This window comes from Klebsiella sp. Q2 (genome assembly GCF_009900705.1).
In the GTDB taxonomy this organism is placed as follows: Bacteria; Pseudomonadota; Gammaproteobacteria; order Enterobacterales; family Enterobacteriaceae; genus Klebsiella; species Klebsiella quasipneumoniae.
In genome coordinates, this window is sequence record NZ_JAAABE010000003.1 from 225,339 (window position 1) to 337,823 (window position 112,485).

Below are 112,485 nucleotides of genomic sequence, written 5' to 3' on the forward strand. Positions count from 1 at the left end.
TACTGGGCTGCCTGTTTCGGCCCTGCGCCATTTTTACCGATGTCGCGTGAAGAGATGGATCAACTTGGCTGGGATAGCTGCGACATTATTCTGGTGACCGGCGACGCCTACGTCGACCACCCGAGCTTCGGGATGGCCATCTGCGGCCGTATGCTGGAAGCGCAGGGGTTCCGCGTGGGGATCATCTCCCAGCCGGACTGGAACACCAAAGACGACTTCATGCGTCTGGGCAAACCGAACCTGTTCTTCGGCGTGACCGCCGGCAACATGGACTCGATGATCAACCGCTACACCGCCGACCGTAAGCTGCGTCATGATGACGCTTACACCGCCGGCAACGTGGCGGGCAAGCGTCCGGACCGCGCCACCCTGGTCTACACCCAGCGCTGTAAAGAGGCGTGGAAAGATGTGCCCGTGATCCTCGGCGGCATCGAAGCCAGCCTGCGCCGTACCGCCCACTATGATTACTGGTCCGATACCGTGCGCCGCTCGGTGCTGGTGGACTCCAAGGCCGATATGCTGATGTTCGGCAACGGCGAGCGTCCGCTGGTGGAAGTGGCTCATCGCCTGGCGATGGGCGAAACCATCGATCAGATCCGCGATGTGCGCAATACCGCCATCATGGTGAAAGAGGCCCTCCCGGGCTGGAGCGGCGTTGACTCTACCCGTCTGGATACCCCGGGCAAAATCGACCCCATCCCGCACCCGTATGGCGAAGATCTGCCGTGTGCCGATAACAAACCGGTGGCGCCGAAAAAAGCCGAGGCTAAAGCCGTTGTCGTGCAGCCGCCGCGGCCAAAACCGTGGGAAAAGACCTATGTGCTGCTGCCCTCCTTCGAGAAGGTGAAAGGCGATAAGGTCCTGTACGCTCACGCCTCGCGCATTCTGCACCATGAAACCAACCCCGGCTGCGCCCGGGCGCTGATGCAAAAGCACGGCGAGCGCTACATCTGGATCAACCCGCCGGCAATCCCGCTCTCCACCGAAGAGATGGACAGCGTTTTCGCGCTGCCCTACAAGCGCGTGCCGCATCCTTCCTATGGCGATGCGCGCATCCCGGCGTATGAGATGATCCGCTTCTCTATCAACATCATGCGCGGCTGCTTCGGCGGCTGTTCGTTCTGCTCGATCACCGAGCACGAAGGACGCATTATCCAGAGCCGTTCTGAGGATTCGATCATCAATGAGATCGAAGCCATTCGCGACACGGTGCCGGGCTTTACCGGCGTGATCTCCGATCTCGGCGGACCCACCGCCAACATGTATATGCTGCGCTGCAAATCGCCACGAGCCGAGCAGACCTGTCGCCGTCTCTCCTGCGTCTACCCGGATATCTGCCCGCACATGGATACCAACCATGAGCCGACGATCAACCTTTACCGTCGCGCCCGCGAGTTGAAGGGCATCAAGAAGATCCTTATCGCCTCCGGGGTACGCTATGACATCGCGGTCGAAGATCCGCGCTATATTAAAGAGCTGGCGACCCACCACGTCGGCGGCTATCTGAAGATCGCGCCGGAGCATACCGAAGAGGGCCCGCTGTCGAAGATGATGAAGCCGGGAATGGGCAGCTACGACCGCTTTAAAGAGCTGTTCGACACCTATTCGAAGCAGGCGGGTAAAGAGCAGTATCTGATCCCGTACTTTATCTCCGCCCACCCGGGGACCCGTGATGAAGACATGGTGAACCTGGCGCTGTGGCTGAAGAAGCACCGCTTCCGTCTCGACCAGGTGCAGAACTTCTATCCGTCGCCGCTGGCGAACTCGACCACCATGTATTACACCGGCAAAAACCCGCTGGGCAAGATCGGCTATAAGAGTGAAGAGGTGGTGGTACCGAAGGGTGATAAACAGCGCCGTCTGCACAAAGCGCTGCTGCGCTACCACGATCCGGCCAACTGGCCGCTGATCCGTCAGGCGCTGGAGGCGATGGGCAAGAAACACCTGATTGGCTCTCGTCGCGACTGCCTGGTGCCGGCGCCGACCCTGGATGAGATGCGCGAAGCGCGTCGCCAGAACCGTCATACCCGCCCGGCGCTGACCAAGCACACGCCGATTGCGCATCAGCGTTCTAACGGTGGCGCAACGGCGAAAAAGCCCGTCAAACGGGGTAAAGTCGCCGGGCGTTAAGCCTGACTTTGCGCCCGGCTGCGTTTCGCTGGCCGGGTGGTTTCTCAAGCCGGGCACGCATCAGCGCAGCCCGGCTTTTTTACCTGTTATCCGCCGAACTGATCCGGGTCAGGACCCAGACGCTTGCCCTGATCCAGCTTCGCAATCTCACCCAGCTCCTCTTTATCCAGGCGAAAATCCCAGACGTTAAAGTTTTCAGCGATGCGCGACGGCGTGACGGATTTCGGGATCACCACCAGACCGCTGTCGAGATGCCAGCGGATGACAATCTGCGCCGGCGTTTTACCATATTTATCAGCCAGCTGATGGATGACTTTCTGATCGAAGACGCCCTTACCGCCCTGGGCCAGCGGGCTCCAGGATTCGGTCTGGATCTTGTGGGTGGCGTTCCAGGCGTGCAGCTGCCGCTGCTGAAGCAGCGGATGCAGCTCTATCTGGTTGATCACCGGCGCGACGCCGGTTTCATCAATCAGCTTCTGCAGATGCGGCACCTGGAAATTACACACGCCGATGCTCTTCGCCAGCCCCTGCTGCTGCAGCTCAATCAGCGCCTGCCAGGCCTCGACGTAATGACCGATAGCCGGCACCGGCCAGTGGATTAAATAGAGATCCACATAGTCCAGTTTCAGCTTGCTGAGACTCTCTTTCAGCGCCTCGTGCGGCCGTTTTTGATCGTCGTTCCATAGCTTGGTGGTGATGAACAGCTCATTGCGATTGACGCCAGCGCTTTGCAGCGCGTTACCGACGCCAGCCTCATTTTGGTACGCGGCGGCGGTGTCAAAAGAGCGATAACCGACTTCCAGCGCCTTATGAATGGCGGAGACGACTTCCTCGTTGCCAGCTTTCCACACGCCGAGACCCAGCTGCGGCATCAGGTTGCCGTCGTGTAGTTTTATAACGGTTGGATGTGTCATGCCTTCCTCCTGTTAATGAACTCGGCGAAGCAGGATCCGCCGAGGGGTAGCATTAAGTCTGGACGAAATAGCTAAAAACGGTAGTAAAAACACCCCTCCCCGACGTTTGTTTAACGTAAGGAGAGGTGAATCAGGCGGGGTAACTTAGCGGGCAGCCTCGTAGATACGGCGGCTGACGTCAAGGGTGATATCCTGATGCTCGCCCAGTTTGGTCATGCCGTGCTCTTCCAGTTTCGCCAGCAGCGCCGGGATGGAGCTCCCGTCGAGACCGTAATCGGAAAGGCGGGTCGGCACCCCCATCTGCTCGAAGAACTGGCGCGTCGCGGCGATGGCGGCATCGATGCGCTGGTCGTCGGAGCCCTCGGTGATATGCCACACGCGCTCAGCATATTGCAGCAGCTTCTCGCGCTTGGTATCGCGCTTCTCATTCCACAGCGCCGGCAGAACGATAGCCAGCGTCTGGGCGTGATCGAGACCATGCATCGCCGTCAGTTCGTGACCAAGCATATGCGTTGCCCAGTCCTGCGGCACGCCAGCGCCGATCAGGCCGTTCAGCGCCTGGGTCGCGGCCCACATAATGTTGGCGCGCACGTTATAATTTTCCGGCTCCTGCAGCGCTTTCGGGCCATCCTCGATCAGGGTCAGGAGAATGCCTTCGGCGAAGCGGTCCTGAATTTTGCCGTCAACCGGGTAGGTGACGTACTGTTCGACGGTATGGACGAAAGCGTCAACCACGCCGTTGGCGACCTGGCGCGGCGGCAGGGTATAGGTGTAGACCGGGTCGAGGATCGCGAACTGCGGCTGAACGTGCGAAGACATAAACGCGCGTTTGTCGCCGGTAGTTTTCCGCGAAATCACCGCCCCTTTGTTTGATTCAGAACCGGTCGCCGGCAGAGTGAGAACCGAGCCCATTGGAATGGCGCTGGCGATCTTACTGCCATAGGTTTCCAGAATTTCCCACGGATCAATGTTGGCGTCATAGTGGGCTGCTGCCGCGATAAATTTGGTGCCATCCAGCACCGAACCGCCGCCGACCGCCAGCAGGAAAGTGACCTTCTCTTCGCGGGCGAGCTTCACCGCATTCATCAGGGTTTCGTAAGACGGGTTCGGCTCGATGCCGCCAAATTCAAGGACGTCCAGGCCATTCAGGGCGGTCAGTACCTGATCCAGGACGCCCGTTTTTTTCACGCTGCCGCCGCCGTAGGTGATCAGTACGCGAGCTTCCGCCGGGATCTGTTCACGCAGCTTTTCAATCGCGCCTTTGCCAAACAGAATGCGGGTTGGGGTATGCAGGTCAAAATTATTCATTGCTTGGGTCCTCCAAAGAGTAAAACTGCCGACAGGGACGATACCGCTGCCCGATGACGGTTATTGTGGTCCTCACGCCGCTGCCCCTCAATGCACATTTCTGCCTATGTCTTGCCTATTTCTCCATATGGCTGGAGAATCCGTGGCGACCTGCGCACAATATATAGGTGAAGAAACATCGGGAGAGACGGTGGCAATGCAACACGCAGAGATATGTCGGACACTGACAGAGAAGGTTAACCAGCTGAAAGATAAGCACGAAATGTTAAGTTCGCTGCTACCTGACGTTCGCCTGCTGTACGGGACGCAGCCGGGACCGCGGATGCCGGTGATGTACCAGCCGGGGATCGTTTTTCTCTTTTCTGGCCATAAAATTGGTTATATCAATGAGCGGACGTTTCGCTACGATACAAACGAATATCTACTGCTGACCGTACCGCTGCCCTTCGAGTGCGAAACCTTTGCCACCCCGGAGGTGCCCCTGGCCGGGATGCGCCTGAACGTCGATATCCTGCAGCTGCAGGAGCTGCTGATGGACATTGGCGAGGATCCGCTGTTTCAGCCCGCCGTTGCCTCCAGCGGGATAAACTCCGCAGTGCTTTCGGAGGACATCTTGTGCGCTGCTGAACGGCTGCTCGACGTGATGGAACGGCCGTTGGACGCGCGGATCCTTGGCAAGCAGATCGTCCGTGAAATCCTCTACTATGTGCTGACGGGACCCTGCGGCGGCGCGCTGCTGGCGCTGGTCAGCCGGCAGACCCACTTCAGCCTGATTAGCCGCGTGCTCAAGCATATCGAGAGTCAGTACACCGAAAACCTCAGCGTCGATCGGCTGGCGGCCGAAGCGAATATGAGCGTGTCGGCGTTTCACCATAATTTTAAAGCGGTGACCAGCACTTCGCCTCTGCAGTATCTGAAAACCTACCGTTTGCACAAGGCGCGCATGCTGATGATCCATGACGGTATGAAGGCCAGCGCGGCGGCGATACAGGTGGGCTATGAAAGTCCTTCCCAGTTCAGCCGCGAGTTTAAGCGCTACTTCGGGATGACGCCCGGGGAAGACGCCGCGCGTATTCGTATGATGCAGGGGATGTAAGACCGGGGGAGGGAGCAGGCCGGGCGGGCGCAGCCCCCCCGGCAGTCAACGTCAGGCGCTGCAGTATTTCTTTTTGATCACCACGAACAGCGTGCCGAGCAGGCCAGCCAGCAGCAGGGCAATTGGCAGGATCATCAGGCAGGTCATCACCTGATCTTCATGACGTTTCACGAACGGGATCATGCTCAGCGCATAGCCGAGGCCCGTGACCACGCCGACCCACAGCAGGGCGCTCAGCCAGTTGAAGAACTGGAAGCGGCGGTTCGGCAGACCGGAAATCCCCGCCATGGTTGGCAACAGGGTACGGACAAAGGCCAGAAAGCGGCCCGCGAGCAGCGCCAGCAGACCGTGGCGGTCAAACATGCAGGTGGCGCGCTGATGGTACTTATGCGGCAGGTGCGCCAGCCAGCCTTTCACCGTTTGCGTATTGCCCAGCCAGCGCCCCTGTACATAGCTCAGCCAGCAGCCGAGGCTGGCGGCGGCGGTCAGAATGGCGATAGTGGGCACAAAGTCCATGACGCCTTTAGCAATCAGCGCGCCGGCGAGCAGCAGCAGGCTGTCTCCAGGTAAAAAGGAGGCAGGCAGCAGCCCGTTTTCCAGAAACAGGGTCGCGAACATAACCAGATATACAACGCCCACAACATGAGGGTTCGCCAGAGCGGCAAAATCATGTTGCCACAGCGCGGCGACAATCTCTTGAATGACAACCATGGACTTTCCTAAGTGGTACCGTATTGTTGACTAGTGTACTCCTGAAGAGACCCGAGCACCTTGATCCCGGGCGCAACAAAAGCGGCCGCTCCGATAAAAAGCGTCCGCTATTGTTGCCACTGACTGTCACTTTACACGATACGCGCGAAGCCCGCTGCTAAATCCGCCTGCAGATCGTCAACATTTTCGAGACCAATGTGCAAACGGATCAGCGTGCCGCTGAAGTCGACTTCCGCATCCGGTCGGATGTGAGCGATTTGCTCCGGCTGATTGGCCAGTATCAGCGATTCAAAGCCGCCCCACGAGTAGGCCATGCTGAACAGGCTGAAGTTGTCGAGATACTCTGCCAGCTCAGCGTCGTTGAGACGCTTGTTGAGCACAAACGAGAACAGCCCGCTGCTGCCGGTAAAATCGCGTTTCCAGAACTCATGGCCTTTACTGCCGGGCAGGGCGGGGTGGTTGACCCGCGCCACCTGCGGATGCTGCGCCAGCCACTCGGCGATGCGCAGGCTGCTTTCATGATGCTGACGCAGGCGGACGCCCAGCGTGCGCAGGCCGCGGCTGGTCATATAGGCGGTATCGGCGTCCAGCATTTGCCCCATCAGATAGGCATTCTCACGCAGCTGCGGCCAGCAGCGCGCGTTCGCCACCGCGGTGCCGACCATGGCGTCGGAGTGGCCGATCAGGTATTTGGTGCCTGCCTGGATGGAAATATCAATGCCAAAATCCAGCGCTTTGAACAGAATCCCCGCCGCCCAGGTGTTATCGATCATGATAATCGCTTCCGGCGCGACCTGACGCACGGCGGCGACAATCGCTGGCACATCATGCACTTCCATGGTGATGGATCCGGGCGATTCCAGGAACACCACGCGGGTCTCCGGCCGAATAAGTTGGGCAATATCAGCGCCGATTAAGGGATCGAACCAGCTGGTGGTGACGCCGAGTTTAGCGAGAATTTTGGTACAAAAGTCCTGGCTTGGCTCATAGGCGGTATTGGTCATCAGCACATGGTCGCCCTGCTCGACAAACGCCAGGATAGTGTTGGCTACCGCGGCGGCGCCGCAGGGGAAGAGGGCGCAGCCGGCGCCGCCTTCCAGCTCGCACATCGCTTCCTGCAGCGAGAAGTGGGTCAGGGTGCCGCGACGCCCGTAAAACAGCTCGCCGTTGGCCCGATTGCGAGTGGCGTGCTTTTTGGCCTCTACGGTGTCGAAAACCAGCGATGACGCGCGCTGGATCACGCTGTTCACTGAGCCCTGGGTGTACTTTTTGCTCCGCCCGGCGTTGACCAGCGCGGTATCAAGATGTTTATCAGCCATGTTGATGAACCTGTTTTTATACGTCTGGACGTCTAAACTAGCATGATTCTTCTTTTCTGTACCAGCGCGCTGCCGATACAGGCGAAAATTTTACCAGGCCCGCGGTTAGCCACTTTTTTACTGCGTAAGCGCAAGGAAAATAAACGTGATTTGCTGCACAGTGTAAATACTAATGAGAACCACTATCAATTCGATGTCGTTTTGATATTATTGAGGGCAGATTTTGTGATTATCGTCGTGGAGATAGAGCGTGGGTAATAATTTGATGCAGGCGGATCTCTCCGTTTGGGGTATGTATCATCATGCTGATATTGTCGTTAAGGTGGTGATGATTGGCCTGATTCTGGCGTCAGTCGTCACCTGGGCCATCTTCTTCGGCAAAGGGGCGGAAATCCTCGCCAGTAAGCGTCGCCTCAAACGCGAACAGCAGCAGCTGGCGGAAGCCCGCTCTCTCGATCAGGCCAGCGATATCGCCAGCGCCTTTGAGGCGAAAAGCCTCACCACCCAGCTTATCAATGAAGCGCAGAACGAACTCGAACTCTCCGCCGGCGCCGAAGACAATGAAGGCATCAAGGAAAGAACCGGTTTCCGCCTTGAACGCCGCGTCGCGGCCGTCGGTCGCCATATGGGGCGCGGCAACGGCTACCTGGCCACCATCGGCGCCATTTCGCCGTTCGTGGGCCTGTTCGGGACCGTCTGGGGCATCATGAACAGCTTTATCGGCATCGCTCAGACCCAGACCACCAACCTTGCGGTGGTGGCGCCGGGCATCGCGGAAGCGCTGCTGGCGACGGCCATCGGCCTGTTCGCCGCCATCCCGGCGGTGGTCATCTATAACATCTTCGCCCGCATGATCGGCAGCTATAAGGCCTCGCTCGGCGATGTCGCCGCTCAGGTACTCCTGCTGCAAAGCCGCGACCTGGACCTCAGCGCCAGCGGCGTGAAGCCGGTGCGCAGCGCGCAGAAATTACGGGTAGGTTGATCGGCTATGGCGATGCGTCTTAATGAAAATCTGGACGATAACGGCGAAATGCATGAGATCAACGTGACGCCGTTTATCGACGTCATGCTGGTTCTGCTGATTATCTTTATGGTGGCCGCGCCGCTGGCGACGGTCGACGTGAAGGTGAATCTGCCGGCCTCCTCCAGCCAGCCGCAACCGCGACCGGAAAAACCTATCTACCTGTCGGTGAAGGCGGATAAGAGCATGTTCCTCGGCAACGACCCGGTGACCGAAGCGAATATGATTAACGCCCTGGATAGCCTGACCGCCGGCAAAAAAGATACCACCGTCTTCTTCCGCGCGGATAAAACCGTCGATTACGAGACGATGATGAAAGTGATGGATACCCTGCATCAGGCGGGATATCTCAAGATCGGGCTGGTGGGCGAAGAGACCGTCAAAGCGAAGTAACCTACCCCTTTTCACTTATCTCCTCAGGCTGGCCTTGCGCCAGCTTTTTAATAGGTGATGCAATAACTTGTAAGACCAATCTTATAGATGTGTGACAACTTTCTCAGTTAACAGAAAACATAAACCCGTTGCGAAAAATGACAATAGGATAGTTTTTATCCTGCCTCTACAGTGAATACCACTTCATCTGAGAGGGGTTATATTGTGAATCACGATAATAAACTGTCATTTGCGGAGAAGCTGGGATATGGCATGGGAGATGCAGCCTGCGGTATCGTTTACTCTTCGGTAACCATGTTTTTGACATGGTTTTATACGGATATTTACGGGCTCTCAGCTGCCGCAGTCGGAGTGATGTTCCTGGTGACGCGGGTTCTGGATGCGATTACCGATCCGCTAACCGGCATTGTTGCAGACCGTGTAAAGACCCGCTGGGGCCATTTTCGCCCGTGGCTTATCTGGTTTGCCGTACCTTATGCCGTGCTGGCGGTAATGACCTTCACGACCCCGGAATTTGGCGCATCGGGTAAACTGGTTTATGCCTACCTGACCTACACCTTACTCATGCTGTGTTACACCTTTATCAATATTCCTTACTGCGCATTGGGCGGAGTCATTACGCGTGATGAGAAGGATCGCCTTTCAGCCCAGTCATATCGTTTTACGATCTCTTCTCTGGCCGGTCTGATGGTTTCTGTCGCAACCCTGTTCCTGGTGGATTTTTTCGGTAAAGAAAATAAGCAGTTTGGTTTTCAGGCCACAATGGGAATCATGGGCGCGATCGCTATTGTAATGCTGGCTTTTTGCTTTTTCTCTACCAAAGAACGCGTGGCTCCAGCTGTTGAACAGCAGGGGAGCATACGCGAAGATCTCCGTCAGCTGCTGGCGAATGACCAGTGGCGTATTGTGGCGATAATTACTTTTTTCTCCAGTATGGCCGGGGTTATGCGCAGCGCCGCCACGCTCTATTATGCAACCTACCTGATGTTAGGCGGCGTGGAGTCAGCGGCAGGAACGGCCATGAAATCAGCATTTGTTTCCACCAGCGTCGTTGGCACGATTATCGGCAGCATCGCCGCCGGATGGCTGGCCAAGCGCTATCGTGCGGTATCGCTGTTTAAAAATATCAACCTCCTGCTGGTCCTGGTTGGCGTCGTAATGTTCTTTGTGCCGCCGACCTGGCTGCCGGTGGTGTTCCCTTTATACTTCCTGGTCGGCTTCTTCCATCAGATGTACCAGCCGTTTAAATGGAACATGATGGCCAACGCTGCCGATTATGGCGAATGGAAGTTTGGCCGTCGCATCACGGGATTATCCTATTCCGGTAATCTGTTTGCTTTGAAAATGGGCATGGCGGTTGCTGGTGCCGCCGTAGGTTTTTCGCTTGGGCTATTTGGCTATCAGGCGGGCGTAACGGCGCAGACTCCGCTGGCGACAATGGGAATTGTGGGGCTGTTAACGCTCGGTCCATCACTATCTTACCTGCTCCTGTGGTGGCTGGCGCGTTTCTATAAGCTGGATGACAAAATGATGCAGACAATTCAGCGCGAGCTGTCCATGCGTCAGCAGCAGGGGCATTCAGAGACGCATTTGCCGCTAAACGCCGTTCCGGAAAAGGCCTGAGGAGATGCGAAACATGACCCCTTCTGAATACCAGAATCCTATCTTATGCGCCGATTATTCCGACCCGGATATCGTGCGCGTAGGCGATGATTTCTTTATGGTCTCTTCCAGTTTTAACCATATGCCCGCTTTACCGATCCTGCATTCAACGGACCTGGTTAATTGGACTATCATCAACCACGTTATGGATGAACTGCCGCTACCTGGTTATGACCGGTATCAGCCGGGTAAGGGCGTATGGGCGCCGTCGATTCGCTGGCATGATGGCAAGCTGTGGGTCTGCTTCAGCACGCCAGATGAAGGTATTTTTATCTGCCATACCGAGGATCCATGGGGGGAATGGAGCGCTCCGCACTGCCTGCGCGAGGCCAGAGGTTGGATAGATCCCTGCCCGTTCTGGGACGACAATGGTCAGGCCTGGTTGGTACATGCCTTCGCCCATAGCCGCAGCGGCATCAAGCATAAATTGCAGTTGTTTGCGATGGCGCCGGACGCCAGCGAATTGCTGGGCGAAGGGCAGATTATCTATGACGGCTGCTGCGATTTACCTACCCTTGAGGGGCCAAAGGTTTATCAACGCGCCGGTTGGTACTACATCTTTGCTCCTGCGGGCGGGGTTGAAAATGGCTGGCAGACGGTACTGCGCGCGCGACAGATGACGGGGCCTTGGGAAGCCAAAAACGTGCTTTTCCAGGGAAACACGTCGATAAATGGACCACATCAGGGCGGCTGGGTGGAGGGTGAGAAGGGCGAATGCTGGTTTGTTCATTTCCAGGACTTACATCTCTATGGCCGCGTGGTTCACCTCCAGCCGATGTACTGGGGTAACGATGGCTGGCCGCGTATCGGTGAGCAGATTGGCAACTGCGGCGTCGGACAGCCGGTTTTACGTTGGCCGCGTCCTAAAGGGTTAACGCCTTCACCGGCATTGGCGCCGCAAACCAGCGACTATTTTGCGCAAGGCCAACCGGGTATACAGTGGCAGTGGCAGGCTAACCCCAGCCCTGAGTGGCTGTTGCCGGCGGAAGGCGAACTTCGATTACGCTGCGTCCCATTATCCGAAGTCGATGGACAGAGAGCGTTATACTGGGCGCCGCAGCTGTTGCTGCAGAAATTTCCGGCGCTAACTTTTAGCGCGAAAACAAGCGTAACGTTATATGCCGCTCAGGACGGTGATGCCGGAGGCCTGATCGTATACGGCGAACGCTACGCCGCTTTGCTGGTGGAGTTTGGGCAAGGGAGTTACCGGCTCGTGTGGCGACACGGTTGGATGAGCGATGCGGGCGTAGTGCGCGAAACTCGTCAGGTTCTTGCTGAGCTTAAGTGCGGCAAGTGTCAGCTGCAGGTTGCCGTAGGCGAAGGCGGCCTGTGTCAATTTTCCTGGCGAGCCGAGGAGGAGTGGCGGAAGGTTCCTCTTTGTTTTGCTGCCGGGAAGGGAAAATGGGTCGGTGCGAAATTTGGCCTGCTGGCTGCTTCAATGGTTGGCCTACAAAGCGAGGGCTACTCCGCTTTGCAGGACTTTGAGGTCATACTTTAAAGAAACCGTTTCTGGCCGCCTGCAGATGACGCGGGCGGCTGATGTTGCATAAGCGTTACCCTGTTGCGATATAATGGCGGCCGTTTATGTTAACTGACAGGATCTTATGGAACGCTTTCTGGAAAATGCTATGTACGCCTCGCGCTGGCTGCTGGCGCCGGTTTATTTTGGCCTCTCGCTCGGTCTGATTGCGCTGACCATCAAATTTTTTCAGGAGATCTTCCACATACTGCCGCATATTTTTAGCGTCAGTGAGTCGGATATGATTCTGACCCTGCTGTCGCTGGTGGATATGACCCTGGTGGGCGGTTTGCTGGTGATGGTGATGTTCTCTGGATATGAAAATTTTGTCTCGCAGCTGGATATTAACGAGGGTAAAGAAAAACTCAGTTGGCTGGGCAAAATGGACGCGACTTCGCTGAAAAATAAGGTTGCCGCCTCCATCGTGGCGATCTCCTCTATTCACCTGCTGCGGGTGTTTATGGATGCGAAAAACGTCCCGGACAATAAGCTGATGTGGTACGTGATTATCCACCTGACCTTCGTGCTGTCGGCCTTTGTGATGGGCTACCTCGATCGTCTGACCAAAGTGAAACACTAATCCCTTCTCTCCCGGCGGTGGCAGCTGCCGGGCTTTTTTCTCCCCGTTTCTGCTTTACTGCGCTGGCGTATGTCCGGGCTTCTGCTTTGCTTAAAAGGCGATAAACAATGGAGGCAGGGTGATGACGCGATTAACGGCCAAAGATTTCCCGCAGCAGCTGCTCGAGTATTATGACTACTATGCCCACGGTAAAATCAGCAAACGCGAGTTTCTCCAGCTGGCGGGGAAATATGCCGTCGGCGGGATGACCGCGCTGGCGCTGTTTAATCTGCTGAAGCCCGACTATGCCCTGGCAGAGCAGGTACCGTTCACCGACCCGGATATCCGCCCGGAGTATATTCATTATCCCTCTCCTGACGGCCACGGCGAAGTGCGGGCTTACCTGGTGACGCCGACGAAAATAGCCGACAAAGCGCCCGCCGTGGTGGTGGTGCATGAGAACCGCGGCCTGAATCCCTATATTGAAGACGTCGCCCGGCGGGTAGCGAAAGCGGGGTATATCGCGCTGGCGCCGGATGGTCTGAGCTCCGTCGGCGGCTATCCGGGGAATGATGATGAAGGCCGCGCGCTGCAGCAGAAAGTCGATCCCGTGAAGCTGATGAATGACTTTTTCGCCGCGGTCGCGTTTATGGCGAAGCATCCGCAGGCGACGGGGAAGGTCGGTATCACCGGTTTTTGTTACGGCGGCGGCGTCAGCAACGCGGCGGCGGTCGCCATTCCGGAGCTGGCCTGCGCGGTGCCGTTTTACGGCCGCCAGCCGCCGCTGAAGGAGGTCGATAAAATTCAAGCGCCGCTGCTGTTGCACTATGCCGGCCTCGATAGCGGCATTAATGAAGGCTGGCCTGCCTATGAACAGGCGTTGAAGGAACACCATAAAGTCTACGAGGCCTATCTCTATCAGGGCGTGAATCACGGCTTTCATAATGATTCCACGCCGCGCTACGATCGGGCTGCGGCGGATCTGGCCTGGCAACGCACGCTGGCATGGTTTGATAAGTATTTACGCTAACGCAAACGTCATAAATAGCGCTACCGCTCGCTCAAAAAAACGCTATATAATTTATTATATAACGATTGGGAGAGCTTGATGGAAAATCATTTTGGCAAAGGCTTAATGGCGGGGCTACAGGCATCCTATGCTGATACCGCCGCGCATGCGGCGAATTTTTGCGCCGACTATAAACGCGGGTTTGTGCTTGGTTACTCGCACCGCATGTTTGAAAAAACCGGCGACCGCCAGCTCAGCGCGTGGGAGGCGGGGATCCTGACCCGTCGCTATGGCCTTGACAGAGATATGGTGATGGACTTCTTCAAAGAGAGTGGTTCCTCGACCGCGATGCGCTACTTTATGGCGGGCTATCGGCTGGAAAGCTAACAACCGGAGGCGGTTGCCTCCGGTGGGTCAGCGCGTTACGCCTGGCGCTTATCTTCCGTTTGGGTGTCAAAGTCGCGGGCGTCGTGGCGCTCATGCAGCTGCTCATTGAGCGGGCCGTTGGTGCGGTTCACGATGCGTCCCCGCTTGACCGCCGGGCGGTTGCCCACATCCTGCGCCCAGCGCAGCACGTTTTTATAGCTCCTGGCGTCGAGAAACTCCGCTGCGTTATAGACATTGCCCAGCACGACGTTGCCATACCACGGCCAGACAGCCATATCGGCGATGGTGTACTCCTCGCCGGCTACATAGCGACCGCGGGCGAGCTGTTTGTCCAGCACGTCGAGCTGGCGTTTGGCTTCCATCGTAAAGCGGTCGATTGCGTACTCGATCTTCACCGGCGCATAGTTATAGAAGTGGCCGAAGCCGCCGCCGAGGAACGGCGCGGCGCCCTGCAGCCAGAACAGCCAGTTAAGGGTTTCAGTGCGGCCGGCGGGATCCTTCGGCAGGAAGAAACCAAATTTTTCCGCCAGGTAGAGAAGGATGTTGCCGGACTCGAATACCCGGGTCGGCGGCGTGGTGGAGTGATCGCTCAGCGCCGGGATCTTCGAGTTCGGGTTGATCTCGACAAAGCCGCTGGAAAACTGATCCCCTTCGCCAATGCGTATCAGCCAGGCGTCGTACTCCGCGCCGCTGACGCCTAACGCCAGCAGCTCCTCCAGCATGATCGTCACCTTCTGGCCGTTGGGCGTGCCGAGTGAGTATAGCTGGAGCGGATGGGTTCCCACCGGCAGGACGCGTTCATGCGTCGCGCCGGAAACGGGACGGTTGATGTTGGCGAACGCGCCGCCGCTGTTTTGCTTCCATTCCCACACTTTTGGTGGCTGGTAGTTTTGCTCTGACATGCTGGTTTGCCTTTTTCGTGGATGTACAAAAAGTGTAGCAGGTGATCTCAGGCCATAATCCGCGCGGCCCACATGCTGACATCATCGCCGCTGCCCAGATCCGGCTGCACCAGGCCATTGACCATAAAGGTCGGCGAGACATGGATGCCGTTCTGGCGGGCATATTTACTGTGCCATTTGATCACGTCCTGCAACTCCGGGCGGGCAAAGGCGGCCCCCAGCAGCACGTGACTGTAGCGCTCAATGCGTTCAATGATTTGCTGCGGGGTGGCGTTCATGTTCGGCCCGCTGCAGTGATCGGTAAACTCAAACTCTTCCCGATGGTCTGCCACGGCCTGCATCACCTTATGCGCCTGCTCTCTGCCATGCGGCAGGGTGGACGCGGCGAGGATGCAGCGGACAATCACCCCGGAGAACAGATGCCACGGCTGCGATTGCAGCCGTATCTTGATGGTGACGTTATCGGCGCCGACCTCATCGAGCAGATCGTCGAGTTTATTAAACGCGCGGACAGAGTAGGGGCAGGTGGGCTCAAGGAACACCTCAAACGTCCGCGGGCCGTGTCCCCAGACCAGCGGTTGGGCATTCAGATGCGAGGGTGTGCTCATTGTCGACTCCTGATGTTGCGTTGTTTTTTGTTATATCACCGATAACGATATCACTTCTGCTTCCGGCTGCAGGGTTATTTTCCTTAACGGCACGATTAGCGAAACGAATGAGTGGTATCATCGTTACACCTCTGTCTGGTAAGTGCCTGCGGCAGGATAAGAAGAGGGAGTTTTGTTTCGCCAACTGCCCGGGCTGCATTAATTTGAGGTCAGGCTAAATGAGCAAAGGATCGACAAGCAGTGACGCCCCGTTTGGGACATTGTTAGGCTACGCGCCCGGCGGCGTGGCAATTTATTCATCGAATTACAGTAGCTTAAATCCACAGGATTATCCGGATGACGCGACGTTTCGCAGCTACATCGGCAATGAGTATATGGGGCATAAATGGCAGTGCGTGGAGTTTGCGCGCCGCTTTCTGTTCCTGACCTACGGGTTTGTCTTTACCGATGTGGGGATGGCCTATGAAATCTTCTCCCTGCGCTTTCTGCGCGAAGTGGTCAATGACAACATTCTCCCGCTTCAGGCCTTCGCCAACGGCTCCCGTCGTCCGCCGATCGCTGGTTCGCTGCTGATCTGGCAGAAGGGCGGCGAGTTCAAGCACACCGGCCATGTCGCGGTGATCACCCAGCTTGTCGGCAATAAGGTGCGTATCGCCGAGCAGAACGTCATTCACTCGCCGCTGCCGCAGGGCCAGCAGTGGACCCGCGAGCTGACCCTCGAGGTCAACGCCGGCCGGTACACCATCAAAGATACCTTTGCCGATACCGAAATTTTAGGCTGGATGATCCAGACCGCCGATACCGAACACAGCTTGCCGCAGCCGGTACTGCCGGGTGAGGCGATGGCGATCAAGGGCGCGCGGCTGCCGAACAACGGCCAGTTCCGCGGCAAATGGCTGAACGAGAAAGATCCGCTGCAGAAAGCCTACGTGGCGGCCAACGGCCATTTTATCAATCAGGATCCTTATCAGTATTTCACTATCAGCGAAAGCGCCGAACAGGAGCTGATTAAAGCCACCAACGAGCTGCACCTGATGTATCTGCACGCCACCGATAAGGTGATGAAGGATGATAACCTGCTGGCGCTGTTCGATATCCCGAAAATCCTCTGGCCGCGTTTGCGTCTCTCCTGGCAGCGCCGGCGTCATCATATGATCACTGGGCGCATGGATTTTTGCATGGACGAGCGCGGGCTGAAGGTATACGAGTACAATGCCGACTCCGCCTCCTGCCATACCGAAGGCGGGCTGATCCTCGAGCAGTGGTTGAAGCAGGGCTACTATGGCACTGGTCACAATCCGGCGGAAGGTCTGCTCGATGAACTGGCGGGAGCGTGGAAACACAGCCGGGCGCGGCCTTTCGTGCACATCATGCAGGACAAGGATCTGGAAGAGAATTACCACGCGAAGTTTATCCAGCGTTCGCTGACCCAGGCCGGTTTCGAGAGCAAAATTCTCTTTGGCCTCGATGAACTGCGCTGGGATGCGGCCGGCCAGCTGATCGACGCCGACGGGCGGCTGGTCAACTGCGTCTGGAAAACCTGGGCATGGGAAACCGCCATTGAGCAGGTGCGCGAAGTCAGCGCCGAGGAGTACGCGGCGGTACCGATTCGTACCGGGCATCCACAGAATGAGGTGCGACTGATTGACGTCCTGCTGCGTCCTGAAGTATTGGTATTCGAACCCCTGTGGACGGTAATCCCGGGCAACAAAGCGATCCTGCCGGTGCTGTGGTCGCTGTTCCCGCATCATCGCTATCTGCTGGATACCGATTTTGTGGTTAACGACGAGCTGGCGAAAACCGGCTATGCCGTGAAGCCCATTTCCGGGCGCTGCGGGAACAATATCGACCTGATCGGCCCTCAGGATGAGGTTCTGGATAAGACCAGCGGCCAGTTTGTCGATCGCAAGAATATCTACCAGCAGCTGTGGTGCCTGCCGAAAGTGGATGGCAAGTATATCCAGGTGTGCACCTTTACCGTCGGCGGTAACTACGGCGGTACCTGCCTGCGCGGCGATTCGTCGCTGGTGGTGAAAAAAGAGAGCGACATAGAGCCGCTGATCGTATTGAAAGACAAAGCGTGACGTGCTGACCCCGGATAGCGGCTCCTGCCCTGTCCGGGGAGAGCGCAGAGACACGAACAAGGATAGCCCGGACTGGTAAGCGCCGCCGGGGAACACCTGCAACAAAGCCAAGATAATTAACACAACAACAAGACAGAAAAGGAAAATAGTATGCACGATCGGCGTCTCGCCGCCCGCGCGGGTGAACTCAAGCCCTCCGCCGTCCGCGAACTTCTCAAGCACAGTAAACTGCCGGGCGTGATCTCGCTTGGCGGCGGCATTCCGGCCCCGGAACTGTTTGATACCGAAGGCCTGGAGCTGGCGGTGCAGAAGGTGATGAGCGAGCGTTTTCATGACGCATTTCAGTACGGTCTGACGGAAGGCTACCCGCCGCTGCGTCAGGCGGTGAGTGAAATCTGCCACTCCCGTGGCGTGACCTGTTCAGCCGCTCAGGTCTATATCACCTCCGGCTCCCAGCAATCGCTGGATATCGTTGCCCGCACGCTGCTCGATCCAGGCGATACTATCGTCGTTGAGCGACCCACCTATCTGGCGGCGCTGCAGGTGTTTCAGCTGGCGCAGGCCAATATTCTCAGCGTCGATACCGATGATGATGGGATGCTGGTGGAGCAGTTGGCCGACCTGCTGGAGACCACCCGCGTCAAAGCCGTCTACCTGGTGCCGACGTTCGGCAACCCCGGCGGTAAAACGCTGAGTGAGGCGCGTCGTCGCCGGCTGGTCGAGCTAGCGAAAAAATATGACTTCGTCATTCTGGAAGACGATCCCTACGGTGAAATTAGCTTTACTGACGCCGTGCGACGTCCGCTCTATCAGCACGCTGTTGAGCTGGGCTGTGAAGATCAAGTGGTTTACACCTCGACGTTTTCAAAGATCCTCGCGCCGGGGATGCGTATCGGCTGGATCGTCATGCCGGACTGGCTGGCGCAGCAGACGGTGATTGTGAAGCAGGCGGCGGATCTGCATACCAATATGCTGTCGCAGGTGATCACCGCGGAATACCTCAGTCTGAACCGGCTGGATAACCAGATTGCGTTGATTCGCGAAGACTATCGCAAGAAGTGCGTGGCGCTGGCCGACGCGCTGGAGAGTCGCCTTGGCGAGCATCTGGAATTCAGCCGCCCGCAGGGGGGGATGTTCCTGTGGGCGCGTTTCCGCTATCCGTTCGATACCATGGAATGGATGAAGAAAACGCTGGAAAACGGCGTGGTATACGTTCCGGGGGAAGCGTTTTATCACGATAATCCGGATACCCGTACCCTGCGTCTTTCCTACTCAACGGTGTCGGAAGCCGGGCTGCTGACCGCCGTTGAGCGGCTGGCGGCCTCCCTGTAACGGTCCTGCTGTGCGCCGCTTAGCGGCGGCGCATCCTCTTCGCTTCAATAGCGAGAGGGAGTGACGCTAGCGTTCAGCGCTGGGGTCACTCCGTATCGACGATGCGATCATCCAGCCAGACCAACATCAGCGCTGCGAGAAAAGCCACCGCAAAGGTACCAATAAACAACCACATAGATGTCCCTCACGGGTTAATTATTTTGCTGATTTTACCGGAGAACGATCGTTTCGGTCGGAGATGGAGATTTTTGTCCCAGCCGAATGGCTGGCGAGAGAGAAAAAGTCATCGGCATCAATATCGAAGTTAAGAATAATTTCCCTGTATTCCCCACCGTTAATTAACGCTTTGGCTTCTTTAACACTACTGGCAATAATGACAGGCATCAGTTTTATCTCATTTTGAAAACTGAGAAGCAAAATAAGAGTTAGTTCGTACCAGATCAACTACTTTTTATCGTATACGACTGCAGAAAAAAACGTCCTCCTGTGGCTCGGTGATAGAGGAGGATTTTGTGACAGCGATCGGCTCGTCAACAGCGGGATCTTATCGGGCGCTGTGACGGGCTGCGGTTTCGCCAGCCCGCCGGGATTATTTACCCTGCTGTTTTGCTCGTAATATCTCGCCACAGCGCTGCTGGTCCTGACGCAGCGCCTGCTATTCCTGCGGGCTGAGCTGATGCCAGGTGTCCAGCATCCGCTGCCCCAGCGCCGGCAGGTAATGTGCTTTATGCAGCGCGTAGTCAGAATTCCCCCCCTCGACGATGTTTTGCATATCGTGGAGGAACTGGCGGCTGTCGTCATGATCGATCACGCAAAATACCGCCCGGTAGTAAGCTTCGTCTTCCTCGGTGTAATGCGGAGTGAACCACCAGACCAGCAGCACGGTAAGCGCCAGCAGCGGGATAATAAAGAGTAATTTTTTCAACATCAGTTTTTCGGCCGGAGACAATCAGCCGTCAGTGTACCTGCAACGACGGCCTGATGTAAGCGCCGGCCCCGGCGGGCCGGCACTGGCTAGTAGCCGACCGGGTAGATGCGGCCGGTTTGCACCCCTTCAATGCTGCGGCGATAGGCCTGTGCTACGGCGGCGGCGGGAACGCTGGCAAAGCCAGGGAAAAAGTCGCCGTAGGCCGCCAGCGACTCGCTGAGCACGGTGGGGCTGATGAGATTGATGCGGATCCCGCGCGGCAGTTCGCAGGCGGCGGCCCGCACAAAGCCTTCCAGACCGGCGTTGACCGTCGTGGCATTGACGCCCTGAGCAATCGGCTCCTGCGCGACAATGCCGCTGACCAGGGTAATCGACCCGCCGTCGCCCAGGAAATGCTGGCCGACCAGCGCCAGGCGAATTTGCCCCAGCAGTTTGTCCTGCAGACCGAGGTTGAACTGGCTGTCGGTCATGGTGCTTAACGGCCCAAAGTGTAGATTACCGGTGGTGGAGACGATGGCGTCTACTTCGCCGGTCTGCGCAAACAGCGCCTCGACGCTCTCCTGCGAGGTGATATCCACCTGATAATCCCCCCGGGTGCGGCCGACGCGGATAACGTCATGTCTCTGGCTCAGTTCTTCGCTGACCGCGCGACCAATGGTGCCGCTGGCACCGACAACGATAATTTTCATGGCAGACTCCTGATGAGGTGAGAGGCTATTCTTTAATAAAACGGATATCGGATAAACTGGCTAAAAGTTAGAACATTACTAACCAGAGGTTAGCAATATGGATAAGCTGCGAGGGATGGAGACGTTTATTGCCGTGGTGGAGTGCGGCAGCTTTACCGGGGCGGCGTCGCGCCTGGGGCTGTCGGCGGTGATGGTCGGGAAATATATCGCCCAGCTGGAAACCCAGCTGGCGACGCGCCTGCTGGAGCGTAACACCCGACGCCAGAGCCTCACCGACGCCGGGCGGGTCTATTTTGACGAAGCGAAACGGGTGATGGAGCAGGTCTCCATCGCCGAAAGCGCCGTTGAGCGGCTGCGGCTGGCGCCCGCCGGCACCCTGCGGGTGAGCGCGCCCACCTCGTTCGGCGCCAGCGTGATCGCGCCCCTGACCGCCACCTTTCTGCAGGCCTGGCCAGCGGTCCGGGTGGAACTGGATCTGACCAACCGGATGGTCGATCTGGTGGATGAGGGGTTCGACCTGGCGATCCGCATTGGCGAGATCCATCAGGAGGATCTGGTGGCCCGCTATCTGGCGCCCTATCGGATGGTGATCTGCGCTGCACCGGCTTATCTGGTGCGTTACGGAACGCCAGGGAGGCCGGAAGATCTCGCCGATCATCTCTGTCTGTCCCATACGGTTTGGACCGCCCGCAACGAGTGGCGGCTGCCGGGCATGGAGGGGGAAGTGCGCTGGAAGCGCGATGCGGTTTTGCGCTGTAACGATGGCTATGCGCTGCGCCAGGCGGCGATCGCCGGGGCTGGGCTGCTGATGCAGCCGGAGGTGCTGCTGGCCGATGCGCTGGCCAGCGGCAGCCTGGTGCGGGTGCTGGAGGCGTGGACCCCACAGCCGCGGCCCGTGCATCTGCTCTGGCGCCAGGATCGCCGGCCCCTGCCGAAGCTGACGCAGTTTATCGCCCACCTTCAGCAGGGAATGCCTGACGCGCTGGCGACGACCTGCGCGTCGGAATAATCACTCCTCCCGAAGCGCCTGCTGCCAGTCGGCAATCAGATCGTGAGGATCTTCGATCCCGACCGACAGGCGGATCAGCTGCGGCGTGATGCCGTTCGCCAGGCGCTTCTCCAGCGGGATCGAGGCATGGGTCATGCTGAAGGGCTGGCTCACCAGGCTCTCGACGCCGCCCAGACTCTCCGCAAGGGTGAACCAGCGCAGCTTGCTGATGATGCGTTCGGCGTAACCGTCATCGCCTTTCACCACTACCGAAATCATGCCGCCGGGCAGGGCCATTTGCCGGCGCGCCAGCTGATGGTGCGGGTGCGAGGCCAGCCAGGGGAACCAGACTCGCTCTACCTCCGGCTGCTGTTCCAGCCATTCGGCGAGCTGCAGCGCGTTCGCGCTATGACGCTCCATCCGCAGCGCCAGGGTGCGGATGCCGCGCAGCGTCAGGAAGCTGCTGAACGGGTCGAGCACGCCGCCTACCGCATTCTGCAGATAGCCAAGCTTCTCCGCGAGCGCGGCGTTATCGCCGACCACCGCCAGGCCGGCGACGACATCGGAATGGCCATTGAGGTACTTAGTCGCGGAGTGGACCACAATATCAAACCCGTGCTCCAGCGGGCGATGGATCGCCGGCGAGGCGAAAGTGTTATCGGCGACGCTGATCAGGTTATGGCGGCGCGCGATAGCGGCGATAGCGCTGAGATCCGCCAGCTTCAGCAGCGGGTTGGTGGGCGTTTCCACCCAGATCATGCGCGTATCGGGGCGGATCGCCGCTTCAATTCCCGCCAGGTCGTCGGGTTTCACCCAGCTCACCTGCAGACCAGCGCTACGGCGGCGTACGTTTTCCAGCAGGCGGTAAGTGCCGCCATACACATCATCGACCGCCACCAGGTGACTGTCCTTATCCAGCAGCTCCAGCACGGTGGCGATGGCGGCCAGCCCGGAGGCGAACGCGTAGCCGCGCGTACCGTTTTCCAGGTCGGCGATCGCCGTCTCCAGCGCATGGCGGGTAGGATTCCCGCTGCGGGAATATTCATAGCCGGTATGCTGCCCCGGCGCCGGCTGAGCGAAAGTGGAGGTGGCATAAATAGGCGGCATCACTGCGCCGTGGCTGTCGGTGAAGGTTCCGCTATGTACGCTCAGGGTGTGGATAGATGACATAAAAAATTCCTTATTGTGCTACTCGGTTACGCCAGGCGGTCAGTACATCGCTGCGGGTGACCAGGCCAAGAAAACGCGCGTTGTCAGCGATCACCGCCACCAGACCGCGATCGAGAATGGCCTGCAGTTCGCTCTCTGGCGCACGCTTATCGAGAGTTTCAACATGGCGGCTCATCGCTTCGCTGACCGGCAGGGAGAAGCGTTGGCGATCGCCCTGTACGTGGCGGATCAAATCCCACTCATCGACGATGCCGACCACGCGGCCATCCTCCAGAACCGGCAGCTGGGAGATGTCATACAGCCGCATGCGGGTAAAGACCGCGGCCAGGGTGTCGTCCGGCGCGGCCGTGACGGTAGCGCCTTCGTCATGGCGCAGGGCGATAAAATCACTGAGATCGCCCTGTTCGGGGCGGGCGATCAGCCCTTGCTGGCGCATCCAGTCGTCGTTGAACATTTTTGACAGGTATTTATTGCCGCTGTCGCAGGCGAAGGTCACCACCCGCTTCGGACGGCTTTGCGCCCGGCAGTAGCGCAGCGCGGCGCTGAGCAGGGTGCCGGTGGAGGATCCGGCCAGCACACCCTCGACCTGCAGCAGCTGGCGCGCGGTGTGGAACGCTTCGCGGTCGCTGACGCGATAGGCGGTATGCACCCCCTCCAGCCTGGCCAGCGGCGGGATGAAATCTTCTCCAATCCCTTCGACCAGCCAGGATCCCGTTTCGCCGTAGCGTCCGGTATCAACCTGATCGGCAAGGATCGAGCCCGCCGGATCGGCGAGGATAAATTCCGTTTTCGGCGAGTGTTCTGCAAACCAGGCCTGAAGCCCGCCCAGCGTGCCGCCAGAGCCAACGCCGACGACGATGGCGTCGATGTCGCCCTCCAGCTGCTGGAAAAGTTCTGGCGCGGTGGAGGTCGCGTGCGCCAGCGGATTAGCGTCGTTGTTAAACTGGTCGATATAAAAAGCCCCCGGCGTTTCATCGGCAAGGCGGCGGGCATAATCCTGGTAATAGGCCGGGTGACCTTTATTGACGTCGGAACGGGTGAGCAGCACCGTCGCGCCCAGCGCCCGCAGGTGAAAGATTTTCTCGCGGCTCATTTTGTCCGGCACCACCAGGATCAGGCGGTAATTTTTCTGCGCCGCGATCAGCGCCAGGCCGAGGCCGGTATTGCCGGCAGTGGCTTCAATAATTGTCCCGCTGGGCGCCAGTTTGCCCTGGCGCTCGGCTTCGTTAATCATCGACAGCGCAACCCGATCTTTAATTGATCCGCCCGGGTTCTGATTTTCCAGTTTTAAAAACAGACTGCAGGGCCCGGTATCCAGTTTGTGCAACTGGAGCAGGGGAGTATGACCGATCAGGTCGCTCACGGAATGAAACAGTGACATAACCATTTACCCACTCGTTTAAGATATTTTTGCATGGTAGGTCTGTGAAATCGGTAATTTAAAGAACATTTCTCTGTCATTTAGCGCAAAATGGAATATAAGATGCTGTTCAGCCATCCAGAGGGAAAGCAGGGTAGCCGCCTGGGCGGATCGATTGCCAGAAAAGGGCGTTTTTAGCCGCTTTTAACGACAGAATGGCGATTTGAATCAGCGGGTTATCTGATATTTGAAAATGTATTTGCGAAAAGATTCTATGGGGAGAGGCGGTCTGCGCTGGCCGTTAAGTGGCAGCTGGCTCACCAGGAGAAAAGTGCAGCAGAGAATCACGTGTTAGCGTTGTTCGATGAAGAGTCCGGCTACAGAAACGCAAAAACCCGCCTTGTGGGCGGGTTCTTTAAATAGTGGTGCCCGGACTCGGACTAACGCCGCAGGCGTTGAACAGCGCGCGTGTCGCGCTGGCCCCGAAGGGGTGAGCCGCTGTGCGGCGAATAATCGAACGCAGTTCGATGGAGAGTCCGGCTACAGAAAAGCAAAAACCCAGCCATAGGCTGGGTTCTTTAAATAGTGGTGCCCGGACTCGGAATCGAACCAAGGATTCATTGCCACGACAATGAAATCACCGAATAACAGTAAGTTACCTTTACGCTTCGATTCCGAATGTACCACTGTTTTGTACCAGCAATCAAGGTTGCGTTAGACACAATTACTGATAACGTGGTCTGCTAACTTGTCATGTTCAGCAATCATTTTATCCATCAAGTCTCGTTGGTTTTTGGCCCATCTTCCTGCCGTGAGAACTAAGTTTGTTGGACGTACAGTCTGAAGATACTTCAGAGGAACACTTTGTATGATGCTGTCAGGTGCCATGACGTTCATATCTTCAACCTTTGCAACAGGTTCTTTAGTAACGAAGTCAGGTACAGCATTATAAGAACCAATAGTACGTAAGCTTGGGATCAAGTTGTTTTCAACAGCATCACTAATTACATTTCTGTGGGCTAAATCCGCTCCAACTTCAGCCGAGACACTAGATCCCTGAGGTTTTCTCATGTCGAAACCATTGAAAACCCATCCGGCAAACTTTGGTTTACCTTTTGTTGGTAAAAGACTGTCCGCCGCGTTTCCACTAAGATAGCGTGAAGTACCTTGATCCCAGTCGGTTGCAAACTTAGGTAACATTTCACCAATCAAGCCAATGCAATACGCTGAGAACATATCTGCAGTACAAGGAACAATAAAGTAATCGGAACAGTAGAGGGCTGAACGAACCAATGTATTGAAAGATGGCGGTAAATCAATCAGTACATAATCATAATTGATGTCGGTTGCTTGCTCTGCTGCCTGTGAAATCAGATGAGGCATCAAGAAACGATAGATGCTTGTACCTGCAATCAGATCGGTACCAACATTGAGTGTGTCTGAAAGGTTGTTAAGCCAAAAATCCCCTGCAACGATATCAAATTGTCCTGAGCCTTGCGGCATGGGGTATTTGGGATGGCTGATAATAACTTCTGGTTTTCTATTTTGCTGAATGTAAGGCTGCCCGAATGCTCGTATGGTCTGTCCAAAAGGTACTTGGGCATTTTTTTCTAAAAGCCGAGCAAAGTTCTCATCACCCAAAGTGGCTATTGAAAGGTTGCACTGCGGATCAAAGTCAATCAGTAGAACGGATTTGCCTTTGGCTGCCAAGGCAACGCTAAGGTTCCACGTAAGTGTAGTTTTACCCACGCCGCCTTTGTTATTAAAAAGAGATAAAGTAACCATAACGTACTGTTGCCCCTAATTTTATCGTTTAGGGAATCACTTTAGCATAAGCTCTTACCCGTGGAAGGGCATATCAACCGAATTCCTCTTTGAAATACGACCGTAATCAAAGAGGAGTCAGATTCATGCTGTGGTCAGATGATCACATCACGCTGCAGGAATACTCGCCACTTCCCCCACTGATCATTTTGAGTGTGAATTTTTTATCCGCTGTATAGTCGATGTTGAACGCAATGCCCAGACTGGAAAATGTCAGACTATTAACCCCCTTATCATCCTCTGCTCCCATGAAGAACTTAGCCCGCCGCGTTCCGTTTGGGGTAGACAAGTCAGCCCAACCAACTTGTTCCTGTTGCTTGAGCGTTATGTCCACAGTGGTGTTGTTTTCGCATGAGAGCTTTACATATACGTTGTTGCCGGCTGTTGCGGTGGTGGAGCTGCTTACGAGCAGTATGGCGATTAAGCCGATTGTTTTTCTCATTGAATAATTCCTTTTGATTGCTGTTTAGTTGTCAGATTGATTACGCACAATCCTGTAAATGCTGGTGATGCCGATCCCTAACTGGCGGGATATTTCGGGTTTGCTCAATCCTTGGCCTAGCATCTCGATAACTTCCTGCGATTTGCTGCGAGCGGTAGCCTTCCTGCCTTTGTACTTACCTTTAAGTTTCGCCAGTGCGATGCCCTCAGCCTGACGCTCAAGCATCATTTCACGTTCAAATGTGGCGATAGCTCCAATCATGGTTAGCATTAGCTTTCCGGTCGGAGTTGCCGTATTGATACCGATATTGAGGATATTTAATGCTACGCCTTTGCTTTGAAGATATTCAGATACCTCTAACAGATGGCGGGTGTTACGGGCCAGTCTGTCCAGTTTCGTGACCTGGACGGTGTCACCTTCCCGGACAAACTCCAGCATCGCCTGTAGCTCTGGACGGTCATCCTTCGCTCCGCTGATTTTTTCCCTGAAAATCTTCTCGCAGCCGGACAGGGCTTCGAGCTGTGTATCCAGACTTTGCCCTGTGGTGGACACGCGGGCGTAGCCGACTGTAGCCATGTGGACTCCTTACCCTGCCAATAGACCATGCTAGGATGCAAAGACCTGCCAAAATGCCAAACCAACCTTGTGACAGGGGCGAGAGTGGCATTTCACCGTTGTAGCGATGGCAGATCTTTAGGGCATGGGCTATTGGTATGGGTCTAGCGGTAGTAGGGGATTAGAGGAAATCTTCTTCTGAGGCGTAGCGTGCTGTCATTCCCCGGAAGAAGACGGTTGCAAAGGTCGTCAGAGCCATTATCAGGGCTTCAACAAGTAAGGATTTCCAGTTCATAGCCAGCCCCTTTCGCCAAGCTGTAAAGCCAGATAGCTCGCGGTGTCCTGCGGTGATGCCAGTGTGTCGGTACGGTAGAGCCGTTGAGTGAGGATTTCGCGGGCCTGATTAATGATTTCATCATGCATGATTCAGCCTCCTGTGGTGATCTGCATATTTCTTGTACCTGCGGAGCGAAGAATCTTGGAAAGGCGGCTTGGACGAGCGGCTTTGGATGCCTGCCAGACGATCTGTACGGGCCTGTGAGCTGCGTTCAGGAGTGATTCATGCCCTTGAGTGCATAAAGGTCGGGAGAGGCCTACAGGGCGTCTGGTAACTTCTGACGTGAAAAGAACTTTTGGGTGAGTGGAGGGGGCAAAATCATTAAGCTGTCGCTCAGTTCGATGTATGGATATGACGGAAACTTTGCACTTTTGGGAAATGCGAGTTTGTATTGATAGCTTAAGGATAATTATCTGTAGGATACTATGAGTAAGATGAATTTGAGTAATAAAAATGATAAAACCATATAAAACTATATAAGTGTCTTGGGGTTCGGTTACAAAGGTTACAACGTTTCGACGGGTAGAAAAGCCTAATCCCTTAGGCTTTTGATGTAACTTTTGATGTAATTTTTCTGTTTATATGCCGTATGACCTCAATTTTGCACGCTGGAAGTATATGTCCCTGCGTTTATCAAAGGGGATTGTCAGCCTGTCCAGCAGTTTACCCATCTCACTTAGAGGCTGCCGTGGGCTTTTTAGCAGGAAACTGCATTCGTTATGGGCTGCATCATAGGCTTTTCGGGCTGACTCGCTGCCTATCTTTAGCGTGGAGTCTGAAAGGCTGATACAGGCCATTCGCAGGCAGTGGGCATAGCAATCCTCCAGACTGACGAACCGCTTTAGCTGGCGGACCGCTTCCAGCCAGGTTTCCTGCTCTTCATGTCGGACCCTGATTAGCTTTATATCGGGCCGATTTTTCCGTAACCACCGATCCCGTCGCTTATCATTGAGCTGATAACGTGTCGTTCTGTGAGCCTTCTCGTCAAATTCAATGGTGAACTGGCGTTTAGCAGTTTCCCCTTTTGCCATATCGGTGTACCACTGCTCTGTGAGGAGGAAATCCACTCTGTAGGGGCCGACCTGCTTTTGCCGTTCAAGCTCATAGCTTATGAATCGTGGTTGTTGCCTTAGTTCGACGATCAAATGGTGTAATCTGACGGCAAATTGCCCCTCAAGACGGCTTTCACCGGGCCTCACCGGGAGTATCAGACCAGAATTTTGTTCAATGGCATCAATGAGAAGCCCATTCTGGCTGGAGTGGACGCTGTAAGTCAGCAGGGCAAGGGCGTCACCAGCAGAAAGCCAGCCGTTTTTGTCGGGAATGTCACCATCAATCAGGCCCGATGTGCAGCACGACAGGACGTTGTCGGGGGCCCTGAGCAATCTGGTATGTGTCCGCTGTATCCACTGCGTAAATCTGGCTGCCTGAGGCGTCACTTTCCGCAAGAAAGCAATAGAAATCTGGGGGACCCCGTCTACGGTCCGCCAGTCTGAGTCAGGAATTCTTAACATATTGATAATCTCCAGTTAGTTACTGTGCCTTATACCGCTGAAAGTCAGTTTTCCAGCCGCTTTAGCTCCAGTCTGGGGATCCTCTCAATGAGTACCCGGCTTGTTTCAATCAGATAGCTGCCATAACGCCGTGGAACGGAGCCGGGGACATGTCCGAGAATGTTGTTCTGCGTGTCTTCGCGGACGTCCAGAGCACGGCATTGCGTAATGAAATAGTGACGGAAGCTGTGTGAGGGCTTAACTTCCTTACGGATGCCGTGCTTACGGATCAACCGCCCCCACCAGCGGCCATAGTTGTAGGCGTATTTATCGTTAACGACAGATTTCTCAGCAAAGAGCTGGACTTCTCTGGTATTGACGAAATCCATAAAACCCAGCTCCAGTATATGGCTGTGTATCGGGACGTAACGCACGGAGCCAGCCGTTTTGACTGATTGCTCTTTCCCCATCTGGATTTTGAAGCAGGGAACACCGAAAGCATCCACGATATCGGCCCTGCGTAGCTGTCCGATTTCCTCAACGCGAGCACCGGTATAGTAAAGGATTATCGGCATCCAGTAGGCCATTTCGCCATAGAGAGATTGCTCCCCGTGGAACAGTGGTAGCCGGAACATCACCCTGATTTCGTCGTCGGTGAACGGGATATCCTCATTGATCGTCTGCACTTTTTTACGCATTTTGAAACTATCGAAGGGATGTTCATCCACGAGATCGTCTTGGAGTGCAACAGTGAACATGGCCGAGAGGTGCATGAAGTTGTTTCGCACGGTGTTGGCGCTGAGTTTCTTGCCCTGAGCTTTGGCCTGATTCTCCAGCGACAGCAAGTTGACGGCCTTACTGCGGTTAGCCGGGGTCAGCTCCAGGAGCGTACGGAACGCCGCGAGGTCACTCTTCGAGATGTCCCGGATGGGTTTATCACCGATGAATTTGATGAATCGGTTAGCCGATGGTGTGTAATCCCGTATACGTGACTCAGCTCTGTCCTTGTCGGTTAGCCGGATATGTGCTTTGTAATGCTCGAAAAGACTGGCGAAAGTCATGCTTTTCTTTTGTTGCGTGGCGTTGATGGCGGTGTAGACAGGTAGTTCATCAATAATATACATTTCTGCCGTACTGAGCCTGTACTCCGCCAGACGCCATGCGAGCTTTTGTCTCCATGCGGGCGTCAGTACTGCTGGCGTCCACCGAAGAGCCTCTTCGAGTTCAGACTGCATAAGTTGGGTGACAAGCTGGAAATCTGCCTCGTCTGCCTGCTCTCCCTTACGCAGACATTTGCTTAATTGCACGTTATCTGCGGTCAGGCCATAACCATAATCGTATTGCCGTACATAACGTGCTTTGATGGTTTCTGGCTGCTGGAGGATTCTGGTCATCCATACCGAAGCGATCACCTCTGTATCGTCCTGCGTTACGGAGCGCTCTGCTTTGGCGTTCTGGATGATAGAGTTGATTTCTGCCAGAGCGGCAGGGGCTTTGAGCTTGGCTTGTCCGAGGTCTTTCGTCTTAAGGGAAAGCTTTAGTTCACCTTTGCCAATAGTTGGACGTAGCTCCTGTGGAACCGCTTTACGGATGTAATAGGTGCCATTTCGGTCTTTGGTAGGCTTTATCATAATGCCCATTTTGTACCACCTTTCTGTACCACCGGGAAGCGGGGCCGGAGGAAATTAAAAAGAGGTAACTACCGATAAACCAACAACTTGTTGACTCAGAAAGCAAAAACCCCCGCCGAAGCGAGGGTTATAAATGAGTGGTGCCCGGACTCGGAATCGAACCAAGGACACGGGGATTTTCAATCCCCTGCTCTACCGACTGAGCTATCCGGGCAACGGGGCGCATTAAACCGTAATCGCCGCGCCTCGTCAACGAAATTTATCTGTTTTGCAGCAGACTGAACAATCTATCACCACATTGCGCTAAAAGCACGCGTCTTCAGGCAAAAAACAGCGTCCAGGCCGCTGAGATCGGCATCGCCAGCACCAGCGCAGGCAGCATATTCACCACGGCAAACATTTTTATTCCGCAGATGCGCAGCCCGGTGGCCACCAGCAGCATACCGCCGACGGCGCTGAAATCCGCCAGCATCATCGGCGTGGTGAGCGGCATAATGATCGCCGCGCAGGCCGCGAGGGTCAGCTGGATAAGTAGCATCGGTACGCTGATGGCGGCGACGGCAATGCCCAGGGTACAAGCGAAAATGGTGGCGGTGAAAAAATCGAGAAACGCTTTGGCAATCAGAATGCTGGCGTCGCCGGTCATCCCTTCGCGCATGGCGCCGAAGACGCCGGTGCCGCTGGCGCAGAACAGGACGATAATCGCCACATAGCTCTGAATATAGGAGTCATGAGCCGAGGCTTTTTTCTTACCCTTCGGCGTCAGCAACTGCTGGAGCTGACTGACCAGCGTATTAATCCCTTTTTCCATATTACAAATTTCGCCGAGCAGCGTTCCCACCAGGGTCGACAGCACCATCACCGGCAGATTGGCGCATTTGATCACCAGTAAAATGCCGATGCCTAATGACGCCAGACCAAAAATTGAGGTCATGGATGTGCGGATCCGTTCCGGCAACCGCTGGCTGAGTAAGGCGCCTAACACGCCGCCGACCAGCACCGCGCTGGCATTAATAAAAGGTCCTGTAACCACGCTGACTCCTGTTAAATATCCCTGATAACCGAATGATTATGACGTTAACCCGCCGTGAAAGCTTGTGTATCCGTGATATAAGTGCATACGGTTTTCATCTTGCGCCTGTCGGGGAAAGGTGCCATGATTGCGCGAATTTTCTCCTCCCTGATATGAGGCCGCCGATGACGACACTGCCATTACCTCGCCAGCGACGCCGCGCACAGATGCGTGGGCTGCCTCATCTTGCTACGCTTACCCCTCTGTTCACCATGCGGTGAAGGACACGTATGCTCACTGTAGGGCAACAGTAAGATCGGACGCGTCTGCTTTTACTGATGTCCGGCGGTCGGAGCTGAATCCGTCAGACCCGGACGCATCGTTGGGCAAGGTTTCCCTTGCCTGAGATTTTTACACTCCCGATACGGGCATTTGCGCTTATGAAATCCATGCACATTGCCGCCAGCTGCGAGCTGGTCACCCGCTTGTCCACCCACCGTCGCGTTGTGGCGCTGGACAGTACCGATTTTACCGATGTGGCGGCAGTCGTCATCACCGCGGCGGACAGTCGCAGCGGCATCCTCGCCCTCCTCAGGCGTAGCGGATTTAACCTGCCGGTCTACCTGCTGAGCGAGACGGCGGTCGATAAGCCGGAGGGGGTACAGGCGGTGATCGCCGGTAAAGATCAGGAGTGGCTGGAGCTGGAAGCGGCGGCCTGCGATTATGAAGCGCGTCTGCTGCCGCCGTTTTTCAATACGCTGACCCAGTACGTCGAAATGGATAACAGCACCTTTGCCTGTCCGGGACACCAGCACGGGGCCTTTTTCAAAAAGCATCCCGCAGGCCGCCAGTTCTATGACTTTTTTGGCGAAAACGTCTTTCGCGCCGATATGTGTAACGCCGACGTAAAATTAGGCGATCTGCTGATCCACGAAGGGTCGGCCAAGCACGCGCAGAAGTTTGCCGCGAAGGTCTTTAATGCGGATAAAACCTACTTCGTCCTTAACGGCACCTCGGCGGCCAACAAAGTCGTGACCAACGCGCTGTTGACCCGCGGCGATCTGGTGCTGTTCGATCGCAACAACCACAAGTCAAACCATCACGGGGCGCTGATTCAGGCGGGAGCGACGCCTGTCTATCTTGAAGCCGCGCGCAATCCGTTCGGCTTTATCGGCGGCATTGACGAGCGCTGCTTTGATGAGCGCTACCTGCGGGATCTCATCCGTGAAGCGGCGCCAGAGAAAGCCACGGCCTCTCGCCCGTTTCGTCTGGCGGTGATCCAGCTCGGAACCTATGACGGCACGGTCTATAACGCCCGCCAGGTGGTCGATAAAATCGGCCACCTCTGCGATTACATCCTGTTCGACTCGGCGTGGGTGGGCTATGAGCAGTTTATCCCGATGATGGCCGACTGTTCGCCGCTGCTGCTGGAGCTGACCCCGGACGATCCGGGCATTTTTGTCACCCAGTCCGTTCACAAGCAGCAGGCCGGTTTCTCGCAGACGTCGCAGATCCATAAAAAGGATAACCATCTGCGCGGCCAGGCGCGCTTCTGTCCGCACAAGCGGCTGAATAACGCCTTTATGCTGCATGCCTCTACCAGCCCGTTTTATCCGCTGTTCGCCGCACTGGACGTCAACGCCAAAATCCACGAAGGCGAGAGCGGCCGCCGCCTGTGGGCCGAATGCGTGGCGCTGGGCATCGAGGCGCGCAAAGCGATCATCGCCAATTGCAAGATGATCCAGCCTTTTATTCCGCCGATAGTGGCGGGGCGCCCGTGGCAGGATCACCCGACTGAGGCGATCGCCCGGGAGCGCCGTTTCTTCAGCTTCGAACCGGGCGCGCGCTGGCATGGCTTCGAGGGCTATGCCGACGACCAGTATTTTGTCGACCCGTGCAAGCTGTTGTTGACCACCCCGGGCATCGACGCGGAGAGCGGGGAGTACAGTGAGTTCGGCATCCCGGCGACCATTCTGGCGCATTACCTGCGGGAAAACGGCATCGTGCCGGAGAAGTGCGATCTCAACTCGATTCTGTTCCTGCTGACGCCGGCGGAAAGCGCCGAAAAAATGGCGCAGCTGGTGGCGATGCTGGGGCAGTTTGAACAGCATATTGAAGCGGATACGCCGCTGGCCGATGTGTTGCCGACCATCTATAACAAATACCCGGTGCGTTATCGCGACTATACCCTGCGCGAACTGTGCCAGGAGATGCACGATCTGTACGTCAGCTTTGACGTGAAGAGCCTGCAAAAAGAGATGTTCCGTAAACGGAGCTTCCCGCGGGTGGTGATGAATCCCCAGGATGCCAACCGCGAATTTATCCGCGGCGACGTGGAGCTGGTGCGTCTGAGCGAGGCGGAGGGCCGCGTCGCGGCGGAAGGGGCGCTGCCGTATCCGCCGGGGGTATTATGCGTGGTGCCCGGTGAGGTCTGGGGTGGCGCTGTACTGCGCTATTTCCTTGCGCTGGAAGAGGGGGTTAATATGCTGCCGGGCTTCTCGCCGGAGCTGCAGGGGGTATATAGTGAGACGGATTCGGACGGCATTAAGCGGCTGTATGGCTACGTGCTGAAGGGATAAAAAACGCCCCGCTGAACCGGCGGGGCGTTTTGCTTTTGACGATCACGCGCTCTGCTGCGCGGCGGTCGGTTGTCTGACGTGTTTGTATTTGAACAGCGCCACGAAGGCAAAAGCCAGCACCAGCGAATAGCCGGCGAAAATCAGCCACACGCTCTGCCAGTTAGTGATCCCTTCGACGGTAAAGTGCTCCACCACTTTGCCGCTCACCATGCCACCGAGAATACAGCCGAAGCCGTTGGTCATCATCAGGAACATGCCCTGGGCGCTGGCGCGGATTTCCGGACGCACCTCTTTCTCCACGAACACTGAACCAGAGATGTTGAAGAAGTCGAAAGCGCAGCCGTAGACGATCATCGATAGCACCAGCAGCACGGTGCCGAACGGTGTCGGATCGCCGAAGGCGAACAGGCCGAAGCGCAGCATCCACGCCACGATACTGATAAGCATCACGTTCTTAATGCCGTAGCGGCTGAGGAAGAACGGAATGGTCAGGATAAACAGCGTCTCGGAGATCTGCGAGATCGACATCAGCACCGAGGCGTGTTCGACGATAAAGCTGCCGGCAAACAGCGGATCTTTATCGAAGCTGTGCAGGAAGGTATTACCGAACATGTTGGTGATTTGCAGCTCGGCGCCTAGCATCATCGAGAAGATAAAGAAGATTGCCATGCGCTTGTTTTTAAACAGCGCAAAAGCGTTAAGCCCCAGCATCTCCGTCCAGCTTTGATTACGCTGGGCGTTAGCCACCGGGATCGTCGGCAGCGTCAGGGTGAACAGCGTCAGCAGGACCGACAGCGTCGCGCCAATGTACAGCTGCATATGGCTCAGTTCGAAGCCGGAGAAGCTGACGCCCCACATGGCGAAGATAAAGCCGATGGTGCCCCAGATCCGGATCGGCGGGAAATCGGTGACGATATCCAGCCCCGCCGACTGCAGGCGGTAGTAAGAGATGGTGTTAATCAGCCCCAGCGTCGGCATATAGGCCAGCGAGTTGAGGAGGATCACAAGGAACATCTCGCCCGGCGTGGTGACCTGCGCCGCCAGATACAGCGTCAGCGCGCCCACCAGATGGCAAGCGGCATACACCCATTTGGCGCTGATCCACTTATCGGCGACGATGCCGAGCAGCGTCGGCATCAACACCGCGGCGATACCGAGCGAGCTATATACTGCGCCGATAGCCGCGCCATCAAACTTCAGCGTGACAAACATGTATGAGCCAAGCGTGGTGAGCCAGCTCCCCCAAAGGCAGAACTGCAGGAACGACAGTATTTTGAGCTGCAGCTTAAGATTCATGTAGTTATCCTCACGAATGTGGGCTTGTTATGTTTTTAAAATAACATTAATCCCGTTATTTTGATGCGATTCTATCATTCACCAGCTGAAGGCTTCTGTTAACTGCCGCAGAAAACCGAAAGATATTCCACAGTATGGCGCAGAAAAAAAGCGGCCTCAGCGCGTGGCAGAGGCCGGTGTCAGGAGGGGGTTATTTACGGCGGTAGCTTTTCTGCGCCGTGTTAACTTTATACAGATAGCGGCGCGATTCCGCCGACGGATGACGGGTGGTCAGCGTCTGGTAGACGTCACCTGGCGCCATGCTGTTGATGATATTGGCCGCCTGGACTTTATCGCTGGAGAAGACCCGCAGCACGCTGCCGGCGCCGCCGTTATAGGCGGTGATCACCGCGTAGCGACGCGAGGTGGGGTTATCGATGCCAGCAAGGTAGACATTGTTCAGCATCGCCAGGTAGGCAGTACCGGTGTCAATGTTATTCGCCGGGTCGAACAGATAGCTACGGCTTGGCAGGCCCGATTTACCCTGGGAACGGAAGACGTCTCTGCCGGCGCTGTGCTGGACTACCTGCATCAGCCCCATGGCGTCGGCATGGCTGACCGCATAAGGGTTAAAGGAGGATTCGGTCTGCATAATCGCGAGGATCAGCGACTCATCAACCCCGTACTTACGCGAGGCCTGACGCACCATGCCGAGGTATTTATGCGCACGTTTGTCGAGGTGGTTCGGCACCAGGTTGATGGTGATGCTGTAGACCACGCGCAGGCCGTTGTTGCGGCTCTTCAGGCGGGTTTGCAGCAGATAGTCGGCAAAGCGCGCGGCGCGCCACTCCCAACGAATCGATGCCCCGGTGTTATCCACCACCTGGCCATAGAGGAACGGCTCTTTGGAGATCTGAATGTCATCGACATCGGAATAGAGGTCGATGGAGTTGGGGTCATCGCCCATCAGCAGGGTTTTGACGATCGCCTGGCGCAGTCGTCCGCGCGGATCGGTGCCGGCGATGGTCTCGACGGTGATCGTCCCTTCATCGAAGTTGATGTGGCTGCGGGTTTGATACTGGTCGGTGTATTTGACGTAGTCCTTCGGCCCGGCGAGCAGGACTTCGTTGTACCCCCAAATGTTCTCGATGTTGTGGGCAAACTGGCCCATCAGGATATCAAAACCGTTGGTATCCTTGACCCAGGCCTCGTTGTATTCGGCGCCTTTTTTATTGGAGCTGGAACACGAAACGAGCAACGGCGCAATCAGCGCGAGCGCTAAGTATTTTTTCATCATTCCGGGCGTGCGTGTTGTGTTTGTTTTTAAAAGGCCGCAGGGCCCTTACTGTTTTTCCGGCGGCGTATAGCCTTCGATGTGCACATCTTTCCCTTCAAACAGGAACTGCACCATTTCCTGCTCCAGCAGCTTGCGGTGCTCCGGGTTCATCATGCTGAGCTTTTTCTCGTTGATCAGCATGGTCTGCTTGTGCTGCCACTGCGCCCAGGCTTCTTTGGAGATTTCGTTGTAAATGCGCTTCCCGAGTTCGCCCGGATACAGCTGAAAATCCTGGCCGTCCGCTTCACGCTGCAGGAAGGTACAAAAAATGGTTCTGCTCATAATCAATCCTCTTTGATAGCCGAAAATTTATACCGGCGTTCCGGCTTTTAACTGTTGCAACAAGCGCTCCACGGGGGCCGCCAGACCAACCGACGGCGGCTGCGCTAAGTTATACCAGAGTGCGTTGCCTTCATCCATGTATGCGCCAGATGAGTGCACTGTAAGCCACATCGGCACAATATCCAGGTGGAAATGGCTGAAAGTGTGGCGAAAAGCGGTGAGCTGCGTCAGATTATCGGCCTTAATCTGGCGCTGTGCCAGCCACTCGCGCAGGCCCGCTTCGTCGGCAAACTGCGGAAAACAGAACAATCCGCCCCACAGACCCACCGGCGGACGTTGGGCGAGAAACACCTCGTCACCGTGCTGCATCAGCAGAAAATAGCCGGTGCGTTCCGGAATGGTCTGCTTCGGTTTTTTGCCCGGATATTCTGCCCATGAATGATTGGCGTAGGCCACGCAGCCGTTGCTCAGCGGGCACAGTTCGCACTTCGGCTTCGAGCGGGTGCAAACCATCGCCCCGAGATCCATCATCGCCTGGTTAAAACGCTCCACGCCCTTCGCCGGCGTGACCGCTTCGCTAATCTCCCACAGCCGTTTTTCCACCTCTTTTTTCCCCGGCCAGCCGCTGACAGCATAGCAGCGGGCGAGCACGCGCTTCACGTTGCCGTCGAGAATCGGATAATGCTGACCGAGCGAAAGCGATAAAATGGCCCCCGCCGTTGAGCGCCCGACGCCGGGAAGCGCCGCCACTTCGTCAAAGGTCTGCGGGAATTCGCCGCCGTGCTGCGTCGCCACCTGCTGCGCCGCTTTGTGTAAGTTGCGCGCCCGCGCGTAATAACCCAGTCCGGTCCACAGATGCAGCACTTCATCCAGCGGCGCGTTGGCGAGATCGACCACCGTAGGGAAACGCGCCATAAAGCGTTCAAAATAGGGGATAACCGTGGTCACCTGGGTTTGTTGCAACATCACTTCGGAGAGCCATACTTTGTAGGGCGTCTTGGCGATTTGCCAGGGCAGGGTTTTACGCCCGTATTTGTCGTACCAGTCCAGGACCTGGGCTGAAAATTGCGTGGCGAGAAAAGTCAAAGCTACGGCTCCGGGATCGCGATTACAGGGGGGCAGATTGCAGCATAAGGGCGAGTGGCTGTAAACCCTTGCATCCGCCGGGTAACTTTGGATAATGCCCGTTTTCCGAACACATTCACAAGCAGACCAAACTTTTATGAAAAACGACGTCATTTCTCCGGAATTCGATGAAAACGGTCGCCCGCTGCGCCGTATTCGTAGCTTCGTCCGTCGCCAGGGCCGCCTGACGAAAGGGCAGCAGCATGCGCTGGATAACATTTGGCCGGTGATGGGCGTTGAATTCAACGATGCGCCGCTCGATTTCGCCGCCCTGTTTGGCCGCGAAGCGCCGGTCACCCTCGAAATTGGCTTCGGGATGGGCGCCTCGCTGGTGGCGATGGCAAAAGCCAAACCGGAACAGAATTTCCTCGGCATCGAAGTGCACTCCCCGGGCGTCGGCGCCTGTCTGGCCTCGGCCGAAGAAGAAGGTGTGCAAAACCTGCGCGTGATGTGTCACGATGCGGTGGAAGTGCTGCACACTATGATTCCGGATAACTCGCTGAATATGGTGCAGCTGTTTTTCCCTGACCCGTGGCATAAAGCGCGCCATAATAAACGTCGTATCGTACAGCCGCCTTTCGCCGAGCTGGTGAAAAGTAAACTGAAGCTCGGTGGCGTCTTCCATATGGCGACCGACTGGGAAGCCTATGCCGTCCATATGCTGGAAGTGATGTCCTCACTGGAAGGGTATCGTAACCAGTCGGCAAGCAACGATTACGTACCGCGCCCGGAATCGCGCCCGGTAACCAAATTTGAACAGCGTGGCCATCGTCTCGGCCACGGCGTATGGGACTTAATGTTCGAGAGGGTGAAATAATGGCCAAGAATCGTAGCCGTCGTCTGCGTAAAAAAATGCATATCGACGAGTTTCAGGAGTTAGGCTTCTCCGTCGCCTGGCGTTTCCCGGAAGGGACCAGTGAAGAGCAGATCGACCAGACGGTCAACGATCTGATCGAAGAGGTGATTGAGCCGAACAAGCTGGCCTTTGACGGCAGCGGCTATCTCTCCTGGGAGGGGCTGATCTGCATGCAGGAGATCGGTAAATGCACCGAAGAGCATCAGGCCATCGTGCGCAAATGGCTGGAAGCGCGTAAGTTAGAGGATGTGCGCACCAGCGAACTTTTTGACGTCTGGTGGGACTAAGTTTGACAAGGGTCGGCAACTGCCGGCCCGTTTTGTCTTAAGGGAGTTTTATGATGCGTAAAACGCTGCTGGCGGTGGCGCTCTCCGTCACCGCTTTGTCTGCCCATGCGGACTACCAGTGTAGCGTCACGCCGCGTGACGATGTGATCCTCACCCCTCAGCAGGTACAGGTGAAAGGGGAAAACGGCAATCTGGTGATCAAACCGGACGGCAACCTGACCTTTAACGGCAAGGCTTATGCGCTCAGCGCCGCCCAGCGCGAACAGGCGCAGGATTACCAGGCCAGTCTGCGTAGCAGCCTGCCGTGGATTGACGAAGGCGCGCGTTCGCGAGTCGAAAAAGGCCGCAAGGCGCTAGATAAAATCATTACCGAACAGGTCGGCGCCAATAGCAGTATGCACGGTCGTCTGACCAAGCTGGACGCGCAGCTGAAAGAACAGATGAACCGCATCATTGAGCGCCGCAGCGATGGCCTGACCTTCCACTATAAAGCCATCGACCAGGTGCGCGCCGACGGCCAGCAGCTGGTAAATCAGGCGATGGGCGGCATTTTGCAGGACAGCATTAACGAGATGGGGGCGAAAGCGGTGCTCAAAGGCGGCGGCAACCCGCTGCAGGGCATTCTAGGTAGCCTCGGCGGTCTGCAAACCGCTATCCAGGATGAGTGGAAAAACCAGGAGGCCGATTTCCAGCAGTTTGGTAAAGACGTCTGCAGCCGGGTGGTCTCCCTTGAGGACAGCCGCAAAGCGCTGGTTGGCTCGTTAAAATAGCTTGATTTCGCTACCTGCGCCCGCAGGTAGCGACGACGCTCAGGCGATCACATCAGCCCCAGCAGCTGTGGAATAAACAGCGAGATCGGCGGGATATAAACAATCATCATCAGCGCGATCAGCAGGGCGGCGTAGAACGGCAGCAACGGTTTGATGAGCTGCTGAATTTTCACCCCTGAAATGGAGCAGCCGACAAACAGCGCGCTGCCAACCGGCGGGGTCAGCAGGCCGATGCACAGGTTAGCGACCATCATGATGCCGAAATGAACCGGGTTCATGCCCAAATCCTCAGCAATGGGCAGAAATATCGGCGTGAAAATCAGCACCGCTGGGGTCATATCCATAAAAATGCCGACGATTAGCAGCACAATGTTAATCAGCAGCAGGATCACCACCGGGTTTTCCGACACCCCCATTAGCGCATCGCTTATCATGTAGGGAATATCGGCATTGGTCATCGCCCACGACATGCCGACCGAAAAGCCAATCAGCAGCAGAACGATAGAGGTCGTCACCACCGACTCCAGAATCAGCTGCGGCAGATCGCGCCATTTGACTTCACGATAGATCAGCACCGAGAGAATAAAGGTGTAGACCACGGCGATGGCGGACGCCTCAGTGGCGGTGAAAATACCGCCGAGGATCCCGCCCATCACAATAATGACCAGCAGCAGGCTGGGTAGGGCGTCGAAAAAAGCCTTTGCCGCCTGGGCACAGGTCGGCCGTTCGGAAACCGGATAGCCGCGGCGTTTAGCGATGCAGCCGCAGACCAGCATGATGGACAGACCCATCAGAATGCCCGGCAGATAACCGGCCATAAACAGCGAGGCGACCGAGACGCCGCCGGCTGTCAGGGAAAAAACGATCAGCACGTTTGACGGCGGAATAAGCAGACCCGTGATGCAGGATGAGACGTTTACCGCTGTGGAAATGGTCGGATCGTAGCCTTTTTGCCTCTGAATGGGACTCAGCGTCCCGCCTACCGCCGCGGCGGCCGCGACGGCTGAACCGGAAATCGAGCCGAACATCATATTGGCCAGCACGTTAACGTGCCCCAGCGATCCGGGCACTCGCCCAACCATCACCTGCGCCAGATTGATTAAGCGTATTGCAATCCCGCCGCTGTTCATCAGGGTTCCGGCAAAGATAAAAAAGGGGATGGCCAGCAGCGCGAAGTTATCAAGCCCGTTCGCCAGGCGTTGAGACACGGTTATCACCGCGATATCCCAGGGAAACATCAGCAGCATCGAGCCAACGGTAGCGATACCGATGGCGAAGGAGATGGGAACGCCGATAAAAACCAGAATAAAGAAAACGCCAAACAGCGTCAGTGCAATAGCGCTATCCATGAGTTGCTCCTTCTTCTGCATGTTTCATGTTTTTCAGGCCGTTATTGATAAAACACAATGCGTAAAACATCATCATGATGCCGGTGAGCGGCAGGATCAGATACACGTAGCCCATGGGGATCTGCATCGCGGCTGAGACCTGGGCGGTCGACAGCGTTTTTGCAATCAGTTTTACGCCGCCGGTCACAATCACTGCGCCGGCAAACAGCAGGATCAGCAGGTTAATAATGACGCTGAACAGCGCCTGCCTGCGGGGAGAGAGCGTCATGGTGAGTAAATCAATCGCCAGGTGACGCTGGGCGCCGACGGTGTAGGCCGCGCCCAGTAGCCCGACCCAGATCATTAAGAAGCGCGCCAGCTCATCGGTCAGGGTGCTTGGCTGGTTAAGCACGTAGCGGCTGAATACCTGCCAGACGACGCAGACAACCAGCGCAATCATAACAGCGACAGAGAAGGCGGCGATGGTGCGGTCCACCGCCAGCTTGATGCGGTTAAGTATCATCGTTGATTTCCTGGTGAAGACGGGCCTGCGGCTGGCCCGTTAATGGTTATTCCGCGGCAGCTTCAAATTTGGCCAGCAGGGCGGCCTGTACAGGATCTTTTTTAAAGTCATCGAATAGCGGCTGCACGGCTGCGCGGAACGGCGCTTTATCCACTTTGATAATTTCGCCCCCCATAGCTTTGGCCTGCGCGCGGGTATCGGCGTCGATTTTCCGCCACAGCTGTTGCTGATAAACCTCTGACGCTTTCGCCGCTTTGATCAGGATTTGTTGCTGATCCGGCGTCAGCTTGTCCCAGGTTTTACTGGAGATAACGAGGAAATCAGGGATGGAGGCATGCTCATCTTCAGAGAATACTTTCGCGATTTCGATATGGCGCGTCTGCACCCAGGAGGGAACGTTATTCTCCGCGCCGTCCACCACCCCCTGCTGCATGGCGGTATAAACTTCACCAAAGGAGATGGGGGTTGGGGAACCGCCCATTAATTCGACCATTTTTAACGTTGTCGGACTGGCCTGAACGCGGATCTTCAGTCCTTTTAAATCTTCCGGCCTGTTGATGGGCTTTTTTGCATAAAAACTTCGCGTCCCGGCGACATAAGCGGAAAGGGCAAAAAATCCTTTCTCTTTCGTCGAGTTCATTATTTCTTTACCCACCTCGCCGAAGACCACGTTATTGAAGTGGTTCTGGTCGTTAAACAAGAATGGTAAATTATATATGGCGTAAATATTATCGAAAGATTCCAGATCGCTGGCGGAACCTTTGGTCATATCCAGCGCGCCATTTTGTAATAACTCCATGGTCTCGCGAGCGCTGCCCATCTGACTACTGGGGTAAATGCGAATCTTCATCTTACCGTCAGAAAGCTGGTTTACCTCTTTGGACATCTCCTCAAACGCCTGATGCACCACATGGCTGCGCTCAAGGTTATGCGCCAGCTTTAATGTTATTTTTTCAGCCGCGACGGCACCTGCAGAGAGTAGGGCCAGTAAAGCTATACCTACCAGAGAACGAGAAAAAGGATATTTTTTCATGAGTTGGCTCCATGCACTTGGGGTAATGGGTCAATATCTTAGGCATCATGCTTTATTTCTGTATGACATATTATCTTTGTTGTCGTACATCTTTAAGCTGCCTGACTCACACTTTCTGGCAATGAGGTAATGAAATAACCGATCTTATTGAAGGATTGATATTTGGTTTGTATTAATTAATGCAAATTAATTTGAGAGTGGAATATTTAATAACAATGGAACGGATGTAATGAGGTATATATGGCGGAGGAATCGAGTGATTCCCATTCCCGCCATATTGCTGCCGGGAATGGGATAACGATATTTATTCGCTGAGGAATAGTTCGAGAAGAGAATTTAAAAACAGCTTTCCATGCTCGGTAATCTGCCAGTTCTGCTCGTCTTCCTGCAGATAGCCGTGGGCTATCGCCGCGTCCAGCTGCGGACGGATCGCCGCTTCATCAAGACCGGTATAACGGCGGAATTCCGCGCGCGGCGCGGCCTCCAGCAGGCGAAAACGGTTCATAAAGAACTCAAACGGTTTATCCGCCTCTTCCACATTATGCTGGCGTTCGAGGTAGCGGCCTTCCATATAGCCGCGCGGGTGGCGGGTTTTGGCGGTACGCAGGATGCGCCCGTCCGGGAAGGTTATCTTGCCGTGCGCGCCGCAGCCGATGCCGAGATAGTCGCCAAAGCGCCAGTAGTTGAGATTGTGCTGACACTGATAGCCCGCTTTGGCGTAAGCGGAAGTCTCGTACTGCTGGTAGCCGGCGGCGCTCAGCAGCTGATGTCCCTGCTCAAAAATATCCCATAGCGCGTCGTCATCCGGCAGCACCGGCGGCCGGGAACCGAACAAGGTGTTCGGCTCAATGGTCAGCTGGTACCACGAGAGATGCGGCGGGTTGAGAGCAATGGCCTGACGCAGATCGTCCAGCGCCTCCTCCAGCGACTGGTCCGGCAAACCGTGCATCAGGTCGAGATTGAAACTGCGCAAGCCCAGGCCGCTGGCGAGGCGTGCCGCGCGTTTGGCCTCTTCCGGGCCGTGGATCCGCCCCAGCCGCTGCAGCTTTGGTTCGCTAAAGCTTTGTACGCCGATAGAGATGCGATTCACCCCGGCGCGCTGGTAATCAACGAAGCGATCGGCCTCCACGGTGCCCGGGTTGGCTTCCATGGTGATTTCCGCCCCGGCGGCCAGCGGCAGGCAGGCGCGGACGCCATCGAGCAGGGTTTGCATGGCCGGGCCTGACAGCAGGCTCGGCGTACCGCCGCCGATAAAAATGGTGCCTATTTCCCGTCCCTGGGCATACTGCACATCGGCCCGCAGATCGTTCAGCAGATGCTGGACGTAGTCATCGTGCGGCACCTCGCCTTTCAGTGCATGCGAATTAAAGTCGCAGTACGGGCATTTCTGCACGCACCAGGGAATATGAATATAGAGACTCAGCGGTGGCAAATTAGCCATTACGTAATGCATCCAGTAACAGTTTAAGCGCCTGCCCGCGATGGGAAATGGCGCTCTTTTCTTCACGGCTCAGTTCGGCCGCGGTTTTTCCCTCTGACGGGACGAAGAAAATCGGATCGTAGCCGAAGCCGCCATGACCTGCGGCTTCCCGGGCGATCACCCCAGGCCAGCTGCCGTGGCACACCAGCGGCGTGGGATCTTCGGCATGGCGTAGATAGACCAGTACGCAGTGGAACTGCGCCTGGCGCTGGTCGTCCGGCACGTCCTGCAGGGCGTCGAGCAGTTTCTCAAGATTCTGCTGGTCGCTGGCGTCGACGCCGGCATAGCGGGCGGAGTAGATGCCTGGCGCGCCGCCAAGGGCATCGACGGCCAGACCGGAATCGTCGGCGATAGCCGGCAGGCCGGTGATCTGCGCCGCATGACGCGCTTTCAGAATCGCGTTTTCAATGAAGGTCAGACCGGTCTCTTCCGCAGACTCGACGCCGAGCTCGGTCTGAGCGACGATATCGAGACCAAAATCTTCCAGCAGCGAGGCCAGTTCGCGCACTTTACCGGCGTTGCCGGTAGCGAGGACGACTTTTTGCATGATGAATCCTGTTTATTCAGTTAGCGCCGCGACCGCAGTCGGGATCTGTTGTGGGGCGATGATTTTAACTTGCTTATGGCGGCCCAGCTCGCCTTTTTCAATCAGTACCTGGCTTTTGGCGACGCGGAACTGTTTGGCGAGAAATTTCACCAGATGGGCATTGGCCTGGCCATCAACGGGCGGGGCGGTAATGGCGACTTTGAGCTCGTCGCCATGTACGCCCACGATGCTGTCGCGGCTGGCCTTCGGCTGAATATACAGCCTCAGCACCAGCCCGTCAGCGCAGCTTTCAACGGCACTCATAGCGCCATCCACAGCCCCGGCAGCAGTACGTTACCGGTAGCCTGCAGCACCTCGGCGACCCCCATATTGATCACGTACAGCAGCAGCACCAGCACCATCGGCGAGAAATCGATACCGCCCATCGACGGCAGCAGGTTGCGGATTGGACGCAGCAGCGGGTCCGCCAGCTGCATCAGCACATACTCCACCGGGCTGCGTCCCTGGCTGACCCAGCTCATGATCGCCATCAGCAGCAGCACCCAGAAGATCAGCGAGCCGATGGTTTTCAGCAGAATAAGCAGGGCGGAGATCCAGATGATCGGCTGGAAGGTGATCACCATAAACAGGACGATCGCTTTGATGACGCAGAGGATGAATGCCACCAGCAGCGAGGCGCTGTCAATCGGCCCCATTGCCGGGATGATCCGGCGCAGCGGTCCGACAATCGGCTGCGTGGCCTTTACCACAAACTGCGAAAACGGGTTGTAAAAGTCGCAGCGCGCCCACTGCATCCAGACGCGTAACAACACGACCATTGTGTAAAGCTCAATGACCGTTGAAAGCAGGAAAGTCAACGTCTTCATGGCGTTCCTCAGATTCCTTATTATTTGCTGTAGTCGCGCGCACCAAAAATGGCCGTGCCGATGCGCACCATCGTGCTTCCCGCCGCGATAGCGGCTTCCATATCGTCCGACATTCCCAGAGACAACGTATCGACCGTGGGGTACCGCGTTTTTAACCGCGCAAATGCTACCGCCATTTGCTGGGCGACGGCAAACTGCCTTACATATTCTGACTCAGGCGCGGGGATCGCCATCAGGCCGCGCAGCTCCAGATGAGGTAACTCAGCGATCTCCGCGGCTAAGGCATCGAGCGCTTCCAGCGGGATGCCGGATTTACTCTGCTCATCGCTGATGTTGATTTGAATCAGCACCTTCAGCGGCGGCAAATGCGCCGGGCGCTGCTCGTTCAGGCGGGTGGCGATTTTCAACCGATCGACGGTGTGGCACCAGTCAAAATGTTCGGCCACCAGCCGGCTTTTGTTGGACTGCAAGGGACCAATAAAGTGCCACTGCAATCCGCTGACGCCTGCCTGCTGGAAATGGTTAATCTTCTCCACGCCCTCCTGGACGTAGTTTTCACCAAATGCCCGCTGGCCTGCCGCGATGGCTTCTTCGATCGCGCTCGCAGGTTTCGTTTTACTCACTGCAAGCAATGTCACTTCTTCTGGCGCACGCCCGCAACGGGCGGCGGCACCGGAGATTTTGTCCCGGACCTGTGCCAGGTTATGCGCAATATCGTTCATATTCCGAGGATGAGTTATGAAGCTGGAAGAAATCGTAGCCCTTAGTGTAAAGCATAATGTCTCCGATCTACACCTGTGCAATTCCGCCGCACCGCGCTGGCGGCGGCAGGGTAAGCTGGAGCCCGCGCCCTTTCCCGCACCGGATATTGCGGATTTACTCAACGACTGGCTCGATGCCGCACAGTTACAGCACTGGCAGGAGCACGGCCAGATAGACTTTGCGCTGACTCTGGCCTGTGGTTCACGGTTACGCGCCAGCGCTTTCGCCCATACGCGCGGAATATCGCTGGTGCTGCGCCTGCTGCCCAGCCAGTGTCCGCGCCTGGAGGCTCTGGGCGCGCCGCCTGCGCTAAGCGAGCTGCTGGCGGAAGAGAGTGGCTTGCTGCTGGTCACCGGGGCGACGGGCAGCGGCAAGTCGACCACCCTGGCGGCGATGGTCGGCCATCTCAACCAGCATCTTGATGGCCATATTCTGACGCTGGAGGATCCGGTGGAGTTTATTCATCACAGCGAGCGATGCCTGATTCAGCAGCGGGAGATTGGCCGGCACTGTCCTTCGTTCTCCGCAGCGCTTCGCGTGGCGCTGCGTCAGGATCCGGATGTGATCCTGCTCGGCGAGCTACGCGACAGCGAAACCATTCGTCTGGCGTTAACTGCGGCGGAGACCGGGCATCTGGTGATGGCGACATTACACACCCGCGGCGCGGCGCCGGCGGTGGAGAGATTGATCGATGTCTTTCCGGCAGAGGAGAAAGATCAGGTTCGTAGCCAGCTGGCCGGAAGCCTGTGCGCGGTGCTGGCGCAAAAATTATTACCCGCACGTCAGGGCGGCAGAGTTGCGCTATACGAGCTTCTGGTTAATACGCCGGCGGTAGGGAATTTGATCCGCGAAGGAAAAGTGCATCAGCTGCCCGGTGTAATGCAGACCGGGATGCAGGCCGGAATGTTGACATTTACCCAGAGTTTTCAGCAACGTGTGGCCGCAGGCGAGCTGTAAGGGGAGTGTGAAGCGAGTTGGGTGGTTGAAATGGTGTGTTAACTAAATGTTTAAAAGCTGTTTCTGGATATTATTTGATAATACAAATAATCCTTGTGAATAAATTCAAATAAGATATTCAGTTGAGATATGTCGGCAGTGAATACGCATTTCCAGGAAAAAAGTTTGATTACCTTTTGACAGCTTTGAGTCATTCGATTTATGCTGTTTACGGGAATAGGATGATTCTCATGGAATAACGTTTCAATTTGTAAATTGCCAATGCTATTTATAAATTCACGGCTGATTGTATATTTTTTTATTCATTTAACCACCATGACGGTGGATAGCTGCTAAGGAGAGTTTTAAGTGATTAATTTAAATGGAAATTCATCATCTTCTCGTCAGGTAACCTTTATTACCCACCCGTCTATTCAAAGCAAAGCCTTTGCCAGCTATCTGAGCGAAACCCTGGTGGCACCGGTGGTTTTACAAAATATTAATAAACCGCTGGCGCAGCGTCTGGCAAAAGATTCTGTAATATTATTTGATATTGCAGTGTCAAATAAGAAATTAAACGGGGTGTGGCGGGATATTATTCGCTTGCAGGCAGATAATCCTCGTTTGTTGATTATTAATAGCGCACAAAAGTATGAGTTATACGAAATGGCGCAGTGGCCGGCTTTATATGGCGTGTTCCGCCATGACGATGATGAATCGCGCTTAATTGAGGGCGTCAAGGCCGTGCTGAACGGCGAACAGACGGCTGAATTGAGCGTGATGCACCCGGCGATGTACGCTGCGGACCATGCATCGGCGCCGGTTGAGAACTCGCCGCTGACCGAACGAGAATGCGAGATCCTCAACGAACTGCGCTGCGGCGCGACCAACCTCGATATTGCCCGCGCGCTGTTTATCAGTGAGAACACGGTGCGGACGCACCTGTATAACGTGTTCCGTAAGCTGAGCGTTAAGAATCGCACCCAGGCGGTGAGCTGGGCTAACGAACATCTGCGCCACTAGGCGGCGCAGAAGAGCAGGGCTTAAAAGCTCTGCTCGAAGTAGCTTTCCAGAATGACCACCGCAGAGGCCGAATCGACGCTGCCTTTATTCAGCGCCCGATAGCCGCCATGTTCGAACAGGCCCGCCCGGGCCTCAACCGTACTCAGACGTTCATCGTGGAGAAGGATCGCGACGCCAAAGCGGCCATGAATTTTATTGGCGAAATTACGCGCGCGCGCGGTCAGCGGTTGCTCAGTGCCGTCCATATTCAGCGGCAGGCCGACGATTACCGCCTCAGGCTGCCACTCCTTAAGCAATTTTTCGATGATATTCCAGTCCGGTTTACCGTCCTGCGCCTTCAGCGCCGGCAGTGGCCGGGCGGTTGCGGTGATCCGTTGCCCTACCGCCACACCGATGCTTTTGGTCCCGAAATCAAAGCCGAGAAAGGTACCGCTCATTATGCATGCCCCGCGACGCCTGGCATCGTCACGATGTCGATGCCAATCAGTTTAGCCGCCTCGCGCCAGCGATCGGCGATGGGCGTACGGAAGAGAATATTCTGGTCAGCCGGGGCGGTAAGCCAGGCATTATCTAGAATCTCCTGCTCCAGCTGCCCTTTCTCCCACGAAGAGTAGCCCAGGGCAACCAGCACGTTGCCCGGTTGCCGGTCGGTGCCTAAGGTTTCGAGGACATCCCGCGAGGTGGTGATCACCGTGTTATCCGAGATACGGATGCTTGAGGAAAAGTCAGAGGGCGGGGTATGTAAAATAAAGCCGCGGTCTTCCGCCAGCGGGCCGCCCAGCATCACCGGTTTATCCAGGCGGATCTCCGGATTACGCGGCTCCGGGACAATTTTGAGCTTCTCAAGGATCCCTTCCACCTGCAGATTTTCCAGCGGCTTATTGATAATAATGCCCATGGCACCCTCGTCGTTATACTCGCAGATATAGACCACGGAGCGGCGGAAAATGGGGTCCTGAAGCGCAGGCATGGCAATCAGAAAGTGATGCTGTAAATTCATTGTCAGAGGTTCTGTTCCTGGTTCAAAAAGCAACACCCAGTATGCGGGCAAAGTAGAATGGTGTCGATGCACTTTATCTGGCAGGCGCCCGAGCGGCGCCTGGCTGGAAGGGTTTCGCCAGCGCGGCGATCCGCGCTCGCTGTGCCCTGAGCGGACGTTCGTCCGCCGTAGTGCTTATCGGGCGAGACGTCTTTCGATAGCGTCCATCAGCATGCCGGTGATCGAAATATCCGGGAAGGCGGCCTCGATCTCACGGACGCAGGTCGGGCTGGTGACGTTAATTTCCGTCAGACGGTCGCCAATAATATCCAGGCCAACGAAAATCAGGCCTTTAGCCTTCAGCGTCGGGCCGACGCGGCGGGCGATATCCCAGTCGCTTTCGGTTAGCGGGCGGGCTTCGCCGCGGCCGCCGGCAGCCAGATTGCCACGAGTCTCGCCGCCCTGCGGAATGCGCGCCAGGCAGTAAGGTACCGGCTCGCCATCCACCACCAGCACGCGCTTGTCGCCATCTTTAATGGCCGGCAGATAGTTCTGCGCCATGCAGTAGCGGCTGCCCAGCTCGGTCAGCGTCTCGGCGATCACGCCGAGGTTCGGATCGCCGGCTTTGACGCGGAAAATAGAGGCGCCGCCCATGCCGTCGAGCGGCTTCATGATGATATCGCCGTGTTTTTCCCAGAAGGCTTTCAGCTGGGCTTTATTGCGGGTGACCAGCGTTTCCGGGGTCAGTTCGGAGAACCAGGCGGTGAACAGCTTCTCGTTACAGTCGCGCAGGCTCTGCGGCTTGTTGACGATAAGCGTGCCTTTCTCTTCCGCTCGCTCCAGAATATAGGTCGCATAAATAAATTCGGTATCGAACGGCGGATCCTTACGCATCAGAATGACGTCAAGATCCGCCAGCGGCAGATCCTGCTCGCCGGTAAAGTCATACCATTTGTCGTAGTTCTGTTCGACGCTCAGTGTGCGCGTCCGGGCGCGGGCCTCGCCGTTGATCAAATAAAGGTCGTTCATCTCCATGTAATGGAGTTCATAGCCGCGACGCTGCGCCTCCAGCAACATAGCGAAGCTGGTGTCTTTCTTGATGTTGATGGTTGCGATGGGATCCATCACGATGCCGAGCTTGATCATGGTTCTTCTCCGTTAACGCCTCAACCTAAGTCGCCAAAACGCACCTGCAGGGCAGTAATGGCGGTGAGCGCAGTAGTCTCTGTACGCAGAACGCGCGGTCCCAACAGGATATCAGTAAACTGGTATTTCGCGGTCATTGCTATCTCTTCAGCCGACAGCCCGCCTTCCGGGCCAATCAGCAGACGGACGCGTTCAACCGGCAGCGGCAGCGTGTTAATGCTGGCGCTGGCGCGCGGGTGCAGGTTGAGCTTCAGCCCGCTGTCCTGCTCGGCGCACCACTCCTCCAGCTGCATCGCCGGACGAATTTCCGGTACCACGTTACGACCGCTCTGTTCGCAGGCGGCAATAGCGATTTTCTGCCACTGCTGGATCTTTTTCTGCAAACGTTCGGCGTCCAGTTTAACGCCGCAGCGCTCGGAAAACAGTGGCGTTATGAGGCTTACTCCGAGTTCGATCGATTTCTGGATGGTGAATTCCATTTTTTCGCCGCGGGACATCACCTGGCCTAAATGGATATGCAGCGGCGATTCCCGATCGTCGGGTTCGCCACTGAGGACTTCAACCGTGACGTTTTTCTTACCGGCCTCGGTGATGACGGCGTCAAACACCTGGTTACTGCCGTCGAATAGCTGAAGGTGCTGACCGGCGGTCATGCGCAGAACGCGCCCGACGTGGTTGGCCGCGTCATCGCTCAGCGCGATCAGGCTGCCGACAATGAGGCGTTCTGGATGATGGATGCGAGGAATGCGCATGCTTGATATTCCGTTCTTTGCGCAGATGCCAGCTTCCCGCCATTAGGCGGGAAGCACAGGGCTGCAAATTAACAATTGCCGCTAGTGTAGGTTAGCTCTTTTGCGCCTGGCAAGCCTGCTGGACATAAGGATTATGGTTGCCCTGCACTTTCGCGATGCGCTCATCGCGTTCACACTCCCAGGCGGTGACCGGATACTGTTTGTTCCAGGCGGTAAACAGCTGAGTTTGCTGGCGGGAAAGATTTAACTGGTAGCGGTCGCGCATATAGAAGTAGGTGCGGGCGATGGCGCCGCGAGCGCGGGCAGGGGGCTCAGCGATTTTATCTTTAAAATCGACCTTCATGGTGCACTGGCCGTACTGGCCTTCACCGCCGTTCCACTGGCTGTACATAAAGTTGCCGCGATCGCCATTCACTTCTCCCACCGCCGGCTGCAGGTTGTGCATGTCGCTTTCCATCTTGCGATACTCAGGATCTTTGGCGCAGTTTTTACGACCACCCTCCTGCCAGCACTGGCGCTGATGGCCGAACTGCCACGCCGGCACCACGTGTTCCCATTCAACCCGGCTGGCGCGGTTCTCATTTTTACGCACTTTATAGCCACAAGATTCCAGATCGATAACGCCTTTTTTACCCTGCCAGGCAATTTTACAGCCGCAGTAAAAGTCGCCGGGAACGTCGGCGTTTACTTTGACGCCAGCGGCCTTGGCCTGGGAAAAACTGGTAATTTCTGCGGCCGCAAGCGGGCCACTCACTGCCGTGCTCAATACTGCAACGGCTAAAACATGCATACGGGACATCGTTCACTCCGTGTCAAAACGAGCCCGCAACGTAGCGAATGAGGGTGCCGGATGCAATCAGTCAGATCAGAAAGTTTCTAATTAATTCCAATGGTTATTCTTCAGCCACCAGCAGATCGCCGCAGCGCACGCAGCGGTAAGTGGCTTCGCCGCGCACCACCCGGTTATGGCGACGGACGGTGAGCTGATGCTGCTGGCAGCGGCAGCGGTAGGGGAAGGTATTCTGGCGGACCGAATCGAGTTCAAAGCGATGGGTGCGACGTGCGGGAACGCCCAGCACGCCCTCCATCATCCATTTCCACTCTTTACCGTGCGGGGCTACCCGGCCAAAGTGTTGCCACACCAGCAGGTGCGCCAGCTCATGGGGCACCACTTCATCGATAAACGCCTGCTGATTTTCCAGCAGCAGCACCGGATTTAAACGAATTTCGTTTTTCTCCAGCCAGGCGGTGCCGGCGGAGGTACCGCGCTGCTGGTAGACCAACGTCGGCTCCGCGTAGCGGCGTTCCAGCTTGAGGTTCGCTTTGGCGAGATGCTCCCGCAGGCTGCGCATCACGGCCTGCTGAATAGCGATGGGAATACGGGGTGTTTTCATAGCGCCAGAGGATAGTGCGGCGGAGGGGGGAGAGCAAGCGGAAGCTTCCTCCCGAAAGGGGAGGAAGCTCAGACGGATTAATCGCGGGCGCCGATCTCGCGCAGCGGACGACCCTGCATCAGGTTGCGTTCGATATGTTCCAGCGAGACGTTTTTGGTTTCCGGGATCAGCCACAGCGTCAGCAGAATAAACAGCACGTTCAGACCGCCGTAGACCCAGAAGGTGTTGGCGCTGCCCAGCGAATTGAGCATGGTCAGGAAGGTGGCGCCGACAATCATGTTGGCAATCCAGTTGGTCGCCGTTGAGCAGGTGATACCGAAGTCGCGGCCTTTCAGCGGCTGGATTTCGGAACACAGTACCCAAATCAGCGGGCCGGCGCTCATGGCGAAACCGACGATAAACATCAGCAGCATCAGGACGGCGATGTACTGGGCGGTTGAGGAGTGAATACCGATGTGCATCATGCTGCCCAGGACGCCCATTCCCGCTGCCATGACGATAAAGCCAAGGATCAGCGTCGGTTTACGGCCCCAGCGGTCGACCAGACCGATGGCGATAAAGGTGGCCAGCACGTTAGTCAGACCGACAATGACCGTCCCCCACATCTGTTCGGTGGTGTTGGCGTAGCCTGCCAGCTCAAAGATCTTCGGCGCGTAGTACATGATGACGTTCATCCCGGTGAACTGCTGCATTACCTGCAGCAGAATGCCGAGGAACACCGCGCGGCGGAAGTTGCTGTTGTCTTTAAACAGCGACCAGCCGGACTGTTTTACCTTCAGGCTTTCGCGGATTTCGTCGAGCTCGCGTTTCGCTTCGGCGCTGGTATCGCGCAGGCGCAGCAGCACGCGCTCGGCATCGACAAAGCGGCGTTTGGCGGCGAACCAGCGCGGGCTGTCCGGCAGGAAGATAACGCCGATCAGCAGCAATACCGCCGGAATAATGATCACGCCGAGCATCCAGCGCCATGCGCCGCTGTAGCTAAAGGCGGTGTCGGAGAGGTAAGCGCCAAGGATCCCGATGGTGATCATCAGCTGGTACATGGAAATCATACTGCCGCGAATTTTCTCCGGAGCGATTTCCGATAGATACAGCGGCGCGGTGTATGAGGCTACGCCTACCGCCAGGCCCAGCAGCACGCGGGAAACCAGCAGGATCTCGACGTTTGGCGCGGCGGCGGAGAACAGAGAGCCGGCGACAAAGAGGATGGCGCCGATCATCAGGCTCTTTTTACGGCCCAGTTTGAAGGAGAGCCAGCCGCTGCCGACCGCACCGACGGCGGCGCCGAACATCATGGAGCTGACCACCCACTCCTGAGTGTGGGCGGAAATCTGGAACTCATTGGCAATAAAGGGTAAGGCACCCGCAATAACACCGATATCAAGGCCAAACAGCAGGCCAGCCAGCGCGGCGAGGAAACAGACGAAGAACGTCATGGTCTTGTTTGAACGCCCTTGTTTTTTGTTGTCAGGCATAACGCCCTCCAGTTGAGTTATTGATTCTGTCGATGGTTAGCGTAGGACACTCGTCGGTAAAAAAACGTGATTATAATCACGGCTGTGTAATCGTTTCCACAAAGGTAAAGAAACGTAATGCATTAAATGCTTTTTAAATCAGCAATATAAACAAGGATAGTCGACAATTTGAAAAACGGTAATCAGAGTTAACCGAAACAATATGTAACATTGTGAAAAATACGCCGATGAGATGACGCACGCAGGCAGCAATCGACCATTACCATAATGTAATCGCTTTCATTGAGATGTTGCGCTACGTTGAAGCAAGGTACGGCAGGGAAGGTCAGGGAATAAAAAGGCCAGCGCGAGGCTGGCCTTAAAGAGAGGAAGCGGAGAGATTATTTCAGACCGGCCGCTTCGCGCAGCAGGGCCGCTTTGTCGGTTTTTTCCCAAGGGAAATGTTCGCGACCAAAGTGACCGTAGGCAGCGGTTTCTTTGTAGATCGGGTGCAGCAGATCCAGCATCTGAATCAGGCCGTACGGACGCAGGTCGAAGAACTCGCGCACCAGCAGGGTCAGCTGTTCAGAAGGCACTTTTTCAGTACCAAAGGTTTCCACCATGATGGACGTCGGCTCTGCAACGCCGATGGCGTAGGAAACCTGAATTTCGCAACGGTCAGCCAGGCCTGCGGCAACGATGTTTTTCGCTACATAGCGAGCCGCATAGGCTGCAGAACGGTCAACTTTAGACGGATCCTTACCGGAGAACGCGCCGCCGCCGTGACGAGCCATGCCGCCGTAGGTATCGACGATGATCTTACGACCGGTCAGACCGCAATCGCCCATCGGGCCGCCGATGACGAAACGGCCGGTCGGGTTGATGAAGAATTTGGTGGACGCGCTCAGCCATTCGGTCGGCAGAATCGGTTTGATGATCTCTTCCATCACCGCTTCCTGCAGCGATTTCTGGTCGATATCTTCGGCGTGCTGCGTGGACAGCACCACCGCGTCGATGCCGACGATTTTGCCGTCGTCATACTGGAAGGTCACCTGGCTTTTCGCATCCGGACGCAGCCACGGCAGGGTGCCGTTTTTACGTACTTCAGCCTGGCGCTGCACCAGACGGTGAGCGTAGGTCACCGGCGCCGGCATCAGCACGTCGGTTTCGTTGGTGGCGTAGCCAAACATCAGCCCCTGGTCGCCTGCGCCCTGTTCCAGCGGATCGGCACGGTCAACGCCCTGGTTGATGTCTGGAGACTGTTTACCAATGGCGCTCAGTACGGCACACGAGTTGGCGTCAAAGCCCATATCGGAATGCACGTAGCCAATTTCGCGGACGGTGTTGCGGGTGATCTCTTCGATGTCAACCCATGCGCTGGTGGTGATTTCGCCGCCTACCAGCACCATGCCAGTTTTGACATAGGTTTCACATGCGACACGCGCTTTCGGATCCTGCTCGAGGATCGCATCCAGCACGGCATCGGAGATTTGGTCAGCAATTTTGTCAGGATGCCCTTCTGATACGGACTCAGACGTAAAAAGGTGTTTTGCCATATTTTATTTCACCTGTGGACGATTCGGATAGCTCATACTGTTGTGTAATGTGGCTTTGGTGGATAATCAGCGCAAAGCCGCGCAGGTAGCGACACGAGCAGTCTGAGTGTTAATCAGTATAGACGGATTAACTTCTGGACGGCCATTTTAGGTCAAATCTTGAGCCTATTTCCAGCCTTTTTTGATGGCGGTCGCATTTATCGAAAAACTCGCCTGGCAAAATTTCCTGACAACCGCGCAAACGGGCACATTTTTATTTTGCTTTTTACCCCGCTTCTCGGTATAAAACGCCGCGCGCGGCTCATTAAAAAAGCGCACGGGGCATGGCCCTGTGGTGCCACTTCCAGCCGGGTTAAGCAGTCTGTATTTACAGAATCTCGCAACGGCATAGCGCTTGTTGCCCGGTATGTATAGCTTTGGCTTGTCGCCGACCCTGTCGCAGGGCGGTGTGGAGGTGATACCAGATAATGAACCAACGTTTTTCGCTTGTTTCGTCGCGTCGTTCTGTCGCGCGTCAGCACTCCGCAACCTGCATCTCTCTCATGCAAACCAGCCGATGTTCACCCCATCTCGGCGCTTCTCAGGATTCCAGGGCCGGTCGGCCGTCAGAAAACTGAACAAGGGCGCTCTTGCCAGGCAAGAGTTTTCTCGTGGTTTCTCCGGACTGTCATACTCTGTTCGGCTACGTGTTTTACGATGATATGAATAAGAAACCGGTCGCGCAGTCGCAAAACCAGCAGATAGTGCTGGGCTTTAGGACTGTTCATGGGTTGTTATCGCATCTTTGGACTGCGATAGTAGTTAACTGTCTTACACTTATTATTAAAAATTGAGGTTCGCTATGTCTGACGACATGTCTATGGTTTCGCCTTCGTCAGCAGGCGAACACGGTGTACTACGTTCCATGCAGGAGGTAGCGATGAGCTCCCAGGAAGCCAGCAAGATGCTGCGTACTTATAATATTGCCTGGTGGGGCAATAACTATTATGACGTCAACGAACTGGGCCACATCAGCGTTTGCCCGGATCCGGACGTCCCGGAAGCGCGCGTTGATCTCGCTGAATTAGTCAAAGCGCGCGAAGCGCAAGGGCAGCGCTTGCCGGCGCTGTTCTGCTTCCCGCAGATCCTGCAGCACCGCCTGCGTTCAATCAACGCCGCGTTCAAGCGCGCGCGCGAATCCTACGGCTATAACGGCGATTACTTCCTGGTCTACCCGATCAAGGTGAACCAGCATCGTCGCGTCATCGAATCGCTGATCCATTCCGGCGAGCCGCTGGGTCTGGAAGCCGGTTCGAAAGCGGAACTGATGGCCGTGCTGGCGCACGCCGGGATGACCCGCAGCGTCATCGTCTGTAACGGTTATAAAGACCGCGAATACATCCGTCTGGCGCTGGTGGGCGAGAAGATGGGCCACAAGGTCTATCTGGTCATCGAGAAGATGTCGGAAATTGCCATCGTGCTGGAAGAAGCCGAGCGCCTGAACGTGGTGCCGCGCCTTGGCGTGCGTGCGCGTCTGGCCTCGCAGGGGTCCGGTAAATGGCAGTCCTCCGGCGGTGAGAAGTCTAAGTTCGGTCTCGCGGCCACCCAGGTTCTGCAACTGGTGGAGATCCTGCGTGCCGCAGGGCACCTCGACAGTCTGCAACTGCTGCACTTCCACCTCGGCTCGCAGATGGCCAACATTCGCGATATCGCCACCGGCGTGCGTGAATCGGCGCGTTTCTACGTCGAGTTGCATAAGCTGGGCGTTAATATCCAGTGCTTCGACGTTGGCGGTGGCCTGGGTGTGGATTACGAAGGAACCCGCTCGCAGTCCGACTGCTCGGTGAACTACGGCCTGAACGAATACGCTAACAATATTATCTGGGCCATCGGCGACGCCTGCGAAGAGAACGGCCTGCCGCACCCGACGGTCATCACCGAGTCCGGCCGCGCGGTGACCGCGCACCACACCGTGCTGGTTTCCAATATCATCGGCGTGGAGCGCAACGAATACACCGAGGCGACCCCGCCGGCGGAAGACGCCGCGCGTCCGCTGCAGAGCATGTGGGAAACCTGGCTGGAGATGCACGAAACCGGCAATCGCCGCTCGCTGCGCGAATGGCTGCACGACAGCCAGATGGACCTGCACGATATCCATATCGGCTACTCCTCCGGCACTTTCAACCTGCAGGAGCGCGCCTGGGCAGAACAGCTGTATCTGAACATGTGTCATGAAGTGCAGAAGCAACTCGACCCGAGCAACCGCGCTCATCGTCCGATTATCGATGAGCTGCAGGAGCGCATGGCGGATAAAATCTACGTCAACTTCTCGCTGTTCCAGTCGATGCCGGATGCGTGGGGGATCGATCAGCTGTTCCCGGTGATGCCGCTGGAAGGGCTGAACAAGTCGCCGGAGCGCCGCGCGGTGCTGCTGGACATCACCTGCGACTCTGACGGCGCCATCGATCACTACGTGGACGGCGACGGGATCGCCACCACCATGCCGATGCCGGAATATGACCCGGAGAACCCGCCGATGCTGGGCTTCTTTATGGTCGGCGCCTATCAGGAAATCCTTGGCAACATGCACAACCTGTTCGGCGATACCGAGGCGGTGGACGTGTTTGTCTTCCCTGACGGCAGCGTTGAGGTTGAGCTGTCCGACGAGGGCGATACCGTGGCGGATATGCTGCAGTACGTGCAGCTGGATCCAAACACGCTGCTGACCCAGTTCCGCGATCAGGTGAAAAACACCGGCCTGGACGACGCGCTGCAGCAGCAATTCCTCGAAGAGTTCGAGGCGGGTCTGTACGGGTACACTTATCTGGAAGACGAGTAGCCGCTGATGCCCGGTGGCGCTGCGCTGACCGGGCCTGCGTATGTCGGCCGCATAAGGCGAAGCCGTCATCCGGCAGACGGCGATACTCACTTGAACCCGTATGCATTACCGGCGATAATTCACGCCAATAAGCGATTTATCTATCAAACCCTTCCTCGTCGGGCCTAACGACGCGGAGGGGTTTTTTTATACTTATTTTTTACGTTCCACGACTGTGAAAAGAGGTCATATCCATGAGCACTTTAGGTCATCAATACGATAACTCCCTGGTATCCAATGCCTTTGGCTTCCTGCGTTTACCAATGAATTTCATGCCTTACGACAGCGATGCTGACTGGGTCATCACCGGCGTACCGTTCGATATGGCGACCTCCGGGCGCGCGGGCGGCCGTCATGGCCCGGCGGCGATCCGTCAGGTTTCCACCAATCTCGCCTGGGAGCACAATCGTTTTCCGTGGAACTTCGACATGCGTGAACGCCTGAACGTGGTTGACTGCGGGGATCTGGTGTACGCCTTCGGCGACGCGCGCGAAATGAGCGAGAAGCTGCAGGCCCACGCCGAGAAGCTGCTGGCGGCCGGCAAGCGCATGCTCTCCTTTGGCGGCGACCACTTTGTTACGCTGCCGCTGCTGCGCGCCCACGCCAAACACTTCGGTAAAATGGCGCTGGTGCACTTCGATGCCCACACCGATACCTACGCCAACGGCTGCGAGTTCGACCACGGCACCATGTTCTACACCGCGCCGAACGAAGGGCTTATCGATCCCAACCACTCCGTACAGATCGGTATTCGCACCGAATTCGATAAAGATAACGGTTTCACCGTGCTTGATGCGGGCCAGGTTAACGACCGCAGTGTCGATGACGTGATTGCCCAGGTGAAGCAGATCGTTGGCGATATGCCGGTGTACCTGACCTTTGATATCGACTGCCTGGATCCGGCGTTTGCGCCAGGAACCGGTACCCCGGTGATCGGCGGGCTGACTTCCGACCGCGCGATCAAGCTGGTGCGCGGCCTGAAGGATCTGAACATCGTCGGGATGGACGTGGTGGAAGTCGCCCCGGCCTACGATCAGTCCGAAATCACCGCCCTGGCGGCGGCGACTCTGGCGCTGGAGATGCTGTACATCCAGGCGGCGAAGAAGGGCGAATAAATCTGTTCCCGTCATATTTCAAGTTGCATAGGCGTGGGCAATAACTCGGCCCATCCCTGGGCCTCGTCCTTACAGGGCCAGCGCAAGCGCTGTTCAAAACGGCTAGCCGTTTTGTCCTGCAACTTATTTAGGGTATAGACGCGTTTACTGCTGCTGCGCGACGCATACGCAGCAGCAGTGCGCCGCCGGCGCACAGCGTAATCAGCTGCGATGCCACCAGTACGGAAAAACCTGAACTGACCGATCCCACTGATTTCATTACCACTCCCATCAGCAGCGGAATAAACGCCGCGCAGATGTTGCCAATGCCGTTAATGATGCCATAGGCGCTGCCTACCGCTTCGCGCGGGGCGTGATGCTGAACCACCGCGGGGATCGCTGCCCCCTGTAATCCCCAGAACACGTTCGCCGCCAGCATAAACAGCGCCAGCATCGCCGGCTGTTCGCTGAGGATTAGCGCCAGCACGGAACCGGCGGTGAGTAGACCGCCAATAATAAACAACAGCGGCGCCTGCTCCGGGCGCATTTTGTCGAGGAGCACGCCGCCAAGGAACTTTGAGCCCAGGCTTAACAGAAAGGGGACAGCCGCCAGCAGGCCGGTGGCCTGTAGCGAGAAATGATGCTCATCGCGCAGCCAGGCTGGCAGCCAGGCGCTACTCCCCCACAGATAACTGAGGGTGGCAATTTCTATCAGCAGGATCCAGCCAAGCAGCGGCGTACGCCAGGCGAGGGCAAAAGTTTGGCTAAAGCCAGACTTCGCGCGCTGTGAGGTTACTTGTGGCGCGGGGAGAAACCGCCAGATTAACCCGCCGCCGAGCAGGAGATTCATCAGCGCCAGCGCATAGAAGGAGCCGATCCAGCCAACGTGCGCCATCAGCCAGGTGACCAGTGGGAAGCCTACCGCTAGCCCCAACGATACGCCAAGGGCGGTTACCGCATTCGGTTTGCCGATTTCATCGGCGGCAAAGTTGTCGTTGATAAAGCGTGTTTTCAGTGAAAACAGCGGTCCCTCCGCCACGCCAAGCACGATGCGCGCGATCAACATTCCCACCAGTGAACCGAGTAATGGGGAAATGGCGCACACCAGCGCCCATATAACAATGCTGATTAACAGCCCCTGACGATAATGCCATCTACTTTCTATAACTGGTGTTAATAATAATGCCGAAAACCCATAACCCAGAAGAAAGCATGTCATTAGCATGCCTTGTAACATTCTGTTTTCATTTAACTGGAAATGGGCAGCGAATTCCGGGTTAAGGATCATCACCGAGATATTTACCCGATCGACGTAGGAAATAATTATTAACAAAAGTAATGCTATTACCCCTTGCCATCTTGCCGCCATTCGTTGTCTCCACGCTTAATTTAATGATTGCCAGTTATTATTTTTTAACGCCAGAAATAGTTACGTGAGTAAAATGGTTCACCTGTGAAACTCATTGTTTTTAAATGATTAAATAAAGAGTTGTTTCATGGGTGAAACACCATGGTTTCCGCTGCTGCCCATTTTTAATGATCGATTTGAAAAGAAGTCAATAGTCGTATGTGAAATTTAAATCGGAATTTTTATTTATAATGGATCACCGCTTTAAATATCATCATTTCATCTGAATGCAGTTTTTCGTGATCAATTGCACACTTAGCTAATTTAAAAGCCATTCATTAACAAGTTCGTCACATTAACGCTTGACGAAACATTCGCCGCTTTTATATTGGTCGTATTAAATAAGAAACACAGTTTCATATATGAAACAACGGCCTGGAGGATTGCGATGAGCTGGATAGGCGTATGTGACGCGGAGCAAGTACAAGAAGATTTTCCATATAGCGGCAATATCGACGGTAAGGAGATCGGCATTTATCTGATTGATGGCGAATATTACGCGCTGGAAGACGTTTGCCCTCATGCCTATGCGCTCCTGAGCCAGGGCTTTGTCGAAGATGGCAAAGTGGAATGCCCGCTGCATGAGGCGGTATTCGACGTGAAAACCGGCCAGTGCCTGCATGGCCCCGGCGGTCGCAACCTTAATCGTTACCCGGTGCGGGTATATGACAATCAGATCCAGATTACCTTTATTGAGGAGAACGTGGCATGAGCGAATCCCTGGATTTCAACCCGGCGCTACCGGAAAGCCGCCAGTTTACGCCACCGGCGGAAGGTGGAAACGGCAATATCCATAAGCCCGGCGACTATCCCAATCTGATCTGGCAAACCCGCAGCCGGGTGCCGGAAAACTGGGAACTGCAGCTTATCGCCACTCTGGAAACGCTGTTCGAGCAGGGCGCGGAAAGCCTCGGTGAGCTGGTGAACGGCCTCAATGGCGTCAGGATGCATGACCAGCAGGGCGAACCATGGAGCGAAAGCAGTTTCCAGGCATTCTTACAGGTCAACGGTTACTGAGGATACAGCGATGACGACAACGGTACAAAACTATCTTGATAAAGGGTTGCGCGGTTTGTGGTATCCGGTGCTGGCGAGCTGGGAAGTGCAGTCTGCGCCGGTAGGCATTACCCGTCTCGGCGAGCAGATCGTAGTCTGGCGGAATAAAGATGGCCAGGTGCAGGCCCTGGAAGACCGCTGCCCGCATCGCGGCGCGCGCCTGTCGATGGGCTGGAACTTAGGCGATCGTATCGCCTGCTGGTATCACGGCGTGGAAGTCGCCGGCAACGGCGAAGTCAAAGACGTCCCGGCGGTTGACCGCTGCCCGCTGGTCGGCCAGCAGTGCGTGCGCAGCTACAACGTGCAGGAAGCGCACGGGGCAATCTTCCTGTGGTTCGGCGTCACCGCCGACCAGCAGCCTGATGAACTGAGCTTCCCGGAGGAGCTGGCCGACCACAAAAAATACAGTCACTTCCTGTGCACCGCGGCGTGGAAATGCAACTACCAGTACGCGCTGGAAAACGTGATGGACCCGATGCACGGTACCTATCTGCACTCGTCATCGCACTCGATGGCGGAAGGCGATCGCAAAGCCGATATGGTGCTGCAGCCGACGAAAACCGGCTTTATCTTCGAGAAAAAAGGGCAGAGCGGCGTCAACTTTGACTGGGTTGAACTGGGCAACAGCGGCGCCTACTGGATGCGCCTGTCTATTCCGTACAAAAAGCGTTTCGGGCCGGGCGGCCACTTCTGGATCGTCGGCATGGTGGTTCCGGAAGATAACGACAACTGCCGCGTCTTCTTCTGGCGCATCCGCGGCGTTCAAGGTTGGCAGCGCGATCTGTGGCGCTTTATGTACCGCAACCGTCTGGAAAAACTGCACTGGGAAGTACTGGAGCAGGATCGCGTGGTGCTGGAGAGCCTGGCGCCGAACGCCCGCGATCATGAATACCTTTATCAACATGACGTCGGTTTGTCCCGCCTGCGCCGCATGATGCAGAAAGCGGCGAAAGAGCAGTTAGCGCTCCGCGAAGCGCAGCAGGGTGCCGCCTGATGAACGGCCTGCTAAACGGTAAACGTATTGTCGTCACCGGCGCGGCGCGCGGCCTGGGCTACCACTTTGCCGAAGCCTGCGCCGCGCAGGGCGCGACGGTGGTGATGTGCGACATCCTGCAGGGGGAGCTGGCGGAAAGCGCTCATCGCCTGCAGCAGAAGGGCTATCAGATCGAATCCCACGCCATCGATCTTGCCAGTCAAGCATCGATCGAGCAGGTCTTCAGCGCCATCGGCGCGCAGGGGCCTATCGATGGCTTAGTCAATAACGCGGCGATGGCCACCGGCGTCGGCGGTAAAAATATGATCGATTACGATCCGGACCTGTGGGATCGGGTGATGACGGTCAATGTCAAAGGCACCTGGCTGGTGACCCGCGAGGCGGTACCGCTGCTGCGCGAAGGGTCGGCGATCGTCAACGTCGCTTCGGATACCGCGCTGTGGGGCGCGCCGCGGCTGATGGCCTATGTCGCCAGTAAGGGCGCGGTGATTGCGATGACCCGTTCCATGGCCCGCGAGTTGGGTGAAAAGCGGATCCGTATCAACGCCATCGCGCCGGGACTGACCCGCGTTGAGGCCACAGAATACGTTCCCGCCGAGCGTCATCAGCTGTATGAGAACGGCCGCGCGCTCAGCGGCGCGCAGCAGCCGGAAGATGTCACCGGCAGCGTGGTCTGGCTGCTGAGCGATCTTTCGCGCTTTATCACCGGCCAGCTGATCCCGGTCAACGGCGGTTTTGTCTTTAACTAACAAGTGAGGCGGTATGGCGAACGATCAGGAAGTGAAGTACCTGGTACCGGGTCTGGAGCGCGGTTTACAACTGCTGCTGGCGTTTGGCGAACAGCATCGCGATCTGACCTTTGCCGAGCTGCATCGGCTGGTGGATATGCCGAAAGCGACCGCCTATCGCGTGGTGCAGACGCTGGAATATATGGGCTTTCTTGAGCGTAACGCCCGCACCAATACCTTTTCGCTAGGCATGAACGTACTGCGTCTGGGCTTTGAATATATCGCCTCCCTGGATGTCGCTCAGGTGGGTCAGCCGGTCATCGAGCAACTGCGCGATATCAGCCAGTGCAGCAGCCATCTGGCGATCCGCGACGGCCGCGACATTATCTACATCGCCCGCGTCAGCGCCGCCGGTTCGCGTATCAACCAGGTCAGCGTCGGAACGCGGCTACCGGTGCACTGCACCTCGCTTGGTCGCATGCTGCTGACCGATGTTTCCCGCAGCGAGTTTGAACAATTGTTCCCGGATGAACGGCTGCCGGGCAATACGCCGGGCCAGTTGCATGACCGCGAAGCGCTGTGGCAGATGGTGCAGCAGGATAAAGCTCGCGGCTACGTGATTGGCGAATCGTTCTACCGCCACGGCATCTCATCGATTGTCTATCCGGTCTTTGACCGCAGCGGCCGGGTGGCGGCGGTCGTCAGCATCCTGGTGCCATCGGACGAGATCCCGCAAAGCGATCGCGAACGGTTACAGAACGAGGTCAGTATGGCGGCCGACAAAATTTCCGGCTTCCTCGGATATTTGTCACAGGCAAGTTAAATCAACAACTTAACAGCAGGCGCTTGATTGCGTCGGGCATGTTTTACGCCCAAATTCGGGCGACTGAACGGTAAAGAGGCGACGAATAATGAGTATTACCGGAATTGAAAAGCTGGAATTTGGCGTAGACGACCTGAACCACAGCGCTAAATTCATGCGCGATTTTGGCCTGACCGGCGACGCCAGCGGCCGCGCGTTTACCACCCTCAGCGGCGCGCGGGTCGAACTTAACCCAACCGATGCCGCTGACTTACCGCCAGCTTTTGAGGCGGGCAACACCCTGCGTCGCATGACCTGGGGTGTTGCGGATCGGGCGACGCTGGATGCGCTGCGCCCGAAGCTGGAACGTCAGCCCGCTTTCCGTGAAATCGATGGCGCGCTGGAGTGTCGTGACCCTAACGGTATGACGCTGCGGGTGCAGGTTAGCCAGCAAACAGCGGTGGAACTGAACGTCGAGCCGATTAACCAGTGGGGCGATGTGCGTCGCATCGACACTCCGAGCCCGGTGTACGACCGCGCGCAGCCCATTAATGTCGGCCATGTGGTGTTCTTCGTGGAAGAACTGGCGGCGGTGGAAAGTTTCTATCGCGAAGTGCTGGGCTTCCAGGTGTCAGACCGCTACATCAATCGCGCGGTGTTCCTGCGCTGCGGCGTGCGCGGTGGCCACCATAACCTCTTCTTATTGCAATTGCCGAACCGAAAACGGGGGCTTAACCACGTCGCGTTTACCGTGCGGGATATACATGAAGTGATCGGCGGCGGCATTGCGATGAATAAAAACGCCTGGAGCACTTTTATCGGTCCAGGTCGCCATCCGGTCTCCTCAGCCTACTTCTGGTATGTCAACAGCCCGACCGGCGGCGCTTTTGAATACTACACCAACGATGACTATCTGACGGAAAACTGGCAGCCGCGCGAGCTGGAGCATTCACTCGTGTCCTTTACCGAATGGGCGGTGGAAGGCGGTATCGATCACGATACCCGTCGCCAGCAGAAAAAACCGGAGGCGGTATGACGGCGCGGATTGTCATTATCGGCGGCGGCCAGGCTGGCGGCTGGGCGGCGAAAACGCTGCGTGATGAAGGGTTTAGCGGCGAGATTTGCGTGGTTGCCGAAGAGCAATGGGACTTTTACGAGCGCCCGCCGTTGTCGAAGGCGGCGTTGCTGGAGGCCGAACCGGCGCTGCCGCGGTTATTTAGCGCCGAGGCGCAGCAGGCGCTGAACCTACGCTGGTATCGCCCGCTGCGTGCGGATTCGATCGATCGGCAAAATAAAACCGTGGCGCTGAGCAACGGTGAAACGCTGGCATATGACCAACTGTTGATCGCCACCGGCGGCCGGGCGCGACTGCCGTCCGAGGGCTGGGCGCAGCATCCGCAGGTTTATACCCTGCGCCACTGGCAGGACGCGCAGCGTCTGAAGCAGCGGCTGGCATCGGCAACGCGGCTGGCGATCGTTGGCGGCGGCTGGATTGGCCTCGAAATCGCCGCCTCGGCGCGCAAAAGCGACGTGGCCGTAACCCTTTACGAGCAGCAGCCGGCGCTGTGCATGCGCTCGGTCAGTATGGAGGTCTCGCAGGCGCTGGCGCAACTACATCGCCAGCAGGGCGTTGAGATTCGCGGCGGCTGCGGCGCGCTGGAGCTGGAAGATGATAACGGCCTGCCGACTCTGCACTGCGACGGCCAGCGGGAAACCTTCGATGCGGTAGTGGTGGGGATCGGCGTCGATCTGAATCTCGAACTGGCGCGCGATGCCGGGCTCACTGTCGATCGCGGCATTGTCGTTAATGCCCAGGGGCGCAGTAACGATCCGGCGATTTTCGCCGCTGGCGATGTCGCTCAGCACCATCAGTACGGCCTGTGCATTCAGTCGTGGGCCTTTGCGCAAAATCAGGCCATCGCAACGGCGAAAGCGATGCTCGATCCGCAGGCCAGCGGCTACGACGAGGCGCCCTGGCTGTGGTCGGATCAATACGATCGCAATATCCAGATCCTCGGGATCCCGCAGGCGGGCAGCCGCACCATTGTGCGTGACGAGCCGCAGGGCGCGATCTACTTCTCCCTGAATGCCGATGGACGCTTAACTCAGCTGGTGGCCTTCAATAATGCACGTATCGTGAAGCTGGCGAAGCGCTGGATGGCGGCGGGAAGGGATCTCTCTAACGTCCCGCTCGCTGACCCGACTTTCTCGCTGATGTCATTGCGATAAGTAACGCGAACCCTTAAGGGGGAGAAATGACCACATTAGAGACCAACGCCGCGCCTGCAGAGGCGAGCGGCGAGGGCGTCCGCACGCCTGAAAAAGCAGTTCGTTGGGCCATTCCGCTGTCCCTGCTGGCCTGCGTGCTGCTGGCTTTTTTCGACAAAATCAGTATCGCCGCGCTGTTTTCCGATAGTCACTTCCAGCAGGCGATGGGCATCGATTTCGACACCACCCGGCTGGGCATTCTGATGAGCGCCTTTTTGCTGAGTTACGGCTTCTCGTCAGTGTTATTAAGCGGCCTTGGCGACCGGATTGCGCCGCTGCGTCTGCTGACTGGAATGATGGTGGTGTGGTGCATCCTGATGGTGATCATGGGTTTCACCCACAACTACGCGCTGATGGTGATGCTACGCGTCCTGTTGGGCATCGCCGAAGGGCCGCTGTTCCCGCTGGCGTTTGCCGTGGTGCGCCACACCTTCCCGCAGCGGCTACAGGCCCGCGCCACCATGCTGTGGCTGCTCGGCACGCCGGTTGGCGCAGCGTTGGGATTCCCGCTGTCAATTTGGCTACTTAATACTTTCGGCTGGCAGAGCACATTTTTCGTGATGGCGATGCTGACGGTACCGGTGCTGATTTTTGTGCGCATCGGGCTGCGCGGCGTGCAACTGGAGGCGAGAGCGAGCAGCGATAAAACCTCGCAGGAAGCGCGCCGCAGCGCGCGTCGCGAGCTCTTTGTGAGTCCGCATTTTTGGATGATCTGCATCTTCAACATCGCCTTTCTCGCCTATCTGTGGGGGATCAACGGCTGGCTGCCGGGCTACCTGATTAAAGGTAAAGGCATTCATCTGGAACACGCCGGCTGGCTGTCGTCGATGCCGTTTATCGCCATGTTGCTAGGCGAAATTATCGGCGCCTGGCTGTCCGACCGCGTCGATAGGCGCGCCGCCGCCTGCTTTATTTCCCTGGCAGGCGCGGGTATTGGCCTGGCGGCAGTGATGCATTTCACCACGCCGCTGCCGGTAATCGCGGCGATGAGCTTTAGCACCTTTATGTGGGGCACCGGCGCGCCGAACATTTTCGCCCTACTGGCTAAAGCGACCCATCCACGGGTCAGCGCCACGGCGGGGGGGATTTTCAACGGGCTGGGAAACTTTGCCGGGGCGCTATCGCCGGCGGTGATGGGCGCGCTTATCGCCTTCACCCATAGCATGGATTCCGGCCTGATTTTTCTGGCAGTGATGGCGGCGGTGGGCTGCGCCCTGTTACTGCCGCTGCTGAGACGTTACTGAGGATAAAACGATGACTGATTCAACCGTAACTGCAAAACAGAGTTTGAAACCTGACCATTTGACGATGGAAGAGTGGGTGGAGTCGCGTATCGCGCGCTTCGAAGGCCGTAAATACGACTGGAATGCGCTGAAATTCCAGGCCGATTTCGACCCCAAATATCGCCGCGCGCAGATGCGCTACATCGGTACCGGCGCCACCGGCGTCGCCAGCGATACCAACACCGTTCCGGCGGAGCACTTCACCTTTTCCACCATGGTGTTGCCGTCCAAATGTGAAGGCCCGCTGCATCTGCATGATGACGTAGAAGAGGTGTTCTTCATGCTCAAAGGGCAGATCACCCTGATGATTCAGGATGGCGACAACTATACCGAAACGGTACTGCGCGAACGCGATCTGATCTCGGTGCCGCCCGGAATCTATCGCGGTTTGTTTAACCACGGCGAAGAGGAGGCGCTGATGTGCGTGATGCTGGGCACGCCGAAACCGCATGTTCCGACTTATCCGGAAGATCATCCGCTGTCAAAAGTGAAGCGTAACTAAGGAGCGATGATGACGGGTTTTCGTGAACAAGGATGCGGGGTACCGCTGACGCTGCTGCACGGCATCAGTTCCGGCGCAGCCTCCTGGCATAAACAGATGGCGCTGCCCGGCTACCGCGTCCTGGCCTGGGATATGCCCGGTTATGGCGAAAGCCCGATGCTTGCGGCGGCGCCGGCGGATGCTGGCGATTACGCTGACGCGCTGGCGCTGATGCTGGACCGTGCCGGGGTAGAACAAACCGTACTGGTCGGCCATTCGCTGGGCGCGTTGGTGGCGGCTGCCTTCGCCGCGAAATATCCGCAGCGGGTGCTTTATCTGGTGCTGGCCGACGTCGCGCAGGGCTACGGTCAGGCGGAGGTCGCACAGCGGGAAAACGTCTGGCTAGGGCGTCAGCAGCAGATAGCGCAAGGCGGCGAGGCGATGGCCCAGGGGCGAGCGGCAAAACTTCTGCGCCCTGGCGCGCGCGAAGCTGATGTGGCGACGGTGGCGGCGGGGATGCGCAGGCTACGCCGCGACGGTTATCTCGCCGCGGCCTGGATGCTGGCTCATGACGACATTCACCGTTGGCTCGCCGACTATCGCGGTCGTCTCTCCGTGTGGTGTGGCGAGCAGGATGCCATTACCCAACCGGAGTTAGTCCAGGGAGTGGCGCTGCGTTACGGCGCTCCTTACATCGCTATCCCGCAGGCTGGGCATGCCAGCTATCTCGATAACGAAATCTTTTTTAATCAACAGCTTTTACGCATAGGGGAAGAGGTGCGCGATGAATGCACAAATTGAAGGACGCGTCGCGGTCGTCACCGGCGGTTCGTCAGGAATCGGCTTTGAAACGCTGCGCCTGTTGCTGGGCGAAGGGGCGAAGGTCGCCTTTTGCGGCCGCAACCCGGATCGTCTGGCCAGCGCCTATGCAGCACTGCAAAACGAATATCCAGAAGGCGAGGTGTTCTCCTGGCGCTGTGACGTACTGAACGAAGCGGAAGTTGAGGCGTTCGCCGCCGCGGTCGCCGCGCGTTTCGGCGGCGTCGATATGCTGATTAATAACGCCGGCCAGGGCTATGTCGCCCACTTCGCCGATACGCCACGCGAGGCCTGGCTGCACGAAGCCGAACTGAAACTGTTCGGCGTGATTAACCCGGTAAAGGCCTTTCAGTCGCTGCTTGAGGCGTCGGATATCGCCTCGATTACCTGTGTGAACTCGCTGCTGGCGTTACAGCCGGAAGAGCACATGATCGCCACCTCTGCCGCCCGCGCCGCGCTGCTCAATATGACGCTGACTCTGTCGAAAGAGCTGGTGGATAAAGGCATTCGAGTGAATTCCATTCTGCTGGGGATGGTGGAGTCCGGGCAGTGGCAGCGCCGTTTTGAGATCCGAAGCGATAAGAGCCAGAGTTGGCAGCAGTGGACCGCCGATATCGCCCGTAAGCGGGGGATCCCGATGGCGCGTCTCGGTAAGCCGCAGGAGCCAGCGCAAGCGCTGCTATTCCTCGCTTCGCCGCTGGCCTCCTTTACCACCGGCGCGGCGCTGGACGTTTCCGGCGGTTTCTGTCGCCATCTGTAAGGAAAGATGATGAAAAAGGTCATGTTAATTGGCTATGGCGCGATGGCCCAGGCGGTGATTGAACGCCTGCCGCCGCAGGTGAGGGTGGAGTGGATCGTGGCGCGTGAATCGCATCACGCAGCGATCTGCCTGCAGTTTGGTCAAACGGTGACGCCGCTTACCGATCCGCTGCAATGCGGTGGGACGCCGGATCTGGTGCTGGAATGCGCCAGTCAGCAGGCGGTCGCGCAGTACGGCGAAGCGGTGCTGGCGCGCGGCTGGCATCTGGCAGTGATCTCGACCGGTGCGTTGGCGGACAGCGAACTGGAACAGCGTTTACGCCAGGCGGGTGGCAAGCTGACGCTGCTGGCTGGCGCGGTGGCCGGAATAGATGGCCTGGCGGCAGCGAAAGAGGGGGGGCTTGAACGAGTGACCTATCGGTCGCGTAAAAGCCCGGCCAGCTGGCGCGGCAGCTATGCCGAACAGCTTATCGACCTCAGCGCGGTCAATGAAGCGCAGATTTTCTTCGAAGGCAGCGCCCGCGAGGCGGCCCGGTTATTCCCTGCGAATGCCAACGTGGCGGCAACCATCGCGCTGGGCGGTATCGGCCTTGACGCGACCCGGGTACAGCTGATGGTCGATCCGGCTACGCAACGCAACACCCATACGCTACACGCCGAAGGATTGTTCGGCGAGTTTCACCTGGAGCTGAGCGGCCTGCCGCTCGCCAGCAATCCGAAAACATCGACCCTCGCGGCACTGAGCGCGGTACGCGCCTGCCGTGAACTGGCATAACGCAGAGAGGCTAAGATGGACGAATTAGACATTTTTATCGGCGGCCAGTGGCGTCGCGGCGGCGGCAATTTGATGCACAGCCAGTTTCCGGCGGATGGCGCTATTAACGCGGCGCTGCATGCGGCAAGCCTCGATGATCTGCAGGAGGCGATCGACTGTGCCGACCGCGCCTGGCGGGAGCCAACGTGGCGGGCGATGCTGCCGCATCAGCGGGCGAAGATCCTGCATAAGGTCGCGGAACTGATAGAGGTGCAACTTGATGAGTTAAGCCAAAAGCAGAGCCGCGATAACGGTAAGCCGCTGGCTGAGGCGCGGGGACTGGTGATGAGCGCGGCGGGGACGGCGCGCTATTTTGCCGCCGCCTGTGAACTGCTGGAAGGCGAGCTGCCGACGCCGCGGCAGGCGGATCTATTGACCCTGAGCCGCTATGAGCCGCTGGGCGTGGTGGCGGCGATCACCCCGTGGAACTCGCCGATCGCCAGCGAAATGCAGAAGGTGGCCCCGGCGATCGCCGCCGGAAATGCGGTGATCCTCAAACCGGCGGAAGCCACGCCGCTGATGGCGCTGGAGCTGGCGAAGATCTTTGAGCAGGCCGGTTTACCCGCCGGACTGCTGAGCGTGCTGCCGGGTAAAGGATCGATTATCGGCGATGCGCTGGCCCGCCATCCTAAGGTGCGCAAAATTTCCTTTACCGGCGGCACCACCACCGGACGTCACCTGGCGCATGTGGCGGCGGAAAAACTGATCCCGGCGTCGCTGGAGCTGGGCGGCAAATCACCGACCATCGTGCTGGAAGATGCCGATATCGAACAGGCGGCGCGGGGCATCTGCTACGGCATTTTCAGCTCCGGCGGCCAGGCCTGTATTGCCGGCTCGCGGCTGTTTGTTCATGACAGAGTGTACCCGCAATTAATGGCCCGCCTGCTGGAGTTAACCCAAGGGCTGCGGGTTGGTCACCCGTTCAACGCTGGCACCCACGTCGGGCCGCTGATCAACGATAAACACCGCCAGAGCGTGCAGGAGTACGTCGAGCTGGCGAAACGCGAAGGCGGCAGGGTGCTATGCGGCGGCGAGATCCCGGCGGATCCGGCACTGGCGGCAGGCAGCTATTTCCTGCCGACCATCATTGAAGGGCTGAACAATCAGGCCCGCGTTTGCCAGGAAGAGATCTTCGGGCCGGTACTGGTGGCGATGCGTTTTCGCGATGAAGCGGCGTTAATCCGTGAGGCCAATGATTCGGTCTTTGGGCTGGCGGCGGGGATCTGGACGCGCGATACCGGCCGCGCGCTGCGTCTGAGCGAGCAGCTGGAAGCCGGTACGGTGTGGATCAACACCTACAAAGTTTTCTCCATTTCGACCCCGTTTGGGGGCTTTAAAGAGAGCGGTCTGGGCCGCGAAAAAGGGATCCAGGGGCTGAAGGCCTGGATGCAGCAAAAGAGCATTTATCTGGCGACGGGTAATAGCGTCAACCACTGGTGCGACTGAGAAAGGGTGAGCAATGAGCGAAATGATAACCGTCGGCGATGCCATCGCCAGAACGCTGGAGCAGTATCACGTTGAAGCCATTTATGGCGTCATTTCTATCCATAACCTGCCGATCGCCGATGCCGTCGGCCAGCGGGAAAAAATCCGCTTTGTTCCGGCGCGAGGTGAAGCGGGCTCGGTGACCATGGCTGACGCCCACGGCCGTTTTTCAGGGCTCGGCGTGGCGCTGACCAGTACCGGCGCGGGGGCGGGTAATGCGGTCGGCGCGCTGGTTGAGGCGATGAACGCCGGTACGCCGCTGCTGCACCTGACCGGACAGGTCGAAAAAGCCTGGCTGGACGCCGACACCGGTTTTATTCACGAAACCCGCGATCAGTTGACCTTTCTGAAAGCCAGTTCGAAGCGCGCTTACCGCATTAGCAACGCCAACCAGGCGGTGGCTATCCTGCATAAGGCGATTCAGGAGGCGCAGACGCCGCCGTGCGGCCCGGTCTCGGTGGAGATCCCAATCGACATTCAGAGCGCCAAAATACCGCTTTCACTGCTGACCGCGCCGCTGAAACGCGCTCCGGCGGTTGAGCCGGAACCGGCGATGGTCGATGCGCTGTGGGCGCAGCTTAAGCAGGCGAAGCTGCCCTTGCTGTGGCTTGGCGGCGGCGCGTTAGAGAGCGGCGAGGCGGTGAAGACGCTGGCGGATGCCGGGGTGACGGTGATCTCCAGCACCCACGGCCGCGGCATTCTGGCAGACAGCCATCGCGCCAGCCTGCGCGCGTTTCATAATTCTCCCTCGGTTGAAGCGCTGATTTCACAATGTGATTTCACACTTGTGGCCGGTTCCCGGCTGCGCAGCAACGAAACGCGCTCGTGGACGCTGGCGCTGCCCACGCCGAGGGTGCAGATTGATATCGACCCGGCGGCGGCCAGCCGTAACTACCTGATGGACAACACGCTGGTGGCGGACTGCCGCGCTTTATTAGACGCGCTGGCGAAGCGGGTACAGGGCCGGATGTGGGGCGATGCGCATTGGGATAGCCAACTTAAAGAGGCGGTAGAGGCGGCGGAGCAGGGGCTGCGCGACCAGTGCAGCGCTTACGCTAAATTGAATGACGCGATTGCGCAGGCGCTGCCCGATGACGGCATTCTGGTGCGCGATATTACCGTTTCCGGCAGCCTGTGGGGCAGCCGTCTGTTCCGCGCTCACGGTCCGCTGATGAATATCCATTCTCTGGCCGGAGCCATCGGTATGGGGCTGCCGATGGCGGTGGGCACCGCGATTGCCAATCCGCAACGGAAAGTGGTCGGCCTGGTTGGCGACGGCGGCCTGAGCCTGAACCTTGGCGAAGTGGCGACTCTGGCGCAGGAGAAGGCCAACGTGACGCTGTTGATTATGAACGACGGCGGCTACGGCGTAATGCGCGGTATTCAGGATAAGTACTTTGGCGGTCGCCAGTATTACAACGAGCTGCACACGCCGGACTTTACCCTGCTGGCGCAGGCGATGGGTCTGCAGGCGTGGAGCGTGGATCGGGCTGAGGATTTTCAGGCGGTAATGACCGAGGCGCTGGCGATGCCGGGGCCATCGGTGGTGGAAGTGAAGATGGGCCAGATTGGCGCGCTGCGCTTTGCCGGCCCGCCGCAGAAGACGCTGTATTAATGATAACCCAGTGACCCCAACCCTCTCCCTTCCGGGGAGAGGGTACCGTACGGCACAGGGGGTTAATCAAGGCGCCGGACGGTTGCTCCTGCGCGCCGGGAGAGGGCCGACCCGCAGGAGAGGGTTCATGACGTGCTTAAAACACGTTAAACGGATATTCGACGTAGAACCGCACTTCATTGCCGCTGACGTTATAGTCGCTGGCGTTGCTGGAAACCCGCAGTACCGAATACCGGAGTCTGAATTTCAAATCTTTCGCCGCCCCGTTTTGCACCTGGTATTGAACCTGATTGAACCATTCGTGTTCTTTGCCGTTGCTGGTCTCTGACGTTTTAATGTTATCCCCGCGCACGTAGGCGGTGGTCCAGGTCAGCCCCGGTAGCCCCAGCCCGGCAAAATCCAGTCCGTACGATGCCTGCCAGGAACGTTCATCTTCCCCGTTAAAATCAGACCAGTAGGAGTTGGCCAGCCAGATGGTGTTCCCGCCATCGCCGACGCCGCCCTGGTTCTGGTAGCCGCCATAGTGGTAGCCGGTGCTGCCGCTGCTTTGCTGGTAAGCGACTTTAAAGGTGTGAATATCCCAGATATAGCTGGCGGCCAGACTCCAGATGTTGTTACTGCGTCCGGTGTCATTGGCATCGGCATATTCTTGATCCAGACGTGAGTGATAGCCGTTGAAATCGAGAATCAGCTGCTGGCTGGCGGCGAACGGCTGCTTAAAGTTGAGGCCAAGATACTGTTTGTTCAGCACATCTTCGACATGCGACGCGTACAGCGCGCCGCTGAGCTGGTCGTTGAACCGGTAGCTTGCCCCGCCGAAGGTGAGGCTTTTCAGACCGCTGTTGTGGCTGTCGTCACTTTTACGCTGCTGATCGGTCAGGTAGCCGGCGTTAATGTCCAGACCGTCGATTTCGCGTGAGGTCAGCATGGTGCCGGTATAGCTCTCGTAGAGCAGGCGCGAATCATCGGCGTAGACGATGGGCAGCATTGGGCGCTGGCTGCCGTAGCTGAGCACGGTATTCGAAAAGCGCATTTTGCCGGTGGCGCCGAATTTCGCGAGGTCGGATTTTGCCCGGCCGTCGTCATCCTGGGCGAAAAAGTCGATGCCGCCCGCGCCGCTACGGCCGCGGCCGCCGTCGAGACGCACGGCGTACTGGGCGATGCCGTCCACGCCGAAGCCGACCGGCCCCTGGGTAAAGCCGGATGCGAAGGTGGCGATAATTCCCTGGCCCCATTCGGCTTTATCCGGCAGCCCATCGCGATAATCGCGTTTGATATAAGCGTTACGTAAAAAGAGATCCAGATGACTGTCGTCAATAAAGCCCTGGCTGGTCGATTGTTGGCTGGCGAAAGCCGGTGCGGCGGCAATAATGCCAAGTGCGATGAATGGTAATTCTTTTTTCACTGAGGGCACTTCTCTGTCTGTCGATATATTCAAGGGAATCACTGCAATCGCGATATTCTCCTGAAATAATGTCGAAAGCAATCATTGTGTGAGCAATGGTATCGGCAGGAAACAAGCGGTGTGGCGCGCGCTGGCTGCGTTTGGCGAAGAGGGGTGGACTATTTAATATTTGGTCGAACCCGGTTCTGAAAGGCGGATTGCGTACGCCGTTTTTCATTTGCCAAATAATATATTGCTGAGTAACAGCATATAAAATAATTGGCTGCGACGAGGTGCAATCATAATTAACGGTTTGTGCGCTTAAATTATCAATTGATGCGGCTAAATATTTTTACTGGTAGATAAAAAAGGGAGGCAGACATGCCTCCCGCTGGCGGTTATTTAATCCCGTCGGCCTTCATGCGATCGCGAATATGCTGCGCGCGGGCTTCCGATGCCGGGTGATCGTCAAACATGGAGCTCTGACGGCCGGCTTCCAGCTTGGCCAGTTTTTCGAAGCTGGTGGCCAGTCCCGACGGATTGATGCCGCGCTTACGCAGCAGATCGTAAGAGTAGTCGTCCGCTTCCGATTCCTGGCGCTGGGAGAACTGCGAGTTCACCAGTTTTTCACCCAGATCGCCGAGCTGCGACTGGGACAGGCTGCCGACGATGCCGCCGGCGGAGGCCGCCGCCGCGCGCACGGCGTTGGTGCCCAGGGCAACCTGCATCCCTTTCTTCACGTGGCCCAGCGCGACGTGGCCCATTTCGTGGCCGATCACCGCCTCGACTTCATTATCGTTCATCAGATCCATCAGCCCGCTGTAGACGCGGATGCAGCCGTTGGCCATGGCGAAGGCGTTGACATCCTTGGTCTCATAGACCTTGTAGTTCACGGGCTGACCATTGATGTTATCGCCCAGCGCAGCCGCGATTTTGTTCAGCCGCTGGCTGTATTCACTACTGGCCGGGGCGATTTTCGCTTTGGCGTCCATCTCTTTACAGGCCTGGTCGCTTAAGGTTTTCACCTGCGCGTCGCTGAGGGAGTATGCCTGGAAGGCTTCGGCCCCTGAGCTGAGCAGACCGTTGGAGTCCATGTTCTGACATCCGGTGAGGGTTGCTGCGATCCCAAGAGCAAGTACGGTTGAGCGAATTTTCATTTTTTTATCTTCCACAATCTTATGGTTGTTTATCCGACAATACGGCGACGGCAGGGAACCGTATTCTGCGTAAATTATAAAGAGTATCGCAGGATACGGGCGAGCGGATTCCGGCGTAGCACAACCTGTTCCAGAGATTTCTTAAAGGGCAAAAGGATGCTCCATGTACATGACTTGTCGCTTGGGTTACATTGTTCACACTTTTTTCCGGCGTAGCCCAAAACGCGCTCTCGTCAAGTCGTTAAGGGCATGGCCTTCAACAGTCCGAACTGGAGTCAAAATGTCCTCACGTAAAGAGCTTGCTAACGCTATTCGTGCGCTGAGCATGGACGCTGTACAGAAAGCCAAATCCGGCCACCCGGGTGCCCCGATGGGTATGGCTGACATTGCCGAAGTGCTGTGGCGTGATTTCCTGAACCATAACCCGAACAATCCGGCCTGGGCTGACCGTGACCGTTTTGTACTATCCAATGGCCATGGTTCGATGCTGATTTACAGCCTGCTGCACCTCACTGGCTACGATCTGCCGATTGAAGAGCTGAAAAACTTCCGCCAGCTGCACTCTAAAACGCCGGGCCACCCGGAAGTCGGCTACACCGCGGGCGTGGAAACCACTACCGGTCCGCTGGGCCAGGGTATCGCTAACGCGGTCGGGATGGCTATCGCCGAGAAAACTCTGGCGGCGCAGTTCAACCGTCCGGGGCACGACATCGTCGACCACTACACCTACGCTTTCATGGGCGATGGCTGCATGATGGAAGGCATTTCTCACGAAGTGTGCTCCCTGGCTGGTACCCTGAAGCTGGGCAAACTGGTGGCCTTCTATGATGACAACGGCATCTCCATCGACGGCCACGTTGAAGGCTGGTTCACCGACGATACCGCCAAACGCTTTGAAGCCTACGGCTGGCACGTGGTGCGCGGCGTTGACGGTCACGACGCTGACGCCATCAAACGCGCGGTAGAAGAAGCGCGCGCGGTTACCGACAAACCGTCCCTGCTGATGTGCAAAACCATCATCGGTTTCGGTTCGCCGAACAAAGCCGGTACCCACGACTCCCACGGCGCGCCGCTGGGCGACGCCGAAATCGCCCTGACCCGCGAAGCGCTGGGCTGGAAACACGCGCCGTTTGACATCCCGTCTGACATCTATGCGCAGTGGGATGCCAAAGAAGCTGGCCAGGCGAAAGAAGCGGCCTGGAATGAGAAGTTCGCTGCCTACGCCAAAGCTTTCCCGCAGGAAGCCGCCGAATTCACCCGTCGTATGAAAGGCGAGATGCCGTCTGACTTCGACGCGAAAGCCAACGAGTTCATCGCGAAGCTGCAGGCCAACCCGGCGAAAATCGCCAGCCGTAAAGCCTCTCAGAACGCCATCGAAGCGTTCGGTCCGCTGCTGCCGGAATTCCTCGGCGGCTCCGCTGACCTGGCGCCGTCCAACCTGACCCTGTGGTCTGGTTCTAAGCCGATCAACGAAGATACTGCCGGTAACTACATTCACTACGGCGTGCGTGAGTTCGGTATGACCGCTATCGCCAACGGTATCGCGCTGCACGGCGGTTTCCTGCCGTACACCTCCACCTTCCTGATGTTCGTGGAATATGCGCGTAACGCGGTACGTATGGCGGCGCTGATGAAGCAGCGTCAGGTGATGGTCTACACCCATGACTCCATCGGTCTGGGCGAAGATGGCCCGACTCACCAGCCGGTAGAGCAGGTGGCTTCCCTGCGCGTGACCCCGAACATGTCCACCTGGCGTCCGTGTGACCAGGTGGAATCCGCGATTGCGTGGAAATATGGCGTTGAGCGTCAGGACGGCCCGACCGCGCTGATCCTGTCCCGTCAGAACCTGGCGCAGCAGGAGCGTACCGCAGAGCAGCTGGCGAACGTGGCCCGCGGCGGTTACGTGCTGAAAGATTGCGCCGGCCAGCCGGAGCTGATCTTCATCGCCACCGGTTCTGAAGTTGAGCTGGCGGTTGCCGCGTGGGACAAACTGACCGCCGAAGGCGTGAAGGCGCGCGTGGTCTCCATGCCGTCCACCGACGCGTTCGACAAGCAGGATGCGGCTTATCGTGAATCCGTACTGCCGAAAGCCGTGACCGCGCGCGTTGCCGTGGAAGCGGGTATCGCTGACTACTGGTTCAAATATGTTGGCCTGAACGGCGCTATCGTTGGCATGACCACCTTCGGTGAGTCTGCGCCGGCTGAGCAGCTGTTCGAAGAGTTCGGCTTCACCGTCGACAATGTGGTCGCTAAAGCGAAAGCGCTGCTGTAATCGCTGGTACGGTGCGGGCTAATGCCCTCACCCCAACCCTCTCCCACAGGAGAGGGGGCAAGCACCAAAAACGGTAACCCAAGGGTTACCGTTTTTGCTTTTACCTCGTCACCCGGCTTTTTTGTATCTGCTATTCCTGAACCATGTAATACGGTTGTAAATTATTCCAGCAAAAATGTGATGTGAGTCATATAGCTGGTTTATTGCGCTGGACAAACATTCCTTTTATTCCTCGTTTGGCTTATTCTAGCTGAAGCGTTTCAGTCGTTTAAATGTTCGACAATTAATCAATCAGTCGCAGTTTGCAGCTGGTAAGGTTTCCCTCAGAGCGTAGCTGGATTACTCTGTCAGCCACCTCATCACAGGGACAGCCTTGCAGGAGATCTATGACCATTCGCATCGCGATTAATGGCTTCGGTCGTATTGGACGCAATGTGGTTCGTGCGCTATATGAATCCGGGCGCCGTGCGGAAATCACCGTGGTGGCAATCAATGAGCTGGCAGATGCTGCGGGCATCGCGCATTTGTTGAAATATGACACCAGCCATGGCCGTTTCGCCTGGGATGTTCGTCAGGAGCGCGAGCAGCTGTTTGTTGGCGATGATGCCATCCGTCTGCTGCACGAGCCGACCATTGCGGCGCTGCCCTGGCGCGAGCTGGCGGTAGACGTGGTGCTCGACTGCACCGGCGTTTACGGAAGCCGTGAGCACGGTGAGGCGCACCTGCAGGCGGGGGCGAAGAAAGTGCTCTTCTCCCATCCCGGCGGCAACGACCTCGACGCGACGGTGGTGTACGGCGTCAATCAGGATGAACTCCGCGCCGAGCACCGTATTGTCTCCAACGCCTCCTGTACCACCAACTGCATTATTCCGATCATTAAACTGTTAGATGATGCCTATGGCATCGAGTCCGGCACCGTCACCACCATTCACTCGGCGATGCATGACCAGCAGGTGATTGACGCCTATCATCCGGATCTCCGGCGTACCCGCGCGGCCAGCCAGTCGATCATTCCGGTGGATACCAAACTGGCGGCAGGGATAACCCGTATTTTCCCGCAGTTTAACGACCGTTTTGAAGCGATTGCCGTGCGGGTGCCGACGATAAACGTGACGGCAATTGACCTGAGCGTGACGGTTAAAAAACCGGTAAAAGCATGTGAAGTCAACCAGTTGCTGCAAAAAGCAGCACAAGGTGCATTTCATGGTATAGTTGACTATACGGAATTACCGTTGGTCTCGACAGATTTTAACCACGATCCGCACAGTGCTATTGTTGATGGCACGCAAACCCGGGTCAGTGGCGCGCATCTGATCAAAACGCTGGTCTGGTGCGATAACGAATGGGGCTTTGCTAACCGAATGCTCGACACGACGTTAGCGATGGCGGCTATTGGTTTCAGGTTCGACGCGTAAACGTCGACAAAACTTTATGAATCAACGAGAGGATTCACCATGTCTGTAATTAAGATGACCGATCTGGATCTGGCTGGTAAACGCGTTTTTATCCGTGCGGATCTGAACGTACCAGTTAAAGACGGGAAAGTAACCAGCGACGCGCGTATCCGTGCATCTCTGCCGACCATCGAACTGGCGCTGAAGCAGGGCGCGAAAGTGATGGTAACCTCCCACCTGGGTCGTCCGACCGAAGGCGAGTACAACGAAGAATTCTCTCTGCTGCCGGTTGTTAATTACCTGAAAGACAAACTGTCCAGCCCGGTACGTCTGGTTAAAGACTACCTGGACGGCGTTGAAGTGGCTGCCGGCGAGCTGGTGGTGCTGGAAAACGTTCGCTTCAACAAAGGCGAGAAAAAAGACGACGAAGCGCTGTCCAAAAAATACGCCGCGCTGTGCGACGTGTTCGTGATGGACGCCTTCGGCACCGCGCACCGCGCGCAGGCTTCCACCCACGGTATCGGCAAATTTGCTGACGTGGCGTGCGCAGGCCCGCTGCTGGCCGCTGAACTGGACGCGCTGGGTAAAGCGCTGAAAGAGCCGGCTCGTCCGATGGTCGCTATCGTCGGTGGTTCTAAAGTATCCACTAAGCTGACCGTGCTGGATTCCCTGTCTAAAATCGCTGACCAGCTGATCGTCGGCGGCGGTATCGCTAACACCTTCGTTGCCGCCCAGGGCCACAACGTCGGCAAATCCCTGTACGAAGCGGACCTGGTTGATGAAGCCAAGCGCCTGCTGAGCACCTGCGATATCCCGGTTCCGACTGACGTTCGCGTCGCGACCGAGTTCTCCGAAACCGCAACGGCGACTCTGAAATCTGTTAACGACATCAAAGATGATGAGCAGATCCTGGACCTTGGCGACGTTTCCGCACAGAAACTGGCTGAAATTCTGAAGAACGCCAAAACCATTCTGTGGAACGGCCCGGTTGGCGTATTCGAATTCCCGAACTTCCGTAAAGGGACTGAAATCGTGGCTAACGCTATCGCGGACAGCGAAGGTTTCTCCATCGCCGGCGGCGGTGACACCCTGGCAGCGATCGACCTGTTCGGCATCGCTGACAAAATTTCCTACATCTCCACTGGCGGCGGCGCGTTCCTTGAATTCGTCGAAGGCAAAGTCCTGCCGGCAGTAGCGATGCTCGAAGAGCGCGCTAAGCAGTAATTCAGTTCAGGCGGGGAAACCCGCCTGTTTTTCAGCGCGCTTAAGGGCTCGCGAACCTTCTTCAACGGTCGAAGATACAGATACAGGACTAAGTAACATGTCTAAAATTTTTGATTTCGTAAAACCGGGCGTCATCACTGGCGACGACGTTCAGAAAGTGTTCCAGGTAGCGAAAGAAAACAACTTTGCACTGCCAGCGGTAAACTGCGTAGGGACTGACTCCATCAACGCCGTTCTGGAAGCTGCTGCGAAAGTACGCTCTCCGGTTATCGTTCAGTTCTCTAACGGCGGCGCAGCGTTCATCGCAGGTAAAGGCGTGAAAACTGACGTTCCTCAGGGTGCTGCTATCCTCGGCGCTATCTCTGGCGCGCACCACGTGCACCAGATGGCTGAGCACTACGGCGTGCCGGTTATCCTGCACACTGACCACTGCGCGAAGAAACTGCTGCCGTGGATCGACGGCCTGCTGGACGCGGGTGAAAAACACTTCGCCGCTACCGGCAAACCGCTGTTCTCTTCTCACATGATCGACCTGTCTGAAGAGTCCCTGCACGAAAACATCGAAATCTGCTCTAAATACCTGGCGCGCATGGCCAAAATGGACATGACCCTGGAAATCGAACTGGGTTGCACCGGTGGCGAAGAAGACGGCGTGGACAACAGCCACATGGACGCTTCCGCCCTGTACACCCAGCCGGAAGACGTGGATTACGCGTACACCGAGCTGAGCAAAATCAGCCCGCGCTTCACCATCGCCGCTTCCTTCGGTAACGTACACGGCGTGTACAAACCGGGTAACGTCGTTCTGACCCCGACTATCCTGCGCGATTCTCAGGAATATGTTTCCAAGAAACACAACCTGCCGCACAACAGCCTGAACTTCGTCTTCCACGGCGGTTCCGGTTCTTCCGCTCAGGAAATCAAAGACTCCGTCAGCTACGGCGTAGTGAAAATGAACATCGATACCGACACCCAGTGGGCAACCTGGGACGGTATCCTGCAGTACTACAAAGCGAACGAAGCTTACCTGCAGGGCCAGCTGGGCAACCCGAAAGGCGAAGACCAGCCGAACAAGAAATACTACGACCCGCGCGTATGGCTGCGTGCTGCACAGACTTCCATGGTGACTCGTCTGGAGCAGGCATTTAAAGAGCTGAACGCGATCGACGTTCTGTAAGAAAAATCTGTTTCTTACCCCGAAGCCCGCAGCAATGCGGGCTTTTTTATTATCTTAACAACAGGATAGCTCAGCAGAAAACTGTGATCCATTTGGCAAAACGTGCACTTATTGTTTACCCTATAACCTGACTGCCCTGTCGCAGGCTGAGTTATTTACTTCCCCCTGGGGGATTCATAAGGAATGTTAAATGGAAGATTTGAACGTTGTCGATAGCATCAACCACGCCGGGACGTGGCTGGCACGCAACCAGGAGCTGCTGCTGAGCTATGCCGTCAACATCGTCGCGGCTATCGCTATCCTGATCGTCGGGATGATCGTGGCGCGCGTCGTCTCTAATACCGTCAACCGCCTGATGCTGGCGCGTAAAATTGACGCCACCGTTGCCGATTTCCTCTCCGCGCTGGTGCGCTATGCGGTTATCGCCTTTACGCTGATTGCCGCCCTGGGACGCGTGGGCGTGCAGACCGCCTCGGTCATTGCGGTGCTGGGCGCCGCGGGTTTAGCCGTCGGTCTGGCGCTGCAGGGATCACTGTCTAACCTCGCGGCTGGCGTACTGCTGGTGATGTTCCGCCCTTTCCGCGCCGGCGAGTATGTCGACCTTGGCGGTGTAGCGGGTACGGTGCTTAACGTACAGATTTTCTCCACTACCCTGCGTACCGCCGACGGTAAAGTGGTGGTGGTGCCGAACGGCAAAATCATCGCCGGCAACATCATTAACTTCTCCCGTGAACCGGCGCGCCGCAATGAGTTTATTATCGGCGTCTCTTACGATGCCGATATCGACAAGGTGAAGCAGCTCCTGACCTCGATTATCGAATCTGACGATCGTATTCTGCGCGATCGGGAAATGACGGTTCGCCTGAACGAACTCGGCGCCTCGTCGGTGAACTTCGTGGTGCGCGTCTGGAGCAAAAGCAGCGATCTGCAAAACGTCTACTGGGATATCCTCGAGCGCATCAAGCGTGAATTTGACGCCAACGGCATCAGCTTCCCTTATCCGCAGATGGATGTTCATGTTGTGCGTCTGCCGGAAAAAGCCGAGTAAACCGCCACTCAGTGACTCAGGCCGGCGATGCCGGCCTTTTTTAATGGCTCATTATTAGCTTTGCTTATTAATGATTAATACTTTCAATTTCCGCTAATAATTTATTCGCGTTATAGTCAGCGCCACTCTCGAACACAGCGGAAAAATCCTCATGTTTACCTATTACTTTCAGGGCCTTGCCCTGGGGGCGGCAATGATTTTGCCGCTTGGCCCCCAAAATGCTTTCGTGATGAACCAGGGGATCCGTCGTCAGTATCACCTGATGATTGCCTTGCTGTGCGCCGTCAGCGACTTGCTGCTGATCTGCGCCGGCATTTTTGGCGGCAGCGCGCTGCTGATGCAGTCCCCTTGGCTACTGGCGCTCGTGACCTGGGGCGGCGTGGCCTTTTTACTGTGGTACGGCTTTGGCGCATTGAAAACAGCGTTCAGCCAGAATCTTGAGCTCGCCAGCGCCGAGGTGATGCAGCAGGGGCGCTGGAAAATCATTATCACTATGCTGGCGGTCACCTGGCTGAATCCGCACGTTTATCTGGATACCTTTGTGGTGTTGGGCAGCCTGGGAGGCCAGCTGGCGATGGAGCCGAAGCGCTGGTTTGCGCTGGGAACCATTAGCGCCTCTTTCCTGTGGTTCTTTGGTCTGGCGCTGTTGGCCGCATGGCTGGCGCCGCGGCTGCGTACCGCCAGAGCCCAGCGGATCATCAACATTGTGGTCGGCGCCGTCATGTGGTTTATTGCGTTTCAGCTGGCAAAAGAGGGCGTCGGCCATATCCAGGCGTTGCTCAACTAAGCGTTGTCCGATGGACTTTCCCGCTGTACGCGCTAAGCTTGCTGGCATGCGTCCCGTAAGGGCGATTTAAGTAACATGGAGAAACGACAGTGAAGTTAAAAGTCTTAGCCCTGGCGGCAACACTCGGATTTAGCACGATGGCGGCACAGGCCAGCGAATTGCCGGACGGTCCGCATATTGTGACTTCAGGCACAGCAAGCGTTGCTGCGGTTCCGGATATCGCCACCCTGGCGATCGAAGTGAACGTGGCGGCAAAAGATGCCGCATCGGCAAAAAAACAGGCTGACGATCGCGTTGCGCAATACCTCTCTTTCCTCGAAAAGAGCGGCATTGCGAAAAAAGACATCAACTCGGCGAATCTGCGCACCCAACCTGATTACGACTATCAGAACGGGAAAAGCATTCTGAAAGGCTACCGCGCGGTGCGCACTGTCGAAGTGACCTTGCGCCAGCTGGATAAACTCAACGGTCTGCTGGACGGCGCCCTGAAAGCCGGTCTGAACGAAATTCGCTCCGTCTCGCTGGGCGTTGCGCAACCGGACGCCTACAAAGATAAAGCGCGTAAAGCGGCGATCGACGACGCCGTGCATCAGGCGCAGGAGCTGGCCGCAGGTTTCCACAGCAAGCTGGGTCCGGTGTACAGCGTGCGCTACCACGTCTCTAATTATCAGCCGAGCCCGATGGTTCGCATGATGAAGGCCGCTGACGCTGCGCCGGTTTCCGCCCAGGAAACCTACGAGCAGGCCACAATCCAGTTTGACGACCAGGTCGACGTCGTGTTTGAACTGCAGCCGGCGCAGGCTGCGGCCCCGGCCACGCCGGCGAAACCGGCTGAAGCGCCGAAACCGGCCCAGTAAGCGATAGAAACAAAAAAGCCACTTCAGCGAAGTGGCTTTTTTTATGCCCGCGGCTTAATCCTGACGCAGCACCTTGTGGCCGTAGTCGATGAGCGCATCGGTCACCCGGCGCATCATGCGGCTTTCCGGGGCAAAGCGGTGCCAGTAAAGCATACGGCGCTGAAACAGGCCGGGAGTGAGGTCGATAAGCTCGCCGCTGTTGAGCTCTTTTTCGATCTGCAGATGGGGGATCATGCAGCAGGTGGTGCCCTGGCGCGCCAGCTGGACGAAGGCCTCCGACGAGTTGACGATATGGCAGGGGACGCTACCCGGCGGCAGGTCGAAGTTTTGCTGCAGAAATGCCTGATGCATATCATCCAGATGATCGAAAGCGACGACCGGCGCTTTCAGCAGCGCCGAGCGCGTTACGCCGTTGGGGAAATAGCGTTGCGCAAACTCTTTTGAGGCGACAAACAGGTAATCGAGCGCGCCGAGCTGATCCACCAGGCAGCTTGGCAGCGCCTGTGGCTGGATACTTACCGCGCCGACCACTTCGCCACGGCGCAGGCGTTCCTGGGTGCGGGTTTCATCTTCCACCTGCAGGTTGAGACGAATAGGGGAGTCCGACAGCACATTAGCCAGCGCCGGCAGCAGCCAGGTCGCCAGACTGTCGGCGTTCACCGCCAGCGACAGCAGCAGCGGCGTGGAGCCAGTCTGCTCGTCCCCCAGCCACTCTTCCTCCAGCAGTTCAACCTGGCGCAACAGCGCCAGCAATTTTTGCCCTTGCTCGGTTGGGCGCGGCGGCACGGTACGTACCAGCAGCGGCTGGCCGAACATATTTTCCAGTTGCTTAATACGCTGTGAGACGGCGGACTGGGTAATACATAGCTTCTGCGCGGCGCGCTCAAATCCTCGTTCTCTAATCACCGCGTCCAGCGCTTGTAGTGTCCTGTAGTCCGGTCGTTTCATTATTCTGGCGTGCCCCCATAACTAATCGTTATCTCGCACTATGACATAAATTTTTATTTGATACAGACGAAATTGGTCTGCTCTGTTGTGTGATCTGCATCGCAGGGACATTTCCACTGTCGATGTTCTATAATGCGCCACAGGCATTCACATCTCGGACCATAATTATGACGCAGGATGAACTGAAAAAAGCGGTAGGTTGGGCGGCGCTGCAATACGTACAGCCAGGGACCATTGTGGGCGTAGGCACCGGCTCGACGGCGGCCCATTTTATTGACGCGCTGGGCACCATGAAGGGGCAAATCGAAGGGGCGGTTTCCAGCTCCGATGCCTCCACCGAGAAGCTGAAAAGCCTCGGGATCACCGTCTTCGATCTCAACAGCGTCGATCGCCTGGGGATCTACGTTGACGGCGCGGATGAGATCAACGGCCACATGCAGATGATCAAAGGCGGCGGCGCGGCGCTGACCCGTGAGAAGATCATCGCCTCGGTAGCGGATAAATTTATCTGCATCGCCGATGCCTCCAAGCAGGTCGATATTCTGGGTAAATTCCCGCTGCCGGTTGAGGTCATTCCGATGGCGCGCAGCGCCGTGGCGCGCCAGCTGGTCAAGTTGGGCGGCCGTCCGGAATACCGTCAGGGCGTGGTGACCGATAACGGCAACGTGATCCTTGACGTGCACGGCCTGGAAATTCTCGATGCTATCGCGCTGGAAAACGCGATTAACGGCATTCCTGGCGTCGTGACCGTGGGGCTGTTCGCCAACCGCGGCGCCGACGTGGCGCTGATCGGCACCGCTGACGGTGTGAAAACCATCGTAAAATAGTCTGTCCGCAGGGAGCCAACCGGCTCCCTCGCAAATATTTTTTCACCTGGCGCAATTTAGTGACTTCTGTCACATTTGTGCAACCATTCTGATTAACGCGCTACCGTTCATTATCTTTCTGGTGTTTTGTCCTGCCATTTCCTTCTGAATGACATTTCTTCAGGACAGCGACGCAAACGTTCATATTGCCGCGATAGTTTTTTTTGATATGTTGCTGAGACGAACTTTCGTTCAGCACGACATCAGTTAAGACAAAACAGGATGGGGAAATGGCTAAGGTATCACTGGAAAAAGACAAGATTAAATTTCTGCTGGTTGAAGGTGTGCATCAAAAGGCAATCGATAGCCTTCGCGCGGCAGGTTACACCAACATTGAATTTCATAAAGGCGCGCTGGATTCCGAACAGCTGAAAGCGTCGATCCGTGATGCCCATTTCATCGGCCTGCGTTCCCGTACCCACCTGACTGAAGAGATTTTCGCCGCGGCGGAAAAACTGGTTGCCGTCGGCTGCTTCTGCATCGGTACCAACCAGGTCGATCTGGACGCCGCCGCGAAACGCGGTATTCCGGTGTTTAACGCGCCATTCTCCAATACCCGTTCGGTGGCCGAGCTGGTGATCGGTGAGCTGCTGCTGCTGCTGCGCGGCGTGCCGGAAGCCAACGCCAAGGCGCATCGCGGCGTATGGAATAAGCTGGCGGTGGGGAGCTTTGAAGCGCGCGGCAAGAAACTGGGGATTATCGGTTACGGCCACATCGGCACCCAGCTCGGCATTCTGGCGGAATCGCTGGGGATGCATGTCTTCTTCTATGATATTGAAAACAAACTGCCGCTGGGCAACGCCACTCAGGTACAGCATCTCTCCGACCTGCTGAACATGAGTGATGTGGTTAGCCTGCACGTGCCGGAAAACGCCTCCACCAAAAATATGATGGGCGCGGAAGAGCTGGCGCTGATGAAGCCGGGCGCGCTGCTGATCAACGCCTCCCGTGGTACCGTGGTGGATATTCCGGCGCTATGCGATGCGCTGGCGAGTAAGCATCTGGCCGGGGCGGCGATCGACGTCTTCCCGACCGAACCCGCGACCAACAGCGACCCCTTCACTTCGCCGCTGTGCGAGTTTGATAACGTGATCCTGACGCCGCATATCGGTGGCTCCACTCAGGAAGCGCAGGAGAACATCGGTCTGGAAGTGGCCGGCAAGCTGGCGAAGTACTCTGACAACGGGTCTACCCTGTCGGCGGTCAACTTCCCGGAAGTTTCTCTGCCGCTGCACGGTGGACGCCGTCTGCTGCACATCCATGAGAACCGGCCGGGCGTCCTGACCGCCATCAACCAGATCTTCGCCGCGCAGAGCATCAATATTGCCGCCCAGTATCTGCAAACGTCGCCGCAGATGGGTTACGTGGTTATTGATATCGAAGCGGAAGAAGATGTTGCCCAGCAGGCGCTGCAGGCGATGAAAGCGATCCCGGGGACTATCCGCGCCCGTCTGCTGTTCTAACCATTTTTGCCTCTCGGGCAGGTCGCGTGCCTGCCCGTTTTTTTGTTAACACCTTCCAGGCAGAAATTCTTCTCCCCACGTACCTACCAACACCAGGTTTTGCCCGGGGTGATCACCGCCGGCAGCGGAATATCCCACTTTTCGCTCGGCAGGGCGTCCACCTGCTGGCAGTCGTGCGCGTAGCCCACCGGCTGCAGGCGATACTGCTGCCAGTTTTGCAGCGTCCGGTCGTAAAAACCTCCACCCATCCCCAGCCGTTGTCCGCCGGCATCGAAGGCCACCAGCGGGGTGACCAGCACATCGAGATCAGCGAGCGGCAGCACGTCGCGCACGTCGAGCTTCGGTTCACGGATCTTCAGGCGATTCACTATCAGTTCGCTCTGCGGATGGTAATGTAAAAACAACAGGTTACCGGGGCTAAAAGGATGCAGCACCGGGAGATACACCCGCTTGCCGGCCCGCCAGAGCTGGTCAATCAGCGGTTGGGTGTCCAGCTCGCCGTCAAAGGAGAGAAACAGCGCCACGGTTTGGGCGAGAACCACCGGCGGCCAGGCCATCATTCGCTCTGCGGCCTGCAGGGCAAACTGCCGCTGTTGCTCAGGGCTGAGCGCGCGTCGACGCTCGCGGATCTGCTGGCGAATATGCTGGCGGGAAAGCAGGGTATCGGGCTGTAGGGTCATGCAGGTCTCATGGCGAGCAGGCGAAACAATAGAAAGCAGTGTAATACAGTGCGGCGTCAGCCGAAAACAGGTGTGGGGGAATAATGCGAAGTGAGGAAGGGAATCTCCGAGATGCCGCCGCAGGCTGTAACCCTTGAACCCTTGGTTCAAGGTGAATGTGTCGTCACGGTTTTAAGGCTTCTCGGACGGACCGAGCATGCTCACCAACCGTGGAGCGCCACATTCTTGTGGTATGAAATATCGGCTCAGGGGACTGGCCCGCTTGCAAACATCTCAGAGAAATTTTGTTCCTGGAGTTACTCTAACACAGTTAACTGCAAAGTGTTATTCAAACTTCGACCCTGGTCTTTCGCTTATGCGACCTTGCTCAAGCAATGCTTGCTCGATGGTCTGCTGAAGCATGCGAATGCGCTGCTCCATGCTGGAAGCGTAGTCGCGGGTCTTCGCTTTTTCCTGAGTCAACTCATAGCTGATGTTCAACGCGGCGATGAAGACCAGCTGCTCAGTATTTGTGACTCTAGTGCGTTCTTTTAAATCTTGCAACCGCTGATTAAGGTCTTCAGCTGCCTGATTCAGGGCATCCCTTTGTTCAGGCGGGCAATTCACTCGCAGTGAACGGCCGAAAATTTGGAGATCTACGGGTTGTGCAGACATGCCACCTTCCTGCTGATTGACTGCGCTGCCTTCACACCCTGACCCGGGTCTGCGAAGGGGCGACACTATAGCTACCCTGGTGCGAAGATACAAGCCCTATTCTGGTTCACCAGGGTCCAAAGTGGTAGCATACCATGAATATTCCTCCCAACGATGACGAATGCGCATGTCTATACAGAACGAAATGCCTGGTTACAACGATGTAGACCAGTTACTGAACCAACAAGGGGTAGGGCTTACCCCGGCCGAGATGCACGGTTTGATCAGCGGATTGCTGTGCGGCGGCAACACGGACAGCAGCTGGCAGCCGCTGGTGCACGACCTGACCAACGAAGGTCTCGCCTTCGGCCATGAGCTGGCCCAGGCGCTGCGTAGCATGCATTCCGCCATCAGCGACTCACTGGATGACGACGGCTTCCTCTTTCAACTGTATCTGCCGGAAGGCGATGCGGTGAGCGTCTTTGATCGCGCCGACGCTCTCGCCGGCTGGGTCAACCACTTCCTTCTTGGCCTTGGCGTGAGCCAGCCGAAGCTGGATAAAGTGAAAGACGAAACCGGGGAAGCGATTGACGATCTGCGTAATATTGCCCAGCTGGGCTACGATGAAGACGAAGATCAGGAAGAGCTGGAGATGTCTCTGGAGGAGATTATCGAGTATGTCCGCGTTGCCGCACTGCTGTGCCACGACACCTTTGCGCGTCAGCAGCCAACCGCACCGGAAGTCCGCAAACCGACAATACACTAACTAAAATTCGTTCAGGGGGCGTCATGACTCAGCAGGAATTTCTCTCGCGTCGCCAGGCGCTGTTGGCGCAGATGCAGCCAGGCAGCGCGGCGCTGATTTTCGCCGCACCGGAAGCGGTGCGCAGTGCAGATTCGGAATATCCCTACCGGCAGAACAGCGATTTTTGGTACTTCACCGGCTTCAACGAACCGGAAGCGCTGCTGGTGTTGATTAAAAGCGATGAAACCCACAACCATAGCGTGCTGTTCAACCGGGTTCGCGATCTGACCGCTGAGATCTGGTTCGGTCGCCGTCTGGGCCAGGAGGCTGCGCCGGCGAAGCTTGGCGTTGACCGGGCGCTGGCGTTCAGCGAAATCAACCAGCAGCTGTATCAGCTGCTCAACGGTCTGGACGCTATCTATTTCGCCCAGGGCGAATATGCCTATGCCGATCAGATTGTGTTCAACGCCCTCGAAAAACTACGCAAAGGCTCGCGCCAGAACCTGCAGGCGCCGAACTCGGTCATCGACTGGCGGCCCATTGTGCATGAGATGCGCCTGTTCAAATCGGCGGAAGAGCTGGCCGTGATGCGCCGCGCCGGTGAAATTAGCGCTCTGGCCCATACCCGGGCGATGGAAAAATGCCGCCCAGGCATGTTCGAGTATCAGCTGGAGGGCGAAATTCTTCATGAATTCAATCGCCACGGCGCGCGTTTCCCCTCCTATAACACCATCGTTGGCGGCGGCGAAAACGGCTGCATTCTGCACTACACCGAAAATGAATCTGAACTGCGCGACGGCGATCTGGTGTTGATTGACGCCGGCTGCGAGTATCGCGGCTACGCCGGCGACATTACCCGCACCTTCCCGGTGAACGGCAAATTCAGCCAGCCGCAGCGCGAAATCTACGATATCGTGCTGGAATCGCTGGAGACCGCGCTGGAACTCTACCGCCCGGGCACCTCAATCTGCCAGGTGAATCAGGAAGTGGTGCGCATCATGATCACCGGCCTGGTGCGGCTCGGGATCCTCAAAGGCGAGGTTGACGAGCTGATCGCCAACAACGCCCACCGCCCTTACTTTATGCATGGCCTGAGCCACTGGTTGGGTCTGGATGTGCACGATGTCGGTAATTACGACACTGACCGTTCGCGCGTCCTGGAGCCGGGAATGGTGCTGACCGTCGAGCCGGGGCTGTATATCGCCGCCGACGCCGACGTACCGGCGCAGTATCGCGGCATCGGCATCCGTATTGAAGATGACATCGTGATTACTGAAGACGGGAACGAAAATCTCACCGCCGGCGTGGTGAAGAAGGCGGATGAGATCGAGGCGCTGATGGCGGCGGCGCGCCAGTCATGAGCGTGCTGATCGTCGGCGGCGGGATGACCGGCGCGACGCTCGCCCTGGCCATCTCCCGTATGACCGGCGGCGCGCTGCCGGTCCATCTGATTGAGGCGCAGGATCCCCAGTCGGCTCGCCATCCCGGCTTCGACGACCGGGCGATCGCCCTGGCCGCCGGCACCTGCCAGCAACTGGCGCGCATCGGCGTCTGGCAACGTCTCGCCGAGCGGGCGACGCCTATCCAGCGGGTACACGTCAGCGACCGCGGCCATGCTGGTTTTGTGAATCTGGCGGCGGCGGATTATAGCCTGTCGGCGCTGGGTCAGGTGGTTGAACTCCACGATGTCGGCCAGCGACTGTTTAGCCTGCTGCGCGAGGCGCCGGGCGTGACGCTACATTGCCCGGCGAAAGTGGAAGCGTTCAGTCGCAGCCAGGAGAGCGTCAGCCTTACCCTTGAGGGGGGCGAAACGATCAGCGGTAAGCTGCTGGTGGCGGCGGACGGTTCGCGTTCGTCGCTGGGCGCCCGCTGCGGCATCAGCTGGCAACAGCAGCCCTATGAGCAACTGGCGATTATCGCCAACGTGAGCACCGCGCTGCCCCACGAAGGCCGCGCGTTCGAACGTTTTACCGAGCATGGCCCGCTGGCGATGCTGCCGATGTCGCAAGGGCGCTGCTCGCTGGTGTGGTGTCATCCGCAGTCGCGCCGCGATGAGGTGCTGAGCTGGTCTGACGAACGTTTTTGTCAGGAGCTGCAGCAGGCGTTCGGCTGGCGGCTGGGGCGCATTACTCACGCCGGGAAGCGCAGCGTCTATCCGCTGGCTCTCACCACCGCCAGCCGCGCGGTGTCGCACCGCCTGGCGCTGGTCGGCAACGCGGCGCAGACGCTGCACCCGATTGCCGGGCAGGGCTTTAATCTCGGCCTGCGCGATGTGATGAGCCTGGCGGAGTTGCTCGCTGACGCCCATCTCAGCGGCGAAGATGTCGGCCATTATCCGCTGCTGTGTCGCTATCAGGCGCGCAGGGCAGGGGATAAAGCCACCACCATCGGCGTGACCGATGGGCTGGTGCATCTGTTTGCCAACCGTTGGGCGCCGCTGGTGGTGGGGCGCAATGTCGGTCTGATGGCCATGGAATTATTTACCCCGGCGCGCGATGCGCTGGCGCAGCGTACCCTCGGTTGGGTTCCCCGTTAAGGAGTAGAACGTGCAAAGTGTTGATGTTGCCATTGTTGGCGGTGGAATGGTGGGGCTGGCGGTAGCCTGCGGTTTACAGGGCAGCGGCCTGCGCGTCGCGGTGCTGGAGAAAGCGGAGCCGCAGCCGCTGGCCGCCGATGCGCCGCCGGCGCTGCGCGTGTCGGCAATTAACGCCGCCAGCGAAAAGCTACTGACCCGCATCGGCGTCTGGTCAGAGATCGTCGCCCAGCGCGCCAGCTGCTATCACGGCATGGAAGTGTGGGACAAAGACAGCTTCGGCCGCATTAGCTTTGATGACCAGAGCATGGGCTTCAGCCATCTGGGCCACATTATTGAAAACGCTGTGGTGCATTATGCGCTGTGGCAGAAGGCGCAGCGTTGCGCTGACGTTACCCTGCTGGCGCCTGCGCAACTGCAGCAGGTGGCGTGGGGCGAGAATGAAGCCTTTCTCAGCCTGCAGGACGGCAGCATGCTCACCGCGCGGCTGGTGATCGGCGCCGATGGTGCCAATTCATGGCTGCGCAATAAAGCCGATATTCCGCTGACTTTCTGGGATTACCATCATCATGCGCTGGTGGCGACCATCCGTACCGCTGAGCCGCATCAGGCGGTGGCCCGCCAGGCGTTCCATGGCGACGGGATCCTCGCCTTCCTGCCGCTCTGCGATCCGCATCTGTGCTCGATCGTCTGGTCGCTGTCGCCGGCGGAGGCGCAGCGGATGCAGGAGGCTGATGAAGCCACCTTTAATCAGGCGTTGAATATCGCCTTCGATAATGGCCTTGGCCTCTGCCAGCTGGAAAGCGCACGTGAAGTCTTCCCGCTGACCGGCCGCTATGCCCGCCAGTTCGCCGCCCACCGCCTGGCGCTGGTCGGCGATGCCGCGCATACCATCCACCCGCTGGCCGGGCAGGGCGTCAATCTCGGCTTTATGGATGCCGCCGAGCTTATTGACGAACTGAAGCGCCTGCACGCCCAGGGCAAGGATATCGGCCAGCATCTTTATCTGCGCCGCTACGAGCGTAGCCGCAAGCACAGCGCCGCGCTGATGCTGGCGGGCATGCAGGGCTTCCGCGACATGTTTTCCGGTAGCCATCCGGCGAAGAAATTCCTCCGCGACATGGGGCTGAAACTGGCCGATACGCTGCCGGGCGTGAAACCGCAGCTGATTCGCCAGGCGATGGGCCTCAACGATCTGCCTGCCTGGTTACGTTAACCGCGTCACACTTCTTTCACCCGGCCTGCGCGCCGGGTTTTCCCCCTCATTTGAAATATTCTAATTTCACCTCTTTTTTCGCATTAGATTTATTAATGCGTCCTTTTTTTTGTTAAAGAAATTAGGACGATAAAATCGCACAAAACACCATCATTCCCTAATCAGTGCCGCCTTAATGTTAATTTTATGTGGCATAAATCGCTTTTTTCCAGTCAATAACTCTGTAGGCTTTTCGGCGGATTTTAGTCATAAGCTAATGTGATGCCCTGAATGAGCTTATGGTTTAGTGCCGGGTTCGGTGGTAAGTTCAGGCAAAAGAGAACGTTTGCGTCGGCGTTCGTCAGCGATGCCGACACCCGATTTCGTGGCGAAAAATCGCCGACAATCTTGTGGCTGGTTCCGTTTTTATTCGATGAGGAAAAGATGGCTCAACAGACTCCGTTGTATGAACAACACACGCTGTGCGGCGCGCGCATGGTGGATTTCCATGGCTGGATGATGCCGCTGCATTACGGATCCCAGATTGATGAGCACCATGCGGTGCGCGGCGACGCAGGCATGTTCGATGTGTCGCATATGACCATCGTTGATTTCCACGGCAGCCGGACCAGAGAGTTCTTGCGCTATTTGCTGGCCAACGACGTGGCGAAGCTCACCACCCCAGGCAAAGCGCTCTACACCGGCATGCTGACCGCCTCCGCCGGCGTCATCGACGACCTGATTGTCTATTTCCTCTCTGAAGATTATTTCCGCCTCGTTGTTAACTCCGCCACCCGCGAAAAAGACCTCGCCTGGATTTCCGAACAAGCTGAACCCTACGGCCTCGAAATCATCGTCCGCGACGATCTGTCGCTGATCGCGGTCCAGGGTCCGCAGGCGAAAGCGAAGGCGGCGACGCTTTTTACCGACGCGCAGCGTCAGGCCGTGGAAGGTATGAAGCCGTTCTTCGGCGTGCAGGCCGGCGAGCTGTTTATCGCCACCACAGGCTATACCGGCGAAGCGGGCTATGAAATCGCCATGCCGAACGAGCAGGCGGCGGATTTCTGGCGCGGTCTGCTGGACGCTGGCGTTAAGCCATGCGGTCTCGGCGCGCGCGATACCCTGCGCCTGGAGGCCGGAATGAACCTGTATGGCCAGGAGATGGACGAAGGCGTCTCTCCGCTGGCGGCGAATATGGGCTGGACTATCGCCTGGGAACCGGCGGATCGTAACTTTATCGGTCGCGAAGCGCTGGAGATGCAGCGTGAAAAGGGCACCGAACAGCTGGTTGGCCTGGTGATGACTGAGAAAGGCGTCCTGCGCGGCGGCCTGCCGGTGCGCTTTACCGATAGCGACGGTAACCAAAAAGAAGGCATTATCACCAGCGGCACCTTCTCGCCGACGCTGGGCTACAGCATCGCGCTGGCTCGCGTGCCGGCCGGGATTGGCGACACCGCGGTGGTGCAAATTCGTAACCGTGAAATGCCGGTAAAAGTGACTAAACCTGGTTTTGTACGCAATGGCAAAGCCATTGTGTGATTTCCCTTTTTTGGAGATGAATTGATGAGCAACGTACCAGCAGAACTGAAATACAGCAAAGAACACGAATGGCTGCGTAAAGAAGCGGACGGCACCTATACCGTCGGGATCACCGAGCATGCGCAGGAGCTGCTGGGCGATATGGTATTCGTTGATCTGCCGGAAGTGGGCGCCACCGTCGAAGCGGGCGCCGATTGCGCGGTTGCCGAATCCGTGAAAGCGGCTTCCGATATTTATGCCCCGATTAGCGGTGAAATCGTTGCCGTTAACGAAGAGCTGAACGACTCGCCGGAACTGGTCAACAGCGACCCGTACACCGACGGCTGGATCTTCAAGATCAAAGCCAGCGACGAAGCGCAGGTTGCCGCGCTGCTGGATGCCGCCGCGTATGAAGCTCTGTTAGAAGACGAATAAATACGCGTCATCCTTCACGCTGCAGGGGCGTTGGCTTCCTGCCGCGCGAATGATTTTGCGTATTCCGGCCCGGTAAGCATCAGCGCTTGCCGGGCAAACCAGTCAGACAATCACGATTCACCGCACGTTTCAGGAACCATCGCTCATGACTCAGACTTTAAGTCAGCTTGAAAACCGCGACGCCTTTATTGAACGTCACATTGGCCCGGACGCTCAGCAGCAGCAAGAGATGCTGAAGACCGTCGGCGCGGATTCGCTTAACGCCCTGATCGGCCAGATTGTGCCGCAGGATATCCAGCTGGCGACCCCACCGCAGGTGGGCGACGCGACAACCGAATTCGCCGCGCTGGCAGAGCTGAAGGCGATCGCCGGTCGCAACAAGCGCTTCAAGTCTTACATCGGCATGGGCTACACCGCCGTGCAGCTGCCGCCGGTTATTCAGCGCAACATGCTGGAAAATCCGGGCTGGTATACCGCCTATACCCCTTACCAGCCGGAAGTCTCCCAGGGCCGCCTGGAATCGCTGCTCAACTTCCAGCAGGTCACTCTCGATCTCACCGGGCTGGATATCGCTTCCGCTTCGCTGCTCGATGAAGCGACCGCCGCCGCCGAAGCGATGGCGATGGCCAAACGCGTCAGCAAACTGAAAAACGCCAACCGCTTCTTCGTTGCCGCCGATGTCCATCCGCAAACCCTGGACGTGGTGCGCACCCGTGCGGAAACCTTCGGCTTCGACGTGATCGTCGATGACGCCGACAAAGTGCTCGATCACCAGGATGTCTTCGGCGTGCTGCTGCAGCAGGTGGGCACCACCGGCGAAATCCACGATTACAGCAAACTGATCGCCGAGCTGAAAGCGCGCAAAGTGATAGTCAGCGTCGCCGCCGACTTTATGGCGCTGGTGCTGCTGACGGCGCCGGGCAAGCAGGGCGCGGATATCGTCTTCGGCTCCGCCCAACGCTTCGGCGTGCCGATGGGCTACGGCGGCCCACACGCGGCCTTCTTCGCAGCGAAAGATGAATTCAAACGCTCCATGCCGGGCCGGATTATCGGCGTATCGAAAGATGCGGCGGGTAACACCGCGCTGCGCATGGCGATGCAGACTCGCGAACAGCACATCCGCCGCGAGAAAGCGAACTCCAACATTTGTACCTCGCAGGTGCTGCTGGCCAACATCGCCAGCTTGTACGCGGTTTTCCACGGCCCGGCGGGTCTGAAACGTATCGCAGGCCGCATTCATCGCCTGACCGACATTCTGGCCGACGGCCTGCAGAAGAAAGGGCTGAAGCTGCGCCATGCGCACTACTTCGACACCCTGTGCGTGGAAGTGGCGGATAAAGCCGCGGTGCTGGCGCGTGCCGAAGCCCTGCAGACTAACCTGCGCAGCGATATTCACGGCGCGGTGGGCATTACGCTCGACGAAGCAACCACCCGCGAAGACGTGCTCAACCTGTTCCGCGCCATCGTCGGCGACGATCATGGTCTGGACATTGATACCCTGGATAAAGACGTGGCGCTGGACAGCCGTTCCATCCCGGCGGCGATGCTGCGCGACGATGCGATCCTCACCCATCCGGTGTTCAACCGCTACCACAGCGAGACCGAGATGATGCGCTACATGCACGCCCTGGAGCGTAAAGATCTGGCGCTGAACCAGGCGATGATCCCGCTGGGTTCCTGCACCATGAAGCTGAACGCCGCGGCGGAGATGATCCCGATCACCTGGCCGGAATTCGCTGAGCTGCACCCGTTCTGCCCGGTCGAGCAGGCGGAAGGGTATCACCAGATGATCGCCCAGCTCTCCGACTGGCTGGTGAAACTGACCGGCTATGACGCCGTCTGCATGCAGCCGAACTCCGGCGCGCAGGGCGAATATGCTGGCCTGCTGGCGATTCGCCACTATCACGAGAGCCGCAACGAAGGCCATCGCGATATCTGCCTGATCCCAAGCTCCGCGCACGGCACCAACCCGGCTTCCGCGCAGATGGCGGGTATGCAGGTGGTGGTGGTTGCGTGCGACAAAAACGGCAATATCGATCTCGCTGACCTGCGTGAAAAAGCAGAGCAGGCGGGGGCGAATCTCTCCTGCATCATGGTCACCTATCCGTCGACCCACGGCGTATATGAAGAGACCATTCGCGAAGTGTGCGAGATCGTGCACCAGTTCGGCGGCCAGGTTTACCTTGACGGCGCTAACATGAACGCCCAGGTCGGGATCACCTCTCCGGGCTATATCGGCGCCGACGTTTCGCACCTCAACCTGCATAAAACGTTCTGCATTCCGCACGGCGGCGGCGGCCCGGGTATGGGCCCAATCGGCGTGAAAGCGCACCTGGCGCCGTTCGTGCCGGGTCACAGCGTGGTGCAGATTGAAGGGATGTTGACCCGTCAGGGCGCGGTTTCCGCCGCGCCGTTCGGCAGCGCGTCCATCCTGCCGATCAGCTGGATGTATATTCGCATGATGGGCGCGGAAGGGCTGAAGCAGGCGAGCCAGAACGCGATCCTTAACGCCAACTACATCGCTACCCGTCTGAAAGACGCCTACCCGGTGCTCTACACCGGTCGCGATGGTCGCGTGGCGCACGAATGTATTCTCGATATTCGTCCGCTGAAAGAAGAGACCGGCATTAGCGAGCTGGATATCGCCAAGCGCCTGATCGACTTTGGCTTCCATGCGCCGACCATGTCCTTCCCGGTTGCCGGTACGCTGATGGTTGAGCCGACGGAATCGGAAAGCAAGGTGGAGCTGGACCGCTTTATCGACGCGATGCTGGCGATCCGCGCGGAAATCGACCGCGTCAAAGCCGGTGAATGGCCGCTGGAAGACAACCCGCTGGTGAACGCACCGCACACCCAGGGCGAGCTGGTGGGCGAGTGGAACCATCCGTACAGCCGCGAGCTGGCGGTATTCCCGGCTGGGTTGCACAACAAGTACTGGCCGACGGTGAAACGTCTGGATGATGTCTACGGCGACCGCAACCTGTTCTGCTCCTGCGTACCGATGAGCGAATACCAGTAAGTTTGCGTATTATCTAAACTTTTAAAGGCGCTGCGGCGCCTTTATTTTTTTGGAGGGAAGGTATGGGAATAGCTCTTATTAGCGGCTCGAGCCGCGGCATAGGCCGGGCGACGGCGCTGCTGCTGGCGCAGGAAGGGTATACCGTGGCGGTCAATTACCATCACAACATTAACGCCGCCACCGAGGTGGTGAATACCATTTTGGCGTCTGGCGGCAAAGCCACGGCGCTGCGGGCGGACATCAGCGATGAAGCGCAGGTGATGGCGATGTTTGAGGCGATTGACCGCATGGGCGAGCCGCTGACAGCGCTGGTCAACAACGCCGGGATCCTCTTTACCCAGTGTACGGTGGAGAGCCTGAGCGCCGAGCGCATTAACCGCGTGCTGGCGACCAACGTCACCGGCTATTTCCTCTGCTGCCGCGAGGCGGTCAAGCGCATGGCGCATCGGCATGGCGGTAAGGGCGGGGCGATAGTTAACGTGTCGTCGGCGGCGTCGCGCCTTGGCGCGCCGGGGGAGTACGTTGACTATGCCGCGTCGAAAGGGGCGGTAGATACCCTGACCACCGGGCTGGCGCTGGAGGTGGCGGCGCAGGGGATCCGGGTCAACGGCGTCCGTCCGGGGCTGATTTATACCGAAATGCACGCCTCCGGCGGCGAACCGGGGCGCGTGGATCGGGTGAAAGGTTCGCTACCGATGCAGCGCGGCGGCCAGCCGGAAGAGGTCGCTCAGGCCATTGCCTGGCTGCTGAGCGACAAAGCGTCGTATGTGACGGGTAGCTTCCTCGAACTGGCGGGCGGGAAATAACCCGTAGATGTCTATTGCCCGGCGGCGCTGCGCTTGCCGGCCCTACGGGGTCAAAGCCGAATGGTAGGCCGGGTGGCGGATACGCCTTACCCGGCATAAAAACCGCTAAAGCCCGACGGTCTACAAGGAGGCCAGCCACAGCCTCAGTACCGTAGCCCGGCTAAGCGCAGCGCGAGCCGGGTAACCCGGCGGCCTACCAGGAGGCCAGCCACAGCCGCAGGCGCATTCCCCAACTGCTGGTCCAGCCGGTGGCAACCGACTTTACCTCGCCTTGAGAAATGACCACCAGCGTTGGTGTTACCTGGATATCCCACTGCCGCGCCAGCTGGCCGCTCGGGTCATTTACCGTCGGCAGCGTCAGTTTCTTTCTGGCAAGCCACGTCTGCAGCGTGACGTTATCTCCGGAACGCAGGGCTACCGTCAGCACATTGCCGCCGTCGGCGGCAAGCGATGCCACCGACGGCGTGGTGTAGCGACAAACTCCGCACCAGGTCGCCCAGACGTACAGCAGCAGCGGCTTTTGCTGGCTCATGGCATGCAGATCCAGCGTTTTACCGTCGAGGGTTTGCAGCGATGTGGCGCCGAAGTTTTGCGGCAGCGCGGGCTGGCGAAAATAATCCACCGCCAGGCTCACCGCCGCGCCAATCAGCAGCCACACCGCCAGCTCGCGCAGCCAGCGCCTGATTTTACTGGCCACGGGCTTTCGCCAGCTGCTCTTTCACCAGCCCCTCCAGCTCATCAGCAGGGATCGCGCCGGCCACCATCTGATCGCCGATGATGGTCGCCGGGGTGCCCTGAATATTCAGCACCTGCGACAAAATAAGGTTCATCTTCAGCGAATCCATGGTCTTGTCATCGATATTTACACTATCGGTGGCGGTTTTCTTCTGCGCCGCGGCGATGCTGGCGTCATCGTGATAGCCTTTTTTCGCCATCAGCCGCTGATGCAGCGCCCAGAACTTATCGGGCTGCTGGCGCCAGGTCGATAGCGCCGCTTTGGCGGCATTGACCGAACTTTGCCCCTTGAACGGCAGCAGCTTAACGATCAGCTGAATGTCCGGGTTATCGTGGACGATTTTTTCCAGCAGCGGATCAAACTGTTTGCAGTAAGGGCAGTTGTAATCGGTAAACGAGACGATCGTCAGCTTTGGTGCTTTCGCGCCGGTGCGCGGGCTGTTCGGATCGTTAAACAGCAGCTGGGCTAACTGGTCATTAGCGTTTGCTTGTGGTTCTTCCGCCGGGGCGGCGAAGCTGAAGGCGGATATGCACAGCAGCAATAAGGCGGTGATAGCTCTCATGTTATTTTCCTTGGGCGACGGACAGGGTGGCGAGAAGGTGTTCGCGATCTAACAGCGCAGGCAGGATCTCTCCCTGCGGCAATCCCGGTCCGTAAATCTGGTTAAACGGCACCGCAGCGCTGCCGCGAGTGGTTAAAAACTGACTAATCGTGGCGGAGGGTCGGCTCCAGTCGCCGCGCAGGGCGACCACGTCCGGCGCTAACAGCGCCTGCTGGACGTCATCGCGCAGCAGCACGTTGTATTTATTGGCTTTACAGGTCACGCACCAGTCGGCGGTGACATCAATAAACACCCGCTTATGTTCCGCCAGGGCGCTGGCGATAGCCTGCTCGCTGAGCGGCTGCCAGTTAACCCGGTCGCGGCGCGGGCCCTCGCCGTCAGATCGGGAGACTAAGGCGACGGCGCCCGCCACCACGATGGCCAGGGCACCCGCGCGCAGCGCCGTCCGCCAGCGGTAGCGCCAGGCGGTGGCCAGCAGCAGGGCGATGGCCAGAATTACCAGCAGGGTAAGCACCGGCGTACGGCCGATGTGGATCGTCAGCAGGCTGACCAGCCATAGCGCTGAACCAAGCATCATTAGCCCCAGCAGTACGCGCAGATGATTCATCCAGCGGCCGGGACGTGGCAGTCGTTGCGCCAGCCCCGGCCAGGCAACGATCAGCAGCCACGGCAGGCTCATGCCGATCCCCATGGCGAAGAAAATGCCCCACAGCAGCGGCAGAGGCGCCACCAGCGCCACCGACACGGCGGTGCCAAGGAACGGCGCGGTGCAGGGGGTCGCCAGCAGGGTGGCGAAGGCGCCCTGCCAGAAATGGCCCATTAAGCCGTTGCCGCCGCGGGTGGCGAGGAAGGTGCTGGCGCTGGAGGAGAGGCGGATTTCGAACAGCCCCAATAAACTGGCGCTGAACAGGATCATCACCAGCGCCATCGCGCCGATGAACCACGGGTTCTGGAACTGGATCCCCCAGCCGAGCGCCTGATTCCCCAGGCGTAGCGCGGTCATCATCAGCGCCAGCGCCAGGAACGAGACGACGATCCCAAATACCGAGGCGAGGAACTGCCGCCGCACCGCGCCGCGTTCGCGACCTTCGGTTTGCACCAGCGAGCCGAGCTTCATGGCCAGCACCGGCAGCACGCAAGGCATGACGTTGAGGATAAGCCCGCCGGCCAGCGCCATCAGCAGCACCCAGCCTAACGCCAGCTCCGGCGCGGCGCTGCCGGCGCTGATGGCGATCTGACTTTCCTGCGCCTGGCCGCTATCCGCCAGCACCAGCGACAAGGTTTTACCGCGCAGATCCGGCGCCGCTTCGCCCCAGCTATCGGTGACCGGTATGGTGGCGGTCAGCGTATCGCCGCGGCTGGTAAAGCTCGGCTTGCCGAAATCGACATCCTCCATGCTGTCGATAAACAGCGCTGGCTGCTGCCAGCCGGCATCGCGGCGAGCGGTCACCGTCAGTTTGCCGCTGACGTAGCTGGCAGTCAGCTGCGAAGTCAGACCATCGCCCAGCGGCAGCGTGCCCATCGCGCGGGTGAAATCGTAGCCAAAACCCTCCCCTGGCGGGGCCGTCATATCCAGCGAAAAGGGATAGTCAGTAAGAATGCAGACATTGCTGCAGGTGGATAACGTCAGCACGCCGCTGAGCGTCGGCGGTATCTTCCCGCGCAGCGTCATCGGGAAGCTGACGTCACCGTGATAGCCCTGAGTGGAAATGCCCGCGACGTCGAAGCGCTGCGGCGTCGGCCAGCGCCAGTCAACCTCCAGCGGCGTGTGCCAGGCGATAGCCGGCGCGATGCCGCCTTCCCCCGGCGAGCGCCAGTAGGTTTTCCAGCCCTTTTCCAGCGCCACGTCTAAAAGCAGGCGGGTATCGCCATTGCTCTCGGTTTGCGCCCGCAGGCGGACGCTGGCGTGTTGATTGTCGGCGGCGCGTAGCCAGCCGCTGTCGGCAGCCTGACTGACGGGCAGCCATAGCCAAAGCAGGCAGACCAGTAGTCGCCTGAATAACATAGACATAAATTTGCTCCATAAATGATGAATTAACCTGAACTGTCAGGAAAATCAGTCACTCACGGAAGACGCATAATCGCAGATGCACCCGCAATCGGGGCGGGGAGATAACGCGGGGAGGCCACTGGCGCTCGATACGCGGCGGGATCGCCGCCAGCACCGCCAGCAGCAGGGTGATAGCCAACAGCGCCCCTTCAAACAGCATCGGCGGGACGGCCATCAGCGACTTGGCGCTGAGTTCGCACGGCGTGACCGGCGCGTCGGCTTTATCCTGGGTTTGCTGTAGTGACGGGCTGTCGGCGGTGAGGTTCATGACCAGCGCGTGCATCCCGGCCATTCGCTGGGCGGTGCAGACCAGCACCACCAGACAGGCCAGGAGGACAAAAAGAATGGCTTTACGTTGTCGCTTAATCATGAGCGCCTCAAATATTCACGAGGCCTATCTTATCGGGCGAACGCGTTTTGGCAATGGTAAAGCTGTAAAGAAGTGTCTGGCAGATAAGCGATTTGCCCTCTCCCGGCCGGGAGAGGGCGGTCAATTACAGATTCTCGCCGTTGCTGGCGATGACTTCTTTGTACCAGTTAAAGCTCTTCTTGCGCGAGCGGGACATGTCGCCGGTGCCGTCGTCGTGTTTGTTGACGTAGATGAAGCCGTAGCGTTTGCTGTACTGCCCGGTAGTGAAGGAGACGCAGTCGATGCAGCCCCATGGGGTATAGCCCATCAGATCGACGCCGTCATAAGTGACCGCTTTGATCATCTCTTCGATGTGGGCGCGCAGATAGTCGATGCGGTAGTCATCGTTGATGCTGCCGTCGGCTTCGACTTTATCGTAGGCGCCAAAGCCGTTCTCGACGATAAACAGCGGCTTCTGGTAGCGCTCATACAGTTCACACAGGGAATAGCGCAGACCGACCGGGTCAATCTGCCAGCCCCAGTCGGAGGCTTTGACGTGCGGGTTCGGCACGCTGCCTTCGAAGCCGGAAATGGCGTCGCCGGTGCCGCCTTCGGCTTTCACCGCGTTGGTCATGTAGTAGCTGAAGCCGAGGTAAGCGCAGGTGCCTTCGCGCAGGATCTGCGCATCGCCATCTTCCATCTTGATGTTGAAGCCGCGGCGCTCCCACTCATTCAGCACATAGCTCGGGTAGTAACCGCGCAGTTGGACGTCGGTAAAGACGTAGCGCTCGCGCATCGACTCCTGGGCAAACATGACATCTTCCGGTTTGCAGGAGTAAGGGTAGAGGGCGACCATCGCCAGCATGCAGCCGACCTGCATGTCCGGGTTGATGCGCCGCGCCGCTTTCACCGCCAGCGCGCTGGCGACGAACTGATGGTGCAGCACCTGGTACATGGTCTCTTCCGGATTGTCATGCTCGGTATAGACCACCCCGGAGCAGCAGTAGCCGAACAGCGGCGCGCGCCAGTTGCGCTGGTTGTTGATCTCGTTGAAGGTCATCCAGTATTTCACTTTGTGCTTATAGCGCTCGAAAACCACTTCGGCAAAGCGCACAAAGAAATCGACCACTTTGCGGTTGGTCCAGCCGCCGTACTGCTGCACCAGGTGCAGGGGCATCTCGAAGTGGGAGAGGGTGATCACCGGCTCGATGTTGTACTTCAGCAGCTCGTCGAACATGTCGTCGTAGAACTTCAGCCCCTCTTCATTCGGCTGGGTTTCGTCACCCTGCGGGAAGATGCGGGTCCAGGCTATAGAGGTGCGGAAGCATTTGAAGCCCATCTCGGCGAACAGTTTGATGTCTTCTTTGTAGCGGCCGTAGAAATCAACCGCTTGGTGGTTGGGGTAATATTTGCCGGCTTCCACCTGGTGGGTGATTTCACGCGGCACGCCGTGCGCCCCGCCGGTCAGCACATCGCAGATGCTGGGGCCTTTGCCGCCCTGATCCCAGCCGCCTTCAACCTGATGCGCGGCGACCGCGCCGCCCCATAAAAAATCTTTCGGAAGGGTTAATTTTTTCATCCTGGCTAATCTCTCTAATAACTATTGCGCTCGAGTCTAGCAAAGTGAAAGTGAATGTCACGATATAACAAATTCCGCCAAAGGTAATATGTTACATCAAAAAAACAGGCTGTTATTTTTAGCTGATTTTGCGCGCTAATTTACGTCCGAGGGATTCGAGAATATAGATCACTGGAATTTGCGTGGTAATATCGTAGACGCCGCCAATACGCGTCTGCGGGACGTGCCAGGAGAGATTGAAATCGGCCAGTTTGGCCAGCCGCGAATGCTCGTGACTGGTAATCGACATCACCTTGCAATGATGCAGGCTGAACTGGCTGGCGAAACGCAGGATCTCTTCTGTTTCGCCGGAGACGGAAAGCACGATCGCCAGCGCGTTGCGGGCCATATCGTTGGTCACCGGAAAATAGGGGTCGTCAATATGGTTGCTGAATTTACCGACGTTGGAGAAGAAACGGGCGCCATATTTCGCCAGCGCGCCCGAGGTGCCGGCGCCGACAAAAATAATACGTTCTGAGGCGAGAATAATATCGACGGCCTGGTCTAGTAATCCATCGAACTCGTCATTATTAACGCTTTTAAAAAAGCTCATGATTTCGCTGGCGCCGATATTTGCCTGTTGAGGCTCGTTCTGCTCAAGATATAATTTAAAACGTACGCGAAATTCAGAGTAGCCCTCGCACTGCAGTTTGCGGCAGAAGCGCAACACGGTGGTGGTGGAGACGCCGGCGGCTTCGGCCAGTTCGCGGATGGTCATGTACATCACTTTGTCGCGATTCTTTATGACGTAGTGGTAGACCATCATCTCAAGATTATTGAGACTGGCGACAGCGGCGTGGGAGAACATACTCACAGTGGCGAACTCACAATTCATAATGACCAGGACGGAATTATATCATGCAGGCCAATGACATTACCTTTTTTCAGCGTTTTCAGGACGACATCCTCGCCGGGCGCAAAACCATCACCATTCGCGATGCGGCGGAGTCGCACTTTAAGCCCGGCGATGTGCTGCGCGTCGGGCGCTATGAAGATGACGGCTATTTTTGCACCATCGCCGTGACCGCGACCTCGACAGTGACCCTCGATACGCTGACCGAACAGCATGCTCAACAGGAGAATATGACCCTGGGGCAGCTGCGGCAGGTCATCAGCGACATCTATCCTGGCGAGAGCCAGTTTTATGTCATTGAATTCAAAACGCTTTAAGGTAAGCAGGAACAGCTGTGAGTTGAAATAAAAATTTAACCTTTTGATTTTAATGTATTTACAAATATACATCTTTTTATTTTAGCTAACAGGTGTTCACTGGAATCATTCTCAGTTACCCTAAGTGAGCAATGAAAGCGTTCTTGTTTTCAGGAGTCCAATATGGTGCGCAAACCATTAATCACTCAGGGATATTCTCTGGCAGAGGAAGTTGCCAACAGCATCAGCCACGGGATCGGGCTGGTGTTCGGTATCGTCGGGCTCGTGCTATTGCTGGTGCAGGCGGTGGACACCAACGCCAGCGCGACGGCGATCACCAGCTACAGCCTGTACGGCGGCAGCATGATTATGCTGTTCCTCGCCTCCACGCTCTATCACGCGATCCCGCATCAGCGGGCGAAACAGTGGCTGAAGAAATTCGACCACTGCGCTATCTACTTGTTAATCGCCGGGACCTATACGCCGTTTTTGCTGGTGGGGCTGAACTCGCCGCTGGCGAAGGGGCTGATGATCGTCATCTGGAGCCTGGCGCTGCTGGGGATCCTGTTTAAGCTGACCATCGCGCACCGCTTTAAAATTCTGTCGCTGGTGACCTATCTGACCATGGGCTGGCTGTCGCTTATTGTGGTCTATCAGCTGGCGGTGAAGCTGGCGGTGGGTGGCGTAACGCTGCTGGCGGTTGGCGGGGTGGTGTACTCACTGGGGGTCATCTTCTACGTCTGCAAACGTATTCCCTATAACCACGCTATCTGGCACGGCTTCGTGCTCGGCGGCAGCGTGTGTCACTTCCTGGCGATCTATCTTTACATCGGCCAGTCCTGATAAACATCACACGGTGGCGCTGCGCTTACCGTGGCTACAATACGCTACGGCCTGGAAATTCCAAGGTGGCGCTACGCTTACCGTGGCTACAATATACTGCGGCCGGGTAGCCCGGCTAAGGCGCAAGCGCCGCAAGCCGGGAACTTTTCCTTAATCTTCTTCCAGCGAATACGGCAATGGTTTGATGCTCAGACTGCCGGCATCGTCGCGCACGCGGAACACGCTGTCCGGTTCCATGTCATTATTCATCACTACCTGGACCATCAGGCTTCCGTCATCCAACTGTACGGCTGCCAGCACCGTACCGGTGCGGCGCCAGTTGTCGCCCATCTTCAGCTCCAGGTCTTCCCCGGCTTCCGGCACCCGGCTGGCGGTACCTGACAGCGTCCACAGCGCGCGCTTATTGGCGCCGCGGAATTTCGCCCGCGCCACCATCTCCTGACCTGTGTAGCAGCCTTTTTTGAAGCTGATGCCGCCCAGCGCCTGCAGGTTGGTGGCCTGCGGAATGAACTGCCCGCTGTTGGCGCTGTCGATAACCGGCAGACCGGCTTCAATATTCAGCGCCAGCCACTGCTGGCTGTTGTTGAGCTGCGCTTCGCCGCGCAACGCGTCGGTGACGCGGTTGGCGGTGTCGACATCGGTCACCAGCAGGAAGCGCTCGCCCGGGTGCTCAAACCACAGCAGGCTGGTGGCGCCTTCGCTGACCACCGGAGTGGCGGCGTCGGGCAGAGCGGCGAACAGCGGCGCCAGCGCGGCGCGCGCCTGGAAGCCGGCCACCCCCAGCAGAACCAGATCGTCGTTGGCGGCGATGGTGACTTTGGAGAAGACGGCATATTTTTTCAGCTCGGTCAGCTGCGCGTCGCGCAGGCTGCGGCGTTCAATCCACGCGAAGCCGCCGTCGCGACGGAATACGCGCAGGTTGCTCCACATCTTGCCTTTGGCGTCACAGTGGGCGGCAAGCAGATGCTGAGCATCGGTGAGACTGCTCACATCGGCGGTAATCTGCCCCTGCAGGTATTTTTCGCTGTCTGGCCCGCTAATCGTCGCCAGCGCCCAGTCATCCAGGGTCATCAGCGTTAACGGCAGACGAGCGGAAGAGGAAGGCTGACGCGGAGGAAAAGGTGTAAAAGCCATAGTCATATCCTGAATCGCTTAACGCAGTGTGTGTGACCAATGGTAAAAGAGCTATAGTGCATTGCAAGTGCTTTCAACAGGCCATTTGTGCGCTGACGTTTGGTGAAGGCCCGGCGCGGGAAAACAATAAGCCCATCATTATTTTATGGTTTTTATGGAAGGATGCTCGCATTCAGCGATATTCCTGTAAAGTTACGGCAGAAAACGGGTTAAACTAACCAATATTTTGCTGCTGGAAGGTCAACATGGACATTAACAATAAAGCACGTATCCACTGGGCATGCCGCCGCGGGATGCGCGAACTCGACATCTCCATCATGCCGTTCTTTGAGTATGAGTACGATACCCTCAGCGACGCTGACAAACAGCTGTTCATTCGCCTGCTGGAAAATGACGATCCGGATCTATTCAACTGGCTGATGAACCATGGCAAACCGGCCGATGCGGAGCTGCAGCGGATGGTAACCTTAATTCAGACACGGAATCGGGAACGTGGTCCTGTGGCAATCTGATCTCCGTATCTCCTGGCGCGCGCAGTGGTTTTCTCTTCTGCTCCACGGCGTTGTGGCGGCGCTGGTGCTGCTGGTTCCCTGGCCGTTAAGCTACACCCCGATCTGGCTGCTGCTGCTGTCGCTGGTGGTCTTTGACTGTGTGCGCAGCCAGCGACGGATCCATGCCCGTCGCGGGGAGATAAAACTGCTCACCGATTCCCGGCTGCGCTGGCAAAACGCCGACTGGGAGATCCTCGGGACGCCGTGGGTCATCAACAGCGGAATGCTGCTGCGTTTGCGCCATGTCGATACCCGACGCGGTCAGCATCTGTGGCTGGCGGCGGACAGCATGGATGCCGGAGAGTGGCGGGACCTGCGCCGGCTGGTGCTGCAAAAACCGGCGCAGGAGTAAGCGGCGTCAGGAGAAGTGTTCGGCCATTTCGCCGAGGATCTGCTCGCACCAGCTCTGGATGCGCTCGTCGCTCAGGTCGTACTGGTTGGTTTCATCCAGCGCCAGGCCAACGAACAGTTGGCCATCAGCGATCACCGGTTTCGGGCTGGTGAACTCATAGCCTTCGGTTGGCCAGTAGCCGACAAACTTCACGCCTTTGGTCGCCAGCTTGTCATGCAGCATGCCGAGCGCGTCAAGGAACCATTCGCCGTAGCCCAGCTGATCGCCCATGCCGTAGAGCGCGACGATTTTTCCCTCCAGGTCCAGGGTGTCCAGCTGGTCCCAGACCGCTTCCCAGTCTTCCTGAATTTCGCCGAAATCCCAGGTCGGGATGCCGAGGATCAGTACGTCGTACTGGCTCATCAGGGCGGGGGAGTCATCTTTCAGATTGTGCAGCGTCACCAGCTCGGGGCCGATGATATCGCGGATTTTCTCCGCGGCCATTTCGGTATAGCAGGTACTGGAGCCGTAAAACAGACCTATATTCATCGCGTAAACATCTCGATTCTTGCCGTGAATGGCGGGCAGTGTACCAGAAAGGCGTCCTCTTAAGGCATAATGAGAGCGTTTAACGAACAAAGAGGCCGATGTGAAACAGGATCTGGCACTAATCGAACAGTTTCTCGATGCCCTTTGGCTGGAGCGCAACCTGGCGGAGAATACGCTCAGCGCCTATCGTCGTGATTTGACGATGCTCGTGGAGTGGCTGCACCATCGCGGTCTGTCGCTGGCAAGCGTCGGCAGCGACGACCTGCAGGCGCTGCTGGCCGAGCGGCAGTCCGGCGGCTATAAAGCCACCAGCACCGCGCGCCTGCTGAGCGCTGTGCGTCGCTTCTTCCAGCATCTGTACCGGGAAAAAATTCGCCCGGACGACCCCAGCGCGCTGCTGGCCTCGCCAAAGCTGCCGCAGCGGCTGCCGAAGGATCTCAGTGAGGCGCAGGTTGAGCGTCTGCTGCAGGCCCCGCTGGTGGAGCAGCCGCTGGAATTGCGCGATAAAGCGATGCTGGAGGTGCTGTATGCCACCGGCCTGCGCGTTTCGGAGCTGGTGGGGCTGACGATGAGCGACATCAGCCTGCGACAGGGCGTGCTGCGGGTGGTGGGGAAAGGCAACAAAGAGCGGCTGGTGCCGCTGGGGGAAGAGGCGGTACTGTGGGTGGAAAATTACCTCGAGTATGGTCGCCCCTGGCTGCTGAACGGCGTGGCGTCGGATGTCTTATTTCCCAGTCAGCGCGCCCAGCAGATGACGCGCCAGACCTTCTGGCACCGGATTAAACACTATGCCGTGCTGGCGGGGATCGACAGCGAAAAGCTCTCCCCGCACGTGTTGCGCCATGCGTTCGCCACGCATTTGCTCAATCATGGCGCCGACCTGCGTGTGGTGCAGATGCTGTTAGGACACAGCGATCTCTCCACCACGCAGATTTACACCCACGTGGCGACCGAGCGTCTGCGACAACTTCATCAACAGCACCACCCGCGGGCGTGAGTGCTGAATAAAAGGACTGAGTATGAAAAAAGGTTTATTGATGTTCACCCTGCTGGCGGCTTCCCTTTCCGGGGCGGCGCATGCCGATAGCGCGGCAATTAAACAGTCGCTGGCGAAGCTGGGTGTACAGAGCACCGATATTCAACCGTCGCCGGTTTCCGGGATGAGCACGGTGCTGACCGACAGCGGCGTGCTGTATGTCACCGACGATGGCAAGCACATCATCCAGGGGCCGATGTACGACGTGAGCGGCGCGCAGCCGGTCAACGTCACTAACCAGCTGCTGCTGGGGAAGCTGAACGCGCTGAGCAACGAAATGATTGTCTACAAAGCGCCGAAGGAGCAGCACGTCATTACCGTCTTCACCGACATCACCTGCGGTTATTGCCACAAGCTGCATGAGCAGATGAGCGACTACAACGCGCTGGGGATCACCGTGCGCTACCTGGCCTTCCCGCGCCAGGGACTGCAGAGCCAGGCGGAGCAGGACATGAAGGCCATCTGGTGCGCGAAAGATCGCAACCAAGCGCTGGATGACGCCATGAACGGCAAGGGCGTGCAGCCGGCGAGCTGCAGCGTGGATATCGCCAAACATTACACCCTCGGCGTGCAAATGGGCGTCAACGGCACCCCGGCGATGGTCCTCAGCAACGGCATGGTGCTGCCGGGCTATCAGGGGCCGAAAGAGCTGAAGGCGTTCCTCGACGAGCATAAAAAACAGACAAGCGGTAACTGATTCGCGTGAAACAACAGATACAACTACGCCGCCGCGAGGCGGTTGACGGCGTCGATTTACCCGCCGATCTGCCGCCGCTGCTGCAGCGGCTGTATGCCAGCCGCGGGGTGCGCAGCGCCCAGGAGCTGGAGCGCAGCGTCAAAGGCATGCTCCCCTGGACACAGCTCACCGGCGTTGAAAAAGCGGTCGGGATGCTGCACGACGCATTCCAGAAAGGGCTGCACATTGTCGTGGTCGGCGATTTTGACGCCGACGGCGCCACCAGCACCGCGCTCAGCGTGCTGGCCCTGCGCGCGCTGGGCTACGGCAACGTCTCCTACCTGGTGCCGAACCGTTTTGAAGACGGCTACGGCTTAAGCCCGGAAGTGGTCGATCAGGCTCACGCCCGCGGCGCGCAGATGATCATGACCGTCGACAATGGGATCTCGTCCCATGCCGGCGTCGATCATGCCCATGCCCTGGGGATCCCGGTGCTGGTGACCGATCACCACCTGCCGGGGGAGACGCTGCCGGCGGCGGAGGCCATCGTTAACCCTAACCTGCGCGATTGCGACTTCCCATCGAAATCGCTGGCCGGGGTGGGGGTGGCGTTCTATCTGATGCTGGC

111 protein-coding genes, 1 tRNA gene, 1 other RNA gene and 1 pseudogene (2 of these 114 running past the window's edge) are annotated in these 112,485 nt (G+C 57.4%); 61 read left to right on the plus strand and 53 right to left on the minus strand.

Annotated elements, in window-relative coordinates:
• Positions 1-2,130, plus strand: the 3' portion of a protein-coding gene (locus GT756_RS12815) for a YgiQ family radical SAM protein (RefSeq protein ID WP_072140373.1). Its footprint begins 144 nt before the window's first position; the window shows 2,130 of its 2,274 coding nt (coding positions 145-2,274); its start codon lies off the left edge, out of view; its stop codon occupies positions 2,128-2,130.
• Between the two features lie 86 nt (positions 2,131-2,216).
• On the opposite strand, the gene dkgA is transcribed toward GT756_RS12815, so the two are convergent.
• Positions 2,217-3,044, minus strand: coding sequence for a 2,5-didehydrogluconate reductase DkgA (gene dkgA / locus GT756_RS12820; RefSeq protein ID WP_048325746.1), 828 nt, complete (start codon positions 3,042-3,044; stop codon positions 2,217-2,219).
• Positions 3,045-3,188: 144 nt separating this feature from the next.
• Positions 3,189-4,352, minus strand: coding sequence for an alcohol dehydrogenase (gene yqhD / locus GT756_RS12825; protein WP_044524721.1), 1,164 nt, complete (start codon positions 4,350-4,352; stop codon positions 3,189-3,191).
• Between the two features lie 196 nt (positions 4,353-4,548).
• Here yqhD and GT756_RS12830 point away from each other — a divergent pair, with 196 nt between their 5' ends.
• Entirely contained in the window at positions 4,549-5,448 is a 900-nt protein-coding gene (locus tag GT756_RS12830) for an AraC family transcriptional regulator (RefSeq protein WP_023319156.1), read from the plus strand.
• 51 nt (positions 5,449-5,499) lie between these two features.
• Here GT756_RS12830 and yghB read toward each other — a convergent pair whose 3' ends face one another.
• Positions 5,500-6,159, minus strand: coding sequence for a DedA family general envelope maintenance protein YghB (yghB, locus tag GT756_RS12835; RefSeq protein ID WP_004205217.1), 660 nt, complete (start codon positions 6,157-6,159; stop codon positions 5,500-5,502).
• A gap of 131 nt (positions 6,160-6,290) precedes the next feature.
• Entirely contained in the window at positions 6,291-7,478 is a 1,188-nt protein-coding gene (gene metC, locus GT756_RS12840; protein ID WP_004205213.1) for a cystathionine beta-lyase, read from the minus strand.
• 250 nt (positions 7,479-7,728) lie between these two features.
• Between metC and exbB the strand changes: the two genes are divergently transcribed.
• From exbB to GT756_RS12875, 7 genes are all read left to right on the plus strand, one after another.
• On the plus strand, positions 7,729-8,460 hold the full coding sequence (gene exbB / locus GT756_RS12845; RefSeq protein ID WP_004174395.1) for a tol-pal system-associated acyl-CoA thioesterase: 732 nt from the start codon (positions 7,729-7,731) through the stop codon (positions 8,458-8,460).
• 6 nt (positions 8,461-8,466) lie between these two features.
• Positions 8,467-8,892, plus strand: coding sequence for a TonB system transport protein ExbD (exbD, locus tag GT756_RS12850; protein WP_002916785.1), 426 nt, complete (start codon positions 8,467-8,469; stop codon positions 8,890-8,892).
• Positions 8,893-9,096: 204 nt separating this feature from the next.
• Positions 9,097-10,515, plus strand: coding sequence for a glycoside-pentoside-hexuronide (GPH):cation symporter (locus tag GT756_RS12855; RefSeq protein ID WP_002916782.1), 1,419 nt, complete (start codon positions 9,097-9,099; stop codon positions 10,513-10,515).
• Positions 10,516-10,528: 13 nt separating this feature from the next.
• Positions 10,529-12,052, plus strand: a complete 1,524-nt coding sequence (locus GT756_RS12860) for a glycoside hydrolase 43 family protein (protein ID WP_023319155.1) — start codon at positions 10,529-10,531, stop codon at positions 12,050-12,052.
• 106 nt (positions 12,053-12,158) lie between these two features.
• Positions 12,159-12,653, plus strand: coding sequence for a TIGR00645 family protein (locus tag GT756_RS12865; RefSeq protein ID WP_004105804.1), 495 nt, complete (start codon positions 12,159-12,161; stop codon positions 12,651-12,653).
• 121 nt (positions 12,654-12,774) lie between these two features.
• Positions 12,775-13,662, plus strand: a complete 888-nt coding sequence (gene yghX, locus GT756_RS12870) for a YghX family hydrolase (RefSeq protein WP_043520944.1) — start codon at positions 12,775-12,777, stop codon at positions 13,660-13,662.
• 78 nt (positions 13,663-13,740) lie between these two features.
• Positions 13,741-14,028 carry a DUF2623 family protein gene (locus tag GT756_RS12875; protein WP_004205207.1) on the plus strand — a complete coding sequence of 96 codons (288 nt, stop codon included), beginning with the start codon at positions 13,741-13,743 and terminating at the stop codon, positions 14,026-14,028.
• A 35-nt stretch (positions 14,029-14,063) separates the two neighbouring features.
• Here GT756_RS12875 and yghU read toward each other — a convergent pair whose 3' ends face one another.
• Positions 14,064-14,930, minus strand: coding sequence for a glutathione-dependent disulfide-bond oxidoreductase (gene yghU, locus GT756_RS12880; RefSeq protein WP_064150885.1), 867 nt, complete (start codon positions 14,928-14,930; stop codon positions 14,064-14,066).
• Between the two features lie 47 nt (positions 14,931-14,977).
• Positions 14,978-15,538 (minus strand): thioredoxin domain-containing protein, encoded by a 561-nt coding sequence (locus tag GT756_RS12885; RefSeq protein ID WP_053809954.1) that lies wholly within the window; start codon positions 15,536-15,538, stop codon positions 14,978-14,980.
• A gap of 34 nt (positions 15,539-15,572) precedes the next feature.
• On the opposite strand from GT756_RS12885, the gene GT756_RS25895 reads away from it, so the two are divergent.
• The 3 genes from GT756_RS25895 to GT756_RS12895 all read left to right on the plus strand — a co-directional run bounded on the left by GT756_RS25895 (position 15,573) and on the right by GT756_RS12895 (position 18,954).
• Positions 15,573-15,680 (plus strand): hypothetical protein, encoded by a 108-nt coding sequence (locus GT756_RS25895; RefSeq protein ID WP_032426103.1) that lies wholly within the window; start codon positions 15,573-15,575, stop codon positions 15,678-15,680.
• Between the two features lie 76 nt (positions 15,681-15,756).
• Positions 15,757-17,622 carry a bifunctional glutathionylspermidine amidase/synthase gene (gene gss, locus GT756_RS12890; RefSeq protein WP_017899757.1) on the plus strand — a complete coding sequence of 622 codons (1,866 nt, stop codon included), beginning with the start codon at positions 15,757-15,759 and terminating at the stop codon, positions 17,620-17,622.
• Between the two features lie 150 nt (positions 17,623-17,772).
• On the plus strand, positions 17,773-18,954 hold the full coding sequence (locus GT756_RS12895) for a PLP-dependent aminotransferase family protein (protein ID WP_004205205.1): 1,182 nt from the start codon (positions 17,773-17,775) through the stop codon (positions 18,952-18,954).
• 195 nt (positions 18,955-19,149) lie between these two features.
• Here GT756_RS12895 and GT756_RS12900 read toward each other — a convergent pair whose 3' ends face one another.
• From GT756_RS12900 to GT756_RS12910, 3 genes and pseudogenes are all read right to left on the minus strand, one after another.
• On the minus strand, positions 19,150-19,338 hold the full coding sequence (locus GT756_RS12900) for a hypothetical protein (RefSeq protein ID WP_004205204.1): 189 nt from the start codon (positions 19,336-19,338) through the stop codon (positions 19,150-19,152).
• Positions 19,339-19,543: 205 nt separating this feature from the next.
• Positions 19,544-19,882 (minus strand): annotated as a pseudogene (locus tag GT756_RS12905) (hypothetical protein).
• Between the two features lie 86 nt (positions 19,883-19,968).
• A complete protein-coding gene (locus GT756_RS12910; protein ID WP_122542570.1) occupies positions 19,969-20,571 on the minus strand; it encodes a short chain dehydrogenase in 603 nt (200 codons plus the stop codon).
• A 97-nt stretch (positions 20,572-20,668) separates the two neighbouring features.
• On the opposite strand from GT756_RS12910, the gene GT756_RS12915 reads away from it, so the two are divergent.
• Positions 20,669-21,580: a LysR family transcriptional regulator gene (locus GT756_RS12915; RefSeq protein WP_160124834.1), complete on the plus strand. Its 912-nt coding sequence runs from the start codon at positions 20,669-20,671 to the stop codon at positions 21,578-21,580.
• On the opposite strand, the gene GT756_RS12920 is transcribed toward GT756_RS12915, so the two are convergent.
• From GT756_RS12920 to GT756_RS26335, 6 genes are all read right to left on the minus strand, one after another.
• The gene (locus tag GT756_RS12920; protein WP_004205199.1) at positions 21,581-22,729 is read right to left on the minus strand and encodes a PLP-dependent aspartate aminotransferase family protein; all 1,149 of its coding nucleotides are present in this window, start codon (positions 22,727-22,729) and stop codon (positions 21,581-21,583) included.
• Positions 22,730-22,739: 10 nt separating this feature from the next.
• Positions 22,740-24,116 carry a pyridoxal-phosphate dependent enzyme gene (locus GT756_RS12925; RefSeq protein WP_174562440.1) on the minus strand — a complete coding sequence of 459 codons (1,377 nt, stop codon included), beginning with the start codon at positions 24,114-24,116 and terminating at the stop codon, positions 22,740-22,742.
• 687 nt (positions 24,117-24,803) lie between these two features.
• On the minus strand, positions 24,804-25,874 hold the full coding sequence (locus GT756_RS12935; RefSeq protein ID WP_064114673.1) for a ParA family protein: 1,071 nt from the start codon (positions 25,872-25,874) through the stop codon (positions 24,804-24,806).
• 142 nt (positions 25,875-26,016) lie between these two features.
• Positions 26,017-26,355: a hypothetical protein gene (locus GT756_RS12940; RefSeq protein ID WP_029497291.1), complete on the minus strand. Its 339-nt coding sequence runs from the start codon at positions 26,353-26,355 to the stop codon at positions 26,017-26,019.
• Positions 26,356-26,379: 24 nt separating this feature from the next.
• Positions 26,380-26,931, minus strand: a complete 552-nt coding sequence (locus GT756_RS12945) for a recombinase family protein (protein ID WP_064114672.1) — start codon at positions 26,929-26,931, stop codon at positions 26,380-26,382.
• A 270-nt stretch (positions 26,932-27,201) separates the two neighbouring features.
• Positions 27,202-27,333 carry a hypothetical protein gene (locus GT756_RS26335; protein ID WP_255662108.1) on the minus strand — a complete coding sequence of 44 codons (132 nt, stop codon included), beginning with the start codon at positions 27,331-27,333 and terminating at the stop codon, positions 27,202-27,204.
• A gap of 742 nt (positions 27,334-28,075) precedes the next feature.
• Here GT756_RS26335 and GT756_RS26375 point away from each other — a divergent pair.
• Complete coding sequence (locus GT756_RS26375) at positions 28,076-28,204, plus strand: hypothetical protein (RefSeq protein ID WP_077265630.1); 129 nt, start codon at positions 28,076-28,078, stop codon at positions 28,202-28,204.
• A 601-nt stretch (positions 28,205-28,805) separates the two neighbouring features.
• Here the strand turns inward: GT756_RS26375 and GT756_RS12955 are convergent.
• From GT756_RS12955 to GT756_RS12965, 3 genes are all read right to left on the minus strand, one after another.
• The gene (locus GT756_RS12955) at positions 28,806-30,380 is read right to left on the minus strand and encodes a site-specific integrase (RefSeq protein ID WP_064114670.1); all 1,575 of its coding nucleotides are present in this window, start codon (positions 30,378-30,380) and stop codon (positions 28,806-28,808) included.
• Between the two features lie 129 nt (positions 30,381-30,509).
• Positions 30,510-30,585: transfer RNA gene (locus GT756_RS12960), tRNA-Phe, on the minus strand.
• Positions 30,586-30,690: 105 nt separating this feature from the next.
• Entirely contained in the window at positions 30,691-31,404 is a 714-nt protein-coding gene (locus GT756_RS12965) for a DUF554 domain-containing protein (RefSeq protein WP_004205197.1), read from the minus strand.
• 419 nt (positions 31,405-31,823) lie between these two features.
• Between GT756_RS12965 and GT756_RS12970 the strand changes: the two genes are divergently transcribed.
• Positions 31,824-33,962 (plus strand): ornithine decarboxylase, encoded by a 2,139-nt coding sequence (locus GT756_RS12970; RefSeq protein ID WP_017899763.1) that lies wholly within the window; start codon positions 31,824-31,826, stop codon positions 33,960-33,962.
• A 42-nt stretch (positions 33,963-34,004) separates the two neighbouring features.
• Here GT756_RS12970 and GT756_RS12975 read toward each other — a convergent pair whose 3' ends face one another.
• From GT756_RS12975 to mutY, 4 genes are all read right to left on the minus strand, one after another.
• Entirely contained in the window at positions 34,005-35,258 is a 1,254-nt protein-coding gene (locus GT756_RS12975; protein WP_023319141.1) for a nucleoside permease, read from the minus strand.
• A 190-nt stretch (positions 35,259-35,448) separates the two neighbouring features.
• The gene (gene mltC / locus GT756_RS12980) at positions 35,449-36,531 is read right to left on the minus strand and encodes a membrane-bound lytic murein transglycosylase MltC (protein ID WP_002916629.1); all 1,083 of its coding nucleotides are present in this window, start codon (positions 36,529-36,531) and stop codon (positions 35,449-35,451) included.
• 48 nt (positions 36,532-36,579) lie between these two features.
• Positions 36,580-36,855 (minus strand): oxidative damage protection protein, encoded by a 276-nt coding sequence (locus GT756_RS12985; RefSeq protein ID WP_004105744.1) that lies wholly within the window; start codon positions 36,853-36,855, stop codon positions 36,580-36,582.
• A gap of 27 nt (positions 36,856-36,882) precedes the next feature.
• The gene (gene mutY / locus GT756_RS12990; RefSeq protein WP_048325734.1) at positions 36,883-37,941 is read right to left on the minus strand and encodes an A/G-specific adenine glycosylase; all 1,059 of its coding nucleotides are present in this window, start codon (positions 37,939-37,941) and stop codon (positions 36,883-36,885) included.
• Positions 37,942-38,077: 136 nt separating this feature from the next.
• On the opposite strand from mutY, the gene trmB reads away from it, so the two are divergent.
• Genes trmB through GT756_RS13005 form a run of 3 tightly spaced genes read left to right on the plus strand, consistent with a single transcriptional unit; the run spans position 38,078 to position 39,893 of the window.
• Positions 38,078-38,797: a tRNA (guanosine(46)-N7)-methyltransferase TrmB gene (trmB, locus tag GT756_RS12995; protein WP_004205192.1), complete on the plus strand. Its 720-nt coding sequence runs from the start codon at positions 38,078-38,080 to the stop codon at positions 38,795-38,797.
• Complete coding sequence (locus GT756_RS13000) at positions 38,797-39,123, plus strand: YggL family protein (RefSeq protein ID WP_002916620.1); 327 nt, start codon at positions 38,797-38,799, stop codon at positions 39,121-39,123. The genes trmB and GT756_RS13000 overlap by 1 nt, the downstream gene beginning before the upstream one ends.
• A 50-nt stretch (positions 39,124-39,173) precedes the next feature.
• Positions 39,174-39,893 (plus strand): DUF2884 domain-containing protein, encoded by a 720-nt coding sequence (locus tag GT756_RS13005; RefSeq protein ID WP_004205190.1) that lies wholly within the window; start codon positions 39,174-39,176, stop codon positions 39,891-39,893.
• Between the two features lie 47 nt (positions 39,894-39,940).
• On the opposite strand, the gene GT756_RS13010 is transcribed toward GT756_RS13005, so the two are convergent.
• The 8 genes from GT756_RS13010 to GT756_RS13045 all read right to left on the minus strand — a co-directional run bounded on the left by GT756_RS13010 (position 39,941) and on the right by GT756_RS13045 (position 46,392).
• Entirely contained in the window at positions 39,941-41,242 is a 1,302-nt protein-coding gene (locus GT756_RS13010; RefSeq protein WP_160124835.1) for a TRAP transporter large permease, read from the minus strand.
• Positions 41,235-41,744 (minus strand): TRAP transporter small permease, encoded by a 510-nt coding sequence (locus GT756_RS13015; protein ID WP_004205188.1) that lies wholly within the window; start codon positions 41,742-41,744, stop codon positions 41,235-41,237. Before GT756_RS13015 ends, GT756_RS13010 begins: the two co-directional genes overlap by 8 nt.
• Before the next feature lie 46 nt (positions 41,745-41,790).
• The gene (locus GT756_RS13020; protein WP_160124836.1) at positions 41,791-42,777 is read right to left on the minus strand and encodes a TRAP transporter substrate-binding protein; all 987 of its coding nucleotides are present in this window, start codon (positions 42,775-42,777) and stop codon (positions 41,791-41,793) included.
• Positions 42,778-43,081: 304 nt separating this feature from the next.
• Positions 43,082-44,218, minus strand: a complete 1,137-nt coding sequence (hemW, locus tag GT756_RS13025) for a radical SAM family heme chaperone HemW (RefSeq protein ID WP_160124837.1) — start codon at positions 44,216-44,218, stop codon at positions 43,082-43,084.
• The gene (locus GT756_RS13030) at positions 44,211-44,804 is read right to left on the minus strand and encodes an XTP/dITP diphosphatase (protein WP_004205185.1); all 594 of its coding nucleotides are present in this window, start codon (positions 44,802-44,804) and stop codon (positions 44,211-44,213) included. The genes hemW and GT756_RS13030 overlap by 8 nt, the downstream gene beginning before the upstream one ends.
• Before the next feature lie 12 nt (positions 44,805-44,816).
• Positions 44,817-45,107 (minus strand): DUF167 family protein YggU, encoded by a 291-nt coding sequence (gene yggU, locus GT756_RS13035; protein ID WP_004205183.1) that lies wholly within the window; start codon positions 45,105-45,107, stop codon positions 44,817-44,819.
• Positions 45,104-45,670, minus strand: a complete 567-nt coding sequence (locus GT756_RS13040; RefSeq protein ID WP_004205182.1) for a YggT family protein — start codon at positions 45,668-45,670, stop codon at positions 45,104-45,106. Before GT756_RS13040 ends, yggU begins: the two co-directional genes overlap by 4 nt.
• Positions 45,671-45,690: 20 nt before the next feature.
• The gene (locus GT756_RS13045) at positions 45,691-46,392 is read right to left on the minus strand and encodes a YggS family pyridoxal phosphate-dependent enzyme (protein ID WP_004205181.1); all 702 of its coding nucleotides are present in this window, start codon (positions 46,390-46,392) and stop codon (positions 45,691-45,693) included.
• A 16-nt stretch (positions 46,393-46,408) separates the two neighbouring features.
• Between GT756_RS13045 and GT756_RS13050 the strand changes: the two genes are divergently transcribed.
• Complete coding sequence (locus GT756_RS13050) at positions 46,409-47,389, plus strand: type IV pilus twitching motility protein PilT (protein ID WP_017899769.1); 981 nt, start codon at positions 46,409-46,411, stop codon at positions 47,387-47,389.
• Positions 47,390-47,737: 348 nt separating this feature from the next.
• Positions 47,738-48,391, plus strand: a complete 654-nt coding sequence (locus GT756_RS13055) for a LuxR C-terminal-related transcriptional regulator (protein ID WP_032456615.1) — start codon at positions 47,738-47,740, stop codon at positions 48,389-48,391.
• 20 nt (positions 48,392-48,411) lie between these two features.
• On the opposite strand, the gene ruvX is transcribed toward GT756_RS13055, so the two are convergent.
• From ruvX to metK, 8 genes are all read right to left on the minus strand, one after another.
• Entirely contained in the window at positions 48,412-48,828 is a 417-nt protein-coding gene (ruvX, locus tag GT756_RS13060; RefSeq protein ID WP_004205178.1) for a Holliday junction resolvase RuvX, read from the minus strand.
• On the minus strand, positions 48,828-49,391 hold the full coding sequence (locus GT756_RS13065) for a YqgE/AlgH family protein (RefSeq protein ID WP_002916603.1): 564 nt from the start codon (positions 49,389-49,391) through the stop codon (positions 48,828-48,830). The genes ruvX and GT756_RS13065 overlap by 1 nt, the downstream gene beginning before the upstream one ends.
• Before the next feature lie 174 nt (positions 49,392-49,565).
• Positions 49,566-50,516, minus strand: coding sequence for a glutathione synthase (gshB, locus tag GT756_RS13070; protein WP_004205176.1), 951 nt, complete (start codon positions 50,514-50,516; stop codon positions 49,566-49,568).
• Between the two features lie 20 nt (positions 50,517-50,536).
• Positions 50,537-51,268 carry a 16S rRNA (uracil(1498)-N(3))-methyltransferase gene (gene rsmE / locus GT756_RS13075; RefSeq protein ID WP_049092316.1) on the minus strand — a complete coding sequence of 244 codons (732 nt, stop codon included), beginning with the start codon at positions 51,266-51,268 and terminating at the stop codon, positions 50,537-50,539.
• Between the two features lie 91 nt (positions 51,269-51,359).
• Complete coding sequence (gene endA, locus GT756_RS13080; RefSeq protein ID WP_004205174.1) at positions 51,360-52,067, minus strand: deoxyribonuclease I; 708 nt, start codon at positions 52,065-52,067, stop codon at positions 51,360-51,362.
• 94 nt (positions 52,068-52,161) lie between these two features.
• Positions 52,162-52,662, minus strand: a complete 501-nt coding sequence (locus GT756_RS13085) for a SprT family zinc-dependent metalloprotease (RefSeq protein ID WP_004205173.1) — start codon at positions 52,660-52,662, stop codon at positions 52,162-52,164.
• Positions 52,663-52,739: 77 nt separating this feature from the next.
• Positions 52,740-54,134, minus strand: a complete 1,395-nt coding sequence (locus tag GT756_RS13090; protein WP_004205171.1) for a sugar porter family MFS transporter — start codon at positions 54,132-54,134, stop codon at positions 52,740-52,742.
• 380 nt (positions 54,135-54,514) lie between these two features.
• Complete coding sequence (gene metK / locus GT756_RS13095) at positions 54,515-55,669, minus strand: methionine adenosyltransferase (protein WP_004205170.1); 1,155 nt, start codon at positions 55,667-55,669, stop codon at positions 54,515-54,517.
• Between the two features lie 701 nt (positions 55,670-56,370).
• On the opposite strand from metK, the gene yqgB reads away from it, so the two are divergent.
• From yqgB to speB, 3 genes are all read left to right on the plus strand, one after another.
• Positions 56,371-56,502 carry an acid stress response protein YqgB gene (gene yqgB / locus GT756_RS13105; protein WP_002916578.1) on the plus strand — a complete coding sequence of 44 codons (132 nt, stop codon included), beginning with the start codon at positions 56,371-56,373 and terminating at the stop codon, positions 56,500-56,502.
• A gap of 8 nt (positions 56,503-56,510) precedes the next feature.
• On the plus strand, positions 56,511-58,487 hold the full coding sequence (speA, locus tag GT756_RS13110; RefSeq protein ID WP_004205167.1) for a biosynthetic arginine decarboxylase: 1,977 nt from the start codon (positions 56,511-56,513) through the stop codon (positions 58,485-58,487).
• 233 nt (positions 58,488-58,720) lie between these two features.
• A complete protein-coding gene (gene speB, locus GT756_RS13115) occupies positions 58,721-59,641 on the plus strand; it encodes an agmatinase (RefSeq protein ID WP_004205166.1) in 921 nt (306 codons plus the stop codon).
• Between the two features lie 127 nt (positions 59,642-59,768).
• Here speB and GT756_RS13120 read toward each other — a convergent pair whose 3' ends face one another.
• Positions 59,769-60,989: an MFS transporter gene (locus GT756_RS13120; RefSeq protein WP_032456613.1), complete on the minus strand. Its 1,221-nt coding sequence runs from the start codon at positions 60,987-60,989 to the stop codon at positions 59,769-59,771.
• Between the two features lie 427 nt (positions 60,990-61,416).
• Between GT756_RS13120 and GT756_RS13130 the strand changes: the two genes are divergently transcribed.
• From GT756_RS13130 to GT756_RS13195, 14 genes are all read left to right on the plus strand, one after another.
• A complete protein-coding gene (locus GT756_RS13130) occupies positions 61,417-61,740 on the plus strand; it encodes a non-heme iron oxygenase ferredoxin subunit (RefSeq protein WP_004151769.1) in 324 nt (107 codons plus the stop codon).
• On the plus strand, positions 61,737-62,045 hold the full coding sequence (locus tag GT756_RS13135; protein WP_017899772.1) for a recombinase-like helix-turn-helix domain-containing protein: 309 nt from the start codon (positions 61,737-61,739) through the stop codon (positions 62,043-62,045). Before GT756_RS13130 ends, GT756_RS13135 begins: the two co-directional genes overlap by 4 nt.
• Before the next feature lie 10 nt (positions 62,046-62,055).
• Positions 62,056-63,078: an aromatic ring-hydroxylating dioxygenase subunit alpha gene (locus GT756_RS13140; RefSeq protein WP_004205160.1), complete on the plus strand. Its 1,023-nt coding sequence runs from the start codon at positions 62,056-62,058 to the stop codon at positions 63,076-63,078.
• Positions 63,078-63,827, plus strand: a complete 750-nt coding sequence (locus GT756_RS13145) for an SDR family oxidoreductase (protein ID WP_032456612.1) — start codon at positions 63,078-63,080, stop codon at positions 63,825-63,827. Before GT756_RS13140 ends, GT756_RS13145 begins: the two co-directional genes overlap by 1 nt.
• 13 nt (positions 63,828-63,840) lie before the next feature.
• Positions 63,841-64,629 (plus strand): IclR family transcriptional regulator, encoded by a 789-nt coding sequence (locus GT756_RS13150; RefSeq protein ID WP_048325708.1) that lies wholly within the window; start codon positions 63,841-63,843, stop codon positions 64,627-64,629.
• A gap of 88 nt (positions 64,630-64,717) precedes the next feature.
• Positions 64,718-65,644 (plus strand): VOC family protein, encoded by a 927-nt coding sequence (locus tag GT756_RS13155; protein WP_109964104.1) that lies wholly within the window; start codon positions 64,718-64,720, stop codon positions 65,642-65,644.
• Complete coding sequence (locus GT756_RS13160; protein ID WP_064795031.1) at positions 65,641-66,837, plus strand: NAD(P)/FAD-dependent oxidoreductase; 1,197 nt, start codon at positions 65,641-65,643, stop codon at positions 66,835-66,837. The genes GT756_RS13155 and GT756_RS13160 overlap by 4 nt, the downstream gene beginning before the upstream one ends.
• Positions 66,838-66,863: 26 nt before the next feature.
• Positions 66,864-68,120, plus strand: coding sequence for an MFS transporter (locus GT756_RS13165; protein WP_004205154.1), 1,257 nt, complete (start codon positions 66,864-66,866; stop codon positions 68,118-68,120).
• Between the two features lie 10 nt (positions 68,121-68,130).
• Positions 68,131-68,661 (plus strand): cupin domain-containing protein, encoded by a 531-nt coding sequence (locus tag GT756_RS13170; RefSeq protein WP_025999198.1) that lies wholly within the window; start codon positions 68,131-68,133, stop codon positions 68,659-68,661.
• A 9-nt stretch (positions 68,662-68,670) separates the two neighbouring features.
• Positions 68,671-69,441: an alpha/beta fold hydrolase gene (locus GT756_RS13175; protein ID WP_017899776.1), complete on the plus strand. Its 771-nt coding sequence runs from the start codon at positions 68,671-68,673 to the stop codon at positions 69,439-69,441.
• Positions 69,425-70,219: an SDR family oxidoreductase gene (locus GT756_RS13180; protein WP_160124838.1), complete on the plus strand. Its 795-nt coding sequence runs from the start codon at positions 69,425-69,427 to the stop codon at positions 70,217-70,219. Before GT756_RS13175 ends, GT756_RS13180 begins: the two co-directional genes overlap by 17 nt.
• Before the next feature lie 9 nt (positions 70,220-70,228).
• Complete coding sequence (locus GT756_RS13185; protein ID WP_017899778.1) at positions 70,229-70,993, plus strand: aspartate dehydrogenase; 765 nt, start codon at positions 70,229-70,231, stop codon at positions 70,991-70,993.
• A 15-nt stretch (positions 70,994-71,008) separates the two neighbouring features.
• Positions 71,009-72,478, plus strand: a complete 1,470-nt coding sequence (locus GT756_RS13190) for an aldehyde dehydrogenase (protein WP_004205148.1) — start codon at positions 71,009-71,011, stop codon at positions 72,476-72,478.
• A 13-nt stretch (positions 72,479-72,491) separates the two neighbouring features.
• The gene (locus GT756_RS13195) at positions 72,492-74,132 is read left to right on the plus strand and encodes a thiamine pyrophosphate-binding protein (protein ID WP_160124839.1); all 1,641 of its coding nucleotides are present in this window, start codon (positions 72,492-72,494) and stop codon (positions 74,130-74,132) included.
• Between the two features lie 136 nt (positions 74,133-74,268).
• Here GT756_RS13195 and GT756_RS13200 read toward each other — a convergent pair whose 3' ends face one another.
• Entirely contained in the window at positions 74,269-75,537 is a 1,269-nt protein-coding gene (locus GT756_RS13200; protein ID WP_004205146.1) for an OprD family outer membrane porin, read from the minus strand.
• A gap of 377 nt (positions 75,538-75,914) precedes the next feature.
• Positions 75,915-76,673, minus strand: a complete 759-nt coding sequence (locus GT756_RS13205) for a M48 family metallopeptidase (RefSeq protein ID WP_017899781.1) — start codon at positions 76,671-76,673, stop codon at positions 75,915-75,917.
• Positions 76,674-76,953: 280 nt separating this feature from the next.
• Here GT756_RS13205 and tkt point away from each other — a divergent pair, with 280 nt between their 5' ends.
• The 7 genes from tkt to GT756_RS13240 all read left to right on the plus strand — a co-directional run bounded on the left by tkt (position 76,954) and on the right by GT756_RS13240 (position 85,432).
• A complete protein-coding gene (gene tkt, locus GT756_RS13210; protein ID WP_017899782.1) occupies positions 76,954-78,945 on the plus strand; it encodes a transketolase in 1,992 nt (663 codons plus the stop codon).
• A gap of 386 nt (positions 78,946-79,331) precedes the next feature.
• Positions 79,332-80,360, plus strand: a complete 1,029-nt coding sequence (gene epd, locus GT756_RS13215; protein WP_004205289.1) for an erythrose-4-phosphate dehydrogenase — start codon at positions 79,332-79,334, stop codon at positions 80,358-80,360.
• 39 nt (positions 80,361-80,399) lie between these two features.
• A complete protein-coding gene (gene pgk / locus GT756_RS13220) occupies positions 80,400-81,563 on the plus strand; it encodes a phosphoglycerate kinase (RefSeq protein ID WP_017899784.1) in 1,164 nt (387 codons plus the stop codon).
• Between the two features lie 97 nt (positions 81,564-81,660).
• The gene (gene fbaA / locus GT756_RS13225; RefSeq protein ID WP_004205292.1) at positions 81,661-82,740 is read left to right on the plus strand and encodes a class II fructose-bisphosphate aldolase; all 1,080 of its coding nucleotides are present in this window, start codon (positions 81,661-81,663) and stop codon (positions 82,738-82,740) included.
• A gap of 190 nt (positions 82,741-82,930) precedes the next feature.
• Positions 82,931-83,788 carry a small-conductance mechanosensitive channel MscS gene (locus GT756_RS13230; RefSeq protein WP_017899785.1) on the plus strand — a complete coding sequence of 286 codons (858 nt, stop codon included), beginning with the start codon at positions 82,931-82,933 and terminating at the stop codon, positions 83,786-83,788.
• 151 nt (positions 83,789-83,939) lie between these two features.
• Positions 83,940-84,575, plus strand: coding sequence for an arginine exporter ArgO (argO, locus tag GT756_RS13235; RefSeq protein WP_004205294.1), 636 nt, complete (start codon positions 83,940-83,942; stop codon positions 84,573-84,575).
• Positions 84,576-84,664: 89 nt separating this feature from the next.
• On the plus strand, positions 84,665-85,432 hold the full coding sequence (locus GT756_RS13240; RefSeq protein WP_004205295.1) for an oxidative stress defense protein: 768 nt from the start codon (positions 84,665-84,667) through the stop codon (positions 85,430-85,432).
• Positions 85,433-85,486: 54 nt separating this feature from the next.
• On the opposite strand, the gene argP is transcribed toward GT756_RS13240, so the two are convergent.
• Complete coding sequence (gene argP / locus GT756_RS13245) at positions 85,487-86,380, minus strand: DNA-binding transcriptional regulator ArgP (RefSeq protein ID WP_002916497.1); 894 nt, start codon at positions 86,378-86,380, stop codon at positions 85,487-85,489.
• A 167-nt stretch (positions 86,381-86,547) separates the two neighbouring features.
• On the opposite strand from argP, the gene rpiA reads away from it, so the two are divergent.
• Together rpiA and serA are read left to right on the plus strand one after the other, a co-directional pair.
• Positions 86,548-87,207, plus strand: coding sequence for a ribose-5-phosphate isomerase RpiA (rpiA, locus tag GT756_RS13250; protein WP_002916495.1), 660 nt, complete (start codon positions 86,548-86,550; stop codon positions 87,205-87,207).
• A gap of 269 nt (positions 87,208-87,476) precedes the next feature.
• Complete coding sequence (serA, locus tag GT756_RS13255) at positions 87,477-88,709, plus strand: phosphoglycerate dehydrogenase (protein ID WP_043520934.1); 1,233 nt, start codon at positions 87,477-87,479, stop codon at positions 88,707-88,709.
• Positions 88,710-88,792: 83 nt separating this feature from the next.
• Here the strand turns inward: serA and GT756_RS13260 are convergent, their stop codons facing one another.
• The 3 genes from GT756_RS13260 to zapA form a co-directional block, all read right to left on the minus strand.
• On the minus strand, positions 88,793-89,389 hold the full coding sequence (locus GT756_RS13260) for a 5-formyltetrahydrofolate cyclo-ligase (protein ID WP_064795034.1): 597 nt from the start codon (positions 89,387-89,389) through the stop codon (positions 88,793-88,795).
• Between the two features lie 99 nt (positions 89,390-89,488).
• A non-coding RNA gene (gene ssrS, locus GT756_RS13265) (6S RNA) lies at positions 89,489-89,672 on the minus strand.
• A gap of 41 nt (positions 89,673-89,713) precedes the next feature.
• Positions 89,714-90,043 carry a cell division protein ZapA gene (gene zapA, locus GT756_RS13270; RefSeq protein WP_004205298.1) on the minus strand — a complete coding sequence of 110 codons (330 nt, stop codon included), beginning with the start codon at positions 90,041-90,043 and terminating at the stop codon, positions 89,714-89,716.
• A 166-nt stretch (positions 90,044-90,209) separates the two neighbouring features.
• Here zapA and GT756_RS13275 point away from each other — a divergent pair, with 166 nt between their 5' ends.
• The 8 genes from GT756_RS13275 to GT756_RS13310 all read left to right on the plus strand — a co-directional run bounded on the left by GT756_RS13275 (position 90,210) and on the right by GT756_RS13310 (position 100,273).
• Positions 90,210-90,788 (plus strand): YecA family protein, encoded by a 579-nt coding sequence (locus tag GT756_RS13275; protein ID WP_126065378.1) that lies wholly within the window; start codon positions 90,210-90,212, stop codon positions 90,786-90,788.
• 23 nt (positions 90,789-90,811) lie between these two features.
• Entirely contained in the window at positions 90,812-92,128 is a 1,317-nt protein-coding gene (gene pepP / locus GT756_RS13280; protein WP_049116103.1) for a Xaa-Pro aminopeptidase, read from the plus strand.
• Positions 92,125-93,303, plus strand: coding sequence for a 2-octaprenyl-6-methoxyphenyl hydroxylase (ubiH, locus tag GT756_RS13285; RefSeq protein ID WP_064187789.1), 1,179 nt, complete (start codon positions 92,125-92,127; stop codon positions 93,301-93,303). The genes pepP and ubiH overlap by 4 nt, the downstream gene beginning before the upstream one ends.
• Positions 93,304-93,313: 10 nt before the next feature.
• The gene (gene ubiI, locus GT756_RS13290) at positions 93,314-94,516 is read left to right on the plus strand and encodes an FAD-dependent 2-octaprenylphenol hydroxylase (RefSeq protein ID WP_004205302.1); all 1,203 of its coding nucleotides are present in this window, start codon (positions 93,314-93,316) and stop codon (positions 94,514-94,516) included.
• Between the two features lie 423 nt (positions 94,517-94,939).
• Positions 94,940-96,034: a glycine cleavage system aminomethyltransferase GcvT gene (gene gcvT, locus GT756_RS13295; protein WP_004205303.1), complete on the plus strand. Its 1,095-nt coding sequence runs from the start codon at positions 94,940-94,942 to the stop codon at positions 96,032-96,034.
• 24 nt (positions 96,035-96,058) lie between these two features.
• Complete coding sequence (gcvH, locus tag GT756_RS13300; RefSeq protein WP_002916479.1) at positions 96,059-96,448, plus strand: glycine cleavage system protein GcvH; 390 nt, start codon at positions 96,059-96,061, stop codon at positions 96,446-96,448.
• A gap of 145 nt (positions 96,449-96,593) precedes the next feature.
• On the plus strand, positions 96,594-99,467 hold the full coding sequence (gcvP, locus tag GT756_RS13305; protein ID WP_160124840.1) for an aminomethyl-transferring glycine dehydrogenase: 2,874 nt from the start codon (positions 96,594-96,596) through the stop codon (positions 99,465-99,467).
• 62 nt (positions 99,468-99,529) lie between these two features.
• Complete coding sequence (locus GT756_RS13310; protein WP_064187790.1) at positions 99,530-100,273, plus strand: SDR family oxidoreductase; 744 nt, start codon at positions 99,530-99,532, stop codon at positions 100,271-100,273.
• 193 nt (positions 100,274-100,466) lie between these two features.
• Here the strand turns inward: GT756_RS13310 and GT756_RS13315 are convergent, their stop codons facing one another.
• The 6 genes from GT756_RS13315 to GT756_RS13340 all read right to left on the minus strand — a co-directional run bounded on the left by GT756_RS13315 (position 100,467) and on the right by GT756_RS13340 (position 106,396).
• On the minus strand, positions 100,467-100,970 hold the full coding sequence (locus tag GT756_RS13315) for a protein disulfide oxidoreductase (protein WP_160124841.1): 504 nt from the start codon (positions 100,968-100,970) through the stop codon (positions 100,467-100,469).
• Positions 100,960-101,571, minus strand: coding sequence for a DsbA family protein (locus GT756_RS13320; protein ID WP_017899795.1), 612 nt, complete (start codon positions 101,569-101,571; stop codon positions 100,960-100,962). Before GT756_RS13320 ends, GT756_RS13315 begins: the two co-directional genes overlap by 11 nt.
• A 1-nt stretch (position 101,572) precedes the next feature.
• Positions 101,573-103,582, minus strand: coding sequence for a protein-disulfide reductase DsbD (locus tag GT756_RS13325; protein WP_080841408.1), 2,010 nt, complete (start codon positions 103,580-103,582; stop codon positions 101,573-101,575).
• A gap of 49 nt (positions 103,583-103,631) precedes the next feature.
• Complete coding sequence (locus GT756_RS13330) at positions 103,632-103,991, minus strand: hypothetical protein (RefSeq protein WP_017899797.1); 360 nt, start codon at positions 103,989-103,991, stop codon at positions 103,632-103,634.
• A 124-nt stretch (positions 103,992-104,115) separates the two neighbouring features.
• Positions 104,116-105,549 (minus strand): 6-phospho-beta-glucosidase BglA, encoded by a 1,434-nt coding sequence (bglA, locus tag GT756_RS13335; protein WP_004205314.1) that lies wholly within the window; start codon positions 105,547-105,549, stop codon positions 104,116-104,118.
• 118 nt (positions 105,550-105,667) lie between these two features.
• Positions 105,668-106,396, minus strand: a complete 729-nt coding sequence (locus tag GT756_RS13340; RefSeq protein WP_004205316.1) for a MurR/RpiR family transcriptional regulator — start codon at positions 106,394-106,396, stop codon at positions 105,668-105,670.
• Positions 106,397-106,446: 50 nt separating this feature from the next.
• Between GT756_RS13340 and yqfB the strand changes: the two genes are divergently transcribed.
• Positions 106,447-106,758: a N(4)-acetylcytidine aminohydrolase gene (yqfB, locus tag GT756_RS13345; RefSeq protein WP_004144734.1), complete on the plus strand. Its 312-nt coding sequence runs from the start codon at positions 106,447-106,449 to the stop codon at positions 106,756-106,758.
• 162 nt (positions 106,759-106,920) lie between these two features.
• On the plus strand, positions 106,921-107,580 hold the full coding sequence (locus GT756_RS13350; RefSeq protein WP_004205319.1) for a hemolysin III family protein: 660 nt from the start codon (positions 106,921-106,923) through the stop codon (positions 107,578-107,580).
• 150 nt (positions 107,581-107,730) lie between these two features.
• On the opposite strand, the gene ygfZ is transcribed toward GT756_RS13350, so the two are convergent.
• A complete protein-coding gene (gene ygfZ, locus GT756_RS13355) occupies positions 107,731-108,714 on the minus strand; it encodes a tRNA-modifying protein YgfZ (protein ID WP_017899798.1) in 984 nt (327 codons plus the stop codon).
• A 245-nt stretch (positions 108,715-108,959) separates the two neighbouring features.
• Here ygfZ and sdhE point away from each other — a divergent pair, with 245 nt between their 5' ends.
• Positions 108,960-109,226, plus strand: a complete 267-nt coding sequence (gene sdhE, locus GT756_RS13360; RefSeq protein ID WP_002916312.1) for an FAD assembly factor SdhE — start codon at positions 108,960-108,962, stop codon at positions 109,224-109,226.
• Positions 109,207-109,617 carry a protein YgfX gene (locus GT756_RS13365; protein ID WP_004205323.1) on the plus strand — a complete coding sequence of 137 codons (411 nt, stop codon included), beginning with the start codon at positions 109,207-109,209 and terminating at the stop codon, positions 109,615-109,617. Before sdhE ends, GT756_RS13365 begins: the two co-directional genes overlap by 20 nt.
• A 6-nt stretch (positions 109,618-109,623) precedes the next feature.
• Here GT756_RS13365 and fldB read toward each other — a convergent pair whose 3' ends face one another.
• A complete protein-coding gene (fldB, locus tag GT756_RS13370; RefSeq protein WP_004205324.1) occupies positions 109,624-110,145 on the minus strand; it encodes a flavodoxin FldB in 522 nt (173 codons plus the stop codon).
• Between the two features lie 100 nt (positions 110,146-110,245).
• Here fldB and xerD point away from each other — a divergent pair, with 100 nt between their 5' ends.
• The 3 genes in view from xerD to recJ are tightly spaced (at most 22 nt apart) and all read left to right on the plus strand, a layout consistent with a single transcriptional unit that may run on beyond the window.
• A complete protein-coding gene (gene xerD, locus GT756_RS13375; RefSeq protein WP_004144729.1) occupies positions 110,246-111,142 on the plus strand; it encodes a site-specific tyrosine recombinase XerD in 897 nt (298 codons plus the stop codon).
• A gap of 22 nt (positions 111,143-111,164) precedes the next feature.
• On the plus strand, positions 111,165-111,878 hold the full coding sequence (dsbC, locus tag GT756_RS13380) for a bifunctional protein-disulfide isomerase/oxidoreductase DsbC (RefSeq protein ID WP_004205326.1): 714 nt from the start codon (positions 111,165-111,167) through the stop codon (positions 111,876-111,878).
• 5 nt (positions 111,879-111,883) lie between these two features.
• Positions 111,884-112,485, plus strand: partial view of a single-stranded-DNA-specific exonuclease RecJ gene (recJ, locus tag GT756_RS13385; RefSeq protein ID WP_004205327.1) — the 5' portion only. The gene runs 1,132 nt beyond the window's last position; the window shows 602 of its 1,734 coding nt (coding positions 1-602); its start codon is at positions 111,884-111,886; its stop codon lies beyond the right edge, outside the window.

What these genes read in the sequence shown, in the direction of transcription:
- dkgA (WP_048325746.1), bottom strand. Translation starts at nt 3,044, where the DNA reads ATGACACATCCAACCGTTATAAAACTACACGACGGCAACCTGATGCCG.
- yqhD (WP_044524721.1), bottom strand. Translation starts at nt 4,352, where the DNA reads ATGAATAATTTTGACCTGCATACCCCAACCCGCATTCTGTTTGGCAAA.
- GT756_RS12830 (WP_023319156.1), top strand. Translation starts at nt 4,549, where the DNA reads ATGCAACACGCAGAGATATGTCGGACACTGACAGAGAAGGTTAACCAG.
- yghB (WP_004205217.1), bottom strand. Translation starts at nt 6,159, where the DNA reads ATGGTTGTCATTCAAGAGATTGTCGCCGCGCTGTGGCAACATGATTTT.
- metC (WP_004205213.1), bottom strand. Translation starts at nt 7,478, where the DNA reads ATGGCTGATAAACATCTTGATACCGCGCTGGTCAACGCCGGGCGGAGC.
- exbD (WP_002916785.1), top strand. Translation starts at nt 8,467, where the DNA reads ATGGCGATGCGTCTTAATGAAAATCTGGACGATAACGGCGAAATGCAT.
- GT756_RS12860 (WP_023319155.1), top strand. Translation starts at nt 10,529, where the DNA reads ATGACCCCTTCTGAATACCAGAATCCTATCTTATGCGCCGATTATTCC.
- GT756_RS12865 (WP_004105804.1), top strand. Translation starts at nt 12,159, where the DNA reads ATGGAACGCTTTCTGGAAAATGCTATGTACGCCTCGCGCTGGCTGCTG.
- yghX (WP_043520944.1), top strand. Translation starts at nt 12,775, where the DNA reads ATGACGCGATTAACGGCCAAAGATTTCCCGCAGCAGCTGCTCGAGTAT.
- GT756_RS12875 (WP_004205207.1), top strand. Translation starts at nt 13,741, where the DNA reads ATGGAAAATCATTTTGGCAAAGGCTTAATGGCGGGGCTACAGGCATCC.
- yghU (WP_064150885.1), bottom strand. Translation starts at nt 14,930, where the DNA reads ATGTCAGAGCAAAACTACCAGCCACCAAAAGTGTGGGAATGGAAGCAA.
- GT756_RS12885 (WP_053809954.1), bottom strand. Translation starts at nt 15,538, where the DNA reads ATGAGCACACCCTCGCATCTGAATGCCCAACCGCTGGTCTGGGGACAC.
- gss (WP_017899757.1), top strand. Translation starts at nt 15,757, where the DNA reads ATGAGCAAAGGATCGACAAGCAGTGACGCCCCGTTTGGGACATTGTTA.
- GT756_RS12895 (WP_004205205.1), top strand. Translation starts at nt 17,773, where the DNA reads ATGCACGATCGGCGTCTCGCCGCCCGCGCGGGTGAACTCAAGCCCTCC.
- GT756_RS12900 (WP_004205204.1), bottom strand. Translation starts at nt 19,338, where the DNA reads ATGCCTGTCATTATTGCCAGTAGTGTTAAAGAAGCCAAAGCGTTAATT.
- GT756_RS12910 (WP_122542570.1), bottom strand. Translation starts at nt 20,571, where the DNA reads ATGAAAATTATCGTTGTCGGTGCCAGCGGCACCATTGGTCGCGCGGTC.
- GT756_RS12915 (WP_160124834.1), top strand. Translation starts at nt 20,669, where the DNA reads ATGGATAAGCTGCGAGGGATGGAGACGTTTATTGCCGTGGTGGAGTGC.
- GT756_RS12920 (WP_004205199.1), bottom strand. Translation starts at nt 22,729, where the DNA reads ATGTCATCTATCCACACCCTGAGCGTACATAGCGGAACCTTCACCGAC.
- GT756_RS12925 (WP_174562440.1), bottom strand. Translation starts at nt 24,116, where the DNA reads ATGGTTATGTCACTGTTTCATTCCGTGAGCGACCTGATCGGTCATACT.
- GT756_RS12935 (WP_064114673.1), bottom strand. Translation starts at nt 25,874, where the DNA reads ATGGTTACTTTATCTCTTTTTAATAACAAAGGCGGCGTGGGTAAAACT.
- GT756_RS12940 (WP_029497291.1), bottom strand. Translation starts at nt 26,355, where the DNA reads ATGAGAAAAACAATCGGCTTAATCGCCATACTGCTCGTAAGCAGCTCC.
- GT756_RS12945 (WP_064114672.1), bottom strand. Translation starts at nt 26,931, where the DNA reads ATGGCTACAGTCGGCTACGCCCGCGTGTCCACCACAGGGCAAAGTCTG.
- GT756_RS26335 (WP_255662108.1), bottom strand. Translation starts at nt 27,333, where the DNA reads ATGCATGATGAAATCATTAATCAGGCCCGCGAAATCCTCACTCAACGG.
- GT756_RS12955 (WP_064114670.1), bottom strand. Translation starts at nt 30,380, where the DNA reads ATGGGCATTATGATAAAGCCTACCAAAGACCGAAATGGCACCTATTAC.
- GT756_RS12970 (WP_017899763.1), top strand. Translation starts at nt 31,824, where the DNA reads ATGAAATCCATGCACATTGCCGCCAGCTGCGAGCTGGTCACCCGCTTG.
- GT756_RS12975 (WP_023319141.1), bottom strand. Translation starts at nt 35,258, where the DNA reads ATGAATCTTAAGCTGCAGCTCAAAATACTGTCGTTCCTGCAGTTCTGC.
- mltC (WP_002916629.1), bottom strand. Translation starts at nt 36,531, where the DNA reads ATGAAAAAATACTTAGCGCTCGCGCTGATTGCGCCGTTGCTCGTTTCG.
- GT756_RS12985 (WP_004105744.1), bottom strand. Translation starts at nt 36,855, where the DNA reads ATGAGCAGAACCATTTTTTGTACCTTCCTGCAGCGTGAAGCGGACGGC.
- trmB (WP_004205192.1), top strand. Translation starts at nt 38,078, where the DNA reads ATGAAAAACGACGTCATTTCTCCGGAATTCGATGAAAACGGTCGCCCG.
- GT756_RS13000 (WP_002916620.1), top strand. Translation starts at nt 38,797, where the DNA reads ATGGCCAAGAATCGTAGCCGTCGTCTGCGTAAAAAAATGCATATCGAC.
- GT756_RS13005 (WP_004205190.1), top strand. Translation starts at nt 39,174, where the DNA reads ATGATGCGTAAAACGCTGCTGGCGGTGGCGCTCTCCGTCACCGCTTTG.
- GT756_RS13010 (WP_160124835.1), bottom strand. Translation starts at nt 41,242, where the DNA reads ATGGATAGCGCTATTGCACTGACGCTGTTTGGCGTTTTCTTTATTCTG.
- GT756_RS13015 (WP_004205188.1), bottom strand. Translation starts at nt 41,744, where the DNA reads ATGATACTTAACCGCATCAAGCTGGCGGTGGACCGCACCATCGCCGCC.
- GT756_RS13020 (WP_160124836.1), bottom strand. Translation starts at nt 42,777, where the DNA reads ATGAAAAAATATCCTTTTTCTCGTTCTCTGGTAGGTATAGCTTTACTG.
- hemW (WP_160124837.1), bottom strand. Translation starts at nt 44,218, where the DNA reads ATGGCTAATTTGCCACCGCTGAGTCTCTATATTCATATTCCCTGGTGC.
- GT756_RS13030 (WP_004205185.1), bottom strand. Translation starts at nt 44,804, where the DNA reads ATGCAAAAAGTCGTCCTCGCTACCGGCAACGCCGGTAAAGTGCGCGAA.
- yggU (WP_004205183.1), bottom strand. Translation starts at nt 45,107, where the DNA reads ATGAGTGCCGTTGAAAGCTGCGCTGACGGGCTGGTGCTGAGGCTGTAT.
- GT756_RS13040 (WP_004205182.1), bottom strand. Translation starts at nt 45,670, where the DNA reads ATGAAGACGTTGACTTTCCTGCTTTCAACGGTCATTGAGCTTTACACA.
- GT756_RS13045 (WP_004205181.1), bottom strand. Translation starts at nt 46,392, where the DNA reads ATGAACGATATTGCGCATAACCTGGCACAGGTCCGGGACAAAATCTCC.
- GT756_RS13050 (WP_017899769.1), top strand. Translation starts at nt 46,409, where the DNA reads ATGAAGCTGGAAGAAATCGTAGCCCTTAGTGTAAAGCATAATGTCTCC.
- ruvX (WP_004205178.1), bottom strand. Translation starts at nt 48,828, where the DNA reads ATGAGCGGTACCTTTCTCGGCTTTGATTTCGGGACCAAAAGCATCGGT.
- GT756_RS13065 (WP_002916603.1), bottom strand. Translation starts at nt 49,391, where the DNA reads ATGAATTTACAGCATCACTTTCTGATTGCCATGCCTGCGCTTCAGGAC.
- gshB (WP_004205176.1), bottom strand. Translation starts at nt 50,516, where the DNA reads ATGATCAAGCTCGGCATCGTGATGGATCCCATCGCAACCATCAACATC.
- rsmE (WP_049092316.1), bottom strand. Translation starts at nt 51,268, where the DNA reads ATGCGCATTCCTCGCATCCATCATCCAGAACGCCTCATTGTCGGCAGC.
- endA (WP_004205174.1), bottom strand. Translation starts at nt 52,067, where the DNA reads ATGTCCCGTATGCATGTTTTAGCCGTTGCAGTATTGAGCACGGCAGTG.
- GT756_RS13085 (WP_004205173.1), bottom strand. Translation starts at nt 52,662, where the DNA reads ATGAAAACACCCCGTATTCCCATCGCTATTCAGCAGGCCGTGATGCGC.
- GT756_RS13090 (WP_004205171.1), bottom strand. Translation starts at nt 54,134, where the DNA reads ATGCCTGACAACAAAAAACAAGGGCGTTCAAACAAGACCATGACGTTC.
- metK (WP_004205170.1), bottom strand. Translation starts at nt 55,669, where the DNA reads ATGGCAAAACACCTTTTTACGTCTGAGTCCGTATCAGAAGGGCATCCT.
- yqgB (WP_002916578.1), top strand. Translation starts at nt 56,371, where the DNA reads ATGAATAAGAAACCGGTCGCGCAGTCGCAAAACCAGCAGATAGTGCTG.
- speA (WP_004205167.1), top strand. Translation starts at nt 56,511, where the DNA reads ATGTCTGACGACATGTCTATGGTTTCGCCTTCGTCAGCAGGCGAACAC.
- speB (WP_004205166.1), top strand. Translation starts at nt 58,721, where the DNA reads ATGAGCACTTTAGGTCATCAATACGATAACTCCCTGGTATCCAATGCC.
- GT756_RS13120 (WP_032456613.1), bottom strand. Translation starts at nt 60,989, where the DNA reads ATGGCGGCAAGATGGCAAGGGGTAATAGCATTACTTTTGTTAATAATT.
- GT756_RS13130 (WP_004151769.1), top strand. Translation starts at nt 61,417, where the DNA reads ATGAGCTGGATAGGCGTATGTGACGCGGAGCAAGTACAAGAAGATTTT.
- GT756_RS13135 (WP_017899772.1), top strand. Translation starts at nt 61,737, where the DNA reads ATGAGCGAATCCCTGGATTTCAACCCGGCGCTACCGGAAAGCCGCCAG.
- GT756_RS13140 (WP_004205160.1), top strand. Translation starts at nt 62,056, where the DNA reads ATGACGACAACGGTACAAAACTATCTTGATAAAGGGTTGCGCGGTTTG.
- GT756_RS13145 (WP_032456612.1), top strand. Translation starts at nt 63,078, where the DNA reads ATGAACGGCCTGCTAAACGGTAAACGTATTGTCGTCACCGGCGCGGCG.
- GT756_RS13150 (WP_048325708.1), top strand. Translation starts at nt 63,841, where the DNA reads ATGGCGAACGATCAGGAAGTGAAGTACCTGGTACCGGGTCTGGAGCGC.
- GT756_RS13155 (WP_109964104.1), top strand. Translation starts at nt 64,718, where the DNA reads ATGAGTATTACCGGAATTGAAAAGCTGGAATTTGGCGTAGACGACCTG.
- GT756_RS13160 (WP_064795031.1), top strand. Translation starts at nt 65,641, where the DNA reads ATGACGGCGCGGATTGTCATTATCGGCGGCGGCCAGGCTGGCGGCTGG.
- GT756_RS13165 (WP_004205154.1), top strand. Translation starts at nt 66,864, where the DNA reads ATGACCACATTAGAGACCAACGCCGCGCCTGCAGAGGCGAGCGGCGAG.
- GT756_RS13170 (WP_025999198.1), top strand. Translation starts at nt 68,131, where the DNA reads ATGACTGATTCAACCGTAACTGCAAAACAGAGTTTGAAACCTGACCAT.
- GT756_RS13175 (WP_017899776.1), top strand. Translation starts at nt 68,671, where the DNA reads ATGACGGGTTTTCGTGAACAAGGATGCGGGGTACCGCTGACGCTGCTG.
- GT756_RS13180 (WP_160124838.1), top strand. Translation starts at nt 69,425, where the DNA reads ATGAATGCACAAATTGAAGGACGCGTCGCGGTCGTCACCGGCGGTTCG.
- GT756_RS13185 (WP_017899778.1), top strand. Translation starts at nt 70,229, where the DNA reads ATGAAAAAGGTCATGTTAATTGGCTATGGCGCGATGGCCCAGGCGGTG.
- GT756_RS13190 (WP_004205148.1), top strand. Translation starts at nt 71,009, where the DNA reads ATGGACGAATTAGACATTTTTATCGGCGGCCAGTGGCGTCGCGGCGGC.
- GT756_RS13195 (WP_160124839.1), top strand. Translation starts at nt 72,492, where the DNA reads ATGAGCGAAATGATAACCGTCGGCGATGCCATCGCCAGAACGCTGGAG.
- GT756_RS13205 (WP_017899781.1), bottom strand. Translation starts at nt 76,673, where the DNA reads ATGAAAATTCGCTCAACCGTACTTGCTCTTGGGATCGCAGCAACCCTC.
- tkt (WP_017899782.1), top strand. Translation starts at nt 76,954, where the DNA reads ATGTCCTCACGTAAAGAGCTTGCTAACGCTATTCGTGCGCTGAGCATG.
- epd (WP_004205289.1), top strand. Translation starts at nt 79,332, where the DNA reads ATGACCATTCGCATCGCGATTAATGGCTTCGGTCGTATTGGACGCAAT.
- pgk (WP_017899784.1), top strand. Translation starts at nt 80,400, where the DNA reads ATGTCTGTAATTAAGATGACCGATCTGGATCTGGCTGGTAAACGCGTT.
- fbaA (WP_004205292.1), top strand. Translation starts at nt 81,661, where the DNA reads ATGTCTAAAATTTTTGATTTCGTAAAACCGGGCGTCATCACTGGCGAC.
- GT756_RS13230 (WP_017899785.1), top strand. Translation starts at nt 82,931, where the DNA reads ATGGAAGATTTGAACGTTGTCGATAGCATCAACCACGCCGGGACGTGG.
- argO (WP_004205294.1), top strand. Translation starts at nt 83,940, where the DNA reads ATGTTTACCTATTACTTTCAGGGCCTTGCCCTGGGGGCGGCAATGATT.
- argP (WP_002916497.1), bottom strand. Translation starts at nt 86,380, where the DNA reads ATGAAACGACCGGACTACAGGACACTACAAGCGCTGGACGCGGTGATT.
- rpiA (WP_002916495.1), top strand. Translation starts at nt 86,548, where the DNA reads ATGACGCAGGATGAACTGAAAAAAGCGGTAGGTTGGGCGGCGCTGCAA.
- serA (WP_043520934.1), top strand. Translation starts at nt 87,477, where the DNA reads ATGGCTAAGGTATCACTGGAAAAAGACAAGATTAAATTTCTGCTGGTT.
- GT756_RS13260 (WP_064795034.1), bottom strand. Translation starts at nt 89,389, where the DNA reads ATGACCCTACAGCCCGATACCCTGCTTTCCCGCCAGCATATTCGCCAG.
- zapA (WP_004205298.1), bottom strand. Translation starts at nt 90,043, where the DNA reads ATGTCTGCACAACCCGTAGATCTCCAAATTTTCGGCCGTTCACTGCGA.
- GT756_RS13275 (WP_126065378.1), top strand. Translation starts at nt 90,210, where the DNA reads ATGTCTATACAGAACGAAATGCCTGGTTACAACGATGTAGACCAGTTA.
- pepP (WP_049116103.1), top strand. Translation starts at nt 90,812, where the DNA reads ATGACTCAGCAGGAATTTCTCTCGCGTCGCCAGGCGCTGTTGGCGCAG.
- ubiH (WP_064187789.1), top strand. Translation starts at nt 92,125, where the DNA reads ATGAGCGTGCTGATCGTCGGCGGCGGGATGACCGGCGCGACGCTCGCC.
- gcvT (WP_004205303.1), top strand. Translation starts at nt 94,940, where the DNA reads ATGGCTCAACAGACTCCGTTGTATGAACAACACACGCTGTGCGGCGCG.
- gcvH (WP_002916479.1), top strand. Translation starts at nt 96,059, where the DNA reads ATGAGCAACGTACCAGCAGAACTGAAATACAGCAAAGAACACGAATGG.
- gcvP (WP_160124840.1), top strand. Translation starts at nt 96,594, where the DNA reads ATGACTCAGACTTTAAGTCAGCTTGAAAACCGCGACGCCTTTATTGAA.
- GT756_RS13310 (WP_064187790.1), top strand. Translation starts at nt 99,530, where the DNA reads ATGGGAATAGCTCTTATTAGCGGCTCGAGCCGCGGCATAGGCCGGGCG.
- GT756_RS13320 (WP_017899795.1), bottom strand. Translation starts at nt 101,571, where the DNA reads ATGAGAGCTATCACCGCCTTATTGCTGCTGTGCATATCCGCCTTCAGC.
- GT756_RS13325 (WP_080841408.1), bottom strand. Translation starts at nt 103,582, where the DNA reads ATGTCTATGTTATTCAGGCGACTACTGGTCTGCCTGCTTTGGCTATGG.
- GT756_RS13330 (WP_017899797.1), bottom strand. Translation starts at nt 103,991, where the DNA reads ATGATTAAGCGACAACGTAAAGCCATTCTTTTTGTCCTCCTGGCCTGT.
- bglA (WP_004205314.1), bottom strand. Translation starts at nt 105,549, where the DNA reads ATGAAAAAATTAACCCTTCCGAAAGATTTTTTATGGGGCGGCGCGGTC.
- GT756_RS13340 (WP_004205316.1), bottom strand. Translation starts at nt 106,396, where the DNA reads ATGTTCTCCCACGCCGCTGTCGCCAGTCTCAATAATCTTGAGATGATG.
- yqfB (WP_004144734.1), top strand. Translation starts at nt 106,447, where the DNA reads ATGCAGGCCAATGACATTACCTTTTTTCAGCGTTTTCAGGACGACATC.
- GT756_RS13350 (WP_004205319.1), top strand. Translation starts at nt 106,921, where the DNA reads ATGGTGCGCAAACCATTAATCACTCAGGGATATTCTCTGGCAGAGGAA.
- ygfZ (WP_017899798.1), bottom strand. Translation starts at nt 108,714, where the DNA reads ATGGCTTTTACACCTTTTCCTCCGCGTCAGCCTTCCTCTTCCGCTCGT.
- sdhE (WP_002916312.1), top strand. Translation starts at nt 108,960, where the DNA reads ATGGACATTAACAATAAAGCACGTATCCACTGGGCATGCCGCCGCGGG.
- fldB (WP_004205324.1), bottom strand. Translation starts at nt 110,145, where the DNA reads ATGAATATAGGTCTGTTTTACGGCTCCAGTACCTGCTATACCGAAATG.
- dsbC (WP_004205326.1), top strand. Translation starts at nt 111,165, where the DNA reads ATGAAAAAAGGTTTATTGATGTTCACCCTGCTGGCGGCTTCCCTTTCC.